Annotated in this window: 109 protein-coding genes (2 of these 109 only partly in view); 55 read left to right on the plus strand and 54 right to left on the minus strand. The window is 68.4% G+C overall.

Annotated elements, in window-relative coordinates; all coding sequences use genetic code 11:
- The 3 genes from ACQP1O_RS26130 to ACQP1O_RS26140 all read left to right on the plus strand — a co-directional run.
- Positions 1–2,602, plus strand: partial view of an SbcC/MukB-like Walker B domain-containing protein gene (locus tag ACQP1O_RS26130; RefSeq protein ID WP_433561096.1) — the 3' portion only. It extends 1,796 nt beyond the left edge of the window; 2,602 of the gene's 4,398 nt are visible here — the last part of the coding sequence; its start codon lies beyond the left edge, outside the window; it ends in the stop codon at positions 2,600–2,602.
- Between the two features lie 340 nt (positions 2,603–2,942).
- Positions 2,943–4,136, plus strand: a complete 1,194-nt coding sequence (locus tag ACQP1O_RS26135) for a hypothetical protein (RefSeq protein WP_433561097.1) — start codon at positions 2,943–2,945, stop codon at positions 4,134–4,136.
- A 241-nt stretch (positions 4,137–4,377) separates the two neighbouring features.
- A complete protein-coding gene (locus ACQP1O_RS26140) occupies positions 4,378–4,563 on the plus strand; it encodes a hypothetical protein (protein WP_433561098.1) in 186 nt (61 codons plus the stop codon).
- Here the strand turns inward: ACQP1O_RS26140 and ACQP1O_RS26145 are convergent.
- The 7 genes from ACQP1O_RS26145 to ACQP1O_RS26175 form a co-directional block, all read right to left on the minus strand.
- A complete protein-coding gene (locus ACQP1O_RS26145; RefSeq protein ID WP_433561099.1) occupies positions 4,557–4,829 on the minus strand; it encodes a hypothetical protein in 273 nt (90 codons plus the stop codon). The two genes, ACQP1O_RS26140 and ACQP1O_RS26145, sit on opposite strands and share 7 nt — an antisense overlap.
- A gap of 211 nt (positions 4,830–5,040) precedes the next feature.
- Entirely contained in the window at positions 5,041–6,438 is a 1,398-nt protein-coding gene (locus ACQP1O_RS26150) for a metallophosphoesterase family protein (protein WP_433561100.1), read from the minus strand.
- Between the two features lie 127 nt (positions 6,439–6,565).
- Positions 6,566–7,036: a cyanase gene (gene cynS / locus ACQP1O_RS26155; RefSeq protein WP_433561101.1), complete on the minus strand. Its 471-nt coding sequence runs from the start codon at positions 7,034–7,036 to the stop codon at positions 6,566–6,568.
- A 72-nt stretch (positions 7,037–7,108) separates the two neighbouring features.
- A complete protein-coding gene (locus tag ACQP1O_RS26160) occupies positions 7,109–7,717 on the minus strand; it encodes a carbonic anhydrase (RefSeq protein ID WP_433561102.1) in 609 nt (202 codons plus the stop codon).
- A gap of 655 nt (positions 7,718–8,372) precedes the next feature.
- Positions 8,373–8,912, minus strand: a complete 540-nt coding sequence (locus ACQP1O_RS26165; protein ID WP_433561103.1) for a M15 family metallopeptidase — start codon at positions 8,910–8,912, stop codon at positions 8,373–8,375.
- 61 nt (positions 8,913–8,973) lie between these two features.
- Positions 8,974–9,438 carry a M15 family metallopeptidase gene (locus ACQP1O_RS26170; RefSeq protein WP_433567795.1) on the minus strand — a complete coding sequence of 155 codons (465 nt, stop codon included), beginning with the start codon at positions 9,436–9,438 and terminating at the stop codon, positions 8,974–8,976.
- A gap of 125 nt (positions 9,439–9,563) precedes the next feature.
- The gene (locus ACQP1O_RS26175) at positions 9,564–11,240 is read right to left on the minus strand and encodes a fumarate hydratase (RefSeq protein ID WP_433561104.1); all 1,677 of its coding nucleotides are present in this window, start codon (positions 11,238–11,240) and stop codon (positions 9,564–9,566) included.
- A 280-nt stretch (positions 11,241–11,520) separates the two neighbouring features.
- On the opposite strand from ACQP1O_RS26175, the gene ACQP1O_RS26180 reads away from it, so the two are divergent.
- The 7 genes from ACQP1O_RS26180 to ACQP1O_RS26210 all read left to right on the plus strand — a co-directional run bounded on the left by ACQP1O_RS26180 (position 11,521) and on the right by ACQP1O_RS26210 (position 17,460).
- Positions 11,521–12,027: a MarR family winged helix-turn-helix transcriptional regulator gene (locus ACQP1O_RS26180; protein ID WP_433561105.1), complete on the plus strand. Its 507-nt coding sequence runs from the start codon at positions 11,521–11,523 to the stop codon at positions 12,025–12,027.
- Between the two features lie 166 nt (positions 12,028–12,193).
- Positions 12,194–13,087, plus strand: coding sequence for an STAS domain-containing protein (locus tag ACQP1O_RS26185; protein ID WP_433561106.1), 894 nt, complete (start codon positions 12,194–12,196; stop codon positions 13,085–13,087).
- Between the two features lie 14 nt (positions 13,088–13,101).
- A complete protein-coding gene (locus ACQP1O_RS26190) occupies positions 13,102–13,494 on the plus strand; it encodes an STAS domain-containing protein (RefSeq protein WP_433561107.1) in 393 nt (130 codons plus the stop codon).
- The gene (locus tag ACQP1O_RS26195) at positions 13,484–13,897 is read left to right on the plus strand and encodes an ATP-binding protein (RefSeq protein ID WP_433567796.1); all 414 of its coding nucleotides are present in this window, start codon (positions 13,484–13,486) and stop codon (positions 13,895–13,897) included. The genes ACQP1O_RS26190 and ACQP1O_RS26195 overlap by 11 nt, the downstream gene beginning before the upstream one ends.
- The gene (locus tag ACQP1O_RS26200; RefSeq protein WP_364618083.1) at positions 13,890–14,543 is read left to right on the plus strand and encodes a SpoIIE family protein phosphatase; all 654 of its coding nucleotides are present in this window, start codon (positions 13,890–13,892) and stop codon (positions 14,541–14,543) included. The genes ACQP1O_RS26195 and ACQP1O_RS26200 overlap by 8 nt, the downstream gene beginning before the upstream one ends.
- An 87-nt stretch (positions 14,544–14,630) precedes the next feature.
- On the plus strand, positions 14,631–16,934 hold the full coding sequence (locus ACQP1O_RS26205; RefSeq protein WP_433561108.1) for a SpoIIE family protein phosphatase: 2,304 nt from the start codon (positions 14,631–14,633) through the stop codon (positions 16,932–16,934).
- Between the two features lie 196 nt (positions 16,935–17,130).
- Positions 17,131–17,460, plus strand: coding sequence for an STAS domain-containing protein (locus tag ACQP1O_RS26210; RefSeq protein WP_364618178.1), 330 nt, complete (start codon positions 17,131–17,133; stop codon positions 17,458–17,460).
- 93 nt (positions 17,461–17,553) lie between these two features.
- On the opposite strand, the gene ACQP1O_RS26215 is transcribed toward ACQP1O_RS26210, so the two are convergent.
- A complete protein-coding gene (locus tag ACQP1O_RS26215; protein ID WP_354832004.1) occupies positions 17,554–18,591 on the minus strand; it encodes an LLM class F420-dependent oxidoreductase in 1,038 nt (345 codons plus the stop codon).
- A gap of 126 nt (positions 18,592–18,717) precedes the next feature.
- On the opposite strand from ACQP1O_RS26215, the gene ACQP1O_RS26220 reads away from it, so the two are divergent.
- Entirely contained in the window at positions 18,718–19,356 is a 639-nt protein-coding gene (locus ACQP1O_RS26220; RefSeq protein WP_433561109.1) for a cyclodeaminase/cyclohydrolase family protein, read from the plus strand.
- Positions 19,357–19,559: 203 nt separating this feature from the next.
- Entirely contained in the window at positions 19,560–20,306 is a 747-nt protein-coding gene (locus ACQP1O_RS26225) for a L,D-transpeptidase (RefSeq protein ID WP_433561110.1), read from the plus strand.
- An 87-nt stretch (positions 20,307–20,393) separates the two neighbouring features.
- Here the strand turns inward: ACQP1O_RS26225 and ACQP1O_RS26230 are convergent, their stop codons facing one another.
- Positions 20,394–21,260, minus strand: a complete 867-nt coding sequence (locus tag ACQP1O_RS26230) for a bifunctional 5,10-methylenetetrahydrofolate dehydrogenase/5,10-methenyltetrahydrofolate cyclohydrolase (protein ID WP_433561111.1) — start codon at positions 21,258–21,260, stop codon at positions 20,394–20,396.
- Between the two features lie 262 nt (positions 21,261–21,522).
- Here ACQP1O_RS26230 and ACQP1O_RS26235 point away from each other — a divergent pair, with 262 nt between their 5' ends.
- Genes ACQP1O_RS26235 through ACQP1O_RS26245 form a run of 3 tightly spaced genes read left to right on the plus strand, consistent with a single transcriptional unit; the run spans position 21,523 to position 24,100 of the window.
- Positions 21,523–22,383, plus strand: coding sequence for a YdcF family protein (locus tag ACQP1O_RS26235; protein WP_433561112.1), 861 nt, complete (start codon positions 21,523–21,525; stop codon positions 22,381–22,383).
- Between the two features lie 59 nt (positions 22,384–22,442).
- Positions 22,443–23,408, plus strand: coding sequence for a methyltransferase (locus ACQP1O_RS26240; RefSeq protein WP_433561113.1), 966 nt, complete (start codon positions 22,443–22,445; stop codon positions 23,406–23,408).
- Positions 23,405–24,100 (plus strand): HAD family hydrolase, encoded by a 696-nt coding sequence (locus ACQP1O_RS26245; protein ID WP_433561114.1) that lies wholly within the window; start codon positions 23,405–23,407, stop codon positions 24,098–24,100. The genes ACQP1O_RS26240 and ACQP1O_RS26245 overlap by 4 nt, the downstream gene beginning before the upstream one ends.
- A gap of 163 nt (positions 24,101–24,263) precedes the next feature.
- Here ACQP1O_RS26245 and ACQP1O_RS26250 read toward each other — a convergent pair whose 3' ends face one another.
- The 5 genes from ACQP1O_RS26250 to ACQP1O_RS26270 all read right to left on the minus strand — a co-directional run bounded on the left by ACQP1O_RS26250 (position 24,264) and on the right by ACQP1O_RS26270 (position 29,622).
- Positions 24,264–24,764, minus strand: a complete 501-nt coding sequence (locus tag ACQP1O_RS26250) for a hypothetical protein (RefSeq protein WP_433561115.1) — start codon at positions 24,762–24,764, stop codon at positions 24,264–24,266.
- Positions 24,765–24,789: 25 nt separating this feature from the next.
- The gene (locus tag ACQP1O_RS26255) at positions 24,790–25,644 is read right to left on the minus strand and encodes a hypothetical protein (protein WP_433561116.1); all 855 of its coding nucleotides are present in this window, start codon (positions 25,642–25,644) and stop codon (positions 24,790–24,792) included.
- A 1,443-nt stretch (positions 25,645–27,087) separates the two neighbouring features.
- A complete protein-coding gene (locus tag ACQP1O_RS26260; RefSeq protein WP_433561117.1) occupies positions 27,088–28,257 on the minus strand; it encodes an SPFH domain-containing protein in 1,170 nt (389 codons plus the stop codon).
- A gap of 266 nt (positions 28,258–28,523) precedes the next feature.
- Positions 28,524–28,733, minus strand: a complete 210-nt coding sequence (locus ACQP1O_RS26265; protein ID WP_433561118.1) for a DUF397 domain-containing protein — start codon at positions 28,731–28,733, stop codon at positions 28,524–28,526.
- Complete coding sequence (locus tag ACQP1O_RS26270; protein ID WP_433561119.1) at positions 28,723–29,622, minus strand: helix-turn-helix domain-containing protein; 900 nt, start codon at positions 29,620–29,622, stop codon at positions 28,723–28,725. Before ACQP1O_RS26270 ends, ACQP1O_RS26265 begins: the two co-directional genes overlap by 11 nt.
- Before the next feature lie 179 nt (positions 29,623–29,801).
- Between ACQP1O_RS26270 and ACQP1O_RS26275 the strand changes: the two genes are divergently transcribed.
- Positions 29,802–30,191 carry a hypothetical protein gene (locus ACQP1O_RS26275; RefSeq protein ID WP_433561120.1) on the plus strand — a complete coding sequence of 130 codons (390 nt, stop codon included), beginning with the start codon at positions 29,802–29,804 and terminating at the stop codon, positions 30,189–30,191.
- Positions 30,178–30,483 carry a hypothetical protein gene (locus ACQP1O_RS26280; RefSeq protein ID WP_433561121.1) on the plus strand — a complete coding sequence of 102 codons (306 nt, stop codon included), beginning with the start codon at positions 30,178–30,180 and terminating at the stop codon, positions 30,481–30,483. The genes ACQP1O_RS26275 and ACQP1O_RS26280 overlap by 14 nt, the downstream gene beginning before the upstream one ends.
- 141 nt (positions 30,484–30,624) lie before the next feature.
- On the opposite strand, the gene ACQP1O_RS26285 is transcribed toward ACQP1O_RS26280, so the two are convergent.
- On the minus strand, positions 30,625–31,908 hold the full coding sequence (locus ACQP1O_RS26285; RefSeq protein WP_433561122.1) for a phthiocerol/phthiodiolone dimycocerosyl transferase family protein: 1,284 nt from the start codon (positions 31,906–31,908) through the stop codon (positions 30,625–30,627).
- A gap of 81 nt (positions 31,909–31,989) precedes the next feature.
- Between ACQP1O_RS26285 and ACQP1O_RS26290 the strand changes: the two genes are divergently transcribed.
- Positions 31,990–32,244 (plus strand): acyl carrier protein, encoded by a 255-nt coding sequence (locus ACQP1O_RS26290; protein WP_433561123.1) that lies wholly within the window; start codon positions 31,990–31,992, stop codon positions 32,242–32,244.
- On the opposite strand, the gene ACQP1O_RS26295 is transcribed toward ACQP1O_RS26290, so the two are convergent.
- From ACQP1O_RS26295 to ACQP1O_RS26305, 3 genes are all read right to left on the minus strand, one after another.
- On the minus strand, positions 32,241–33,701 hold the full coding sequence (locus tag ACQP1O_RS26295) for a class I adenylate-forming enzyme family protein (protein WP_433561124.1): 1,461 nt from the start codon (positions 33,699–33,701) through the stop codon (positions 32,241–32,243). The two genes, ACQP1O_RS26290 and ACQP1O_RS26295, sit on opposite strands and share 4 nt — an antisense overlap.
- Before the next feature lie 1,247 nt (positions 33,702–34,948).
- Complete coding sequence (locus tag ACQP1O_RS26300; protein WP_433561125.1) at positions 34,949–35,152, minus strand: DUF5988 family protein; 204 nt, start codon at positions 35,150–35,152, stop codon at positions 34,949–34,951.
- A 75-nt stretch (positions 35,153–35,227) separates the two neighbouring features.
- A complete protein-coding gene (locus tag ACQP1O_RS26305; RefSeq protein ID WP_433561126.1) occupies positions 35,228–36,439 on the minus strand; it encodes an FAD-dependent monooxygenase in 1,212 nt (403 codons plus the stop codon).
- Between the two features lie 328 nt (positions 36,440–36,767).
- Here ACQP1O_RS26305 and ACQP1O_RS26310 point away from each other — a divergent pair, with 328 nt between their 5' ends.
- Positions 36,768–37,805, plus strand: a complete 1,038-nt coding sequence (locus ACQP1O_RS26310) for a fused (3R)-hydroxyacyl-ACP dehydratase subunits HadA/HadB (RefSeq protein WP_433561127.1) — start codon at positions 36,768–36,770, stop codon at positions 37,803–37,805.
- A gap of 238 nt (positions 37,806–38,043) precedes the next feature.
- Here ACQP1O_RS26310 and ACQP1O_RS26315 read toward each other — a convergent pair whose 3' ends face one another.
- The 3 genes from ACQP1O_RS26315 to ACQP1O_RS26325 all read right to left on the minus strand — a co-directional run bounded on the left by ACQP1O_RS26315 (position 38,044) and on the right by ACQP1O_RS26325 (position 40,212).
- Positions 38,044–38,274, minus strand: coding sequence for a DUF6400 family protein (locus ACQP1O_RS26315; protein ID WP_433567797.1), 231 nt, complete (start codon positions 38,272–38,274; stop codon positions 38,044–38,046).
- Positions 38,275–38,716: 442 nt separating this feature from the next.
- Positions 38,717–39,004, minus strand: coding sequence for a hypothetical protein (locus ACQP1O_RS26320; protein ID WP_433561128.1), 288 nt, complete (start codon positions 39,002–39,004; stop codon positions 38,717–38,719).
- 416 nt (positions 39,005–39,420) lie between these two features.
- The gene (locus ACQP1O_RS26325; protein WP_433561129.1) at positions 39,421–40,212 is read right to left on the minus strand and encodes a hypothetical protein; all 792 of its coding nucleotides are present in this window, start codon (positions 40,210–40,212) and stop codon (positions 39,421–39,423) included.
- Positions 40,213–40,620: 408 nt separating this feature from the next.
- On the opposite strand from ACQP1O_RS26325, the gene ACQP1O_RS26330 reads away from it, so the two are divergent.
- From ACQP1O_RS26330 to ACQP1O_RS26340, 3 genes are all read left to right on the plus strand, one after another.
- Complete coding sequence (locus ACQP1O_RS26330; protein ID WP_433561130.1) at positions 40,621–41,019, plus strand: PPOX class F420-dependent oxidoreductase; 399 nt, start codon at positions 40,621–40,623, stop codon at positions 41,017–41,019.
- 245 nt (positions 41,020–41,264) lie between these two features.
- A complete protein-coding gene (locus ACQP1O_RS26335) occupies positions 41,265–41,945 on the plus strand; it encodes an SDR family oxidoreductase (protein WP_433561131.1) in 681 nt (226 codons plus the stop codon).
- 26 nt (positions 41,946–41,971) lie between these two features.
- Positions 41,972–42,586 (plus strand): SDR family oxidoreductase, encoded by a 615-nt coding sequence (locus tag ACQP1O_RS26340; protein WP_433561132.1) that lies wholly within the window; start codon positions 41,972–41,974, stop codon positions 42,584–42,586.
- Between the two features lie 235 nt (positions 42,587–42,821).
- On the opposite strand, the gene ACQP1O_RS26345 is transcribed toward ACQP1O_RS26340, so the two are convergent.
- Positions 42,822–43,814: a helix-turn-helix transcriptional regulator gene (locus ACQP1O_RS26345; protein ID WP_433561133.1), complete on the minus strand. Its 993-nt coding sequence runs from the start codon at positions 43,812–43,814 to the stop codon at positions 42,822–42,824.
- A gap of 104 nt (positions 43,815–43,918) precedes the next feature.
- On the opposite strand from ACQP1O_RS26345, the gene ACQP1O_RS26350 reads away from it, so the two are divergent.
- Positions 43,919–44,317 carry a VOC family protein gene (locus tag ACQP1O_RS26350; protein WP_433561134.1) on the plus strand — a complete coding sequence of 133 codons (399 nt, stop codon included), beginning with the start codon at positions 43,919–43,921 and terminating at the stop codon, positions 44,315–44,317.
- 399 nt (positions 44,318–44,716) lie between these two features.
- On the opposite strand, the gene ACQP1O_RS26355 is transcribed toward ACQP1O_RS26350, so the two are convergent.
- A complete protein-coding gene (locus ACQP1O_RS26355) occupies positions 44,717–45,343 on the minus strand; it encodes a TetR/AcrR family transcriptional regulator (RefSeq protein WP_433561135.1) in 627 nt (208 codons plus the stop codon).
- Between the two features lie 117 nt (positions 45,344–45,460).
- Between ACQP1O_RS26355 and ACQP1O_RS26360 the strand changes: the two genes are divergently transcribed.
- Positions 45,461–46,660 carry a serine hydrolase domain-containing protein gene (locus ACQP1O_RS26360; RefSeq protein ID WP_433561136.1) on the plus strand — a complete coding sequence of 400 codons (1,200 nt, stop codon included), beginning with the start codon at positions 45,461–45,463 and terminating at the stop codon, positions 46,658–46,660.
- Positions 46,661–46,923: 263 nt separating this feature from the next.
- Positions 46,924–47,436 carry a DUF4442 domain-containing protein gene (locus tag ACQP1O_RS26365; protein ID WP_433567798.1) on the plus strand — a complete coding sequence of 171 codons (513 nt, stop codon included), beginning with the start codon at positions 46,924–46,926 and terminating at the stop codon, positions 47,434–47,436.
- Between the two features lie 244 nt (positions 47,437–47,680).
- On the opposite strand, the gene ACQP1O_RS26370 is transcribed toward ACQP1O_RS26365, so the two are convergent.
- Positions 47,681–48,508, minus strand: a complete 828-nt coding sequence (locus ACQP1O_RS26370) for an SDR family NAD(P)-dependent oxidoreductase (protein WP_433561137.1) — start codon at positions 48,506–48,508, stop codon at positions 47,681–47,683.
- A gap of 34 nt (positions 48,509–48,542) precedes the next feature.
- Positions 48,543–50,114 carry a succinic semialdehyde dehydrogenase gene (locus tag ACQP1O_RS26375; protein WP_433561138.1) on the minus strand — a complete coding sequence of 524 codons (1,572 nt, stop codon included), beginning with the start codon at positions 50,112–50,114 and terminating at the stop codon, positions 48,543–48,545.
- Between the two features lie 102 nt (positions 50,115–50,216).
- Between ACQP1O_RS26375 and ACQP1O_RS26380 the strand changes: the two genes are divergently transcribed.
- Together ACQP1O_RS26380 and ACQP1O_RS26385 are read left to right on the plus strand one after the other, a co-directional pair.
- Positions 50,217–50,912 (plus strand): TetR/AcrR family transcriptional regulator, encoded by a 696-nt coding sequence (locus tag ACQP1O_RS26380; RefSeq protein WP_433561139.1) that lies wholly within the window; start codon positions 50,217–50,219, stop codon positions 50,910–50,912.
- A gap of 49 nt (positions 50,913–50,961) precedes the next feature.
- Positions 50,962–51,348 carry a hypothetical protein gene (locus ACQP1O_RS26385; RefSeq protein ID WP_433561140.1) on the plus strand — a complete coding sequence of 129 codons (387 nt, stop codon included), beginning with the start codon at positions 50,962–50,964 and terminating at the stop codon, positions 51,346–51,348.
- A gap of 3 nt (positions 51,349–51,351) precedes the next feature.
- Here the strand turns inward: ACQP1O_RS26385 and ACQP1O_RS26390 are convergent, their stop codons facing one another.
- From ACQP1O_RS26390 to recC, 5 genes are all read right to left on the minus strand, one after another.
- Complete coding sequence (locus ACQP1O_RS26390; RefSeq protein WP_433561141.1) at positions 51,352–52,806, minus strand: flavin-containing monooxygenase; 1,455 nt, start codon at positions 52,804–52,806, stop codon at positions 51,352–51,354.
- 35 nt (positions 52,807–52,841) lie between these two features.
- Positions 52,842–53,684: an alpha/beta fold hydrolase gene (locus ACQP1O_RS26395; protein WP_433561142.1), complete on the minus strand. Its 843-nt coding sequence runs from the start codon at positions 53,682–53,684 to the stop codon at positions 52,842–52,844.
- A gap of 173 nt (positions 53,685–53,857) precedes the next feature.
- Positions 53,858–55,750: an exodeoxyribonuclease V subunit alpha gene (recD, locus tag ACQP1O_RS26400; RefSeq protein ID WP_433561143.1), complete on the minus strand. Its 1,893-nt coding sequence runs from the start codon at positions 55,748–55,750 to the stop codon at positions 53,858–53,860.
- Positions 55,747–59,379 carry a UvrD-helicase domain-containing protein gene (locus ACQP1O_RS26405; RefSeq protein WP_433561144.1) on the minus strand — a complete coding sequence of 1,211 codons (3,633 nt, stop codon included), beginning with the start codon at positions 59,377–59,379 and terminating at the stop codon, positions 55,747–55,749. Before ACQP1O_RS26405 ends, recD begins: the two co-directional genes overlap by 4 nt.
- A 49-nt stretch (positions 59,380–59,428) precedes the next feature.
- Positions 59,429–62,770, minus strand: a complete 3,342-nt coding sequence (gene recC, locus ACQP1O_RS26410) for an exodeoxyribonuclease V subunit gamma (protein ID WP_433561145.1) — start codon at positions 62,768–62,770, stop codon at positions 59,429–59,431.
- Positions 62,771–63,001: 231 nt separating this feature from the next.
- Here recC and ACQP1O_RS26415 point away from each other — a divergent pair, with 231 nt between their 5' ends.
- The 4 genes from ACQP1O_RS26415 to ACQP1O_RS26430 all read left to right on the plus strand — a co-directional run bounded on the left by ACQP1O_RS26415 (position 63,002) and on the right by ACQP1O_RS26430 (position 66,101).
- Positions 63,002–63,154 carry a hypothetical protein gene (locus ACQP1O_RS26415; RefSeq protein WP_326361853.1) on the plus strand — a complete coding sequence of 51 codons (153 nt, stop codon included), beginning with the start codon at positions 63,002–63,004 and terminating at the stop codon, positions 63,152–63,154.
- A gap of 89 nt (positions 63,155–63,243) precedes the next feature.
- Positions 63,244–64,134, plus strand: a complete 891-nt coding sequence (locus tag ACQP1O_RS26420) for a tat pathway signal sequence (RefSeq protein ID WP_433561146.1) — start codon at positions 63,244–63,246, stop codon at positions 64,132–64,134.
- 218 nt (positions 64,135–64,352) lie between these two features.
- Entirely contained in the window at positions 64,353–65,801 is a 1,449-nt protein-coding gene (locus ACQP1O_RS26425) for an NAD(P)/FAD-dependent oxidoreductase (RefSeq protein WP_433561147.1), read from the plus strand.
- Between the two features lie 147 nt (positions 65,802–65,948).
- Positions 65,949–66,101: a hypothetical protein gene (locus tag ACQP1O_RS26430; RefSeq protein ID WP_433561148.1), complete on the plus strand. Its 153-nt coding sequence runs from the start codon at positions 65,949–65,951 to the stop codon at positions 66,099–66,101.
- 565 nt (positions 66,102–66,666) lie between these two features.
- Here ACQP1O_RS26430 and ACQP1O_RS26435 read toward each other — a convergent pair.
- Both ACQP1O_RS26435 and ACQP1O_RS26440 read right to left on the minus strand, forming a co-directional pair.
- Positions 66,667–67,086, minus strand: coding sequence for a tautomerase family protein (locus ACQP1O_RS26435; RefSeq protein ID WP_433561149.1), 420 nt, complete (start codon positions 67,084–67,086; stop codon positions 66,667–66,669).
- 28 nt (positions 67,087–67,114) lie between these two features.
- Entirely contained in the window at positions 67,115–67,816 is a 702-nt protein-coding gene (locus tag ACQP1O_RS26440; protein ID WP_433561150.1) for an SDR family oxidoreductase, read from the minus strand.
- A gap of 377 nt (positions 67,817–68,193) precedes the next feature.
- Here ACQP1O_RS26440 and ACQP1O_RS26445 point away from each other — a divergent pair, with 377 nt between their 5' ends.
- Positions 68,194–69,255 carry a nucleotidyl transferase AbiEii/AbiGii toxin family protein gene (locus tag ACQP1O_RS26445; protein WP_433561151.1) on the plus strand — a complete coding sequence of 354 codons (1,062 nt, stop codon included), beginning with the start codon at positions 68,194–68,196 and terminating at the stop codon, positions 69,253–69,255.
- Here ACQP1O_RS26445 and ACQP1O_RS26450 read toward each other — a convergent pair.
- The 4 genes from ACQP1O_RS26450 to ACQP1O_RS26465 all read right to left on the minus strand — a co-directional run bounded on the left by ACQP1O_RS26450 (position 69,224) and on the right by ACQP1O_RS26465 (position 71,566).
- Positions 69,224–69,874 (minus strand): urease accessory protein UreD, encoded by a 651-nt coding sequence (locus tag ACQP1O_RS26450; protein WP_433567799.1) that lies wholly within the window; start codon positions 69,872–69,874, stop codon positions 69,224–69,226. The genes ACQP1O_RS26445 and ACQP1O_RS26450 overlap by 32 nt on opposite strands.
- The gene (ureG, locus tag ACQP1O_RS26455; protein ID WP_433561152.1) at positions 69,864–70,577 is read right to left on the minus strand and encodes an urease accessory protein UreG; all 714 of its coding nucleotides are present in this window, start codon (positions 70,575–70,577) and stop codon (positions 69,864–69,866) included. Before ureG ends, ACQP1O_RS26450 begins: the two co-directional genes overlap by 11 nt.
- Before the next feature lie 67 nt (positions 70,578–70,644).
- Positions 70,645–71,277 (minus strand): urease accessory protein UreF, encoded by a 633-nt coding sequence (locus ACQP1O_RS26460; protein WP_433561153.1) that lies wholly within the window; start codon positions 71,275–71,277, stop codon positions 70,645–70,647.
- 61 nt (positions 71,278–71,338) lie between these two features.
- Complete coding sequence (locus tag ACQP1O_RS26465; protein ID WP_433561154.1) at positions 71,339–71,566, minus strand: hypothetical protein; 228 nt, start codon at positions 71,564–71,566, stop codon at positions 71,339–71,341.
- A 204-nt stretch (positions 71,567–71,770) separates the two neighbouring features.
- Between ACQP1O_RS26465 and ACQP1O_RS26470 the strand changes: the two genes are divergently transcribed.
- Positions 71,771–72,748, plus strand: coding sequence for a zinc-binding dehydrogenase (locus tag ACQP1O_RS26470; protein WP_433561155.1), 978 nt, complete (start codon positions 71,771–71,773; stop codon positions 72,746–72,748).
- Here ACQP1O_RS26470 and ACQP1O_RS26475 read toward each other — a convergent pair.
- Positions 72,737–73,639, minus strand: a complete 903-nt coding sequence (locus tag ACQP1O_RS26475) for an SDR family NAD(P)-dependent oxidoreductase (protein WP_433561156.1) — start codon at positions 73,637–73,639, stop codon at positions 72,737–72,739. The two genes, ACQP1O_RS26470 and ACQP1O_RS26475, sit on opposite strands and share 12 nt — an antisense overlap.
- Before the next feature lie 117 nt (positions 73,640–73,756).
- Here ACQP1O_RS26475 and ACQP1O_RS26480 point away from each other — a divergent pair, with 117 nt between their 5' ends.
- Positions 73,757–74,590 carry a hypothetical protein gene (locus ACQP1O_RS26480; protein WP_433561157.1) on the plus strand — a complete coding sequence of 278 codons (834 nt, stop codon included), beginning with the start codon at positions 73,757–73,759 and terminating at the stop codon, positions 74,588–74,590.
- Here the strand turns inward: ACQP1O_RS26480 and ACQP1O_RS26485 are convergent.
- Positions 74,587–76,086: an MFS transporter gene (locus tag ACQP1O_RS26485; protein WP_433561158.1), complete on the minus strand. Its 1,500-nt coding sequence runs from the start codon at positions 76,084–76,086 to the stop codon at positions 74,587–74,589. The genes ACQP1O_RS26480 and ACQP1O_RS26485 overlap by 4 nt on opposite strands.
- 113 nt (positions 76,087–76,199) lie before the next feature.
- Here ACQP1O_RS26485 and ACQP1O_RS26490 point away from each other — a divergent pair, with 113 nt between their 5' ends.
- From ACQP1O_RS26490 to ACQP1O_RS26500, 3 genes are all read left to right on the plus strand, one after another.
- A complete protein-coding gene (locus ACQP1O_RS26490; protein ID WP_433561159.1) occupies positions 76,200–76,868 on the plus strand; it encodes a TetR/AcrR family transcriptional regulator in 669 nt (222 codons plus the stop codon).
- Between the two features lie 593 nt (positions 76,869–77,461).
- Positions 77,462–79,813: an arylsulfatase gene (locus ACQP1O_RS26495; RefSeq protein WP_433567800.1), complete on the plus strand. Its 2,352-nt coding sequence runs from the start codon at positions 77,462–77,464 to the stop codon at positions 79,811–79,813.
- A 47-nt stretch (positions 79,814–79,860) separates the two neighbouring features.
- Positions 79,861–80,766 (plus strand): formylglycine-generating enzyme family protein, encoded by a 906-nt coding sequence (locus tag ACQP1O_RS26500; protein ID WP_433567801.1) that lies wholly within the window; start codon positions 79,861–79,863, stop codon positions 80,764–80,766.
- Positions 80,767–80,796: 30 nt separating this feature from the next.
- Here ACQP1O_RS26500 and ACQP1O_RS26505 read toward each other — a convergent pair whose 3' ends face one another.
- A complete protein-coding gene (locus ACQP1O_RS26505; protein WP_433561160.1) occupies positions 80,797–81,207 on the minus strand; it encodes a YchJ family protein in 411 nt (136 codons plus the stop codon).
- 4 nt (positions 81,208–81,211) lie between these two features.
- Positions 81,212–81,619, minus strand: coding sequence for a nuclear transport factor 2 family protein (locus tag ACQP1O_RS26510; protein WP_433561161.1), 408 nt, complete (start codon positions 81,617–81,619; stop codon positions 81,212–81,214).
- A gap of 91 nt (positions 81,620–81,710) precedes the next feature.
- Between ACQP1O_RS26510 and ACQP1O_RS26515 the strand changes: the two genes are divergently transcribed.
- A complete protein-coding gene (locus ACQP1O_RS26515; protein ID WP_433561162.1) occupies positions 81,711–82,259 on the plus strand; it encodes a PadR family transcriptional regulator in 549 nt (182 codons plus the stop codon).
- A gap of 47 nt (positions 82,260–82,306) precedes the next feature.
- On the opposite strand, the gene ACQP1O_RS26520 is transcribed toward ACQP1O_RS26515, so the two are convergent.
- From ACQP1O_RS26520 to ACQP1O_RS26550, 7 genes are all read right to left on the minus strand, one after another.
- A complete protein-coding gene (locus tag ACQP1O_RS26520; RefSeq protein WP_433561163.1) occupies positions 82,307–82,576 on the minus strand; it encodes a hypothetical protein in 270 nt (89 codons plus the stop codon).
- A gap of 118 nt (positions 82,577–82,694) precedes the next feature.
- Positions 82,695–83,366 carry an O-methyltransferase gene (locus ACQP1O_RS26525; RefSeq protein ID WP_433561164.1) on the minus strand — a complete coding sequence of 224 codons (672 nt, stop codon included), beginning with the start codon at positions 83,364–83,366 and terminating at the stop codon, positions 82,695–82,697.
- Positions 83,367–83,487: 121 nt separating this feature from the next.
- Positions 83,488–85,209 (minus strand): urease subunit alpha, encoded by a 1,722-nt coding sequence (locus tag ACQP1O_RS26530; RefSeq protein ID WP_433561165.1) that lies wholly within the window; start codon positions 85,207–85,209, stop codon positions 83,488–83,490.
- Entirely contained in the window at positions 85,209–85,520 is a 312-nt protein-coding gene (locus ACQP1O_RS26535; RefSeq protein ID WP_433567802.1) for an urease subunit beta, read from the minus strand. Before ACQP1O_RS26535 ends, ACQP1O_RS26530 begins: the two co-directional genes overlap by 1 nt.
- Before the next feature lie 5 nt (positions 85,521–85,525).
- Positions 85,526–85,828: an urease subunit gamma gene (locus ACQP1O_RS26540; protein ID WP_433561166.1), complete on the minus strand. Its 303-nt coding sequence runs from the start codon at positions 85,826–85,828 to the stop codon at positions 85,526–85,528.
- A gap of 129 nt (positions 85,829–85,957) precedes the next feature.
- Positions 85,958–86,401: a PaaI family thioesterase gene (locus ACQP1O_RS26545; protein ID WP_433561167.1), complete on the minus strand. Its 444-nt coding sequence runs from the start codon at positions 86,399–86,401 to the stop codon at positions 85,958–85,960.
- Positions 86,402–86,587: 186 nt separating this feature from the next.
- Entirely contained in the window at positions 86,588–87,337 is a 750-nt protein-coding gene (locus ACQP1O_RS26550) for a helix-turn-helix domain-containing protein (protein ID WP_433561168.1), read from the minus strand.
- A gap of 566 nt (positions 87,338–87,903) precedes the next feature.
- On the opposite strand from ACQP1O_RS26550, the gene ACQP1O_RS26555 reads away from it, so the two are divergent.
- A complete protein-coding gene (locus ACQP1O_RS26555; RefSeq protein WP_433561169.1) occupies positions 87,904–88,863 on the plus strand; it encodes an AraC family transcriptional regulator in 960 nt (319 codons plus the stop codon).
- A 12-nt stretch (positions 88,864–88,875) separates the two neighbouring features.
- On the opposite strand, the gene ACQP1O_RS26560 is transcribed toward ACQP1O_RS26555, so the two are convergent.
- The gene (locus ACQP1O_RS26560; RefSeq protein WP_433561170.1) at positions 88,876–89,856 is read right to left on the minus strand and encodes an AraC family transcriptional regulator; all 981 of its coding nucleotides are present in this window, start codon (positions 89,854–89,856) and stop codon (positions 88,876–88,878) included.
- 353 nt (positions 89,857–90,209) lie between these two features.
- On the minus strand, positions 90,210–91,187 hold the full coding sequence (locus ACQP1O_RS26565) for a LuxR C-terminal-related transcriptional regulator (RefSeq protein ID WP_433561171.1): 978 nt from the start codon (positions 91,185–91,187) through the stop codon (positions 90,210–90,212).
- Positions 91,188–91,343: 156 nt separating this feature from the next.
- Here ACQP1O_RS26565 and ACQP1O_RS26570 point away from each other — a divergent pair, with 156 nt between their 5' ends.
- The 3 genes from ACQP1O_RS26570 to ACQP1O_RS26580 are packed head-to-tail and all read left to right on the plus strand — an operon-like array spanning position 91,344 to position 94,585.
- Entirely contained in the window at positions 91,344–92,768 is a 1,425-nt protein-coding gene (locus ACQP1O_RS26570; protein ID WP_433561172.1) for an amidase, read from the plus strand.
- A gap of 54 nt (positions 92,769–92,822) precedes the next feature.
- Positions 92,823–93,473: a hypothetical protein gene (locus ACQP1O_RS26575; RefSeq protein ID WP_433561173.1), complete on the plus strand. Its 651-nt coding sequence runs from the start codon at positions 92,823–92,825 to the stop codon at positions 93,471–93,473.
- Entirely contained in the window at positions 93,470–94,585 is a 1,116-nt protein-coding gene (locus ACQP1O_RS26580) for a nucleotidyl transferase AbiEii/AbiGii toxin family protein (RefSeq protein ID WP_433561174.1), read from the plus strand. Before ACQP1O_RS26575 ends, ACQP1O_RS26580 begins: the two co-directional genes overlap by 4 nt.
- Before the next feature lie 143 nt (positions 94,586–94,728).
- On the opposite strand, the gene ACQP1O_RS26585 is transcribed toward ACQP1O_RS26580, so the two are convergent.
- The gene (locus ACQP1O_RS26585) at positions 94,729–95,433 is read right to left on the minus strand and encodes a hypothetical protein (protein ID WP_433561175.1); all 705 of its coding nucleotides are present in this window, start codon (positions 95,431–95,433) and stop codon (positions 94,729–94,731) included.
- 114 nt (positions 95,434–95,547) lie between these two features.
- On the opposite strand from ACQP1O_RS26585, the gene ACQP1O_RS26590 reads away from it, so the two are divergent.
- The 7 genes from ACQP1O_RS26590 to ACQP1O_RS26620 all read left to right on the plus strand — a co-directional run bounded on the left by ACQP1O_RS26590 (position 95,548) and on the right by ACQP1O_RS26620 (position 102,437).
- Positions 95,548–96,585 carry a FecCD family ABC transporter permease gene (locus tag ACQP1O_RS26590; RefSeq protein WP_433561176.1) on the plus strand — a complete coding sequence of 346 codons (1,038 nt, stop codon included), beginning with the start codon at positions 95,548–95,550 and terminating at the stop codon, positions 96,583–96,585.
- A 218-nt stretch (positions 96,586–96,803) separates the two neighbouring features.
- The gene (locus tag ACQP1O_RS26595; RefSeq protein ID WP_433561177.1) at positions 96,804–97,847 is read left to right on the plus strand and encodes a FecCD family ABC transporter permease; all 1,044 of its coding nucleotides are present in this window, start codon (positions 96,804–96,806) and stop codon (positions 97,845–97,847) included.
- The gene (locus ACQP1O_RS26600; protein WP_433561178.1) at positions 97,844–98,671 is read left to right on the plus strand and encodes an ABC transporter ATP-binding protein; all 828 of its coding nucleotides are present in this window, start codon (positions 97,844–97,846) and stop codon (positions 98,669–98,671) included. The genes ACQP1O_RS26595 and ACQP1O_RS26600 overlap by 4 nt, the downstream gene beginning before the upstream one ends.
- Positions 98,672–98,749: 78 nt before the next feature.
- Positions 98,750–99,151: a BlaI/MecI/CopY family transcriptional regulator gene (locus ACQP1O_RS26605; RefSeq protein WP_354831823.1), complete on the plus strand. Its 402-nt coding sequence runs from the start codon at positions 98,750–98,752 to the stop codon at positions 99,149–99,151.
- A 43-nt stretch (positions 99,152–99,194) separates the two neighbouring features.
- Positions 99,195–100,136, plus strand: coding sequence for a M48 family metalloprotease (locus ACQP1O_RS26610; RefSeq protein WP_433561179.1), 942 nt, complete (start codon positions 99,195–99,197; stop codon positions 100,134–100,136).
- Between the two features lie 286 nt (positions 100,137–100,422).
- Positions 100,423–101,838, plus strand: a complete 1,416-nt coding sequence (locus tag ACQP1O_RS26615) for a DEAD/DEAH box helicase (RefSeq protein ID WP_433561180.1) — start codon at positions 100,423–100,425, stop codon at positions 101,836–101,838.
- A 215-nt stretch (positions 101,839–102,053) separates the two neighbouring features.
- A complete protein-coding gene (locus tag ACQP1O_RS26620) occupies positions 102,054–102,437 on the plus strand; it encodes a hypothetical protein (protein ID WP_433561181.1) in 384 nt (127 codons plus the stop codon).
- Positions 102,438–102,445: 8 nt separating this feature from the next.
- Here ACQP1O_RS26620 and ACQP1O_RS26625 read toward each other — a convergent pair whose 3' ends face one another.
- Complete coding sequence (locus ACQP1O_RS26625) at positions 102,446–102,886, minus strand: nuclear transport factor 2 family protein (protein ID WP_433561182.1); 441 nt, start codon at positions 102,884–102,886, stop codon at positions 102,446–102,448.
- Between the two features lie 95 nt (positions 102,887–102,981).
- Between ACQP1O_RS26625 and ACQP1O_RS26630 the strand changes: the two genes are divergently transcribed.
- The 4 genes from ACQP1O_RS26630 to ACQP1O_RS26645 all read left to right on the plus strand — a co-directional run bounded on the left by ACQP1O_RS26630 (position 102,982) and on the right by ACQP1O_RS26645 (position 108,123).
- Positions 102,982–104,418, plus strand: a complete 1,437-nt coding sequence (locus tag ACQP1O_RS26630; RefSeq protein ID WP_433561183.1) for a GuaB1 family IMP dehydrogenase-related protein — start codon at positions 102,982–102,984, stop codon at positions 104,416–104,418.
- A gap of 339 nt (positions 104,419–104,757) precedes the next feature.
- Positions 104,758–106,134, plus strand: coding sequence for a hemolysin family protein (locus tag ACQP1O_RS26635; protein ID WP_433567803.1), 1,377 nt, complete (start codon positions 104,758–104,760; stop codon positions 106,132–106,134).
- Complete coding sequence (locus tag ACQP1O_RS26640) at positions 106,127–107,191, plus strand: hemolysin family protein (RefSeq protein ID WP_379402004.1); 1,065 nt, start codon at positions 106,127–106,129, stop codon at positions 107,189–107,191. The genes ACQP1O_RS26635 and ACQP1O_RS26640 overlap by 8 nt, the downstream gene beginning before the upstream one ends.
- Complete coding sequence (locus tag ACQP1O_RS26645) at positions 107,191–108,123, plus strand: 3-methyladenine DNA glycosylase (RefSeq protein WP_433567804.1); 933 nt, start codon at positions 107,191–107,193, stop codon at positions 108,121–108,123. The genes ACQP1O_RS26640 and ACQP1O_RS26645 overlap by 1 nt, the downstream gene beginning before the upstream one ends.
- A gap of 18 nt (positions 108,124–108,141) precedes the next feature.
- Here the strand turns inward: ACQP1O_RS26645 and ACQP1O_RS26650 are convergent, their stop codons facing one another.
- Positions 108,142–108,714, minus strand: a complete 573-nt coding sequence (locus tag ACQP1O_RS26650) for a carboxymuconolactone decarboxylase family protein (protein WP_433561184.1) — start codon at positions 108,712–108,714, stop codon at positions 108,142–108,144.
- Between the two features lie 130 nt (positions 108,715–108,844).
- On the opposite strand from ACQP1O_RS26650, the gene ACQP1O_RS26655 reads away from it, so the two are divergent.
- Complete coding sequence (locus tag ACQP1O_RS26655; RefSeq protein WP_433561185.1) at positions 108,845–109,123, plus strand: winged helix-turn-helix transcriptional regulator; 279 nt, start codon at positions 108,845–108,847, stop codon at positions 109,121–109,123.
- 80 nt (positions 109,124–109,203) lie between these two features.
- On the opposite strand, the gene ACQP1O_RS26660 is transcribed toward ACQP1O_RS26655, so the two are convergent.
- The gene (locus ACQP1O_RS26660; RefSeq protein WP_433561186.1) at positions 109,204–109,827 is read right to left on the minus strand and encodes a DUF4232 domain-containing protein; all 624 of its coding nucleotides are present in this window, start codon (positions 109,825–109,827) and stop codon (positions 109,204–109,206) included.
- 267 nt (positions 109,828–110,094) lie between these two features.
- On the opposite strand from ACQP1O_RS26660, the gene ACQP1O_RS26665 reads away from it, so the two are divergent.
- Complete coding sequence (locus tag ACQP1O_RS26665; protein ID WP_433561187.1) at positions 110,095–111,672, plus strand: LVIVD repeat-containing protein; 1,578 nt, start codon at positions 110,095–110,097, stop codon at positions 111,670–111,672.
- Here ACQP1O_RS26665 and ACQP1O_RS26670 read toward each other — a convergent pair whose 3' ends face one another.
- Positions 111,673–112,488, minus strand: the 3' portion of a protein-coding gene (locus tag ACQP1O_RS26670) for an RNA-guided endonuclease InsQ/TnpB family protein (protein WP_433561188.1). The gene runs 462 nt beyond the window's last position; the window shows 816 of its 1,278 coding nt (coding positions 463–1,278); the start codon falls outside the window, past its right edge; the stop codon is at positions 111,673–111,675. It abuts the gene before it with no gap.

Below are 112,488 nucleotides of genomic sequence, written 5' to 3' on the forward strand. Positions count from 1 at the left end.
GCCACCGGCTTTCGCGGCGCGTATCGATGTGCGACCGGATCGGAGCGGCGCGCCGCTGTGGCGGTTGGTGCGTTTCGCCGACGGCGTCGGTGCGCACGAGGCAGCGGGGATCGAGGCTGCGCTACAGGCCGCCAACCTGCTCGACGCTTGGGTGTGCGCGGATGCCGAACTGCCGGACCATGCCTCCGACCAGTTCCTGACACCGCTGCCGCGGCAATTGCGCCCCACCGGCCGCACGCTGGCCGATGTGCTTGTCGTCGAGGATGATTCGGACACGCTGACCGTGCCGCGCCGGATCATCTCCGGCATTCTGGCGTCCATCGCGCTGCACGAGGTCTCCACCCCGGACGCGAACGCCCCAGCTGCCAACACGTCCGGGACGGTCGATGCCGCCGAATCGATCACGGCCGGCGGCGCGGATGGCAAGGGGCACACTGTTTCCGGGGCCGACGCACAGCCTGTCGGCGCGGATGGGCAGCTCACCATCGCCACCGACGGCCGATTCCGGCAGGGCGTGCAGGTCGGCCGGCACGTCAAGGCCGACGCCGAGTTCATCGGCACCACCGCCCGCGCGCGCCGGCGCGAGTTGCGACTGGCTGAGCTGGCCGCTGCCGTCGAAACGGCTGTGGGCGAAGCCGATACCGCCGCAGCCGACGAACAGGCCGCCACCGCGGAGCTGGGGCGGATTTCGGCGGCGGCCAAGGCGCTGCCGCGGACCACGGCGGTCACCGCCGCGCTGCGGAGCGTCGCCGAGGCGGCGGGCATGCTGCGCTCGCGCTCGGAGGCGGCGGGCCAGGCCGAGCGGGATCTGGATCAGGCCGTGGCGGAATACACCAACGCGGACAAGAAGGTCCGGGCCATCGCGGCCGATCATCGCGCACCGCGCGATCCTGCCGAGTTGGATGCGCTGGCGGCCGCCGTCCGCCATTTCGAGAATGCCGGGACGGCGCTGCTGCGCTTGCGCGGCGATCATCAGCGCGAGCACGAGCGGGCCCGGGAGGCCGGGGACCGGCTCGAGGAATCCAAGGACCTGGCCGAGGCATTCGCGGAAGAGGCCGAGGCCGCGCGCGCCGGGTACGAGGAGCAGCTGCGCAAACTGGAGACGCTGCGTGAGGCGCTGGGCGCGGGCGCCGCGGATATCGATCGCGAGCTGGAAGTGGCCCGGGAGAAGATCGAGGCGGCGCGCGCGGAGCAGAAGGCCGCCCGCAAGGCCGCGGCCGAGGCCATCGAGGCCGTGGGCACCGCCGAGGGCGCGCACCGCGCCGCCCACGACACACTGGGCACCGCGCTCACCGAATTGCTCGCCGACGTCCGGCATCTGGCCCCGTACGCACGCCCGGATCTGCTGAGCCTGCTGGGCGCACCCGCCGACAGCCGCTGGCCCAGCAGCGATGCCGCGTGGTCGACGCCGGAGCAGCTGCTGTACCGGATCGAGAACGGCGATCCGGAGCAGGAGCCCACGGTGCTGCCGGCCGAGGTGTCCGCCCTGTTCGAGAATCTCGCCGCCGCAACCGCTTCGGTGCGCGCGGGCGAGGCGGCCCGCAAGTCGACCCGCAGCGCGGTCACCACCGCCCTGCAGGAGTTCGACGCCGCGCTGACCGCCGCCCGCCAGGACTACCGCCTGCACTGGGATGCCGCCGACGGCCTCACCGTGGTGCAGGTGCACGACGACCACGGCCTGTCCGCCCTGGCCGATTTCGCCGAGCGCATCGGCGCGGCCCGTCGCGATCAGGAGCTGCTGCTCACCGACGCCGAGCGCCGCATCCTGGAGGACGCGCTGCTGACCGGGCTGGCCCAGCAGATCCACGAACGCACCTGCGACGCCCGCGATCTCATCTCCCGCATGGGCGCGGAGATGAAGCAGCGCCGCATGTCCTCCGGCAACACCATCGGCGTGCACTGGGTGCTGGCGGACAATCTCGCCGAGCCGGCCCGTGCGGTCTGCAAGCTCCTGGACCGCGACTCCGCCGAACTCACCCCCGAGGACCTGTCCACCATCCGCGCCTATTTCGCCGCGGAGATCCGCAGCGCGCGCGCCGCCCATCCGGAGCGCTCGTTCCCCGAGATCCTCGCGGCCACCCTCGATTACCGCACCTGGCGCGTCTTCTCGTTCACGATCGTCACCGCCGACGGCACCGAGGACCGCCTCACCGTTGCCCGGCACAGCGCTCTCTCCGGCGGCGAACAGTCGGTGTCCCTGCACCTTCCGCTCTTCGCCGCCGCCCACGTCATGCTCGATTCGGCCGACCCCCAGGCCCCCCGCCTGCTGGCTCTGGACGAGGCCTTCGCCGGTGTCGACGACAACGGCCGCAGCGAACTCCTCGGCCTGTCCGTCCAATTCGATCTGGACCTCTTCATGACCGGCTACGACCTCTGGATCACCTACCCCCACGTCCCCGCCTGCGCCCACTACGATCTGGCCCACTCCGCCGCCGAGAACACAGTCAGCGCAACCCTGCTGGTCTGGGACTCCGACGATCTCCTGGCCGAACACGACGGCACCGACCTCACCACCGCCCTCGGGTCCCCCAACCGCCGCCGCCTCCCCCATGGCCTGGAGGGCGCGATCCCGATGGACGAGGAGCTCGAGACGATCAGCTGACCCCCGAGCCGCGCGCCGAATCTCCCACCGTCCGCCCGTCTTTCGATCCTTCGTCCACGCAGCTTCGCCCATGCGGGTTCCGGCTCCTGCGATAGTCCGCCCAGTCCTATATGGTGGTGCCCGAACTCCGGTCGGCAACCCCTCTGGACAGCCGATCGGACGATGTCTTCGTACTGCCCTGACTCCCACTCAATTCCGCGTGTCGCAGCGCGGCGCGCCGTAAGGATTGGACCATCGGCAAATCAACAGTTTCGCGGTTGGGCGTGTATCGACTAGAAATGTTCTCCGTGCCTACCGGAATCACCTGTCAGCCATCGGGACTCCCTGGACGGGGGACCAATTGACGATCGAACATCCGCGCGAGGACGAGGTCACCCAGCTGGCGCAACGGGTCGAGAAGGCCCGGGGACGGCTGGCATACCAATACGATCCCGCTCTCACCGATGCGCTGTCGGAGACCGAGCTCGTTGCCGAGCGCGATCTGGCCGAGCGCATCCGCGAGCAGGAGCGGGCGCAGCGCTGGAAACAGGCCGAGGCCGCGGCGTCAGCGGCCGATCGGGCCCGACAGACCACCATAGAGATTGAGAAGGCCGACATTCGCGACTTGCTGCTGGCGCGCAAGGCGATCGCTGCTCAGCGGCGGGAATCGAGCCCGCACGCCAAACTGGCGTCCCTGTACAAGCATCGGGCGTGGAGTCAGCGCGCGCTCGCCGGTGTGGTCGCGGCCGGCATGCTCTGGTCCGCGGTCAACGTGCAGCACAACATCGCTCCGGGCGGGGCGAGCGATCCGCTGTACTGGTTCAGCTACCTGCTCGAAGGCATGATCAGCGTCTGCCTCGTGATCATCATGATCGGCACCAACAAGGTGGCCGAGTGGGGTGTGATCGACAGCCGCCGCCAGGTGGTGGTGGCCGAATTCGCGCTGCTGGGCCTGACCGTCATGCTCAACACCTACCCGTACCTGAAGAACGGCAGCTGGTATGAGGTGGCCGTGCACGCCATCGCACCGGTGATGATCGGTGTGGCGCTGCTGATCCACAACGCCGCGGCCGGTCGGTACGGTCTGGCCATCGTGCGTGCCACGGACCAGATCCGGGATCTGCCGGACCCGGGCGAACAAATCCGCCGCTCCATGCCCACCGTCGTCTCCTGGCCCGGCCGCCCTTCCCCCTCGGCGGTGCCGACTCCCACCCCGGCCCTTCCCGCGGCTCCCGCTGAGCCCGAGAAGACCGTCGATGCCGAAGCCCAGGTGGTCGAGCCCCGACCTGCCCGGAGCGAAAGCCAGTCGGACACCGCGAAACCCGCCGACAAGGAGCGCCGCTCCGCCACCGGCAAGAGCCGCAAGCCCGAAGAAGAGGACGACCGTTCCCCGCTCGCCGATCTGGCCGATCCGGTACCGCCGCTGAATGTCTATGACACCGGCCAGTTCCGGATCGCCGAGACCCTCGAGCAGGAACTCGCCGAACTGCAGGCCGCCCGCCGCCGCGCCCGCGCCGCGTCGCGCTCCCGCAACGGCAGCTCCCTCGACGACTGACACCCTTCGCGCCGAATCGGCCGCCGCTGCACCAGCTTCGGCCGATCCGCCCGCCGGCACCCCGGTGACCCGCAGCCAGCGGCACCGGGGTGGCGTCGTTTCGGGGCTGCTCCGGCGCTGACAGCAGTCCGTCCGGGAATGCAGGAGACCGCATCCGCTCCCGGGCGTGCAGGAAGTCCTGAAAGGCCCTGGGGCACTTCAGCGCGTACTCGACGAGACCCTTGGTCGCCGGGCATGCTCGATGCGCCGCTCCAGTGCGCCGATCACGGCGGCCGCGGTCACCCGTGTGCCGTTCGCGCAGCACGGCATCGCGTCCGGGCTGGTGAAGGTGACCCGGACGCTCGGTGGCGCAATCGGTCTCGCGGTGATCGCGGCGGCGGCGAGCGACGGTCGGGATCGCCGGTCGGGTTCCGAACCGACTCAGTGAGCGCCCGGACGGGCGGCATCGGCGGGCACCACTACCGCTGAGCGCGGCTGGGCCGGGGTGCCTGCGTGCTGGAGGTAGCCGAGCCAGCCGGTGCCGACGAAGACGGCCAGCAGTACCGCGGTGGGCAGTTCGAAAATGAGCCAGCTGGCAGCGAATACGACATCTCGGTCGGGTTGGGCGGGGCGCTGGGTGACGCGAACGGGCGGGCGCTGGTGCTGGAGTGTGCCGTGATTCGTACGGTACTGCCTGCCCTGCCTGCCCACCATGCCTCCGTTGCTAGAGAAGTGCCGAACCCGGGATGCCGAACCCGCGGCACGTGCACAGCGGTGAACGAAGGGACATCGCGATGTCCGATCGAGCCTGGGTAGTTCATCCAGGTGGGCTGGCGCGCACTCGCATCAGGCAGTATGCCGAACAGCACGGGAATTGTGGGCGTATTGACCGGACCTACCGGTGCGTCAACCGGTGTGTTGCTGGTCAACTCGCTGAGGGCTCCGCGCACAGGCCGGAGAAATCACGCCGGACGACATGATTGCGATCGACAAAACTGCCCAGTGCGTGATCGGGGTGCATGCCCAGGTACTGGCTGCGGGTGCGCGTGCTCCAGCGCCGCGCCGCCTCGGACCTGGTCTTGCAGAAGTTCACCATGTAGCCGCCCTCGTAGATCCGCACCAGGGTGTACCCGCCCGGATACTCCTTGACCGCGCCCACCTCGAGGAATTCCACACCGATCCCGGAATCGGGGCGGCTCAGCCGATTCCGGTGCGTGTGGCCGCTGTGGTGCAGGAACACCCCGGGCGCAGCCGCGTAGAGGGCGTGCAGCGCAGCCGCGTTGAACCGGTCCAGCACGAAGCCGGGCCCGCCCGGATTGCTCACCGCCGCATGCCTGGTCACCGGGTGGTGACCGAAGACCAGTGTCGGCCGGTCGGGTTCGCCGAGCAGCAGTTCGCGCAGGTGGGCCAGCTCGGCCGGGTCGAGGGTGCCGCCGGCGCCGCGCGCCCGGGTGGTGTCGAGTCCGATGAGCCGCAGCCCGCCCACGAAGTATTCGACGAGCCGGTCCCGGGCATGGAACACCTCACCCCAGTGGTCGGTCTCCTCCGGTGGCCGGACATCGTGATTTCCCCTGCACACGAAGTAATCCCGGCCCAGATTGCCCCACTGGTCCAGACTGTCCCGGACTCCACGCGACTGCTCGGCCGTTCCCGAATCGGTCAGATCGCCCGCGACCACCAGATGGTCCGCCCCGCGATCCGGGAGGCGCAGATCCTCCAGCATGGCCTGCAGCATGAACTCCGGATACTCGTCGGTACTGTGCCGCAGCCCTTCGAAGAATCCCGCGAACAGCCCACTGGCCGGTTCGCCATAGTGCAGGTCGTTGGCCAGGGCGAGGGTGCGCAGTAGTCGCCCCGGCGGTGGCGTCAAGGTGGTGAAAATGCCGGTGGATTCGGGCGTTCCGGACCGTCGCGTCACCAGCGTCCGGGCGGGTACCGCGCGCTGCCCGTCGGAGTACGCCTCGAATCGATAGGCGCGTCCCGGTTCCAGATCCCGGATCTCGGCGTAGTGGTACGCCGTTCGCATGCCCTCGAAGACCTGGGCACGGGCCACGCCGCGCCCGTCGGCGGGAGCGATGCGCAGCTCGGTGTCGGCGGGCGCGGGCCGCAGCCGCCCCGCCCGGTTCCGCGTCCGGGTCGTCCAGGTGATGACGGCCGAATGATCGGTCACCGTCACGACTTCCAGATCCGAGGCCACCACGGCCTCGCGCTGCGCCCGCCGCGCCTGGGCGGCGAACACCGGGCGCGGTGTGCGCACGGCGACGGCCGCTGCCCCGCTCGCCGCGTTGGCCAGCCACATGGTCCGAAGTCGCGGTTCCAGCATCACAATCTCCGTCCGCCGTGATCCCTCAGCCGCGACGGTACGGTCACCAGTTGAACCGCCAGGTGCCCGGACATGACCGATCAGCTTCCGATTCCGGACATTCAGGTCATCTCCGGGCGGCCGGGCCTCAGAACGGCTTGGTGGGCAGGTACTTTCCGTCCAGCGTGATGACCGCGCGCTCACCGCCCTCCGGATCGGCGACCTTCTTGACGTCGAGCTTGAAGTTGATGGCGGAGATGATGCCGTCCCCGAACTGCTCGTGCACCAGGGCCTTCAGCGTGGTGCCGTAGACCTGCAGCATCTCGTAGAAGCGGTAGATGGTCGGATCGGTCGGCACGCCACCGGGAATCGAGCCGCGCAGCGGGATGGTCTGCAGCAGCCGGGCGGCGTCGTCGTCGAGCTCGAGCAGTTCGGCCACCGCGAGCGCGGACTTCTCCGGCAGCGGGTGCTGACCCAGCACCGCGGCGGTGACGAAGGCGACCGACAGGCCGGCCGCGTCGGCGATCTGCTGCCAGGTCAGGTCCTTGGCGATCTTGGCGGCGACGGCGTCATCGGCCAGCGCCTCACGGGCGGTCGGATCGAACTGTGCGTGCACCATGGCGGTGCCTCCTTTCGGGAAACCGTTTCGCGGATGCGAAATCGGAGGTCGGAATTGGGAGAGAACGGGGAATCAGGCGGCGAGAGTATTGAACTCGCCCCCGGCACCGAGCGCCTCGACGCGGCCGGTGCCGATGTCGTACACCCAGCCGTGCAGGGTGAGGGTCCGCCGGGACAGCGCCCGGGCCACCGCAGGATGGGTGGCGAGGTTGGCCAACTGTGCCACCACATTGTGGCGAACCAGCGCGGATACCGCTGCGGCACCGGTGATGTCGGGGTCGACGAGCGCCCGGGCGGCGTCGGCGTGCCCCAGCCAGCCCGCGACCGCGGGCAGCGTCGAGAGGTCCGGCCCCTCCGACAGCGCGGTCATGGCGCCGCAGGCCGAGTGCCCGCACACCACGATGTCGGTGACACCGAGGACACCCACCGCATACTCGATGCTCGCCACCACACCGTCCGCCGCGCCCGGGGTGTGCGGCGGCACCAGATTGCCGGCGGTGCGGATGACGAAGAGTTCCCCGGCCTCGGCGGAGGTGATCAGTTCCGGCACCACGCGGGCATCGGAGCACCCGATGAACAGCGCGCCCGGCCGGTGGTCACCGGCGAGACGGGCGAACAGCCCGGCCTTGGCGGGGAAGACATCGCGCTGGAACCGCCCGAGACCGGCTGCGAGGTTCGGCATGGGAACTCCTCTCCGAGGGTCGACGACCCATCTGGGCCGACCTGCTCCACTGTGCCTGAGCTGTAGATATAGTGTCCAAGACTTGATATCGATCCTATCGATTACTGTAATCTATAGCTGGTGCTCGACACCCGAACTGCGTCGTCGCTGCCGTCCCCGCGTATTCCGGAGCGGAACACCCGAACCCAACCCTGAGCAGCCGATTCGCCCGCGACCCCATGGCCTGGGCCGCCGGGACCGGCCGATGGGGTCAGCAGCCTTTCACGTTCCCCTACCCATCCTCGGCCGATCGCCAGGAGCGCCGCCATTCGCCGCCGCATGCGCCCCTCCTCGACCTGTTCTCCGGCCTGGGAACGGGACCGGCGCAAGGCCCGCTTCACCGGGTGGGCCACCTCACGCGGTACGGAGTGCTGTCAGGTGGCGCGTGGACGATGCGTGCGCGCTGTCCTGCACCCGAGGCGGCCCGGGGCGTCACGGCCCCGGCACGACAGAGTTGCACTCACCTACGTGAGCGCCGAGCGGTAGCGCGAGTCGGGGTCGTGCGCAATGATTCACGCGCACAACGCAATTGGTTGTCGCTCAGTCGAAAAACGGTGGGCGGGCATCGACCTCGCCCCTCGGTGCCGGCGTGCCCATGCCCCGTGGGACGAGGCGGTCAGCGGTCGCCGGCGTCGGGGAGGCGGGACGGGCAGGGGCCGTCGGGGGTGGTGGCGAGTTCGTAGTGCCACCATTCGTTGTCGTACATGCGGCACAGGCCCCAGTGGGAGCCGTTGTCCTCCAGCCACTGTGCGCCCTCGCGGGGGCCTACGTCGATGGCTTCGCCGGTGACGTGGGTGGATTCGTCCGGGGGGAGGACCCAGCGGCGGGCGGCTTCGGGGCTGCCGTAGGTCTGGAGGCCGTCCTCCCACAGGGCTTCCTGTTCGGCGGGGGTGCGGTAGCCGGAGGTGATCCACAGCGAGACGCCCGCATCGTGGGCTTCGGTGGCGGCGGCGTTGTAGGCGCGGCCAGGCGGGGGTCCAGGCCGTCGGCGCCCGCGGCGATGGCCTGGGCGGCGGGCAGGCCCGCGCCGGTGGGTGTCGCGTCCGAAAGCTGTTGGGCGGCAGCGTGTGCCGCGGTGAGTGAACCACCGATCAGACCGGCGCCGGCCAGGACGGCCACGGCGGTCGCTCTGCGGGTTCCCGGCGGTCGCCGCCAAGTGGTCGACAGGTCAGGGCTCTGCGCACGCATCCACTTGTCTCCCGGCTCGACGGTCACGATCACCGGCTGCTCGCGTCGGGCAGGCGGGCGGGGCAGGCGAAGCCCGGGAGGGTGGCCAGTTCGAAGTGCCACCATTCGTTGTCGTACATGCGGCACAGACCCCAGCGGTTGCCGTTCGCCTCGAGCCAGGCCGCGCCCTCACGCGGGCCGACGTCGATGGCCTGGCCCGTGACGTGGGTGGATTCGCTGGGCGGTAGCACCCAGCGGCGGGCGGCGTCGGGGCTGCCATAGGTGCGAATTCCGTCCTCCCACAGGGCTTCCTGCTCGGCGGGGCTGCGGTAGCCGGAGACGATCCACAGCGGCACGTCCCGACCCTGTGCTTCGGCGAGCGCGAATTTGTAGGCCAGCGCCAGCCACGGATCCAAGCCGTCGGTCTCGCTCGCAACCGGGGTGGCGATCGGGCCGCCGATCACGGCGGGACTCGTCGGTGCGGCGTGCCCGAGAGGCAGTGCGCCGCACAGCATTCCGGCCCCGGCGGCCAGCGCGAGGACCGCGTAGCGGCCGCCGCGACGCCGGGCGGAAGGCACCGGATCGGGGTGGTGCCGAGTTTCGATCCGGTGGGCCCTCCGCATTCGCATGCCTCCTCGCGTCAGACGCGTTCCTTGGACCGCTCGCGCACGCGCAGGGCGATCGGCTTCGAGGTCTCGGCGAAGAAGTCGTTGCCCTTGTCGTCGACGACGATGAAGGCGGGGAAGTCCTCGACCTCGATCTTCCACACGGCTTCCATGCCGAGCTCAGGGTATTCGAGGACCTCCACGGACTTGATGCAGTCCAGCGCGAGCCGCGCGGCGGGACCGCCGATCGATCCGAGGTAGAAGCCGCCGTGCTCCTTGCACGCCTTGGTGACCTGCGCGGAGCGGTTGCCCTTGGCGAGCATGACGTGCGAGCCGCCCGCCGCCTGGAACTGGTCGACGTAGGAGTCCATACGACCGGCGGTGGTGGGACCGAAGGAACCCGACGCGTAGCCGTCGGGGGTCTTGGCGGGACCGGCGTAGTAGACGGCCATGTCGCGCATGTACTGCGGCATCGGCTCGCCCGCGTCGAGGCGCTCCTTGATCTTGGCGTGCGCGATGTCGCGCGCCACCACCAGCGGGCCGGTCAGCGAGAGCCGGGTCTTCACCGGGTACTTCGACAGCTCGTCGCGGATCTCCGACATCGGCCGGTTCAGGTCGATCTTGACGACGTCGCCGCCGAGGATGGCGTCGGTCTGCTCCGGAAGGTACTGCGCCGGTTCACGTTCCAGCTGCTCGAGGAAAACACCCTCGGGGGTGATCTTCGCCAGCGCCTGGCGGTCGGCCGAGCAGGACACCGCGATGGCGACCGGGCAGGACGCGCCGTGGCGCGGCAGGCGGATCACGCGCACGTCGTGGCAGAAGTACTTGCCGCCGAACTGCGCGCCGATGCCGAAGGACTGGGTCAGCTTGAAGACCTGCTCCTCCAACTCGAGGTCGCGGAAGCCGTGCGCGGCCATCGAACCCTCGGTCGGCATGTTGTCCAGGTAGTGCGCCGAGGCGTACTTGGCCGTCTTCAGGGCGAATTCGGCCGAGGTGCCGCCGATCACGACCGCCAGATGGTACGGCGGGCAGGCCGCGGTGCCCAGCGAGCGGATCTTCTCGTCCAGGAACTCCAGCATGCGATCGGGGTTCAGGATCGCCTTGGTCTCCTGGTACAGGAACGACTTGTTGGCCGAGCCACCGCCCTTGGCCATGTACAGGAACTTGTAGGACGGGTGCGCGGGATCGCCTGCGTTGGAGTACAACTCGACCTGCGCGGGCAGGTTGTTGCCGGTGTTCTTCTCATCCCACATGGTGATCGGGGCGAGCTGCGAGTAGCGCAGGTTCAGCTTGGTGTACGCGTCGAACACACCGCGCGAAATCCATTCCGCGTCATCGGCTCCGGTGAGCACGCCCTCGGACTTCTTGCCCATCACGATGGCGGTGCCGGTGTCCTGGCACATGGGCAGGATGCCGCCCGCGGAGATATTGACGTTCTTCAGCAGATCCAGCGCGACGAACCGGTCGTTGCCGCTGGACTCCGGGTCGTCGATGATCTTGCGCAGCTGCGCCAGGTGCGCCGGCCGCAGGTAGTGGCTGATGTCGTGCATCGCCTCCGCGGTGAGCATGCGCAGCACCTCGGGCTCGACCTGCAGGAAGGTCCGCCCACCCGCCTCGAACGTGCTCACGCCCTCGGTGGTGAGCAGCCGGTACGGCGTCTCGTCCGTACCGATGGGCAGCAGATCCGAGTACAGGAAATCAGGCGCGGTCACGAATCGGACTCCTCGAGCAGGGCTGGGGGCTGGTCAGCCGACGGTTCAAGCAGAGTGACTGTACCGACCCACCCGTACCCACCGATGACCAGGCCCGGCCGAGTTCGCTCGTTTGCAAGTGCGCTCGTTGCTGCCTCCGACGCGGCGACGGGCACCATGGGTCGTGGTCGAAGACACCGCAATCCGCGACAGGATGCCGCGAACAGGTACATGTTGCACCTTCAACCGAGCAGGTGTTACCTGTGCATGATGCGCTTGTCGGCGGCGGGGAGGATTTAGCATGACAACGGAACTCGGGAGTGGAACTGTGGCCGAACCCCGCTGGCTCGATGATGTCGAGATGCGCGCCTGGCTGGGATTCGTGTTCACCCGCGACCTCATCGCCGCCGCGGTCGGACGCGACTCCCTACGCGAATCCAATCTGACCTACGTGGAGTACACCGTGCTGGCCCGGCTCGCCGACGCCCCGGACCACCGGCGCAGCTTCGCCGAACTCGCGGCCGTGCTGGAGTGGTCGCAGAGCCGGCTCTCACATCAGATCACCCGGATGGAGAAGCGCGGTCTGGTCGCCCGCGAATCCATTCCCGACGATGCCCGCCGCACCGCCGCGGTCCTCACCGAAAAAGGCGCGCAGGTGCTCGATTCCGCCGCACCCTCGCATGTCGACAGTGTGCGGCGTCACATGGTGGATGTGCTCGATCGTGGCCAGCTCACGGCGCTGGCAGATATCTACGACACACTGCTGGCCCATCACCGCAGCCCGGAAACCCGCGACGAGCACACCTGACCGCGAATTCCCAGCCCACCAGCGTTTGGTTTGGCACCCATCGGGTACTGGGTAAGACTAGGCTCGGCACCGGCTTCCGACGGCGGTCGGCACCGAGCACACGACCGGTTATCGGTCGTGCAAGTGAGCACCCGACCTGGCCTTAGCGAAAGGGGCAGGAGTTTTCATGTCCGACGTGTCCATCGGTCTCTCGGCGGATTCGCTGCCCGCGGGTTCCGTCGACAACCTGCTTCCGCAGCTCGTCGAGCACCTGCGGCAGAACCGCACCGAACTGCGCGAGGAGTGGGCCCGTCGCATCACCGATGCCCAGCTGCTCACCGCCATGACGCCCGAGGAGATCTTCTCCGAGGCCACCTCCGTCTACGACAACTACGTCGAGGTGCTCGAGACCGGTAGCGTCGAGGCGCTGCAGGCCTACGCGCGCGATCTGTCCGAGCGCATCATCCCCAGAGGAGTCGAGACCGACGAGGTCATCGGCATCGTGCTCCTGCTACGAGACGTGCTGGCGCGCAGCCTCTTCGAGAAGTACCAGTCCGACTTCGAGCTGCTGAACCTGGTACTCGACGCCTACGAGCCGGCCGCGAACCGCATCGCCAACACCGTGGCCGTGTCCTTCGTGCAGGAGCGCGAGCGCGTCATCCGCCAGCAGCAGGAGGCGATTCGCGAGCTGTCCACGCCCGTTCTCCAGGTGCGTGAGCAGCTGCTGATCCTCCCCATCATCGGCGTGCTCGACTCGCAGCGCGCGCGTCAGCTCACCGAGCAGCTGCTGCGCGCTATTCGCGCCAACCGCGCCAAGGTCGTCGTCATCGATATCACCGGTGTACCCGCGATCGACTCCACGGTCGCCAACCACCTGGTGCAGACGGTCGACGCGTCGGGCCTCATGGGCGCCAATGTCATCATTACCGGCCTGTCGTCGGAGATCGCGCTTACCCTGGTCACCATCGGCCTGGATCTGTCGAAGATGAATGCCGTCGGTGACCTCCAGGGTGGTATCGAGGAAGCGGAGCGGCTGCTCGGCTACGAGGTGTCGCGCGTCACCGATCGCGACGGACGGTAATCAGGGCGGGTCAGATGCCGGTACCCATTCTGAAGCAGGGCACCTATCTCATTGCGTCGGTGCAGTCAGCGCTCACCGACGCGGATACCGAACGCCTGCAAGACGATCTGATGACCTACGTCAGCAGATACCGAGCCCAGGGCATCATCGTCGATGTCACCGCGATCGACGTAATGGACTCCTTTGCCGCTAGATCGCTGCGTACCATCGCCCACATGACCAAGCTGCGGGGCGCGGAAACGGTCATCGTGGGCCTACAGCCCGAAGTCGCTTTCGCCATGGTGCAATTGGGGCTCACCTTCGAGGACATGCACACCGCGCTCGACCTCGAAGAGGGCCTGTCCTGGCTGAACAAGAAGATCCAGAGTCGCGGCAGCCAACGAGACGGTCGTGATCGTGGCCGCTGACGACGTGGTGATCGCGGTGAACGTGTCCAACGACATCGTGACCGCTCGGCAAGCGGGGCTGGAGCTGGCTGCCAAACTCGGCTTCTCGCTCTCCGATCGCACCATGATCGCGACGGCCATTTCCGAAGTGGCCCGCAATATCACGAGCTACGCGGGTACCGGGGCGATCCACCTCGGCGTCCAGGAACGCGACGGCCGGCGCTCGATGGTGGTGCAGGCCAAGGACAATGGGCCCGGAATTCCTGACATTCCACGCGCAATGGAGGACGGCTTCTCCACGGGACGCGGTCTGGGCCTGGGACTTCCGGGCGCGAAGCGCCTGATGGACGGCATGCTCATCGATTCTCAACCGGGGCACGGCACCCTCGTCGAAATGTGGAAGTGGGTGCCCACCGGTGCGTGAGGACGGTTTCATCGGCGCGGTCGAATGGGCCGTCGCCGGTCGCGCACTGCCCGGGCAACGGGTTTCGGGCGACCGATCGGTCGTGCTCGACGCGGGCGGGGGCTCGGTGCTCTTCGCCGTACTGGACGGTCTCGGCCATGGCGCGGCGGCGGCCGACGCGTCCGATCGGGCGGCGCAGGTGCTGGCCGAGAACCGCGCCGAGCCACTGGATGTGCTGTTGCTGCTGTGCCATCGCGCCATGTCCGACACCCGCGGCGCGGCGGTCTCGCTGGCGCTGTTCGACTCTCGCGACCGCGTGCACTGGCTGGGCGTCGGCAATGTCGAATCCCGCATCGTCGCAGCGGCTCCCGGCCAACCGGCCATCCGCGCCACGGCCCTGCTCTCGGGCGGCATCGTCGGCTACCTGCTGCCGCCGAACCTGCAGCCGCAGACCGTGGCCGTGCGCCCCGGCGACCTGCTGCTCATGTCCACCGACGGCATCACCAGCAGTTTCGCCGACGCCGTCGACCTGTCCAAGCCGACCGCGGAGATCACCGCCGAGATCCTGGCCCGCCACGCCAAGGACACCGACGACGCGCTCGTGCTCGCGGCCCGCCATCGCGGGCAATCCCATCCCTCCCAACCCATTCCGAGTGTGAAGCCATGAGCGAGAACCCGGCATGAGGGGCCGAGGCCCGGAGGCGGAAGCCTGCGTAACCATGCAGGGCCCCCGCTCATGCCCATGGAGCAGAGCGTGAGTACGGTGCTGGCCGCGTTTCGCGAGGCGTACGCCGCCGCGCTCCGGCTGCACCTGCGCGCCCCCAATCAGAACACCCTGGCCGAGGGCTACGAGCTCGGCCGGCGGGCGCTGGTGGAGGGCGTGAGCATTCTCGACCTCACCGAGCACCACTTCCGGCTGCTCGAACTCGAGGGTCTCGGGCCCGCGCCCGACGGCACCGACCGCACCGAGGCGGCGCTGGAGTTCCTGCTGCAGACCATGGCGGCGCTGGACGTCGCCACCCGCGGCTTCCTGGACGGGACCAGGCGCTACGAGCAACAGCGTTCGCGCGCCGAGGATCTCGCGGGACGCGACGCCTTCCGCACGGCGCTGGTGGAGTCGCTGCAGGACGGCTTCTTCGTCGTCGACGCGCAGGGCACGCTGGTCGAGGTCAACTCGGCGTTCGGCGCGCTCACCGGCTATGGGCCCGACGGGATTCCGTATCCGCTCCCCCACCCCTGGACCGTTCCCGAGGCGCCGCGCTACCCGGATCTGGGCACCGACGCGGCCCGCTTCGTGATGCCCATCCGCCACCGCGACGGGCGGCAGCTGTGGCTCGCGGTGTCGACGTCCTCGCTGGTGAAACCCGAGAACGGGGAACGGATTTTCGTCGGCACGCTGCGCGACGTCACCGCCGAGCACGACGCCCAGGCCCGCGACCAGGCGGTCTCCCGGCTGGCCACCGCGGTCGGCGCGGCCACCAGCGTGGTCGAGGTGCTCACCGTCGGCCTGGAGGAACTGCGGCGCGCTATCGGCGCGGAGGCCGCGGTGGTCTCGGTCTGGCCCAACCATCACACCGGCCCGGAACTGTATGTCTCCGAGGACAATCCGTACACCGGCGCGGGCGTGGCCCCGCACGACACCGAGCCCATCCGCCGACGCGGGGATGCCGAGCCGGCCGAGGGCGGCGAATCCCGGCGCGTCCTGGACGCCCGGGCCCGCGCCCTGCTCGACCGCGCCCGATTGCAGCCCGGCCGCACCATGTTCGCCATCCCCGAGGGGGCGTCGAGTTCGGAGGGCATCGTGGCGCCGCTCGGCGAGAGCGGCGACTCGGCGCTGTGGCTGCGCTTCGCCGCGCCACGCGTGATCACACCCGGTGACTGGGCGCTGTTCTCGCTGCTGGTGGGGCATCTGAGCCTGGCCGTGCAGCGGGCGCGCAACTTCGACCAGGCCCGCTCCACCTCGCTCACCCTGCAGCGCGCCATGCTCGGCCCGATCGAACTGCCGCCGCGTTTCTCGGTGCACTACGAGCCCGCACTGCCCCCGCTCGAGATCGGCGGCGACTGGTACGACGTGGTGCGGCTCGAGGACGGCACCATCGGCGTCGTCGTCGGCGACTGCGTCGGCCGTGGCCTGTCGGCGGCGGTGGTGATGGGCCAATTGCGCACGGCCGCACGGGCTCTGCTGCTGCGCGGTGCGGGCCCGGCCCAGCTGCTGGCCGAACTGGACACGGTGGCCTCCCGCATTCCGGGAGCCATGTGCACCACCGTGTGCGCGGCCATCCTGGACCCGGTGCGCGGGTTGGTCCGCTACTCCAATGCCGGGCACATGCCCCCGGTGCTGGCCGAGCCCGCCAAGCGCGGCCGGCTGCTGGAGGGCGGTCGCGCAGTCCCGTTGGCCACCTTCGATATTCCGCGCCGTCCGGAGGCCACGACGGCGATGGCTCCGGGCTCCACCCTGGTGTTGTTCACCGACGGCCTGGTCGAGCAGCGCGGGGTCGACATCGACGACCGCTTCGTCGAACTCGCCGACGAATTGTCGCGCGTGGCCGGGCAATTGCCGCGCGAGGTGGCCGATTCGGTGCTGTCGCGGCTGCGGCCCGCCGCCGGCTACGACGATGACGTGGCCATGGTCGTCTACCGGCAGCCGCCCGGGCCGCTGCGCCTGGACGTGCCCGCCGAAGCCCGCGAGCTGTCCGGCATCCGGCGCGCGCTGCGTTTCTGGCTCACCGCCGCCGCGGTGCCGCACGATACGGCGGTCGATCTGGTCGCGGCCGCGAACGAGGCCTGCAGTAACAGCATCGAGCACGCGTACCTGGGCGGCGAGCCCGGCCGGGTGCGGCTCACCGCGGACTGCGGCGTGGACACCCTCACCATCGAGGTGTCCGATACCGGTGTGTGGCGGCCGCTGCCCGCGGATCCCGGTCACCGGGGCCGCGGCATCGCCATGATGCGTGCACTCACCGATGATCTCGAGATCGACAATTCCGGTCCGGGTACCCGGGTACGGATGTCGGTGCGACTAATGGCCGTTTCATTTTCGGCGGCCGGGCGCATGTGAATCTGGGCCCGCCGGCACAAATTCGGCGGGCGGTTTCGGAGGACTCCGAAAGAGTGGGTAGCTGCGGTTTTCGCTATAACGCCCGCTACCGAACCAGTACCGATGTGGTAGACGATGCAGCACGAACGGACGGATCATGGCAGATTTGACAAACGTGACCAACACTTCCGGAGACGGCTATCCCTTCGCCGAGACAATGACCACCTCGGTCACCCCGCACGCTGAGGCCACCGTGCTCACCGTGACCGGCGAAGTCGATCTGGCGACCGCCCCCGCCCTCGAGAGCGCGATCGACGCGGCCCTCGCGGGCAAGCCGGCCGCACTGGTGATCGACCTGTCCGCGGTCAGCTTCCTGGCCTCGGCGGGCATGGCGGTGCTGGTGGGCGTCCACAAACGCGCCGGGGGCACCCGCCTCGTGGTGGTGGCCGACGGGCCCGCCACCAGCCGCCAGTTGAAGATGACCAGCCTGGACCAGGTGTTCTCGCTGCATTCCACGCTGGACGAAGCGCTCAGCGCGCTGCGCTGAGGGCGTTGCCCGCACACCGCTGCGGGCCGCCCGTAAACGACGAAGCCGAGTCCGGTTCATTCCGGACTCGGCTTCGCGGCGTTCGCGGCTCGGTCAGAGGAGCTCGCGCAACTGCTCGATCAGCTTCACGCGCTCGGCCGCGGTGCCGGCCATCGGGACCACGTTCAGCACGGTCACACCGGCCTCGCGGAAGGCGGCGATCCGCTCCTTCACGAATCCGGCCGAACCGATCAGGTTGATGTCGCGGACCAGATCGTCCGGAACCACCTTGGCGGCCTCTTCCTTGCGGCCCGCCAGGTACAGCTCCTGGATCCGGTCGGCCTCGGCGCCGTAGCCGTACTTGGTGGCCAGCGCGTGGTAGAAGTTCTTGCCCTTGGCGCCCATGCCGCCGATGTAGAGGGCCAGGTGCGGCTTGACCCCGTCACGCCAGCTGTCGACATTGTCGCCGATGGCCAGCGCGGGACCGGCGAACACCTCGAGGTCGCCCAGCGCCGGATCACGCTTGGCCAGACCGGCTTTCAGCGAGTCGCCCCACACCAGGTCGGCCTTCTCCGGCAGGAAGAAGATGGGCTGCCAGCCCTCGGCGATCTCGGCCGCCAGCTCCACGTTCTTCGGGCCCAGCGCGGCCAGCAGCACCGGAATGTTCTCGCGCACAGGGTGATTGATGAGCTTGAGCGGCTTGCCCAGGCCGGTGCCCTGCCCCTCGGGCAGCGGAATGTTGTAGTACTTGCCGCTGTGCTCGAGGCGTTCGCGCTTCCAGACCTTGCGGCAGATCTCGAGCACCTCGCGGGTGCGGCCGATGGGGGCGTCGTAGTTCACGCCGTGGAAGCCCTCGATGACCTGCGGGCCCGACGCGCCCAGGCCCAGGATGAAGCGGCCGTCGGAGACGTAGTCCAGGCCCGCCGCGGTCATGGCGGTCAGCGTGGGCGTGCGGGTGTAGAGCTGCAGGATGCCCGAGGCCAGCTGCACCCGGTCGGTCTTCGCGGCCAGGTATCCGAGCGCGCTCACCGCGTCGAACGAATACGCCTCGGGCACGAACACGATGTCGAGGCCCGCCCGTTCGAGGTCGGCGACCTCGGCAGCGGTCTCCTTGAAGCCGTCGGTGTAATTGATCGACAGTCCGATACGCATGTCCGGGACCTTACCCACCGGTCGGCACACCGACAGCGGGCGGGTTGCCGCGCACGGCCCCGCGACCGGTACGGTAAGCGGCGAAATCACCCGAATTCGCCGTACTGCCAAGGGAGGCCACCCCTCATGACTCAGGACACCACCACCTTCGGTGATTCGACACTGCGGGGGTACCTGGGTGAACTGGCCGCCAAGGTGCCCGCCCCCGGCGGCGGCGCGGTCGCGGCGCTGCACGCGGCCCAGGGCGCCGCCCTGGTCGCCATGGTCGCGCGGTACACCACCCGGGCCAAGGATGCCGAGAATCGCCCGGTCATCGACCGCATCATCGCCGCCGCGGACGTGGCCCGCGAGCGGTCCCTGGCCCTGGCCGACGCCGACGCCGCCGCCTTCACCGCGGTCGGCGCGGCCTACAAGCTGCCCAAGGAGTCCGAGGCCGAGCAGGCCGCCCGCGGCGAGGCCATCACCGCCGCGCTGCTGCAGGCCGCCCGGGTGCCCGCGGCCGTGGTGGCCGAGGCCGACGAAATCGTTTCCCTGGCAACGGAATTGCTGCCCATCGGCAACCCGAACGTGGTGACCGACATCGGCGCGGCGGCCGACTGCGCCCGGTCCGCGGCGGCCAGCTCGCAACTGAACATCGCCATCAACGTGACATCGCTGGACCGTACAGCCGCCGCCGAGTTCGCGCCGGTGCTGAAGCAGATCGAGGAGGTCATCGCGCGGGCCGATGCCCTGCACAACGACGTGGTCGCGGCCATCACCCGCTGACCGTCGCGAATCGGCCGCACTGTGCCCCGTTCCGTTACGGAACGGGGCACAGTCAGTTTCCGGCCCTCTACCTGGCGATACGAACTTCGCATAACCCCCACGCCGGGACAAAGGTTACGAACCGGGTACATTTCCAGATGGGACTGATGACCAAGTCATAGTCTGAGAAACCCTGCCCCACACCCTCTCGAAGGGATGGAAGAATGCAGAAAGCGATTCGCTCTCTGTTCGTCGCAAGCTTTGTCGCCGCGGCGGCCGCGTTCGGAACCGGAGCCGCGGGTGCGGCCCTCGAAACACCCAATCTGCCAGCCGTCCAAGCCATTACGCCGGCCTCGGGCCAGGTGGTGGGCATCGCGGCCCCCGTGACCGTCCAGTTCGCCGACGCGGTCACCGATCGCGCCGCCGCCGAACGCACCGTCGACGTCCGCGCGCGGGACTCCCTCGCCGGCCACTTCACCTGGATCGACGACCGGCAGCTGATGTGGCAACCGGAGAACCTCCTGCCCGCCCGCTCGCCGATCACGGTCCTCGCCGGAAACCAGCACATCAAGTTCCAGACCAATGGCGGCACCACCGCCGATGCGGACATGTCGGCGCATACGTTCACGGTCTGGGTGGACGGCGTCGCCCACACCATGCCCGCCTCGATGGGCAAGCCCGGGCGCGAAACTCCGGTCGGAACCTTCCCGGTGCTGTCCCGTGAGCGCTCGGTCACCTTCGACTCCCGGACCATCGGCATCCCGCTGAACGATCCGGAGGGCTACCTGCTCACCGGCGAGTTCGCCGAGCGCCTGACCTGGGGTGGCGTCTACGTCCACTCCGCACCCTGGTCCGTGGATTCCCAGGGCAACTCGAACGTCAGCCACGGCTGCATCAACCTCGCCCCCGCCGACGCCGAGTGGTACTTCGACAACGTCTCGGTCGGCGACCCCGTCACCACACACTGGTGACCGTCACCGGTCAGGACAAGATCAGGGAGCTCCCGGCGCGGGGAATCGGACGGATTCCCGCGCTGAGAGCTCCCTGATTCGTTGTGGTCAGCGGCCGTTCTCGGCGGCCTGGACCACGTGGCGCATGAGGAGTGCGGTGGTGACGGGGCCGACGCCGCCGGGGACGGGGCTCAGGGCGGCAGCCTTGCCGGTGACCGAGGCCGCGTTCACGTCGCCGGTGATGTTGCCGTTCTCGTCCTCGTTCGTGCCGACATCGATGACGACCGCGCCCTCGCGGACATGGTCGGCCGTGATCAGGCCCGCGCGGCCGACCGCGGCGACGACGACATCAGCGGCCGAGGTCACCGCGGGCAGGTCGGTCGTGCGGGAGTGGGCGATGGTGACGGTCGCGTTCTCGGCGAGCAGCAGCTGAAGCAGGGGCTTGCCGACCACGTTGGAGCGGCCGACGACCGCGACGTGCCGACCGGCGAGCGGGACCTGGTGGAACTTGGCCAGTTCCACGACCGCCTCGGAGGTGGCGGGCGGGAAGCCCGCCGCTCCGCCTCTCCCCGCTCGGCCCGCGGCGAGCAGGCCCAGTGAAAGCGGACTGACGCCGTCCACATCCTTCTCGGCGGCGATGGCGGAGCTGACGTCGTCGAGGCCGACGCCCTTGGGCAGCGGGGTCTGCAGCATGATGGCGTCCACCGACGGGTCCTGCGACAGCTCGGTGAGCTTGGCGCGGATCTCCTCGGCGGTGGCGTCGACACCGAGATCGACGTTCTCGCAAGCGATTCCATTGCGCTCGGCGGCACGGTTGAGAGACTTCACGTACCAGGCGCTGGCCGGGTCGTCGTTCGGGATCACGAGGGCCAGGCGGGGGGCGGCGCCCTGCTCGGTGAGGGCGGCGGCGCGCTGCTTGGTGTCGGCGTTGATGGCGGCGGCGAGTTCCTTGCCGATGAGCGAAGTCGTATCCACGGGTGCACAGCTTATCCCGAGTCCCGGCCGCGCCCTCCCCGCACACGGCGACCGGGCGGGCGATGTGCCGATCCGTATGCGGCGCGCTTCGCGCGCGTTCCCACCATGGCTTCGGGCAAAACTGCGAAATCAGTTCGGCAAATACCCGACAAACGGGATGGTCAGTCGTATCGTGTCCCCATTCGATAGGAGCCAATAGCCAGCTAACTCCATGGATAGCCAGCAAACAGCAATGCGTGACACCCCCGAAAGGTCGACAGCAGTGCAGATCGCCAGGCGTTTTCCCATCATGCTCGCGGCGGTGGCCGCCGTCCTCACCATCCTCGGCAGCGGCGCCGCGCACGCGGACCCCGCGGCGCTGTACAACTCCGCGCAGGACAATTTCACGGCCGGCAATGAGGCGGCCGGGCTGGCCGACCTGCGCCAATTGCTCAGTGAATCACCGGACGACCCGCAGGCCCTGGCGCTGCAGGCGATCTGGTCGGACTACACCGGCGACATCATCACCCGCGAGGTCGCGCTGAACCACCTCAGTGGCATCGACGGCCGGCTCGCGGACGGCACCCGGACTCTGTTCCAGGCCATCGGCGCCGCGGTGGGCACGCTCCCCAATCCGATTCCGGCGATCGCGGGACCGCAGACCGGCATCGCGGTGCTCGGCTATGGCCTGCTCCCCGACGGGTCCATGCGGCCCGAGCTGGTGAACCGGATGCAGGCGGCCTGGCTGCAGGCGATCGCCTCGCCAATGTCGCCGATCCTGGTGACCGGCGGCAATCCACAGAACGGGATCACCGAGGCGGCGGCCATGCAGGGCTGGCTGATCGGGCACGGCATTCCCGCCGGCCGCATCCTGGCCGACCACCGCGCCGGGTCGACAGTGCAGAACGCGCTGTTCGGCGCGCAGATGCTGAAGGACGCGGGCGCGACCAGCGTCATTGTGGTGACCTCCCCCAACCACATTCGCCGCGCGGTGGCCGACTTCATCGTCGCCGGAATGCCGGTCATCGGCGCGACCACCTCCCTCGAGCAGCTCGTCTCGCAGCTGCCGCCGCCCGCGCGCAGCAGCCAGCGCGGCATCTACCTCGACACCACCCGCACCCTGCGGCTCCCCGCCGAACGCTGATCCCCACGCCCGGACCCCCACTCGAACGGGGCGGCCGTCCGGGCGTGCACAATGACGTGGTGACTTCTTCCGCCACCGAAACGCTGGTCGCGCGGCTCCGCGCGGCCGGGTGTGTGTTCGCGGAGGACGAGGCCGCGCTGCTCCTGGACTCGGCCGCCGATGCCGACCACCTGGAATCGCTTGTCACGCAGCGCATTGCCGGGTTCCCACTGGAGCATCTGCTGGGATGGGCGGAGTTTCGCGGCCTTCGGGTCGCGGTCGCGCCGGGCGTTTTCGTCCCACGTCAGCGCACGAGCTTTCTGGTCGAACAGGCCATTGCCCTGGGCCGCAGCATGATCCAGCCGTTCGAGTCCGCTGGTATCGCGCACGACAGTGCGGCCACTTCTGCCACCGACGCTGCCGCCGGCACCACCATCGCTGCTGTCCGTACCGCCGCCGGTGAGTATCGGCCCGTCGGGCCGCGCACCCTGGCGGACCCGGCCGAAACCGCCGTTGCCTACGCGGATTCGACGCTGGTCGTGCTCGATATGTGTTGCGGCTGCGGAGCGCTGGGGTTGGCATTCGCGAAAGAAATAGCGGAGGAAGGTATTCGGGTCGAGCTGACAGCGGCCGATATCGAGCCTGCGGCCGTGGCGTGTGCGCGGGAGAATCTCGGAACCCTGGGGGCTCGGGTCGTCGAGGGCGATCTCTTCGACCCTGTGCCGGCGGATCTGCGCGGGCGCGTGCATATTCTGCTGGCGAATACGCCGTATGTGCCGTCGGAGGACATCGCGTGGATGCCGCCCGAGGCGCGCGATCACGAGCCTCGGCGGGCGCTCGACGGCGGCGTGGACGGGTTGGACGTGCTGCGGCGGATCGCTGCCGTGGCGGGTGAATGGCTCTGTGCCGGTGGGCATCTGCTCGTGGAGGAGAGCGAGGAGCAGGCTCCGGTTGCCGCCGCGATCATGCGGGAGTACGGGCTGTCGGCTCGGATCGTGGAGTGTGAGGATATGGGGGCGACAGTGGTGATCGGTACGCGCACATGAGTATTCGCGGGGTCCTGTTCGATGTGGATGACACGCTCATCGACTATTCCGCGACGGTGCGGATCGGATTCCTGCGGCATCTCGCCGCCGAACAGCTCCTGGATCGCGTCGAGTCACCGGCGGCGGCATTGGCGCTGTGGCGGGCGATCGAGGAGGAAGAGTATCTGCGGTTCCTGACAGGTGAACTCACCTTCAAGGGGCAGCAGCGGCTGCGGACCGAGCGATTTCTCGCACAGCTGGGCGTGACGGCCGACGATCCGGTCGAGTGGTTCGCCCGCTATGCGGCGCACCGGGATTCCGCGTGGGCGGCGTTCCCGGATGCCGCGCCGGTACTGGAGCGGTTCGACGGGCGGAAGGCGCTCGGCGTGGTGTCGAACGCCTCCCAGCCGTACCAGACCGGGAAGCTGCGCACGGTCGGGCTGCTGCACCACTTCGGCGACGCCATCCTGTGCTCGGACGAATTCGGTACGGCCAAGCCCGATCCGGCGATCTTCCTCGCGGGATGCGAGATGCTCGGGCTGCCGCCGGAGCAGGTGGCGTATGTCGGCGATCGGTACGACTGGGACGCGCTGGGCGCCAGAAATGCCGGGCTGCGGGCCTATTGGCTGGTTCGCAGCGGTCCTGGGGTCGCCTCGGACGACGGGATCACGGTCATTCGCTCACTGGCGGAACTGGATTCGCCGGCCGGGTGAATCCTCGCTCGGCGTCGCTGTGCTGCCTTTCGGGCCTCGTCGAGCGCGCGGCGCATGCGGAGCAGGTACACCGGAGTCGGTGGGGTCCAGCCGAGTTGGGTGTCCTGGCCGAGGCCCCCACAGTCTGCGCAATCACCATGGAGGCCGCAGCGATTCCCCGGATTCAGCCCGCCTCGAGTGACTTCCGGATCTCGGCCTGGATCTCGAGCTGCGCCCGGGCCGCGGTCAGGCCCGCGTTCACGTCGGCGGCGGTGCGCTGGGTGGCGGCCGAAACATACTGTGCCACCGCCGCTTCGATGGATTCCACCGCCGTGGTCGCGGTCGCCAGCTGGTCGCCGCGAGTGGCGGCGGGCAGGGAGGCCATGGCGACCAGTCGGTCGTCCCAGGCCAGGGCTGCCTGCTCGAGTTCGGCACGCAGCACGATGGTGGTGGCGTCGTCGAGGGCATCGGCGGTGCGCAGGGCCGTCATGGCGTCGCGCAGGCGGCGGTGCAGGCGCGGTTCCGGATCGTGCGAGCCCGCCCAGGAGGCGGGGGCGCGGGTGGCGGTGCCGGGGACGACCTGGTTGGCGGCCGCGATCGCGGTCTTCTGGCGGGAGGACACCAGCATCACGCCACCCACGGCGGCCGCCATCAGGACCAGCACAATCAGCACGGCAATCAGCATGGTCGGCTCACTTTCGTCGGTCGGGTCAGCGATGGGTGGTGGGGCGCGGCGGGGCGACGGTCGAGTGGCTCGGTCCGGTCGGATGCGCCGGGGTGTGATGGCCGTGCACCTTGCTGTACACCAGGATCACCGTGAGGATGATCGCGAGCACCGCCAGGATCGCAGCGATGATCTTCACCTTGCTCCACGGTCGGTCGCCGGACACCTGGCCGGTGAGGCCGTTGATGTACACCTGGTAGGTCTTGTCCATGTAGACGACCGTCAGCAGCCAGATCGGCAGCAGCAGATGCTTGTACGCCAGCCAGTTCCAGTTCGTGTTCAGCTGGTGGATGCGTTGATGGTCACCACCGATGTCGCCGCGCACGGTGGATTCGATCGCCGACTCCATCCGCTGCTGCGCTTCCGGGAACGATTGCTCCGCATCGTTGTCGTAGGTGCGGCACAGGTGCCCGGCCACGAATTCCGGTGAGTACGCGCGCGCCTGCTCCACCGGCCACGGCTCCAGCGACCGAATCCGGTCGCGGTTCATATTGTCATTGGCCAGCACCGGCAGATCCGCGAATTCATTGGCGACCTCACCGGCCACCGGATACCACCGGGTCCGCGTCTCATAGATCGGATCCCCATCCGAATCCGTCCCGACCCGCACCTGATAGTCGTCGCCGCGCTCGCCCTGATACCAGCTCTGGGTATCGGCGTCATAGGTGAAATACGCGGTGTACAGGCTGGAGAACGCCCCGATCCGCCGATACTTCCGGAAATTCGACGGCGCGAACCACCGCCCCGACACCCACTTCTCGACCAGCTCCCGAGCCTGCTTCTCCCCCACCAGGAACGGCACCACACCGTCCACCGGCAACCGGGCCGGCGCATTGTGCACATCATCACGCTGAATGGGCGTGGCGCAGTATGGGCACCGAGTAGCGGTGAGACTCCCGTTGAACCCGGTTGTCCCACCACAGTTCTGGCACTTCACCTCCCACTCCCCCGTCACCTGCGGCCCCGCCGCATGCGCCTGCAACTCCCGCAACGCCGCAATCGCGGGCCCCAGCTCCCGAGCCTGAACCTCGACATCCGGCGCCGTCACCGGAGACCGATTCCCGCAACTGGGACACAACAAATCCTGCCCCACCGGATCGAACACCAACTGCGCCCCACACGAAGAACACGGATACGTCCGAGTCAACTCCGTCTGATGCAACATCGCGCGATCCGGCACCACCGGATTCCCCTGCGGCACAGCACCGTCCGACTCGACCGGTCCCGGAGCCACCCCACCCGGCACGATCACCGGCGCCACGATCACCGGCTGAGCCATGGCCCCCACCGGCGCCTGCCCCGGCTGTCCTGCCCCCACCCCACCGGGCAGCGGCGGCGGGCCGGCCGGAGCCGCGGACCCAGGAAGCGGCGGCGGCGCAATAGTTCCCGGCCCGGCAGCGCCGGGCTGCGGCGCGAAACCCTGCTGCGGCGGCATCGAACCGGACTGCGGCATCGGAGGAACACCGCTCTGCCCCGCTCCGGTGGGCGGAAGTGGAGAGGGCGCGCCCCATTGCTGCCCGGTTCCAGCATCCGGCAGCGGCGGCGGGCCGGCCGGAGCCCCGGACCCAGGAAGCGGCGGCGGCGCAATAGTTCCCGGCCCTGGGGCAGCGCCAGGCTGCGGGGCTAGACCCTGCTGCGGCGGCATCGAACCGGACTGCGGCATCGGAGGAACACCGCTCTGCCCTGCTCCGGTGGGCGGAAGTGGAGGGGGCGCGCCCCATTGCTGCCCGGGGACGCCGCCCGGCGGGGTCGCGCCAGGCTGCGGCATCGGCGGGACAGAACCCGGAAGTGGCGGCGGGACGGGCGATCCCGCGCCGGGGCCACCGGGGTGCGGCGGCTGGGCGGATGGCAGGCGGCCTTGGGCATGGTCGTTGGCCGCGAGCGGCAGCGTCCACGGTTGCCGGTCGGCCGTGTGCGGGGCGGCCGGGTCCCCGGACGGGAGCGGCGGCGGGCCGGACGGGTGCGGCGGCCGTTGGTTGTCGTTCATGGGAGCTCACTCGGTGCGGCGGACTCGCGTCACGCCATGGGGCGGAAGGACTTCGGGGACGCGCCGAGGGCTCGGGCGTGGATGTAGGGCAGTCCGGACGGAGACGACGTCCGGGTACGGCGGGCCGATCGGCCGCGGTGCGGTTGCGACCGGTGGGCCGTCGTCGGAGTGCGGGACGGCGGCGGGATGAGCTGTGGGAGCTCGGGTCTCACCATCGGTCCACCCGTCTCGGCGCATCCGCACGCGGACCGGTCCGAGGCACCGCCCGGGCGGGCGATGCCACCGGTCGAGTTTCTGCTACTGCGGGGGCAGGGGCGGCGGGGTGCCCGGCAGCGGGGGCGGGGTGGCGAAGAGGGGCTGGAGGGCGGGGACGGTGTTGGCGGGCTGCCAGCCGGCCATGCCCTCGGTCCAGACGTTGGTGTCGCGGGTCAGCTGGCCGGACGAGACGTACTGGCGTAGTTGGTCGATCGGGAAAGGACCTGCGGCCTGGCCGGCGTTGTCGAAGTGGAACTGCTGCTGGCCGGGCAGCGGCGGCGGGGCCGCCTGCTGGGGGGCGGCGGGCTGGGCGTAGCCGCCCTGCTGCGGCTGCATGCTGCCCTGCATGGCGCCCGCCATCTGGCCGCCGAGGACCACGCCCATGCCGGCCTGCATGGCGGCTCCCATTCCGCCGCCGGGGTTCTGGGCGGCGGCGAGCATGGCGTCGGCGGCCTGCATCTGCTGGTAGCGGTTGAGGTCGACATTGTTCATGAAGCCGCCGGCTTCGACGCCACGCGCCACACCGCGGGTCATGGCCTGCTGGATTTCCTCCGGCAGGGAGATGGTCATGGTGACGCCCTCGACCCCGATACCGAAGCCGGACAGACGCTGACCGACGAATTCGCGCAGCTTGTCGGACAGTTCGACCTGGCGGCCCTGCAGATCGATGGCGCCGAGGCCGCTGGCCAGCACCATGTCGGAGAAGGCCAGGGCGACATTGGCACGCAGCTGCTCGCTGAGCACGTCGGCATCGACCTCGGCATTGGTGCCGATCATCTGGCGCAGGAACACCTCGATGTCGGTGACACGGACGTTCGCGGTGCCGTTGGCGCGGATCTGCACCATGCGGAAGTCGGGGTCGCGCACGGTGACCGGTTGCGGTGTGCCCCAGCGCATGTCGGTGACCGCGCGGGTGTTCACGTAATACACCTCGGACCGGAACGGCGAGTTGAACCCGTGCCGCCAGGCCTGCAGGGTGGACATGATCGGCATGTTCTCGGTGGTCAGCTGGTAGTGACCGGGACCGAACTTGTCGGCCAGCTGCCCGCGGTAGACGAAGACGGCCTGCTGCCCCTCCCGGACGATCAACTCCGCGCCGTTCTTGATCTCGTTCTCGTAGCGGGGAAACCGCCACGCCAGCGTGGTGCGAGTGTCGTCCAACCATTCGATGACGTCGACGAATTCGCCGCGGATCATGTCGAACAGGCCCATTGAGTTCTCTTTCCTCCCTCGAGCGCTGCGCCCGACCCCGGCCGAGTATGGCACAGGGCCGCCGGCGCGCGCGGTCACCGTCGTGTGGCTATCGAGCCAACCACAGGCAGTGTTAATTATTCATGAACGACCATGGCCCGCGGGAGCTTTCCCGCGCGAGCCATATCAATCCGCTACTACGGCTTCGCCGTGCCCGGAGCACATCGCCGCCATCCCGCCACCGAGCCAACGATCCTGCCGGAGGACTGGATCCGGCCCGGCGCGGATCAGGCGGGAGAGTCCAGTTCCCCGGACACCACGCCGGCGGTGAAGGCGTCCCACTCACCGGGGGCGAACATCAGCGCTGGGCCGGTCGAGTTCTTGGAGTCGCGAATCCCGACCATGCCCGAATCGAGGAACGCGACCTCCACACATTGGGAACCGGTTTCGCTACGGCTGCTCTTGAACCAGCGTGCCCCGGACAGGTCACCGTTCACGATCGAACTCCCTTGCTATCTGGCGGATCAGGTCTCGCGTTCGCACTTCATCCAGCGTTTCGGCCCGAATGGCCTCGGCCAACTCACTGTATCGCTGGACATCCTCGAGCCTCTCCACGTACAGATCGCTGGTCAGCCGACCCTCGACGTAGACGACCGGTGGCTCGACCCGGTTGTTCCCGGCGTCGGTGCCGAAGTCCAACAACACAAACGGACCGTGCTGGAAACCCCAGGTGTACCCGGCCGCATACGGTTGAACCCGCAAAGTCACGTTCGGCCTGGTGCTCATGTCGGCGAGGTGCTTGAGCTGCGCGGCCATCACACGCTTGCCACCGACGACCCGACGCAGCGCCGCTTCGTTCAGCAACACTTCGACCGCCAGCGGGTTGGCTCTGCGGGTCACGATCACCTGACGCGTCAGCCGAATATCGATGCGCCGCTGGATGTCTTCATCGTTCTCGAACCCCGGGAAGGTGCGGAACACCGCACGCGCATAGTCGGAAGTTTGCAGCAGTCCGGGTATCTGTTCCTGGTAGGTGACCAGACGGCGAGCGGAACGCTCCATGCCGACATACATATTGAACGCATCACTGAAAAGCCCTCCGAGGGAGAAGATCCCGTCCTCGTCCTTGGCCGTCGCCGCCCGAAACGCCAAACCGACCGCCTGCTCGGTCTCGTCGGCATCCACCTCGTAGAGCATGCACAACTCCCGCACGTCCTGCCGTCGCGGCTTGACCGTGCGACCGGCCTCGAGTCGTTGTAATGCGTTGAAGCTGAGCTGAACCTGGACCGCAGCCTGTTCGAGGGTCAGCCCGGTCGCCTGACGCCGTTCCCGCAGAAACCTACCCAGTTGCCGCCGCAACAGGGTGGGCGACACATCCTCTGCCATCGATGCTCCCCCTGAAAAGTGAATACATCTGCCAACAGAATCTGAATGCTGTATCGCGGTGGATCCGCATCCCACCTTGGGATTTCAGACTACCTAATCTGAATATTCAGATTCCACGTTTTCAGAAACGTCCTCGGTGGTGTGCTTGGGCTCCAACGACAGCACACAGGTAGGTGACAATGCCCAGCAACAATCCGTGGTCGGTGCAGGCGATCATCGACCGCATCGAACGAGAGAACCGTCAGGCCGCCGACACCGAACCGCCATCGAACGAGCCCGCAACGGTCGGCTATTCGGTTCGCGGGCTGTGGTCGTGCTACTCCGATCCCGGCGAACTGACTGCCGCACAAGCGCATATCGCGATGCAACTGCATCTCGAATGCGGAGTCGACACCTGCCTGGTGCGAGGGCGGGCGCGCACCGCCCTGGTCGCATCCGGGCGCATGATCCTCGACCCCCGTGCAGCGCGAACACCGCCGACCGCGCGCAGATCCCTGTTCACGCTGTTACGCGCCACCGTATTCGGCTACAGCACATTGCTTTTCGGCGGTCGCCATGCCCTGCGATGATCCGGACCTGATCGAGATCCAGGTCATCCAGGACGTCCTCGACACCATCGAAACCCGCCTGCGCGACCGTGAACGCCACGGCCGGCGCTTGACCGTCCCCCGCTCCCGCGTCTACGCAACCGTGCTGCACGCGGTCATCGTCAGCGCCCGCGAATCCCACCGCCTCCCAGCCACCCTCGACCGTGCCGCCATCCTCGACACCATCCTCGACGGCGCCGAACCCTCGAACCACACTGCCGCCGGCCGACCGATCGACGACGTCATCGACCACCACACCGTGCCCGTGAACTGAATCCGGCTGATGGTCCACAGCCTGCCCCCGTCGAAGCAGCTGTGCGCGCACCTCACTGCGATCACCGCATTGGCGGGATACGACCAGCATCTCCGGAACCTCGTCCACGACGCAGAGTGTGCCGCGATCGGCGCGGCGTTTTCATCCAGCACGTTCGAGCCGGGCCACCGCGTTGTCGGTGAGCCGACACACCTCATCGTCGCTCATCGCGATTGCCGAGTACCCGACGCTGAGGTCGAGGCCGCCAAGCCGCTCGTTGGCGATCACGAACAGTGACGGGCCGAACATGTCGAGCGAAACGGCTTTGGTGACGTCCTCGAGCGTGTAGGCACCGTAGCTGGCCTGAAGGCCAGAATCGCCCGTTGTGGTGACAGCAAGTCCGTCCAGGCGCCGGTTGTTCCGGAGCGATGGGCCGACTTCGCGCCGATACACCTTCCATCCGGGAAACTTCATGATCGAGGCGGACTCCTGGTCCTTGGCCAGCGCGGCGATCAGCTTGAACGAGGCGTCACGGGCGGTTGCCCAGAAGTCGTCGGTAATCGGGTGCTCGGTACGCAGGATGTCGACGTAGCAACCGTAGGTCTCGTGCGTCACCGCGACTTTACTGAGGCGACGGAGGTCGACCGTGGTCAACACGGTCATGGCATCGAGCCCGTACCGCTCGCGCATGGCAAGCAGGAAGGCTGCCGTCACCGCACCGTGAACCGTCGTTCTGTTGGCTTTGATGGCATCCACGAGCGTTGCCGTGACGACGGGCTCGAGGTGACGTGCCAGTACTCGCGTTTCCTTCTTCGGGTCGGGTACCGCCTGCTTGGGTAGCCGAATGGCCGGCGTATAGGTGGTCTTCTTGCCACTGCCGGATTTTTTGAGCATGCCGGTGTCGATCGGCGGGGGCAGGGCGGTGTGGAGCGGGAACTTCAGTTGCGCCGCGGCTGGATCGGCGAGGTATTCGAGAAGCTGGCAAGCGAGATTGTTGGCGGACTGGGCGTCGAGGGTCGCGTGATCGGCGCAAATGACGATGTGGTTGAGGTCGGCGTCGGGCGACTGCCGCACCAGTGTTACCCGCAGGCGCGGATGGTTGCCCTTCGAGATCGGTGTGCGGATGTCAGAGGCGAAAACCGTGCGCCAAGCGTCCGGGTCGCTGTCGTCGAGCACCTTCAACGGGATCTCCGTTGTGCCCTCGGTGTCGAACCAGGGCTGCCGATAGGCGAAGAACGGTATGTGTCGCCAGACGATCTTGCCGTAGCGGATATGAGCGCGAAGGATGGGGTGCTGGGTCTGTAGCCAGGCGAGCGCGCGCTTCACCAGCTCCGGATCGAGGCGACCGCGCACATGCAGCACCTGCATGGCGATCAGCCCACCATGGACATGCAAATGGCTGAGCAGTTGTTCCTTTTCGCCCAGCGGGCGCGTTTTTTCGCCCAAGCGTTCCTCCCGCAGTTTCGAATACCATTCCAGTTCGCGATGAAATTGGCTGGCATGCCGACTACATAAGGGACTCAAGTGATGAACGATATCGAACGACCGATAATCGAGTATATCTCCGCCATGGTGGCCGAAACCGGCGGTGCGCCAGTCGATCGCGAGACCCCATTGCTCGAGGCAGGCCTGCTGGACTCGGTCAGTTTGGTGAAACTGGTGTATTTCCTCGAGGAGCGATTCAAGATCAGCATCCCGGACACGGAGATACGGGCGGAGCTGTTCGAATCGCCTGCGAACATAGCGGCCTATGTTTCACAGCGAGCGGCTCAGCCCGCCTAGAGCTCGCGCAGCCGTGCGCGGAGCACCTTGCCGGCCGGGCTCCGCGGCAGTGCGTCGATGAACGCGATCTCGTCCGGGACCTTCTGAACCGACAACCGGTCGCGGGCATAGCGGATCAACTCATCGGCCGACACATCCGCCCCTTTGACGACGAACGCGATCAGCCGATTGCCGCTGCGCGAGTCCGGGAGACCCGCCACTGCGGCTTCGGCAACAGCAGGCAGGGTCATGAGCGTCTCCTCCACCTCGATAGGGTCGACCTTGTAGCCGGATACCTCGATCAGCAGCTTGCTGCGGCCACGGATGACGATGCGACCTTCTTCATCGAGCGAGGCGAGGTCGCCGGTCCTGAACCAACCCTCATCGAACGCCTCGTCATTGGCCACGGCATCGCCGAGATAGCCCCGCATGAGCGAGGATGACTGTATTTCCATTTCACCGACGGATGGGCCCAATTCGGTCTCGAACGGGACGATGCGGACCCTGGCGTCGCCTGCCGGCTTGCCCACCGAGGCCCAGCTCGCGTCGGGATCGGCGGAGTTGTTGTGCGAGAACATGCTCGCCTCGGTCGAGCCGTAATCCTGACGAAGTGCGGTACCGAGGCGCTCGCGCACCGCTTCGAAGATCGGCCGTTTCAGTGCGACGCCGCCCGAGAAGGCCAGGCGCAGCCCCAGATCGAAACTGCCGGTCTGACCGGTGACGATTTCGTACGTTGCCGGAACGGCGCCCATGACGGTGACACGCTCGCGGACCATGGTGTCGAGCAGCTTCTTGCGCGAAAGCGCCAGCGGCAGGGGATCGCTCCAATAGAGCGTCGTTGCACCGCCGGCGACGGCTTGCGTAGCGCCCAGTAGGAAGCCCAGCGAGAAGTTGCCCGGCAGAATGTCGAGGACGATATCGTCGGGCTGAAGCTCCCAGGCTGCGCTGGCTCGTTCACTGTCGGCGAGCAGCTCGGCATGGGTGTGCGGCACCACCTTGGGCAACCCGGTCGAGCCGGACGAGAAGAGGTAGAGCGCCGTTGTATCGCCTGCCAGTTTCGGCAGCTGGGCGGTTGCATTTCCTTCGGGCAGGGTGCTCGTCAGGAGCAAGGGAATGCCGGGGGCCGCATCTGCGATCAGCATCTCGGCCGCAGCGGCAAGACCGGGGGTTGAGATGACTGCGTTGGGTCCGGTCTTGTACGCGAGCGCGGCGAGTTCGGATCGCGTGGCCGTCTCGCCCAGAGGCATCGCGATGGCGCCGATGGCGAAGAGTGCGTGGGCAGTCACGAAAAGATCGGGTGAATTCGGAATCAGCAGGGCAACGGGATCGCCTCTCCCGATGCCACGTTCAATGAGGCCGGCGGCTAGTCGGCCGACCCGCTCGACCAAAGCGGCGTAGGGCGTAAATTCTTCACCCTGCCGCAATCCGCTGGTGATCGGTGCCCGCGCTGTCGGCACGAGCAGATTGTCGTAGATCATCTCTACTCCGCGGGGTCCGCCCCCCTGTCCGTAAGGATAGAAGTGGGATGCGGCATCTACAAGCCGTCAGCGATTACGCCGGTAGGTCAGGTGGAGAACGCCGGCATCGAACGTCGAAGCTTCTGCCAGTTTTCAAACCGAGCCTTTTATCGTGGTTGCCATTGAACAGCCGGGTGCCGCCGCCGAAAGGGCCAGCGAGACAAGGAGGCTCAGTTCAAGTCTAGGCGATGACAGCCCGATTCTGGCCTGTCGCAAGCGATTTCCGTGTCCGCGACGAGTTCTTCTCCGGTGACGAAACCGTGCTATCGAGCACCGAAGGCCAAGACGGGTACTGGCGCACCGGAGAACACGCATTTCGGCATGTGTATGCGTTCGCCGGCAGGCCCCCGGCTGCCGGGAGACCATCGGCATCGAAATGCGCTGCGGCTGTATAGTAGTCGGGCGTTGAAATGACCCGGGTGAGTCGACTATCGGGGTCGTTCGGGCACTCCGCATCCAGTCGACCATGTCGGCGCAGCCGTCGCCGGTCTGCAGTCGGGTGATTTCCTGGGGGAGCTACTGAGCAGCTGAGCCAAGTATTCGTCCACACTGCTCAGCCCACAGTTCGCATCGCTTGAAGCTCGCGAATCATGCTGGGATGGTGCGGAAAAGCCACGCCGAGGTCCGAATACCTTTGTGCCCGTCTGGAACCCACTATGGCAGCCCGTATACGTTGCCGCGCAGCAGCTCGAAGAGATGATGTCAGCCGACGATCACTGTTTTAACCTCGCCCTCGATCCGGTCATCGCGCTGGACGGTGAACTCGCGATTCAACGCGAGTCGGTGTCGGACCGCGCAGGCAGAGCCATCTCCAACCCTGTCGACATCGTGGAGTGGATTTATCCAGCCGCCCACACACTTCGGGGTTGCTGTCCGCCGGATGGCTCCTCGGTGCGGTCCGAACGCTCACCCCTCAGCGCTGGAGACGCATATCCGCACCTTCGCCGACAGGGTCGAAACACTAATCGGCAGAATCCAATTCGCCGCTGAAGTGAGGATTCGGCCGGAGCGCTACTATGCAAACCTCTGGACGGACTTCGTACTGATCTCCGGCACCCACATCGCTCGATCGTCCATGTCGGTCACCGACTGACAACCGACAGCCCACACTGTCGAACCTTGCACTGAGCCCACCGAACGCAACTCAACGCGGCGCGACCGCGCGTTTGCTCACGCCTCGAGTGAGCAAACGGTCGCGACGGTTATGTCTACTCCGCAAACTCGGTTCGTTCGAACCACTCGTACACAGGCAGCCGCCCCTCGGCGGTATCCGTGAACCTTGGGGTGCTTTTGTAATGTTCGTAGCCAGCACGACGCTCGATCTTCACCTCGAAACCGGGCGGCGTGATCGGGACGATTCGCGTGGGCATGTCATCTGGTCCACCTTCGATGAAACACTTCGCCGACATCATGCGCTCCTTTCGTTGATTGACCAGCTCAGCGGCATTCTATCGATCAGTTGACGGCAGAGGCGGACGTAGCGACATCTACGGCTTGGCCGACGAGGTGATCGGTGGTCCGGCCGGGGTCCCGGAGTCCGGCACCCCGGCGTAGTCGGGCAGTTCGATGCCGTTGATCGCGCGCTCGATCAGCTCGAGGTCCCACTCGACGTCGGGCTCGGCGTCCGGGCCGGGGACGGAGCGGCTGCGCGCGTGCAACCGGCCGATCTCCTGGTTGGCCTCGACGAACGAACGCATCCGCGCCTCATAGCCGGCGAACCCGGCCTCCGGGTCCCACCCGGCGGCGGCCAGCTCTCCGGCCAGCAGATAGGCGCCGACCAAAGCCAGCCCGGTGCCCTGTCCGGACATCGGCGACGAGCTGAACGCCGCGTCCCCGAGCAGCCCCACCCGTCCACTCGACCAGCGGTCCATCACCACCTGGGCGACCTGGTCGAGGTAGAAGTCCGGGGTGTCGTCGAGGTGCGCGAGGATGCGCGGGGTCAACCAGCCCAGGCCGGTCATCCGCTCGCGCAGCAGGCGCTTCTGGGCCTCGACGTCGCGGTAGTCGACTTCGAGGTCATCCGCGAGGAAGGAAAACATGGCCATCGCGCGGGTGGCGTCCTGGATGGGCCGCAGGCCGGCGGAGCGCCCGGACTCCTGGTAGTCGATCAGCCAGCGGTCCAGCCCGAACTCGTTGGGCACGCTGTAGAAGGCCAGCACGTGCCCGAGATGGCGGACGAACCGCTCGTGCGGCCCGAACACCATCGCGCGCAGCGCCGAGTGCAGCCCGTCCGCCCCGACCACCAGGTCGAACCGCCGCCGGTCGCCACCCGCGAAGGCCACGTCGACCCCGTCCGCGTCCTGGGTGAGCTCGGCGATCCGATCACCGAAGACATACTCGACACCGTCACGGGTGTCGTCGTAGAGCACCCGGGACAGGTCCCCGCGCAGGATCTCGATCTCCGAGATGTACCCGTCGCCGCCGTCGTCGTCCGCGCGATAGGTCTCCAGCACCGTCCCGTCCACGTCCACGGTGTACGCGCCGGCGGTCTCGGTGCAGGCCGCGCGCACCGCCGCGTCCAGCCCCATCCGCCGGATGACCTCCTTGGCGACCCCACGCGCGTCCACCGCCTGTCCACCGGGACGCAGCTCGGCTGCCCGCTCCATCACGGTCACCTCGGCTCCCCGCCTGCACAGCCAGTGGGCCAGCGCGGGCCCCGCGATGCTCGCCCCTGCCACCAACACCCTGGTACCGCTCACTGCGCCTCCTGATTGCCCGCCCGGATCACTGTCCGGATCATTTGCTCCCGCTCCGACCCACCGCTGTCGGTGTGTCCGGAGGTATCGACGACGGATCCACACGAAATTCATCGGGGCAGCCGAGATCATGTCCGTACTCCTGCGAACACCCTGAAGTTGGCATGAGCGGATGCGCCTCATGCCCTGTGCTGAGCATCGGCCGACTCGCCGGCAAGACGGTTTGTTCTCCTCAGCAAGCGTGCCGTCCTGTGGAAGAGTGGTGCCCGCTCATGAATTCGGCTCTGCGGATCCGGATCTGAGGTCGATCGAACGATGAAGGGGAGGCTTGATGGAAACAGCATTCGATGTAGCCGGGCTGATCGGCTATCGCTATCGCGTCGATGACTACTACGAAGTTGGTCGGGAGAAGATCCGCGAATACGCGCGAGCTGTCCAGGACTCCCATCCAGCACACTGGAGCGAGTCCGCTGCCAATGGACTCGGGTACACCGGGCTGATCGCGCCGACCACGTTCGCCTCGATCGTGGCCATGCGGGCCAATCGTGCTCTGCTCGAGAACGTCCTGACCGGCTACGACATGTTCGTGCACACCGACCAGGTCTTCGAGATGCACAAACCCGTCCTGGCCGGTGACCGATTGATCAGTGATGTCGAACTGTCCTCGGTTCGCCGCGTCGCAGGCAAGGACCTGCTCACCATCACCAACACATTCACCGACCAGTCCGGCCAGATCGTGCAAATCATGCACACCACGATCGTCGGCATCACCAGCGATGACGTCGAATCCAACATCAGCGATGCCATCAAAGGCGTGGTCATGAGCGGCTTGGAACCCGCGCCGGCGCCCGCGGCCTCGGCATCACATGCCGGACACACACTGACCGATCAGCCTGCACAGGCCGCCCTCCGGCATTCGGACGTATCGCGAACACGTTTGCCGCACACAGCAATCCGTTTCGAGGACATCGCCGTCGGTGACGAGCTACCGGCCCGGACCGTCCAACTGACGCGGGGCGACCTGGTGAACTACGCGGGAGTCGCCGGTGATGTGAATCCGATCCACTGGAACGAGGAAGTCGCCTCATTGGCCGGCCTTCCCGATGTGATCGCGCACGGCATGCTCACCATGGGTCTCGGGGCGGGGTTTGTCACCGATTGGCTCGGCGACCCCGGTGCCATCATCCGGTACGGAGTCCGGCTGTCGAATTACACTATCGTTGAAGCCGACTCGGCCGGGGACGTGGAGTTCAGCGGCCGGATCAAATCGATCGACCCGGAAACCAGAACGGCCACAGTCGTCCTCGTCGCGAAGTCCGCCGGGCGCAAGGTCTTCGGTCTGGCCACCACAGACATCCGCCTCAAATAGGCGGGCGACTCCATGACGGCGCGCTCGGCGATCCGATGTTTACCGAGCGCGGTCATCGGCATGAGCGAGCACCGCTGTCGGTCGTGAGGCACTCTGCCCGTTGATCTTCCGCCGGTCCGCCCCGACCGCTTCGGACCGCGCTGCTCACGAAACTCAGCCGAGAGGCGGTGCGGCCAGGTCACCACTCGCTGGAGGCAACCAGCCGAGCACCAGTCATGGTTCGCGCTCGGCGGTGAGATCAGTCGGCGATAGGGCGCATCGCCCGATCCGGCAGGATCCCGGCCTGGACGAGTTCGTCGTAGATCCGCTGCTGCTCATCGTCGAGATTCGAGTACAGCATGTCGTACGCCCGATCTTCCTCGGCGAGAACTGCGACCGGATCCCAGTCGTCACCGAGCGCCGCGACTACGGCGCTGCGTCGTCGCATCTCGTCCAGCGTGAGGTCGTAAGCAAAATTGTGGTCGGCCATTGTGGGCATCTCCAACCAGGTTCTTTCCAAAAACGAATTGACGACGATGCCCAACCACGCCGCCTCGGGCAATGACCTGCATCACGTTCCACGGTTGGACTTCGTCACATTTGATGCCCGTGCGCGGACTGGACCGCGGGTAAATGCGTCCACATGATCGCCACGACACGTCCGCCGCTGAAATCGGGCGCCGCGACGCTACATCGCCAACAGAGCGGACCTGGCCAATGGCTGTCGCCGGCGCCCGGGTGCTGTTGCCGGCCGCCCTGATGCTATTCACCCCGACGCGAACACCCCCGCACCGATCGAACCCGAACTGGGCCGTACGACATCAGCGGCCGGTGACGAGCGCGCAATATTCGACAGTTCAGTGCGTTCGGCCGGCCACGGGCTGTCCGTTTCAACCGCGCGACCAGCGGCATAAGGGTGCGTTCGTCCGTGACTATCCGGCTTCCTGCTCGGCATACGTGTTCGCGATCGCGATCAAATGCTCGAGGGCTGCCACTGTGTCGAGCTTGCCCAAGTGCGCGAAAGCAACCCGAAGCCAACGCACCCCGGTCCGAGTCGTTTTCGGAGGGTCTGTGGACAAGAGCGCGGCTAGTTTGTCTGGAAGTCCCGAGAACGGCACGAGGAAGGCGGTGCGTCCGAGGAGGTTGTACACGTGTCGGTAGTAGAACGAGCAGCGCAGCATCGCGTAGTCATCGAACACCGCTTCTCCGAGCTGGGGCACACGGCACAGGCTCCTCATCGTTGGCATCGTCTCGTACCCGACGATCCTGCGGCCCTCTTGGACGACGGGCCCCCGGCTCCGCTATCGTCGCGGCCGCGCTCGACGATGCCCAGATCGTCGAACCACATGATGCCGAGCGGTTCTATGTGGAGGATCCGGAGAAAGCGACCGACTACTCCGCGGCGCTGCAATCAGGTTGGGGCAGGCAGTGATTCGAGACGTTGACCTCACTGGTCGACGGCAGGCTGGACATGGCTCTTGTTCATGACGCGCTGCTCGCCCGCCGCCCCGAGAGGACATCGGCGAGCGGGCCTGGACCGCGCGACCAGCAGCATGAGCGGATGGGCTTGGGCCGCAGGCGGTCTCGCTGTCGGCCGTTCCGCACTGGCCGGTTGGTTCAGCGCGGCATGGATTGCTCACCAGTTGCCGTTGAAGAAGGCGGACAACGCTGAGGTGGAGTGGATTGCCGCCGTTGTGTTTGCTGCCAGCAGCACGAACCAGGCCAGTGACAGTAGCGCGGTGACGATGCCGGAGGCGCACAGGATGCGTCTTGTCCGGGTGTCGGCGGACGGTGTGAATCGTTTCCACGACACCGCGGTGAGGCCGAGGGCGGTGGTCGCCAGAATTGCGGCGATGCTGGCCATGGTGACGTGATAGCGGGCGAAATCGCTGACCATGTCATCCACCGGTGGCGTGGTGCTTGCGGTCCCGGCCAGCTGCTGCCGGATCTGGTCGAAGGTGGCGGCGAGCTGTGGGTCGTTCGCGCCGGACGGCAGCATCGGCAGCAGGGAGGAGAACGGTGCTACTGCCCCTTGGATATTCGCGATCACCACCAGCAGCGCGGCCAGTGCGAACAAGCTGACCAGGGTGCCCGCTGTCACCAGGGCGGACTGCTGAGCTACGCCGAGACCATCCGCGCGCGGGTACGCCTTCCAGAGCAGCGCGGCCAAAGCGATGAGCACGATGAGCAGGACAGCCGCGATCGCGCCCTTGGCCACGTGGTAGCGGAACCAGTAGTCGATGACGCTGGCCAGGGCGGGCGGGTGAGCCCGGTCGCCGGAATTCCAGTACGCGACAAAGCCGTCACGCAAAGCTCGGCGGAGCATGTGCTGATCGGCGAAGTCGCCCGGACCGCTGTCTGCCAGCCAAGCCGGAGCGAGAACGACGGCGGTGGTGAGAACCACTGCGAGGACGGCCAGCGCCGCCATAGCGCGACCAGGAATGATCCTCGCGGATCGTGTCAGAGCGGCGGAACTGGCCACGGAGGTTCCTTCGACTCGGGTCCAACAACCCTTCCCATTCTGTGTGCGATCCGGCGGCCCCGCTATGGCCGCTGGGTGGAGACCGCGTGGAGATCCGGCCGGAACGGGCATGTGCAGCTTGCTGATTCGAGCGCGATCCGGTGGTAGCGATCTAAAATCTAGCAACGCTAGACAAGCTTGCAGGCGAATGTTACTGTTGCTCCAGTTTCTAGCGACGCTACCTTCCAGGAAGGGAAGCCGAGAATGCTCGTTGTCGGCCGCAGTAGAAGTTCGTCATCAGCTTCCCGCACCCCGCAGACTTCCGGCTGATCGCCGGGGCACACCTGATATCGAATTCACCGAGGAGTAAATGACATGACCTTCACCATCAATGAAAAGCAGTTCCTCGCGGAGGCCGGGATCGGTCGGCTGGCTACGGTGTCGCCCGACGGCGTTGTGCAGAACAACCCGACCAGCTATCGGGTGAACGCCGACGGCACGATCGACATCGGGGGCATGCGGATGCGCGCCAGTCGGAAGTACCGCAATGTCGAGGCGGGCAGCCGGGTGTCGTTCGTCGTCGACCAACAGGTTTCATTGGAGCCATACGTGATTCGCGGCATCGAGGTACGCGGCACGGCCGAGGCGCTCGATGACGAGGAGCCACCGCTCCCTCCCCAGGAGCGCGCGGTCATCCGAATTCACCCCGAACGGGTCATCTCCTGGGGCATCGACGGCGGATCCCTCGACTTCACCAGTCGCGGCGCCGAGTAGTCGGGCACCCAGGGCGATCCCCACAAGAAAGGCCGTCACCGACCGTCCGGTAGTGAGCGGAATGCACGTCAGCGAGTCGACCGGGCAGCACGACATCGGTTCTGCCGACCTTCGGTACGGCCGTGGGGATCTGATTCAGCGGGACCGCGCTTGTCGTCGAACCCGCGAAGCTTCGAGGGCCTTCCTGACCCCGTTGAGCGAAAGCGACTCGACGACTCGGCAATTCGGCGGCAAGATCGACAATCATGAGCGATATCGCGCTGGTCACCGGCGGCAACCGCGGGATCGGCCGGGAAGTCTGCAGGCAGCTGGCCGAACGCGGGTTCACCGTGCTGCTGGCTGCGCGGTCCGAGGAAGCCGGGAAGACCGCGGCCGCAGAGGTGGGGGCGCTCCCCTTGCCGCTGGATGTCACCGACAACGCCAGTGTCGTGGCGGCAGCCCAGGAAGTGGAGGGCTCGCACGGTCGACTGGATGTCCTGATCAATAATGCCGCAATCACCTACGACACCTGGCAGCGCGCGGCGACCGCGGACCTGGCGGTCGTGCACGAGGCCGCGGAAACCAATCTCTACGGCCCCTGGCGCATGGTTCATGCCTTCCTGCCGTTGCTGCGCAAGAGCTCCCACCCCCGTATCGTGAACGTCTCCAGCGAAGCCGCCTCCCTCACCGGCATGGGTGGCGGCACCCCCGCCTACAACACAACCAAGGTGGCCCTCAACGCTCTCACCCGCATGCTGGCCGCCGAGCTGCGCTCCGACCACATCCTGGTCAACTCCATCTGCCCGGGCTGGGTGGCCACCGATATGGGCGGCCCCGGCGGCCGCCCCGTTGCCGAGGGCGCGGCCGGAATCGTCTGGGCCGCAACCCTCCCCGACTCCGGGCCCACCGGAGGCTTCTTCCGCGACGGCCACCCCCTGCCCTGGTGACAGGGTTTCCGCAACAGAGGAGTTTCATGAAGTATCTGGTCATCGGAGGCACGGGCCGCACCGGCCGGCAAGCCGTCGACCTGCTCCGCAACCTCGGTCACGAGGTGGTCATCGGCACCCGGCGTCCTCGGGACGAGCAGAGCATCGCCGTCGACCTGGCGAACCCGCTCGATCCCCGGTTGCTGGCCGGCGTCGACGGCATCATCGTCTCCGTCGAGCCGCCCGTGGATGACGCGGCCGCCGACGCGGTGATGAACACCGGAATCGGACAGCTCGCCGAACTGGCTGCCGCACAGAAGATCCCCATCGTTCTGGTCTCCCAGATCTACATCACCCGCGCCGCCGAACATCCCGACATGGCGGGCATAATCCACGCTCGCGGAGCCGGTGAACAGGCACTGCGGAACAGCGGCGCACCGTATGCGATCGTCCGCCCCAGCTGGCTCACGAATTCACCGGCCACCGGTGTGCATCTCGAACAGGGCGATCGCGGCGACGGTCGGGTCAGCCGCGAGATCGTTGCCCAGGCAGCGGTCGCGGCCCTGCTCTACCCCGAATCCCGAGGCAAGACTTTCGAACTGTATGACGGACATACCTCTGTGGACTGGCCCACGGCTTTCACCGCCCTGACCGCTGATTGACCCGAACTGCCGTCGCGGCATGATACGGAAATGATCCTGAAGCCGTTCATGGACAACGGGTTTCGTGCGTATCTCCTTCGGAACTCGTACACGCCAGTGGAAATCCCGATCATGCTGCGGCAATCATTCGCGGCCACACCGGCCACCATGCCTTTCCCCCGGCAAATCGATTTCACGCGCGCCGAAGCCCTTTGCCTTGCATTCCCCTACGTTCGCACTGTGTGGCGGCATGCGTCTAACGGTGGGCTTCGGGCCGACCGTCGGCGGCTGCCGTGAGTCGGCGGGCCAGGTTGCGCACGGCGTCGTTGAGGGCGTCCGGATGTTCGATGACGAACGGGCGGTTCAGGCCGGCCAGGACAGGGGGAATCCAGTCGAGTTGTTCGGCTCGGATTCGGACCCGGACCCACGGGTGCGTGTCCGAGGGCGGTGCGTCGATCTCGTGCACGGTCGCGATCGTCGCGGGAAGCAGTGGGCGGACCTGGTTGAGCGTGCCCTGAACTCGGATCGATACCTCGTACCGATAGGGCGCCGCGGCCAGTGCGGACACAAGATGCGCGGTCGGCTCGAATCCCGCTGGCGGAGTGAATGTTCCGGGCAGTGTTGTCACCGCGGTGATGCGGTCGAGCCGGAACTGACGTAGTTCGTCACTGTTGCTGTCCATCCCCGTCAGGTACCACCGGCCGGAGTGGGCGACGAGCCCGTACGGGTGTACCGTCCGCTCACTGCGGCGCCCGTTCCGGTCGGTGTAACCGATCGCGACCGGTCGGCGCTCGCTGGTGGCCTCGGCGAGCTGGAGGAGGACGGCGGTCTCGACAGCGACCTCCGAGCGGGCGTCGGCGGTGAATTCGGCGGTGTTGATCAGTGCGTCCAGCGGGGCCCTCAGACGTGCGGGCAGGACGCGACGGAGTTTGGCCGTAGCGCTGTCGGCCGCGTGAGCGGCTGTTGTGGATTGGCCGACGTGGCTGGTGAGGAGTCCGAGCAACACGGCCACCGCTTCGGCATCGGTCAGCATCAGCGGCGGCATTCGGTACCCCGGAGCGAGCCGGTATCCCCCGTAGCGGCCTCGTACCGACCGAATGGGGATATCCAGGTCGGTGAGATGGGTGACGTACCGCCTGACGGTGCGTTCATCGACGCCGATCCGTCCGGCGAGTTCGCCGACGGTATGGGTGCCGCCGGTCTGCAACAGCTCGAGGAGGGCCAGCACTCGGGCGGTGGGGCGCGTCATCAGGAAATTCTCGCATCAATACCGGGCGGAAACTGTCCGGTATCGGCTCTACCGTGGCCTTCGGCGGCGCAATCTCCGCCGCATCCAACAACAAGGAGTACGCGATGAATCTCGTATCGATCCGTCTGATCACCGGCGACATCCAACGGCTGGTCGGCTTCTATCAGCGCCTGACCGGTGTCGAAGCCACCTGGGCTACACCGGATTTCGCCGAAATCGTCACACCCTCCGGCACACTCGCGATCGGCAGTACCCGCACCGTTGCGTTGTTCGCGGCCGGCAGCGCACACCCAGCCGACAACCACACCGCGATCATCGAATTCCTGGTCCCCGACGTCGATGCCGACTACCGGCGGTTGCGGGATACGGTCGACGATTTCGTCAACGAGCCCACGACGATGCCGTGGGGCAATCGGTCATTACTGCTACGCGACCCCGACGGCAACCTGATCAACCTCTTCACCCCGGTCACCACGCAGGCCATCGCAAAATTTGCCCGCTGACATCCGCTCGCCGGCATGTGCATGCACTGCGAGCACCTATGAGGCGCTCGGCCCGCGGACGTTTCGCGGATGCTGATGGCCCGAAATGATCTCGGGTGTTGATCTTTGGCGCGGGCTTCGGACCGCTCCGAACTGTGCGGGAAGCGGCGGGGGAGTGTGTTTCCCGCTGTTCGGCAGTGCGGAGGTTCGCTACTCGTAGGTGAAGTTGCCGTGCGTGGTCCACTTTCCGGCGGTCTTCTCGTCGTAGCGGTGCACGGCGCCGGTCAGTCTGGAGCCGGGTCGCTCGTGGAGGCCGACCGAATCGCAGATGGCTTGGGCGAGTTGGTCGTCGGGGATATCGGCTGGGTGAGGGCTGGAGGTGAGCGCGTCGTGGATCTCGGCGGCTTGGGCAGTTGCCGGTCAGGGATGGTTGGAACTCAGGGATTTGGTGAGTGGTTCGAGGAGTTTGGCGGCTCGCGTTGCGAGTTCTTCTGCTGAGACGTCGAATTTGCCTTGGCAGTAGGCGAAGGCGAGGTCCAGGCCGCCGCCGACCATCATTCGGATGGTCAGCTCGGCGTCGAGGGGGTCGATGTCGATGTCGTGGAACAGAAATGCGCGATTGGCGAGATACAGGTCGATGACCTTGCGTGCGATGTGTGCTCGGGCACGCGATGCTTCGGCTTCTTTGGCGTCGCGGCCCAGGACGTGGCGCATGCCGGGGTGGGTGGCGGCCATTTCCGGTGCGACGCTCACCGACGCGTGGATGCGGCCGGTCAGATCGTCGGCGGCGGCCATCCTGGCCGTCACCGCAGTGATGTATTCGTCGGCGAAGTCGTCGTACACAGCTCCGAGCAGGGCGTCGCGGTCGGTGAAGCTCTCGTAGAAGTAGCGTTCGGACAACTGGGATCGCCGGCACACGGCCAGCACCGTGACTCGCGCGATATCACCTGATTCGAGCAGCTCACGGGCGGCGTGGACGAGCCGAGCGCGGCGATCCGCGCGACGCTGGTCGGCGCTCATTCCTCCGTAGGTCCGTCCCGCAGTCACGGTGCGATCGTACAGAGCCCGGGCCGAGCCGACGCCCCATATCTGACAAGACTCTTGTCAGATCTGGGGCGGGCGAGGCACTATCTCCTCACGGACGCGAACAAGGGAGTTGTCGTCGTGATTGAGGTGCCTGCCGATCGAAATGTCGTCGATCGTGATGTGGACGTGTCGATGGTGATCGAGTCCCGATTCGTGCCATTGGCCGAGAAGTTCTTTCGGGTCTTCCGGTCCCGCCGGGCCGGTGGTGGCGCACTGGCGGTGTTCCAGCACGGCCGGCGGGTGCTCGACATCTGGGCGGGCACCGCCGGTCCGGGCCGGCCCTGGCGCCGCGACACGATGGCGATGTCGTACTCGACAGGAAAAGGGGTCGCTGCGACCGTCATCCATCGTCTCGCCGATCGCGGCTTGATCGACTACGACCGGCCGGTCGCGGACTATTGGCCCGAGTTCGCCACTGCGGGAAAGGAATCCATCACCGTCCGGGAGCTGCTGAATCACCGCGCCGGACTGCACCGCGCCCGTGGGCTCGTGCCGGGCGATGGGTTCCTCGACCACGACACCATGGCCGCCACGCTCGCGGCGAGCCCGCCGGATCCCCGCCGGCACCGGTCGCAGGGCTACCACACCGTGTCGTTCGGGCCGCTGGTCGTCGAGCTGGCGCAGCGAGTCACGGGCACCACCTTTCCCGATATCGTGCGGACCGAACTCGGGATGCCCCTCGATGAGGCCGATTTCTGGTTCCAGGTCCCGCGCGAGCACCGCCACCGCATCGCGCCACTTTTTCCCACTGTCCGGGTCGCCGGCCTCGACTTCGAGACCTTCGCCGCACGGGCCGGAAAATACAAGGGGCTGAACGTATTGGTCGACAGCATTCCGGAAGGGCTGCTGCGCTGGCAGAACCATCCGGCTGTCCACGACATGGTGCAGCCGGGATGGAACGGTGTGTTCACCGCACGCGCGCTGGCGAAGATGTATGCGGCCCTGGCGAACAACGGCGTCATCGACGGCAAGCAGTTCCTCACCGCGCAGACCGCCACCCACATCGCGCAGATGCCCCCCAACAGTCGGTCCGACTATGTCATCCAGCTGTCCCCACACCACTGGCTGGGCTATCACCGTGCAATGAACCGCAATCCCTCGGCCTCGCCCGGGTTCGGCCATTACGGCACCGGAGGATCAGGCGGCCTCGCCTTCCCCGATATCGGGCTGTCGATCGCATTCGTCACCAACCACCTCGGCAACCGCATGACGGCCGTGGGCGACCTCCGGCTGCCGACCTTCACGTCGATGGCATACCGGATCGGCAGCCAGTACTGACCCGATCAATCCCTATCCCTCGCCGAGGGAGAACCCGAGAAGAAGGTCAGCAGGACCGATACCGGTCTAAAAGGGTTGCCTCCCTGCAGTTCCGGTAAAGACCTGTGCTCGATTACCGTCGCGCCGACCGGTAGGTCTCACAGCTCCGCGCCGACCGGCGCGGCCGACGCGGCGAGCGGCGGGAGCGGATGTTGCCCCCGCAGAGCTGCGTCCGAAAGGATGAGCCGCAACGATTCTGGTACCGAATGTAGACAGGTGAAATGATGTCCGCCTCAGCAGAGCGTCGATCGTCCGATTCCAGCGCTGGGAGCCGAGGCACACGAGAATTGCCCAGCCCTCAGGTACTTCGGCTGATTATGAGCGCATACCCGCCGCTCTTGTTCGCTGGTGTGCGCGTCGCTCATATCGCGGACGACTGGACCTCTGTGCGTGCTACCCACAGAGTTCGTCCATGGAACTGGAACCCTAACCGGTCCGCATTCGGTGGCACCTTGTACTCGATGACAGATCCGTTCTTCGGGCTCATGGCACGCGGTCAGCTCGGGCGCGGCTATCGCGTCTGGACGAGCGCCGCAAGCATCGAGTTCATCTCTCCCGGCCGTGAGATGGTGACCGCCTCCATGTCGCTCCCGTCTGATCACGTCGCGGAGATCCGAGACGCCACGAGCGAGGGCGGCAAGTCGATCACAGCTCACACCACCGAAATCATTTCCGAGCAAGGCGTTCTCGTTGCCCGAACCACCCAGCAGCTGTACGTGCGTCGCATCGACCAGTGACCACAGCATGGCCCCCACCCTCTTCAATGCCGACCGACAAATCTCTCGCACTCGGCACAATGGTGCGTCGGCCAGGGCGGCTGCCGAGGTGGTGTGGGAGGCGGACCTCCCACAACAGCGGGTCGGCTCGCCCAACGTTCGGCCTTCCCGGCCAGGAAACGGCACGGGGCTGGTGCCGCAGCTTCTGCGGCACCAGCCCCGGCTGGATCGATTCGCTCACCTCGAGCCGATCCGGCTCGAATCGCTATTTGCGGCCGGTGAATTCGTCCATGGAGTGGTAGACGCCCACCGTGTTGAGGTAGAAGTCGCGGACCTTGAGCGGGAGGAGGCCGGAGATGGCGCGGTTGAGGCGGGAGGTCCAGGGTAGGACTACCAGGGCGGAGCCCTTCTTCATTTCGGTCCAGGAGGTGTCGACGACTTCCTCCTGATCCAGGATGGGGGTGAACCAGAAGCCCTTGGCGCCGTCGAACATTCCGGTGTTGATGTACGTCGGGCAGACCGTGGTGAACTTCACGTGCTCGTTGCCGGACTGCTCGAGCTCCAGGCGCACCGAGTCCGACCAGCCCAGCGCCGCCCACTTGGAGGCCGCGTAGACGCTCATGCGGGGGTTGGCCACCAGACCGGCGGAGGAGGCGATGTTCAGGACGCGGCCCTCGACACCCTTGTTCGCCACCATGGCAGGCAGGAATTCGAGCGTGATGTACATGGGCGCAAGCGAATTGATCGCCATGGTCTTGTCGATGTCGGCACGGTTGCCGGTCTCCCAGAAGTACCCGTTGCCGCGCACGATGCCCGCGTTGTTGACCAGCACGTCGATTCCGCCGACCTCGGCGCGTACGGCCGCACCCGCCTCGGCGATGGCGTCGCGGTCGGACACGTCCACCACGTAGTGGTGGATCCGGCTGCCGCCCAGCGCCGCCAGCTCGGCCGCGGTCTCCCCGAGCGCGTTCTCGTTGACGTCCCACAGCACCACGTCGGTGGCCTGCTCGGCCACCGCGCGCCGCGCGAACGACTTGCCCAGGCCCATGGCCGCTCCGGTGACCAGGACCTTCTTTCCCGCTACGGTCTTCATACCCCTCTGTACCCCTGTCGAATGATCTGCGGAATCACTTCTGCCGCAGTGTCTTCATGACGCCCAGGTAGAGCGTCATGGTCTTGGCCCACAGCTGTTCCGACATGCCCGGCAGCGGTGCGATGGGCAACACGCGCTGCACCGCGATGGTCTGGGTGTCGATGTACTTCAGCAGGCCCTCGGGCCCGTGCCGGCGGCCGGTGCCGGAGATGCCGAGCCCGCCCGAGGGCGCGGCCACCGAGCCCCACGCGGCGATGAAGCCCTCGTTCACGTTCACCGATCCGGCGCGCACCCGCGCGGCGACCTCGCGGCCGTGGGCGGTATCGCGGCTCCACACACTGGCATTGAGGCCGTAGGCGGTGTCGTTGGCCTGGGCGACGGCTTCGTCGTCGCTGGACACGCGGTAGACCGATACGACCGGTCCGAAGGTTTCCTCGCGATAGACGGTCATGCCCTCGCGCACACCCGCGAGAACGGTGGGCTCGTAGAAGTAGGGGCCGAGGTCCGGCCGCGCCTTGCCGCCGGCGAGGACCGTGGCGCCCTTGGCGACCGCGTCGTCGACGTGCTTGCTGACGGTGTCGATCTGACGCGGGAAGGTCAGCGACCCGATCTCGTAGCTGTAGTCGAGGGTCTTGCCGAGGCCCAGTTTCTTTGTGTGGGCCACGAATTCGGTGACGAACTGGTCGTACACCGTGTCGTGCACGTAGATTCGCTCGATCGATTCGCACAGCTGCCCGGCCGAGGCGAAGCAGGCCCGCACCGCGATCTTGGCGGCGGCGGACACGTCGGCGTCCGCGAGCACCAGCAGTGGGTTCTTGCCGCCGAGCTCGAGCGAATACCCGATGAGCCGCTCCCCCGCCTGCTGGGCGATGGTGCGCCCGGTGGCGCTGGATCCGGTGTAGTCGACATAGTCCGCGCGCGCGATGACTTCGGTGCCGACCACCGCGCCGCGCCCGAGCACCGCCTGCCACAGACCCTTGGGCAGACCGGCGCGCTCGGCGATGTCGATGGCCCAGAGCAGGGTCAGCGCGGTCTGGTTGTCCGGCCGCCCGATGACGGCATTACCGGCCAGCAGCGCGGGCAGCGCGTCGGAGGCGCCCAGCGCGAGCGGATAGTTCCACGGCGAGATGACCGCGACCATGCCCTTGGGCCGGTTGCGCACCTCCACCTGGGTGAGGACCGGCATGACACCGCGCGGCTTGCGGTGCGCCAGAATCGATTTGCCCTCGGCCGCGTAGTAGCGGGTGTTGACCGCGACGTCGGAGACCTCGTCGAAGGCGTGCACCCGCGACTTGCCGGTCTCGAGCTGGATGATGTCGAGGATGGTGTCCTGCTCGGCGAGCACCAGGTCGTGGATGCGGCCCAGCAGTGCTGCCCGCTCCCCGACCGGTACCTTCGCCCATTCCTGCTGTGCGGCGCGCGCGGTGGCGAAGGCGGCCTCGATATCGGTGACCGAGGACTGCGGCAGGTCGGTGATCTTGGCGCCGGTGGCGGGCGCGAACACCTCCACCGAGGGCGCACCGCCCGCGACGGCGTGGCCGAGCAGGCGCTGGACCAGGTCAAAAGGCAGCGCATCGGCGGCGGCGAGCTGCGGGGCAGTCGTCATTGGTCGCCCTCTCGAGGAGTCGGGTGCGGGTGAAACCCATTATTAACTGAACATCGGTGTTACATGAACACTGGTGTTAGATTAATAGACGTGACGCACACCATGTCAAGCCCTCCGGCGGGCAAGGGCACCCCGGCCCGCCGCGGCCGCCCGCCGCAGACGGAGAAACAGGCCGACCAGGTGCGCGCCCGCATCGTGCTGGCTACCGCCGAGGTGTTCGCCGAACAGGGCTCGCGCGGGCTGAGCGTGGCGCGGATCATCGAGAAGGCCGGGCTGGCCCGGCCCACCTTCTACCGCTATTTCGCCAATGCCGTCGAGCCGCTGCACGCGGTGCTCACGGTCTCCAACGAGGACCTGGTCGGCGGCATCCGGTCCGCGCTGGAACGCAGCGAGCAGCCGGTCGATCTCGGCATCAATATGATCGAGGCGTATCTGCACTGGGCGGGCGGTCACGGCCCGATGCTGGCGCCGCTGTTCGCCGAACTGCACGATCCGGGCTCGCCGGTGTCGGCCTATCGCGAGCAGGCCATCGACGACATCCGGGACCTGGTGCGCACCAAGATCACCGGCCTGGGGCGGCCGGCCCCCACCGATCTCGACCTCGATACCGCGCTGCAGACCTGCGAATTCGTCGTCTACCGCATTTCCGCGGACGCACCGCACGGCGAACCCGATCAGGCCACCATCGATGCGGCCCGGCTGACCATGATCCGCGGGGTGCTCACCATGCTCGGCACGCGCGCGGATGTCGAATACGCGCTCACCATTCCGGGGTTGTTCGAATCCACCCAGGACTAACCGGACCAGGCGGTTAGCCATCGGCACCGTCCCGGGCTAGGCTCGGCGCATGCCGGAAACCACTCCGCCCCAATCCTTCTCGGCCGTCACCCGCACCATCGTCCAGGACGTCACGGTGACGCCCGCCAAGCACACCGACCGCATCCAGACCCGCCGCATCTCCATGCCCGCGGGCACGGCAGCCGGCCTGCACACGCACAATGGTCCCGTGGTGGGCAGCATCGTGTCCGGCTCGGTCGCCTACCGGATCGAGGGCGGACCGCTGGTCGTGCTGCGGCCGGGCGACGTGTTCTTCGAACCGGAGGCGGTGCGCATCGCGCAGTTCGACGCACTCGACGAGGACGTCGTGTTCCTGGGCCACTTCCTGCTCGGCTCGGATCAGGATCCGGCCATCGAATTCCCAGGAAATCAGCCGACACCGCGCATCCGGCCCTGAGCCCTACGCCCGCTCGAAGCGCATGGCGGGGTCGGTGATTCGGCCGTAGCGGAGTTTGGGGAGGTCGCGAAGGTAGTTCATGTAGAGGCGCCAGGGGGCGCGGTCGCCCGTTTTGGGGAGGATGTCGAGGGCCCGGAGCACGTAGCCGGGCTCGAAGTTCAGAAAGGGTGCGGTGCCGATGGACGGGTCGCGCACAGGGGTCGCCGTGGCGTAGCCGTGGGCGTCCATGTGGCGCAGCAGGCGAACCACATACTCGCACACCAGATCCGCCTTCAGCGTCCAGGAGGCGTTGGTGTAGCCCATGATGAAGGCGAAGTTGGGGACATCGGAGAGCATCGTGGCCTTGTAGGCCATGGTGTCGGGGAGGTGGACCTTGCGGCCGTCCACCACCAGTTCGACGCCGCCGAAGGGGATGAGGTTCAAACCCGTTGCGGTGATGATGAGATCGGCCCCGAGGTCACGGCCGGATTCGAGGCGCAGGCCGGTCTCGGTGAAGGTCTCGATGCGGTCGGTCACCAGATCCAGCCGCCCCTCGCGGATGGCTCGGAACAGATCACCGTTGGGCGACAGGCACAGTCGCTGATCCCACGGCTCGTAGTTGGGGTTGAAGTGGGTGTCGATGTCGTAGCCGTCGGGCAGCCAGCGCTGCTGCCAGCCACGGATCCAGGCCCGCATGCGCTTCGGATAGCGTTGCGACAGTTGGTACATCAGCGTGCTGAGCGCGACGTTCTTGGCGCGGGTCAGGCCGTAGGCGATGCCCGCGGGCAGGTATGCGCGGGCGCGGTCGGCGAGGCCGTCGCGGGAGGGCAGGGAGATGATGTACGAGGGTGACCGCTGCAGCATGGTCACGTGGGCGCCCTCCTCGACCAGGGCGGGGCCGAGGGTGACGGCGGTGGCGCCGGAGCCGATGATGACCACCCGCTTGCCCTCGACATCGACATGGCCGGGCCAGTGCTGCGGGTGGATGATCGGGCCCGGGAAGCGTTCGGTGCCTGTGAAGTCCGGGGTGTAGCCCTCGTCGTAGCGGTAGTAGCCCGAGCAGCTGAACAAGAAGTTCGCGGTCATGGTGACCGACCGGCCGTCATGGTCGGCGGTGACGGTCCAGCGGTTGTCCGCCGAGGACCATTCCGCCCGAACCACCCGGTGCCGATAGCGGATGTGCGAGTCGATTCCGTTCTCGGCCGCGGTGTCGCGCACATACTCCAGGATCGAGTCGCCGTCGGCGATGGCCTTCTCGCCCAGCCACGGCCGGAACCGGTAACCGAGGGTGAACATGTCCGAGTCGGAGCGAATCCCCGGGTAGCGGAACAGATCCCAGGTGCCGCCACTGGCCTCGCGCATCTCCAGAATGGCGTAGGTCCGCCACGGGAAGGCACGCTGCAGATGGTAGGCGGCGTCGATACCGGACAGTCCGGCCCCGACAATCAGAACATCGACGTGCTCGGGCGTAGTGGCCATAGCCCCAGACTATCGACCGTGGTGAGCGAGACCCACTACGAACGCGACAAGAATTCGCCCACCACGCCCGCCACCCGATCCGGATCGCCCTTGTCGATGCCGAAATGGTCGAGTCCCGGCACGGTGACGCGCTCACAGTGCGGGATCACCGAGGCCAGCAGCTCCTGATCGGAGGCCGTCCACGCGCGCTGATCCTTGTCACCGTCGATCAGCAGCACCTCGGCGGTGATCTCGGCGTAGTGGTGGTAGGTACCGTCGAGCCGCACGTACTGGCGGTGCTCGGTGAGGTTCAGCGGCAGCTGCCCGATGACCATGTCCATCTCGGGCGCGTTCATGAAACTCGGCATCATGCGGCGGAACATCCAGCGCGGAACCTTGCGCGCGCTGTCCGGGCCGATCGCACGGATGAATTCGACGAAGGCGTCGAAGGGTTTGCCCTGGGCCAGGTACTTCTCGTAGGGACCCATCCAGTCGGACGGCATCGAACCCCGCACCGACAGGCCCGGCTCGTAGACCGCGACCTTCCGGATGCCCGGATTGCCCCGCGCCGCCTCGAGAGCGACGAACCCGCCGTACGCGTGCCCCACCAGGAACGCCGCACCCGTCTTGTCCTGGAGCGCACGCACATCCGCGCAGTCGTCCTCGACACCGTGGCCGGGCCGCTGCGGGCCGCTGTCCCCTCGCCCGCGACGCTCGATCGTGTGCACCGTGAACGCGGTGGCCAGCGCGTCGGCGAACCGGCTGTACCCCTGCGCCAGCGCCAGCACCCCCGGGACGACGATCACCCCCGGCCCCATTCCCTCGGTCACGTAGGCGATCCGCGTGCCGTCCGCGGACACCACGGCATCCGTGGACCGCTCGCCTTCCCACTCGGCCATGGGCAACCTTCCGCTTCGGCCGCACGCGCCACTTTCGGCCGCACGCACTCCGAAAGACCACGGCGACAGCCGTATCGGGCCCCGTCCACGCTACGCCGATCGCGCCACCCCGGGGGCGGCCCACCGCGGGATACTGCGGCGGCGGTCCCGTGTCCCCAGGTCGGCGCGGCGAGTCATTCCCGGTTGCGCAGGCCGCTGGCGCGCAGCACGCGGCGGGCGATGCCGGAGCGGATGGATTCCTCGGTGCCGAGGATGCGGACGTGACGCCGGGCACGAGTGATGGCCGTGTACAGCAGTTCGCGGGTGAGCAGCGTGGATTCCGGTCCGGGCAGCACGACCGAGACGGTGTCGTACTGGCTGCCCTGGCTGCGGTGGATGGTCATGGCGTAGACGGTGGTCACGCCGGGGAACTGGGTGGGATGCACCAGGTAGGGCTCGGTGCCGCGCTGTAGAGCGGCGCGCAGGGTCCCGTCGGCCGCGCGGACGATGACGCCGGTGTCGCCGTTGTAGATGCGAGCCTCATGGTCATTGGCGGTGACCAGCAGCGGCTGGCCCGCGTACCAGTGCCCGCCGCCGGGATCGGCGCTGATCCCGGCGGCGGTGACCCAGCCGGCGGCCAGGCGATCCCAGCGTTCGACACCGTAGGGGCCCTGGCGGTGGGCACACAGCAGACGATGGGATTCCAGCGCGGTGAGCGCGGCGGTCGCGTTCCCGTCGACGGCGGCGTCGGTGGCCTCGCGGGCGGCGCGCAGGACGTCGGCGCGAACCTCGGTGATGTCATCGGGCGCGTAGAGCGACAGCTCGTCGCCACCGTCGGCCAGCAGGGCCAGGGCGGAGTCCGCGTCACCGGCCCGGATCGCGACGGCCAGTTCGGCGATGCGCCCACCGAAGCGGCGGCCGCGGGTGAGCCGGACGATGCCGCCGCGCAGGCGGTCCCGCTCGCGCCCGGACAGGGCGTCCGGATGGGCGGCGGAGGCGGCCGGGTCGCCGCCGAGAATGCGTTCCAGCGCCGGATTCGCCTGTCCCGGAACGGGTCCCGCGACCAGGTCGGCGAGCACCGCGCCCGCGTCGACCGAGGCCAGCTGGTCCGGGTCGCCGACCAGCACGAGGCGGGCGTCGGGCCGCACGGCGGGCAGCAGGCGGCTCATCATGGTCAGCGACACCATGGAGGTCTCGTCGACCACGATGACGTCGTAGGGCAGCCGGTTGAACTCGCTGTGTTTGAACCGGCCCGCGCCGCCGCGCTGCCAGCCCAGCAGGCGGTGCAGGGTGGCGGCGGTCAGCTCGGGCAGGCCGATCTCGCCCGCCTGCTCGCGCACCGATTCCTGCATGCGGGCGGCGGCCTTGCCGGTCGGGGCGGCCAGGGCGATGCGCAGCGCAGGCGCGCCCGGCACGGCCTGCTGATGTGCGACCAGCAGGGCCAGCACGCGGGCGATGGTGTGGGTCTTGCCGGTGCCGGGGCCGCCCGCGATCACGGTGGTCCACTGGGTGGTGGCCAGGGCGGCCGCCAGCCGCTGCCGGTCCGGTGGTTCGCCGGGGCCGGCGTGGTCGGGGAAGAGCCGATCCAGTTCGCGGCGCACGAGTTCCGTGTCCACCATGGGATGGGTGGCGGCGCGTTCGGTGAGGACGCGGCGGATCGTCTCCTCCTGCCGGTAGTACCGGTCGAGGTAGAGCAGCGGGCCCGAGTCGTTCGCGCCGGGCGGGTCGATGAGCCGCAGCGGGCGCAGCGGCCCGGACGGACTGCCGGTCACCAGCGGACTCACCCGCAGCGCCGCGATGACCGATTCCACGTCCGGCCACGGCAGGGTCGCCGGGTCGATCGCCGATTCCTCGGCGCCCTCGGCGTCGACACCGATCTCGTGCATGCGCCGGACCTCCAGGCACACCGACCCGGAACGCACCGCGCGTACGGCCAGCGCGGTGGCGAAGACGACCGCCGGTGACCGCTCGCCGCCGAGGCGGGCGAGCCGCAGCGCCACATGCACGTCGGCCGCCGACAGCACCCCGGCGGCATTGAACACCTGCAGCGGGCCGGTGCCGCGCTGCGCCAGCTGGATCGCGGTCATCGCGCCACCTCCGGGTCCCCGGCCAGCAGGGCCGACAGCTCGACGATCAGGTCCGCGGGCGGCAGCCAGTCGAAAACGCCGCAGCCGTCCGGGGTGTCGGGTCCGACCATGCCGCGCACGAACAGGTAGCGGATGCCGCCGAGGTGTGCGCCCGGATCGTAGCCGGGCAGGCGCCAGCGCAGATATCGGTGCAGGGCAACGGAATACAGGATGGCCTGCAGCGGGTAGTGCGAGCGCATCATCTCCGCGGCCATGCGCTCGTGGGTGTAGTGGGCGACGGTGAGGTCGCCGGTGCCGAGGCGGTTGGTCTTGTAGTCGACGACCACGAATCGCGGTCCCGTGGTGCGCAGCACGGCGTCGATGCTGCCGGTGAGGTAGCCGCGCAGCGGGGTGTCGTCGAGGTGGGCCAGCTGGTCGGCGTAGGGGGCGAAGACATCGTCGGCGGGCAGGTGGCGGCGCAGCAGGTCGGCGATGCGCGGGACGGTCACCCGCGCCGCGACCGGGTGGTCGCCACCGGCCAGCGGGAGCTCGAAGTCCAACTCGCTCAGGCGATCCCGGGTCGAGAAGTCGGCGAGCGCGCCGAAACCGATCGGCGTGTGCATGACCGCCAGCAGTGCACCCGACAGGACGTCCGGGTCGGCGTCGAACATCTGCTCGCTCACCGAGTGCTGGACCCGCGCGCGGATCTCGGCGGCCAGGTCGGGGGCGTCGGTGTCGACGTATTCGAGGACCTCGTGCACGAGCGTGCCGAACTCCGCGCCGTAGGGCAGCGAATTCATCAGCGACGGCCTGGCTCCCGCGAAGGCGGTCAGATCCTCGGCGAGCACGGACGGGGTGGCCGGTTCGTCGGCGACGCCGCTGCCCTCGGGCAGGTCGGCGGCGGGCAGGGCGTCGTGCGCGCCCGCCGTGAGCGCCGAATAGGAGGTGCGCCGCCACGCCTGGTCGAGGGCACGGCCGAACTGGGCGGCCGCCAAAGGCTCGGTGGCGGTGGCGGTGGCGTCGATCGGCAGGCGGGCGCGGGTGATCTCGCGCACCGGCTCGACGGCGATCACGCTCGGTGGGGCGGTGGCGGCCCAGTCCCGGATGCGTTCCAGCAGCACCGAATCCGCGGGCACCGGCACCTTGTCGGCGACGGCCGGGCTTCCGGGCTCGCGACCCAGCAGCATACGGTGCAGGGGCGCGGTCTGGGTGTCGTAGGCGGGGGCCCACCAGGCCACGATCTGCGCGCCGGCCCGGGTGAGGGCCACGTACAGCAGGCGCAGTTCCTCGGCCTGCTCCTCGGCCTCGGCGCGCAGGCGTCGGGAGCTGTAGCCGGGCGCGTCGGGGCCGCCGACATCGAGGACGCGGCGGCCCTGCTCGTCGTGGAACAGCAGGGTGGGCGGGTTGCGCAGTTTGGCCGCGTCCCACGCGAAAGGCAGGTACACGACCGGGAATTCGAGGCCCTTGCTGGCGTGCACGGTGGCGACCTGCACGGCGGCGGCGTCACGGTCCAGGCGGCGGCTGCGGTCGGCCACGCTGCCGGAGGCCGGATCACGCACCCGGTCGGCCAGCCAGCGGGTGAGCGCCGACAGGCCCAAACCCTCGCGCAGGGCCGCGTCGTCGAGCAGCTGGGCGATCTGGCGCAGGTCGGTGAGCTGGCGTTCGCCGCCCTCGAGAGCGAGCAGGCGGGGGGCCAATTTTGTTTCGGCGCCGAGTTTTTCGGCGACGGCAGCGAAGCCCGCGCGCGCGAACAGCCGGGCCGAGTCGCGTAGTTCGGCGCTGAGGCGGCCGACCAGATCCGCTCCTCCGCCGTCGATGTCCTCGGCGCTCAAACCGAGCAACGCGGTGCCGGCGGCCAGGCGCACTCGGTCGGCACGATGCGGCTGTTCCAGAGCGTGCAGCACCCACAGCCATTCGGTGGCCGCGGGCGTGCCGAACACGCTCGCGCCGCCCGCCAGCACCGAGGCGACACCGGCCGCCTCCAGTTCGGTGCGCACCATTTCCAGCTGGTTGCGGTTGCGGACCAGGACCGCGATATCGCCCGGCCCGATCGGCCTTTCGCCGGGTGTGCCCGCGTCGATGAGCACCCCGGATTCGAGCAGGCCGACGATATCGGCGGCCACGTCGACGGCGACCCGTTCCCGCTGGCGGCCGACCGTCGGATACCCGGACTTGTTGAGTGGACCCGCGCCGGTGCGCGGCAGGCACCGCAGTCGCAGGGGCGTGATCCGCTCCGGCGCACCGGACAGCCGCGCGAACGGCCTGGTCGCCGCCACCCGGTGCACGGTGATCTCCTTGTGCCCCAGGGCCGCACCGCCGTGGAGATGCTCGAGGGCGGTCAGCAGGCCCGCGTCGCTGCGCCGGTTGGTGGTGAGCTCGCGCTTGCTGTCCGCGTGCGCCACCGCGTCCAGATAGCTGAGCACCTCGGCACCGCGAAAGGCGTAGATGGCCTGCTTCGGGTCGCCGACGAGCACCAGGGTGGCGTGCCCGTGGAAAGCGCGGCGCAGGATGTCCCACTGCAGCGGGTCGGTGTCCTGGAATTCGTCGACCAGCGCCACCCGGTACCGGTCCCGGATGCGCTGACAGGCGCGCGGCCCGTGCTCGGGATCGGCCAGCACCTCGTGCAGCAGCACCAGCAGGTCGTCGAAGTCCCGCAGGCCCGAAAGCCGTTTCCGCCGAGCGGTTTCCACCCGTACCGCCGTCGCGAACGCCACCCGCTCGGCCGCCGGATCCTCCTCGCCCTCGGCCTCGGGCAGCAGCAGGGCGTGGGGATCCCCGACCGCCGCCGCGGCCAGCCGCTGCGCGTCGGCGGGCCCGAATGGCGCTCCCCCGCGCGCGTACCGGCTCAGATAGAGGTCATCGGCGACCGTGGACACCACATCCTCGATCCCCTCCACCAGCCGCACCCCCGGATCCTGCTCCCCCGCCAACCCCAGCTCGTCGAGCATCCGCTGACAGAAACTGTGTGTGGTGGCAATGGTTCCCGCGTCGAAGTCCGACAGCGCCGCCAGCAGCCGCTCCCGCCGCGTCGCGATCTCCCCCGGATTCCCCTGCGCCAGATGGCGGATCAGCTCATCCCCCGACGTCAGCGCCCGCTCCGGATCCCTCAGCGCCGCCGCCACTCCCACGAACCGGTCCCGCGTCCGCTCTCGCAGCTCCTGCGTCGCCGCCCGGCTGAATGTCACCAGCAGCAACTCGGAGACATCCACCCCCAGCTCGGCCACGAACCGCACCGCCAGCCCCACGATGGCGTACGTCTTGCCCGTCCCCGCACTCGCCTCGAGCACGCTGGTCCCGACCGGCAACGGTCCCGTCAGCTCGAACCGATTCCCCGAATCCCCGAACGAATGGGAAATCGCGGACACGGCGACCGAATCATCCTGTGGCCCAGCATTATCGCCGAATTCGGCGGGCGCATCCCACAGCCCGTCGTCGGCAGCCCCGGAACGATCGCGGTCCGGTTCGCTGCCCGGCATCGCCGAATCCGGCTCGGCGGCAGGAAGATCGAACAGGTCCGGGATGTCGCTACCCGAGGATGCGGCGCCCCGGCGGCGCCTCTCGCCGGCGGGACCGTCGCTGCTGCGGCGCGTGCGGGTGGCCGGGCGCGGGGCCAGGTCCGGATCGGTGAGGGAGAAGAGGTCGTCGGTCATGCAAGGCTCCCGGGAGCGGTGACGAACAGGGGGTTCCTCCTCGCGGTGGTCATGGCTGACCTTGATTCTCGTTGGTGAGCAAGGGGTTCCAGAGACGGCGGGCCAGTTCGCCGAAACGGGTCGGTTCGGACTCGACGCCGGGGAGTGAGGGTCCGGCGGCCTCGGTGAGCTGTTCGAAGCGCGGGGACCGGCCCAGGATGTGGCGGAAGTAGCGGTCGGTGTGTTCGCCGAAGCGGTCGTCGAAGTCCTGTCCAGCGGCGTGCAGGGCATCCTCGGCGGAGGCGCCGGCGAGGCGGCGTTCGGCGTAGGTGGCCGAGGCCGAGGGGGCGATGGGCAGGGGTTCGGACAGCCCCTCGTCGCGCAGCAGCACCAGGTCGCGCAGGATGCCGCGGGCCAGCGGCGCGGTGGGCGAGGTGAGGGTGGACTGCCAGGCGGGGCGATGGTGTTTGCCGCGCCCGATGGTGATGGCGCGCCACGACTGGTGGGTGCCCGTCGCCGCCAGCGCGAGCAGGCGAATCCAGGCCGCCATCCGGTGTTTCGGCGCCAGCCGCGAGAACGTGGTGCGCAGCAGCGCGTCGTCGTGGACGTCGGGAACGGTACCGGTGAGGCGGCGGCTGTCACCCAGATCCACGGCGATATCGACGGTGCGGGAGGGGATCTCGTGCAGCGGGCGGGCCACCCGCACCAGCTGGTCGACGGTGCCCTCCACCTCGTCGAGCACGGCCGCGCCCATGGTGAACGGCGGCAGCGTGCCGCGTCGCCATTCGGCCGCGCGCAGCACGTTCGGGTCCACACCGGTCAGGCGCGCGGACAGCATGCGCTCGCCCATGTTCCATTTGGTCAGGCCGTCGAGTTCGATGGGGAGGCGGTCGGCGATCTCCTCCTCGTCCTCCGGCACCCTGATCCCCAGGCGCTGCCACAGGAATGCCCGCACCGGATGCTCGGCGAAGGCCACCAGATCGGCCAGCTCCACATCGCCGCGTTCGCGCGCGGGCAGCGGCGTGCCCAGGAACAACGGCCGCGGCTGCGGCGAGCGTCCGGCGGCCAGCGCGCCCGCCAGTGCCACGGTGTCGAAGCTGAACGGCTGCTCGGGCCGGAAGTTGCGACGATCGAAGGGCTGCAACGGATGTCGCGTCACCACCCGCTCCAGGGCGGCCGCACCGACATGCGCGCGCATCGTGTCGAGCAGCTCGGCCAGCGGAATCGCGGGTGGGCGGTGCGCACCCGACACCGGATCGGATCCGGTGTACAGCAGGACGAGTCGCTCCCCGGCGGCCATGATGGCGTCGAGCAGCAGCTGCCGGTCCTCGCTGCGCGGATCCCGATCCCCGGGGCAGCGGTGCCGGGCCAGCGCGTCGTCGCCGTCCACGCCACCCGCGCGGGGGAACACCTCGTCGTCGAGGCCGAGCAGCACCACCACCCGGTGCGGCACCGACCGCATCGGCACCATGGTGCACACCGTCAGCTCGCCGGTGCGGAAGTTGGCGCGCGAGGGCCGACCGGCCAGCCGGGCGGTCAGCAACGCACCGATATCGCTGAGCCGCAAGGGAATACCGCCCGCGGGCTCCAGCGCGGTCGCCAGTTCCCGGCGGGCCTGCACCCCCATCCAGCCCTGGCTCGCGGGCATATCGGTGAGCAGGTCCAGCGCCCGGCCGAGCACCGCCGCCCACTCGGCCGCGGGCCGCGCGGTGCCCGCCGGTTCCTCCAGCGTGGACCCGCGCAGATCGCGCAGGCACACCGCCAGCCGGTCCACGAATTCGGCGAACCGGCCTGCCAGGTCGATGTCATTGCTGTCCACGTCGTCCAGCGGCAGCACCAGATCCAGCCAGTCCTCGCTGGATTCCCCGGCCGCCACCCCGAGCAGAATGCGATCCACCGCCGCATTGAGCGTGTTCTGCGCGAAGTCCCCGAGCCCGAACGCCTGCCGCTGCCGTTGCCCGATCCCCCACCGCGCCCCGGTCTCGGCGGCCCATTCCCGCAGCCGCTCGATGTCGTCGTCGTCGAAGCCGCAGCGCACCCGAACCGGTTCGGCCGTACACAGATCCAGCACCTCGGTCACGGTGACGCGCCCGTCGGCCAGCTCCAGCAGCGTGCCGACCACATCCAGCACCGGGTTGACCGCCCGCTGCGCGCGATCGGCGAGCCGCACCCGCAGTCCGTGCGCCGGATGCCCGGACTCGGCCCCCGAGGGCGGGTTGGGGGACGCAGGCGCCGACCACTGCCCGAAGGCCGCGCGCACCAGCGGCGCGTAACGCTCCACATCCGGGCACATGACGATGACGTCGCGCGGCTCCAGCGTCGGGTCGGCGGCGAACAGTCCGAGCAGCGCGTCGCGCAGCACCTCCACCTGCCGCGACGGCCCGTGGCAGGAGTGCACCGCGATGGTCCCGTCGGCCAGGCCCGGCTCCGGCATGAGCGACCACCGGTCCTGCCGCACGGCGGCCTGCAACTCCGACAGCAGCGTGCGCGGCGCGGCCGTCTCCGGGCGCGGGTGATAGGTATCGATGTGGTCGTACCCCGACAGCCGTTGCTGCAGCTCCCGCACATCCCGGCCCAGCGCCGCCAGCAGCGGATGCCGCACGCGCACACCGGGACTCGGGATCACCTCGGCATCGGCGAGCTTGGTCCACAGCGCGGGGCTGGGATGCACCAGCCACAGGTGCACCTGCCGCCCCGACGACAGCGCCGACAGCACCTCCAGCTGATCGGTGGTCAGCCGGGTCACGCCGAACAGCGAAATCCGTTCCGGCAGAGACACGATGGACTGTTCCACTCGCAGCCGCGCGCACGCCGCGCCCAGGCGCTCGGCGGGACTCGCCACCCCGACCACGCTGCGCAGGCGCCGCCACAGCAGTGGCTGCCATACCAGATCCGCGGGCAGCGCCCGGCCCGCGCCGTCGGTGTCGCGGCCGTCGGCCCACTCGGTGATCATGGCCGGGCGCTGGGCGGCATAGCTGTCGAACAGCGACGCGATCCGCGCGGCCGTCGCGTACCGGCGGCCGACCCGATGACCGCCCGCGTCCCCGTGCCCGAGATGGCGCGCCAGCACCGCGGCCCACGGCTCGGCCAGCACCCCGTCCAGCACCGGCAGCAGAGTCCACACCAGCCGCTCCGGCGACCAGGGATCCTGCTCCGGATCCACCCCCGTCGCCTCCGCCAGCACCGCGGCCACGAGGGCCGCCGGATCCGCGAAATCGATATTGGCCGAAATACCGTCGGCCGCCCCGCCGCTGCCGAGCACCGTACCCAGCCGCTGATTCAGCCAGCGCTCGATCCCCTTGGCGGGAACCGCCACCACCTCCGGGGTGAACGGATCGCCGAGCGGATCGGCGAGCAGCTCGGCCAGCGCGTCGGCGAGCGTGTCCGCTCGTTCGGCCCGGTGAATGTGCACGACCTGTGTTTATACAGTCGGCGAACGACATGCAAACACCGAGCGCCCCGGCTCGCCGGGTGACACCTGCCACACGCCCAGGATTTGCTAGGGCGCGTCACTCCGGAATTCGAGTGTGGTATGCGACAGTGCCTTTCGGGGAGGTTCGAAGTTCTCAGGAAAGGCTGGTCCGCCTCGATGTCTGCGTCGGTGATTCCGCTCGTGCCCAGAACCGGGTTCACGGTTCGGCGGGTGGGAGACCGCTGGGAACTCGTCAACTCCCGGCATTACGGTCGCGGCGTGGTTCTGCAGTCGTGGCCGCGGGAGCGGCACACCGAGGCATTCGAGCACTGCTACCGCCTCAATGGCCGCAGCATCGAAGAGCTACAGGCGGCTTTCCACTGACTCTCGCGAAAGTCCGTGCAACAGTGTCGATTCGATAACACACCTACCGATTCACCTCAAGAGGTGCGTATCGGGCACGGTCCCCTCTATTGTGTTCCCTCGTGCGTTCCCCCAAGGCCCGGCGCGTGGCCTCCTCCGCTTGTGTTCTCGCTGCCGCGGCCCTCATTCCGGCCGCCCCCGTTTTCGTCCCCGTGGCCGGTGCCGCACCGGTGCACACCCAGGGCCCGATCGCGGGATTCGACGCCGATATGAGCAGCCGCATCGCGGCCGTCGACAATTACCTCGGCACCCGCCCCGGCGTCACCGGCTACGTGATGCGTGACCGCGTCACCGGCGGCATTTATCGAAACGGCAACGCGGACACAAACTTCTGGACCGCCTCCACCATCAAACTGGCAATCGCCGAGGATCTGCTGAACCGCGCCCGGATCGGCGCCATCCAGCTCGGCCCCGACGACCGCGCGCTGATGGAGTCCATGCTGGCAACCTCCAACGACAATGCCGCCGACATCCTGTGGAACAAGTACGCCGGCATCGACCGCATGTCGTTCAACAACGCCTTCCGCGCCAACGGCATGACCGGACTGGTCCCCATGCCGCCCACCACCTCGATCGAGCAGGTCAAGCTGTTCCCCGACTGGGGTTTCCAGCAGTGCTCCCCCGCCGACCTGGACCGGCTGATGGACAACGTCCTCACCCGCATGCACCCGGACGACCGCGCCTACCTGCTCGACCGCATGCGTCACGTGGACACCAACCAGCACTGGGGCGTGTGGGGCGCGGGCGCGGCCATGAACCCGGGCCTGAAGAACGGCTGGTCCGACGAGCAGGGCGGCTGGGTGGTCAATTCGGTCGGGTTCGCGGGCCCGGGCGAGCGCTACACCCTCGCCATCATGACCGAGCAGGGCGATCAGGGCGGTTACGCCGACGGCTCCGAAACCACCACGCACGTGGCGCAATTGCTGTTCCAGGGGCGCTGACACCGACGCGGCGCGCGGGCGGTTCCGGCACGGCCGGGGGCCGCCCACGGCGCGCTTTCCGGCAAATCCTCGCTGGACGACCGCCCATATTGTAGTTTCGAGGTTGTTGTCTAAAAGGTCTGTTTCGGTCGGTCCTGATTGGTCTGCGCTACTCACACTGCACTACCGTTACGGGTGAGTTGTCGTACTTTCCCCGTCTGGCGAGGAGCAGGAACTAGATGAACGCCGAGAAATCCGTCGCACAGCGTCATCGCGTGGTGGTGATCGGGTCCGGGTTCGGTGGACTGTTCGCCTGCAAGCAGCTGCGCAAGGCCGACGTCGACATCACCCTCATCTCGAAGACCTCCACGCACCTGTTCCAGCCGCTGCTGTACCAGGTCGCCACCGGCATCCTCTCCACCGGCGAGATCGCCCCCGCCACCCGCATCGTGCTGCGCCAGCAGCAGAACGTGCGCGTCGTCATGGGCGAGGTCACCGACATCGACGTCGACAACGGCACCGTCACCTCGCGCCTGCTCAACCAGGACTACGTCACCCCGTTCGACAGCCTCATCGTGGCTACCGGCGCGCAGCAGTCCTACTTCGGCAACGACCACTTCGCCACCTACGCGCCCGGCATGAAGACCATCGACGACGCCCTCGAACTGCGCGCGCGCATCCTGGGCTCCTTCGAAGAGGCCGAACTCGCCACCGATCCCGAAGTCCGCGACCGCTTCATGACCTTCGTGGTGGTCGGCGCCGGGCCCACCGGCGTCGAATTGGCCGGGCAGATCGCCGAACTCGCCGACCGCACCCTGGAAGGCTCCTTCCGCAATATCGACACCCGCGACGCGCGCGTCATCCTCGTCGAGGGCGCGGGCGCGGTGCTCGCCCCGATGGGCCCCAAGCTCGGCGGCAAGGCGCAGCAGCGGCTGGAGAAGATGGGCGTGGAGATCCAGCTCAACGCCATGGTCACCAATGTCGACGCGCGTGGCGTCACCATCAAGGACCAGGACGGCTCCGAGCGGCGCATCGAATCCGCCTGCAAGGTGTGGTCGGCCGGCGTGCAGGCCAGCGGCCTGGGCAAGATCCTCGCCGACCGGTCCAAGGGCACCGAGGTGGACCGCGCCGGACGCGTGATCGTCGAACCCGACCTCACCATCAAGGGCTACCCGAACGTCTTCGTGGTCGGCGACCTGATGTCGGTGCCGGGCGTGCCCGGGCAGGCCCAGGGCGCGATCCAGGGCGGCACCTACGCCGCGAAGGCCATCAAGGCCGAGGCGGCGGGCAAGCAGACGGTGGCCGACCGCAAACCCTTCAAGTACTTCGACAAGGGCTCCATGGCCACGGTGTCGCGGTTCAGCGCGGTGTGCCAGGTGGGCAAGCTGGAGTTCAGCGGCTTCTTCGCGTGGCTGGCCTGGCTGGGGCTGCACCTGTGGTACCTGGTCGGCTTCCGCAGCCGCTTCGTCACCGTGCTCGAATGGTTCGTCTCCTTCCTGGGCCGCCACCGTGGTCAGATGGCCGCCACCGAACAGTGGGTGTTCGCACGACTGGCGCTCGAGGCGCTCGACGATCCGGCCGAGGCGCGTCAGCTCGCCAAACAGATCGGCGGCGAAAGTTCTTCGGGCAACGGCAAATCCGTGGCGAATGCGGAAGCGGGGAAGTCCTCGCAGCAGCGCGCGGGCTGACGGTATCCGTTTCTCCACGGGGGCACGATAGAGGCTTCACCGGGCCGCGTGTCCCGACCGATCCGGCGCACGGCCGGATCCGAATGTTCGACATTCGTCGACATTTCGGAAGAAGGGTCCTCCCATGGGCAAACGCCGACAGCGACCGTGGGGGCGACCATCGGCCTGGCCGTGGGCGCGGTGAACGGCTACCTGGCCCCGGCCACCCCCGGTGCACCGGCCGATCGGTCGGCGAGCGGAATCGACGATTCCGCACCCGGCGGCGGAACCGTCGCGGACGAGTCGACGACTCAGGTGTGAGTGCGGGTCTACGGAGGCCGGAATCCCTGAACTGGATTCCGGCCTCTTTCATGGCTTTTCACGAGTACGTTGGCTAATTTTCAGTTATGGCAATGCTTTTCGGTTGTTCACTTTGTCACCAATCCAGGCGACCGGTGGGTTCGAATGCCGAGCGTCGATGTACCCCCAGATGTTCTACCTGAACAGAAAGGTTCTGCATGGCCGGAGGTAAGCACCGAGCACTCAATCCCCACCGGAACAAGGTCGGCAATGTGGTTGCGGCAGGAGCGGTTCCACTAGACCTCGCCCCTGTGGGCGTGCTGCACCCGCCGGTCCCGGTCCCGTCCTCGGCGCTGCCGCGGGCGCTGCGGTGATCGCGGTCCCGGCCGTCACCGCAGCCGCCGCAGTCGGTGCGGCCGTCGGTGCGTTCAACGCGTTCAACGCTCCATCCCGCGTCGTCGGCGACTGATCCTCGCTGCCGAGCAGTTCGATCGAGCACCGCTGTGCTCGCGGTGGGAACCGGCGGTGAGGTCCGGTTCCCACCAGCCCCGCCATCCCACCGCCGCGATACGGGCCACGTTCTCGGTCAGTAGGGAATGGGTTTGTTCGCCTCGGCCCAGCCGCGCTCGATACGACTGCCGGGCGGGGGCGGGAACAGTCCACCGATCATCCAGGTATCCCGGGCGACCTCGTTGATATTGAATTCGAGATGCAGCCCGCGGTCGAGGGTGTACGGGGCCATGAGGTCGTGCAGGCGCTTGCTCATGTGCTTGCGCAGATCGGGGTCGTCGAGTTGGCGCGCCAGGTGGTCGATGGTGATCCGCACCGCGGGGATCGACACGCCGCCGACGTAGAAGGAGTCGGCCGGGACCTCATGGAAGAGCGCTACCGCGTAGAACTCCGGCAACCCGAAGCGCGCGTAGTAAGCGGTGATGTCACTGGCGAAATTCTGTTTGTCCTCGGCCGTGAGGGTGTCGGCGGGATAATAGACGTGCCACAGGGGCATGATGAACTCCCTTGGAAGAGACGGATTTTCAGCGGCCGAACGACAGCACGAGGCCCTCGACCGGACCGGACAGCGCGGCCTTCACCTGCCTGGTGAAGTCGTCCACGAGCACCTCGGTCGCCCCCTGCTCCAGCCCGTCGGCGACCGCCGCCGCCACCTCGGCCGGGCTGATCTTCGGCGCCGCGATGGCCTTCACCATGTCGGTGTCGGCGAACCCGAGATGCACACCGACCACCTGCGTACCCTGCCCCGCCAATTCGATCCGCAGGGAATTGGTGATCGACCACAGAGCGGCCTTGGACGCGCCGTACGCCGCCGCCCCCGAACTCCAGGACAGCACCGAGTGCACGTCCACCAGCGCCCCACCGCCGTTCACGGCGAGAATCGGCGCAAAAGCCCGCGCGATCCGCAGCGGCCCGAAGACATTCGTCTCGAACGTCTCCACCACATCCGCCATCTCGGTCCGTAACAACGGCGCCGGCCGCAGCACCCCCGCGTTGTTCACCACAATGCTCACATCGCCGGCCCGCTCCGCGACCGCGGCGATCGAATCCGGATCGGTGACCTCGAGCTCGACCGGCACGATCCGCGGATCGTCACTCGCTTCCGGCTTGCGCGCGGTCACGTACACCTTCGCCGCGCCCCGGTCCAGGAACTCCCGAGCGAACGCACGGCCCAACCCGCGCTGCCCGCCCGTCACCAGGACATTCGCACCCTCGATTGTCGTCATACCTACCTCCTGATACACCTGACTATATTCCACTATAGCCAACATGGGCGAGCAGGTACAGACCGCGGATCTACCGGCGCAGGGATGGGCGTCGATCTCGCCGAAGCCGCTGTGAAGCCACCTGGTCGCGTCATCGCGGGCCGGCCGGAAACCAGCGGCCGCGTGTCGTCGGCCAGGCACCCTGCGTAGCGCGATGATCGGCGGCCGGAATCTGTTGCGGCGCAATGCCAGGCGGCGAGTGATCTTCCTGCTGTAGGGCCCCGGCACCGTCGCCGATTTCAGCCACCTGTAGTTCGGAGGCGACATCGGCGACATCGTCGACATGCTCCGGAGCGGCGAAATCTACTGTGTCACACCCCTGTTCTAGCGTCGGGGAGGTGGAGAGGACACCGCGGTTCCGCGCCGCGCATCGGGCGGCGCTGGACCACACACTGGAGCTGATCGCCGAATCACCGTGGGGCCGTGGGCTGGTGCTGCGCGGGAGTATCACCATGGCCGCGTGGGTCGGCGACAAGGCGAGGCCGCCGGCCGATCTGGACTGGATCGTGCCCGACCCGACCGATATCGCCTTCACCGATCCGGCCGACCCGTTTCCCTACGTCGACGGCCTGTCCCGGGTGCAGCACTGGCCCGAGGCCGCGTTCGGAGCGGTGACCGACGAGATGTGGGAGGACGAGCAGTTCGAGTCCTTCGGGCTACGCCCGATCCTGCCGCCGGAGGGCCTGCACTGGGTGGACCCGGACGATTACAGCGAGAACCACACCTGGACTCCCCTGCTGGACAACCTGATCGAGACGATCCGGCAGCGACCGGCGGCCCGGGCAGGCGTGGTCCTGAACGCCGACGGTATCGACGACAGTGCGGACGGGAGCTACGCGCTCGACTACTACGACACCCCCGGTCTGCGAGTCCGGGTGCCCTGGTACACGACCGGCCCCGACGCGATGGCGGGTGAGGTCCAATTGGATTTCGCCGCCGACCAAGCCCTCCCCGACTCCCCCGTCTGGACCCTCGTGCCACGCGGTGACGGCAGCGCGCCCACCCCCTGCGTCACGGCGAGCCCGGAACTGTCCCTGGCATGGAAACTGCTGTGGCTGTTCACCGAATCCACCACAACCTCGGAGTACGTCGACATCCGCGAAGGCGGCGCGGGCAAGGACCTCTACGACGCGGTGCTCCTTGCGGAGTCCCCGCGCATCCGGCTACCCCGGCCGCTGCTGCGCAGAGCCCTCGGCACAGCGGCCGACGATTTCGAAGCCGACGACATCCTCACCTGGAACGTCCACTGGGACACGTTCCGGCAGCACCATCCCGACGTCACCGGCAGTCTGCGCGAATGGCTCGAACGACTGGTCCGAGGGCTCACCCGAGCCCGGGGACAGCTCTCCCCGAGAGGGGAACCGCGAGTCAGCGGGTCAGCAGGCGACCAGTTCGGGTGAACAGGGTGCCGCCTGCGGCGAGGGGTAGGAGTGCTGCGTCCAGGCCGATGGTGTCGGCTGGGCGGTCGTCGGGGTAGGTGAGCACGCTTTCCAGTGCGCGCGGGGCCGAGAGGGCGTCGTCGGTGACGGTGTCGGCGCCGAGTTCGAGGCGGTGGCGCAGGAGTGGGGTGGCGCCGATGTCGGCGGTGAGCTCGCCACTCCAGTAGCCGTGGTCCTCGCCGGTGCGGCCGATCTGGATGCGTTCCCGAATGCGCAGGCGCGCACCCACTTCCAGCCGGATGGTGGTGAAGGTGTCGTGCTCAGCGCCGCCCGCGACCACCGTCGGTTCGGGGTCGACATCGAGTTCGCCGCCAGCGGCTACGTCGAAGCGCCAGTGCGCCACGGACTTCCGGGTCTCACGCCCGGGCAGCGCGATGGTCGCGGCCACCGACCGGACCCTCAGCCGTGCGCCCTCACCCACCGAGACGACGATGTCCAGCACGTCGCCGCCGAGCGGTGTGGCCGCGGTGCCGATGATGTGCACCGTGTCCACACCGGTGTGCCGCGCCGCCAGGCCGCCGACCGCGTAGATGTGCGGCAGCGTCCCGGCGGTCGCCGTGATGCGGAGCTCAGTGCGAATGGGCACTGCCCGCCGTCGCGTCCTGTTCGGCGGCCACGCGCAGCTGCTCGCGCACCCAGGCCAGGACCGGCGTCGCCGCCGGGTCCTCGGTGAGGGAGGTGAACACGAACGGCCGGCCCTCGCGCACCTTGGTCGAATCCCGGTCCATGACAGCCAGATCCGCGCCGACCATCGGGGCCAGGTCGGTCTTGTTGATGACCAGCAGATCCGACCAGGTCACACCCGGTCCGCCCTTGCGCGGCACCTTGTCGCCGCCGGCCACGTCGACCACGAAGATCTGCGCGTCGATCAGGCCGGAGGAGAAGGTGGCGGTCAGATTGTCGCCGCCCGATTCGACCAGGATCAGATCCAGCGGCGGGTTCGCCTCGATCAGGTCGTCGATGGCGTCCAGATTCGCGGTGATGTCGTCGCGGATCGCGGTGTGCGGGCAGCCGCCGGTCTGGACCGCGGTGATCCGCTCGTCGGGCAGCACCGCGTGCCGGCGCAGGAAGTCCGCGTCCTCGGTGGTGTAGATGTCATTGGTCAGCACGGCCAGCGACAGCTCGTCTCGCAGCTGCCGGCACAGGGCCGCGGTCAGCGCGGTCTTGCCGGACCCGACGGGCCCGCCGATCCCGATCCGCAGCGGCTCCCCCGGCGTCCGCTCCCGCTTGGGCCGGTCGTGGCTGTGGTCGTGCGGTTCCCCATCGATGAGGTGAGGTGGCATGTGCGGCTCCTTTCACCCCCATCCTCGCCCAGCCACGTAAACCGGTTGTTACCAACTCGGTGACCGGCTAGGACGCGAACAGCGGCATGTCCCGACGCAGGTGCCGCTCGGCGAGCACGTCCTGCAGCGGGTCGGAGAGCGCGGCAAGCGATTTCGCCGCCTGCCGCGCCGTGGCGTCGCACAACTCGGCGAGCCGGACGGTGCAGGCGGCGACCGCGGCGGGATCGAGGGCCAGCAGTCGCTGCGCGGCCGTCGCGGCCCCGGTCATGGTGGTGTAGACGGTGACGGCGGCGATGTCCTCGGGCGCGGCGTCGCACACCGTGCCGACCACCCCGAACACCGTGGACAGATGCGGACGAGTGCCGAGGGCCCGCCAATCGGCCTGCGGCCAGACCTGTTTGGCCAGCCGCAGCAGCCCGCGCCCCTGGGCCCGCGACGCCACCCGAGCCGCCGGCGACGGCGTCCGCGCGTCGGCCTCGAGCTCGGCGCGCCCCGGTTCGAGGGCCCCCGCGCAGACGGCGGCGGCCAGCGAGGCCGCCACCAGCCCGGAGGTGCGGATGCGCCGCCGCAGGTAGAGCTCGACGCTCGCGACGTCACGCAGCAGACCCGAGGCGACCGCCTCCTCGACCCCACCCGAATGCACGTGCCCGCCGATCGGCAGCCGGGAATCGGCGAGGGTGAGGAGGGTGGCCAGGCTCATCGCCGCACGTCCGGATATCGCATGGCCCGATCCTAGGCCGTGCCCGGCCGTCTCCTGCCGGCTAGGTGAGCAGGCAGGGCATCGAGGCCGAGATGCTCTTCAGGGCGCAGGTGAAGGAATTGAGCGTGCCCGCGGAACCGGTATCGGGGACCAGCCCGGCGACCGGGTTCACCGCGGCCGGTTCGGGGGCGGCGGGTTGCAGCGACAGCGGAGCGGCCAGGGCCGGGGCAGCGCCGAGTCCGGAGCCGATGGCCGCGATCGCACAGGCTTTCAGCACAACGGTTTTCATGAATCGTCCTCTCTCACAGCAAGCTCACAGGAAGCGGAACGCAGCGAGACTAACCCGAAAGCCGCCGATGTGAAGGCAATTCGTTTCAAACTGCGGGGTGAATTCGGCGCCGCGGTCGGCGGGCCCCGGGAAAGGAAACTTGACCTGAACCAATGTTCAGGTTACAGACTTGGGGCACGTTCGTTGCCGAGACCAGGAGTTGCTGTGCGCGCCATTCGTCTTCACGAGTTCGGACCTGCCGAGAATCTGCGGTACGAGACGGTCCCGGACCCCGAGCCCGGTCCCGGCCAGGTGCGTATCGCGGTCCGCGCGGCGGGCGTGCATCTGCTGGATACCTCACTGCGGCAGGGCTTCTCGGGATCGCCGACGCCGATCCCGGAACTGCCGACCATCCCCGGCCGGGAAGTGGCGGGGACGGTGGACCGGGTCGGTTCCGGAGTGGACGAAAGCTGGCTCGGCCGCGCGGTCGTCGCCCACATCGGGCAGATGCCGGGCGGATACGCGGAACTCACCGTGACCGAAGCCGAACGGCTGCACGCGATTCCGGACGGTGTCGATGCCGGGGCCGCGGTCGCGATGATCGGTACCGGGCGCACCACGCTCGGGATTCTCGGCTTCGCCGAGGTCAGCGCCGAGACCGTGGGCATCGTGCCGTCCGCGGCGGGCGGTATCGGCACCCTGCTGGTGCAGTACCTGGCCGCCGCGGGCGCGACCGTCATCGGGCTCGCGGGCGGCAAGGCGAAGGCCGATCAGGTCTACGAGAACGGCGCGGATCTGGCGCTGGACTATCTGGATCCGGCATGGCCGGACGCGGTGCGCGCCCGCTACGGCGACCGCCCGGCCACCCTGCTGTTCGACGGTGTCGGCGGCGAGATCGCCCGCACCGCAGTCGATCTGCTCGGCGCCGGCGGCCTGCGACTGGTGTTCGGCTGGTCCGGCGGACAGGTCGAGCTCGACGAGCGGGCCCTCGCCGCCCGCGGTGTCACCTCGCAGGTCGTGCTCGGCCCGCCCATGCTCGAACGCGCGGGGGGCTTGCGCGCCTTGGAGACTCGCGCGCTGGCCGAGGCCGCGACGGGTCGTCTGCGCCCGGCCGTCCAGTCCTTCCCGCTCGCGCAGGCCGCCGCCGCGCACCGGGCCCTGGAGTCGCGCGAGACGACCGGCAAGGTGGTGCTACTTCCCTGACCGGCGACCCATGCCGCGCTCCATGAACCGTTGCGCGGCCCCGCGCCGCAGATCCGAGAACGCCTGCACCGGACCGGTCCACCAGGGCGAGATCTCCAGCGGCCGTGCGACCACGGCATGGCAGATGAGATCGGCCGCCTCGTCCGCGGTGAGCCCGGGCACGCCGGAGAAATCGGTGGGCGCGCTCATGCGGGTGTGTACCAGCGGCATGTACACCGAGGTGGTGGTGACACCGTCGGCGGCGATCTCGGTCGCCACGGTGCGCAACCAGATGTCGAAGGCGCCCTTGGACGCACCGTAGGCCGACCACCGCGGCGCGGGCGGCATGCGCAGTCCCCAGGTGGAGATGTTCACGATGTGCCCGCGCCGATGCTCGCGCATGCTCGGCAGCAGGGTGAGCAGCAGCCGCACGGGTCCGAGGTAGTTGACATCGATGGTGCGGGTGAAATCGTGGAACCGCTCATAGGATTCGTCGATCGGGCGGCGAATCGAGCGGCCCGCATTGTTGATCATCACATCGACCCGGCCGTGCTCGGCCAGCACTCGCTGTCCCAGGGCCTCGACGGCATCGAATTCGGTGATGTCCGACTGGTAGACGTACGCCGTCCCGCCCGCTTCACGGATCTCGGCGGCCACCCGTTCCAGGTCCTCCAGCGACCGCGCCACCAGCAGCACCGTCGCGCCCGCGGCCGCCAGTTTCCGCGCGGCCGCCTTGCCGATGCCGTGCGAGGCGCCGGTCACCAGGATGATCTCGCCGGACACGACCTCGCGCAGCGCTTTCTCACGCGGCCGGGAGGTCGGATAGAAGAGTCTGGTCGCCACGCGTTCCGCCAACGGACGTCCGTTCGCCCCGGCCGGTCGCGCACTGTTCGGAGCGTCTTGCTCAGCCACGTTTCCGAGCCTAACCGGCGGACCGGTATGTGATCGGGAACTGAGTGGAAATACCCTGGGCGCAGCCCACTTTCCAGCGCCAGGATGGGAGGCGGTCCACGGGGGAAGGAATCCGTCATGTCGCAACGAGCGCCGGAAGAGCCGACGCCGGAACACGTCTCGATCCCGGGTTGGATCGCACGCGCCATCGTGCTGGTGCTGTTCGTGCCACCGCGGCTGGCGTGGGAGGCACTCGAGCGGATACCGCGACTGACAGCCGCGGCATTCAGGCTGTTCAACGAGCATCTGGCGCGACCGTTGGCGATCTTGTTCCGGGACTGGGTCTTCCGCCCGCTGCGCAATTTCGTGCGCAACCATCTCTGGCATCTACTGATCCAGCAGCTGCTGTTCGGCATGGTCCTCACCCCGATCGGGGCGTTCCTGCTCGACTGTGTCCTGCGCCCGATCCAGCGCGCCATCGAGGAGTGGCTGTGGCGGCGAGTCCTGAAGCCGGGCATCCCGTGGATCTTCCGCACCGTGGTCAGACCGATCGCCGAGGCGATCGGCCGGACGCTCGCCCTGGCGTGGAAGTGGCTGGTCGCCGTCCCGATCTCGGCCCTGTGGCAGCGAATCCTGCGGCCCGGCGGCCACTGGCTGCTGGTCACCGTGATCGAGCCGCTCATCACCTGCTTGATCGTGTGGCCCGCGAAGCACCTGTGGCGATGGGTGCTGCGTCCGCTGGTCTACGCGGTGATCGTGACGGTCCTGTTCGGCTGGCGGGTGGCCACCACCGTCGTCCACATCACGGTGGTGACCCCCTGCCGCTGGTTCAACCGCACTGTCCTGCGACCGCTCTTCGCGGCCGTCGCCCGCGCCTGGCGTGCCCTCGCGGGCCCGCGCTGGGCGTATCAGCGGGTGGTCACGCCCTGGCGCGCCCGCATCACCGAGGTGTGGACCACGCTGTTCGGCTAGTGCGCGGAACCGGCCGGCACCGCGGCGCTGGTCGCGGGGGCGCCGGACTTGGCGAAGAACGCCACCACCGCCATCGCGGCCAGCAGCACCGCACCGGTGGTGGTCGCCACGTGCATGCCGGTCACGAAGGATTCACGCGCCGATTCGACCAGGGCCGCATTGTCGCCGGCCTGGGCGACGGTCTCGCCCAGCGTCGGCCCGAAGTCCCCGCCGGAGCGGAAGACCAGGGCCGCCAGGGATCCCAGCAGCGCCAGGCCCAGCCCGTTGCCGAGTTCGAAGCTGGTCTCGGAGATGCCGACCGCCGACCCGGCCCGCTCGGCGGGCACCGACGACACCGCCACCTCCGACACCAGTGTGAACGCGATGCCGAAGCCCGCGCCCGCGACCACGGAAGCGGCGATGTACCAGCCGATCCCGCCGTCCACACCGACCCCGAGCAGCATGAGATTGCCGAGCGACGCCATGCTCAGCGCCAGCACGAAGGTGGTCTTGGTGCCGAGCCTGCGACCGATCCGCGCGCCGCTCATCGAGAACACGAACACCACCACGGCCCCCGGAATCCCGAGCAGCGCCGACTGCAGCGCGTCGCGTCCGGTCACCGACTGCAGATACATGCTGGTCAGATAGCTCATACCGGCCAGCGCCAGCATGCCGACCGTGCTGGACCCGATGGCCACCGAGAACAGCCCGCGCCGGAACAGGCTCAGATCCAGCAATGGTTCGGCCAGCGTGCGCTGCCGCCGGATGAACGCGGTCAGCAGCAGCACGCCGATGATCCCGATGCCGACGGCCGGCAGGTCGAATCCCTCGGCCGCGCAATTCTTGACGGCGTACACGAGCGGAAGGATGCCGCCGATGGACAGCAGCACGCTCAACCAGTCCAGGCGCCCGCGCCCGGCGTCCCGGTGCTCGGGCAGCAGCAGCGGACCGAAGACCAGCAGCACCAGCAGCACCGGCGTATTGATCAGGAACACCGAGCCCCACCAGAAGTGGTGCAGCAGGATGCCGCCGACGATGGGCCCGACCGCCGACCCGCCCGCGAAGAACGCGGTCCAGACGCCGATGGCGGTGGCACGCGCCCGATCGTTCGGGAACAGCGTCGAGATCAGGGCCAGGCTCGACGGCAGCAGCGTCGCGCCGCCGATGCCCATGAGCGCCCGCGCCGCGATGAGCACGCCCGCGCTGGGTGCGAAAGCGGCCAGCGCCGAGGCGATTCCGAAGACGGTGGCGCCGGCGAGCAGAATGTTGCGACGCCCGATGCGGTCGCCCAGATTGCCCATGGTGATGAGTAGTCCGGCGATCATGAAGCCGTAGATGTCGAGGATCCAGAGCTGCTGTGTCGCGGACGGATCCAGGCTCTGGGTGAGGGTCGGCATGGCCAGGTAGAGCACCGACATGTCCATCGACACCAGCAGCACCGGCAGCAGCAGAACCGCCAGGCCCGCCCAGGCGCGGCGCGGCGTCTTCGCGTCGGGACGCGCGAGGGTACTCGTCATGACCTATCCTTCGGGCTGATTTCGGGCTTGCAAGAAAATGCGCGCGTACGTTGTACGCACGAGCGCGAGTACAGTGTACGCATACCCTGCGCGGGAAGGGAACAATTCGTCCGATGACCGAGGCCAAGCTCACCCGGGCCGCCATCGTCGACACCGCCATCACCCTGGCCGACGAGTCCGGACTGGATTCCCTGTCCATGCGCCGCATCGCCGATCGTATGAACTCCGGCGCCATGTCGCTGTACCGGCACATCCCCAACAAGGACACCCTGCTGGCGGCCATGACCGATGAGGTCTCGCGGCGCAACCCCTACCCGGCGGCCGAGGGCCAGGGCTGGACCTGGCGTGACCGGGTGCGGATCGCGGCCGAGGTGGATTGGCGGCTCTACCAGGAACATCCGTGGGTGCTGTTCACCTTCGCGGTGCCGCGCTACAACTTCGGCGAGCACAGCCTGGTGGTGCTGAGCTGGCTCGTGGAGGGCTTCGCAGAGCTCGGCGTCGACACCCGTGAGGCGACCCGCATGTCACTGTCGGTGTGGAGCTACATCGCCGGGGTCGCCCTGCAGGAGGTCAGCGCCCGGCTGCTGCAGGGCCGCGACAGCAGCGCCGACGAGCGCTCCGGGCTCACCGCCCTGCTCGACGGCGACCCGCGCTGGCCCACCCCGTCCCCACTGGCCGATCTCGTCGGCACGGGCGACACCGCCCTGCTGAATCCGGAGCATCTGCTCGACACCGGTCTCACCGCACTGTGCGACGGCTTCGAGGCCCGCGCCGCCTACTGATCTGCCCGAAATCACCGTCACGGCACCGCCGAATCCCATTGCGCGGCACGGTCCGCACCATTACATGGACCGCCTTGGTGCGGACGATGCAGTTCTACTGCTTCTGCATGCAGACCGGCGACGGCGTCTTGTACCCCCGTTCGATCACTCGTAGACCCGAACGCTCTCTGTCGAGTTCACAGACAAGGCCATCCGGGTCGCAGAACGTGATATCCAGCGAGACCCCGGCGCCGGCCACCTGCTTTCGCCGTCACGGTGTTCGCCATCCTCACTGCCGCTTGGTGTTCGGCCGGCATGGTGCTGATATCTCATCGCCGGCCGGCCGAAATCCTGCGACGCCACAGCCGTTGGGCCATCCCGGTCGTACCGATCGTGCTCGGGCTCTACATCATCGCGGACCTCGTGTTCGGCCAACCGCTGCTACGAGTCTATTCCGGTCGGTACGCTTCTATGGGAACCAGAGGTTGGCGATCAGCGAGAGTTCCGGACACCGAGTCCAGGAATGGCCTGGTCACCGACGCGTCGATGAACTCCCAGCGGTGTCGCTGGAGCTGGGTATCACTACCAACGATTCTCCTTTCCAGAGGTGAATGATGGCCAGGAAGTTCGAAGGACATGTCGGCCTAGACATCCGTGACTCGGTCGCCGACTGGGGGCCGTACGCGGAGCCGACCGCGAAGCAGGGTGCTCCCAACGTGCTGTATCTGGTGTGGGACGACATCGGAATCGCTACCTGGGACTGCTATGGCGGTCTGGTCGACATGCCGAATATGAAGCGGATCGCCGATCGGGGCGTGCAGTTCACGCAGTTCCACACCACCGCACTGTGTTCGCCCACGCGTGCCTCGCTGCTGACCGGGCGAAATGCGTCGTCGGTCGGCATGGCGACGATCGAAGAATTCAGCGATGGATTCCCGAGCCTGTCGGGACGCATACCCGCCGACACCGCGTTGTGTTCGGAGGTGCTCGCCGAGCGCGGGTGGAACACCTACGCCGTCGGCAAATGGCACATGACGCCGCTCGAGGAGGAGAATCTCGCGGCGTCGAAGCGGCATTGGCCACTGGGGCGTGGGTTCGAGCGGTTCTACGGTTTCCTCGGCGGCGAGGCCGACCAGTGGTATCCGAATCTGGTGTACGACAATCACCCGATCTCGCAGCCGTATCCGCCGGAGGACGGGTATCACCTGTCGAAGGATCTGGCCGACAAGTCGATCGAGTTCATTCGCGACGCGAAGGTGATCGCCCCCGACAAGCCGTGGTTCATGTACCTGTGCCCGGGATGCGGGCATGCGCCGCACCACGTTGCGCACGAGTGGGCCGACAGATACCGCGGCCGGTTCGACATGGGCTACGAGAAGTATCGCGAGATCGTGCTGGAGAACCAGAAACGCATGGGCCTGGTGCCGGGGAACACCGAGCTGTCGCCCATGAACCCGTACGTGGACGTCACCAGTGCCGACGGCAAGCCGTGGCCGGCGCAGGACACGGTACGAGCCTGGGATTCGCTGTCCGACAACGAGAAACGGCTGTTCGCCCGGCAGGCGGAGGTGTTCGCCGGATTCCTGTCGTACACGGACGCGCAGATCGGCCGGTTGCTGGACTATCTCGAGGAGAGCGGCCAGCTGGACAACACCATCATCGTGGCCTTCTCGGACAACGGCGCCAGCGGCGAGGGCGGTCCGAACGGTTCGGTCAACGAGATGAAGTTCTTCAACGGCTACATCGACACGATCGAGGACAGCCTGGCCAAGCTCGACGAGCTGGGTTTGCCGACCACCTACAACCACTACAGCATCGGGTGGGCGATGGCCTTCAACACCCCGTACAAGCTGTACAAGCGGTATGCCTCGCACGAGGGCGGCATAGCCGATCCGTGCGTGATGTCGTGGCCGGCGGGCATCCCGGCCCGCGGCGAGATCCGCCACCAGTACCTCAACGTCTGCGACGTCACTCCCACCGTCTACGACCTGCTCGGCATCACACCGCCGGACACGGTGAAGAACGTGGAGCAACGCCCCTTGGAGGGAGTCAGCTTCCGGGCCCTGTTCGACGACGCCGACGCCGATGTCGGCAAGCACACCCAGTTCTATTCGATGCTCGGCACGCGCGGCATCTGGCATCGCGGGTGGTTCGCCGACACCATTCACGCGGCATGCCCGTCCGGCTGGGGACATTTCGACAAGGACCGCTGGGAGCTGTTCCATCTCGATCGGGACCGCAGCCAGATGCACGACCTGGCCGAGGTCCATCCCGAGAAGCTCGAGGAATTGAAGGCACTGTGGTTCTCGGAGGCCGAGAAATACAACGGGATGCCGCTCAACGATCTCGACATCGTCTCCGCGATGGTGCGCTATCGCCCGACCTACGCCAAAGGCCTGGACCGGGCCGTCTACCACCCGGACAGCGCGGAGGTCGGACCGGGCGCGGCGCTCGAGATTCTGGGCCGCTCGTTCGCGCTGCTGGCCGAGACGACGATCACCAGTCCGGACGCGGAGGGAGTGCTGTTCGCCCACGGTGGGCGACTCGGCGGACACGCCTTGTTCGTCCAGGACGGTCGCCTGTGCTACATCTACAACTTCCTCGGCGAGGAGGAGCAGGCCATCGTCTCCGACCGCCGGGTACCGCTCGGCGATCACATCCTCGGGGTTCGGTACGAACGGCACGGCACCCGGCCCGACCACTTCACGCCCACCGGTGAGGCCGTCCTCTACATCGATGAGAACCCCGTGGGTTCACTCGATGACATGCGGATCCAGCCGACCGTGTTCTCCGGTGTCGGGGAGGGCGTCCGGGTCGGCCGGGACACCGGTCAGTCCGTTTCGGCGCGTTACCGGTCACCGTTCCCGTTCACCGGGGGGACCATGCACCAGGTCATCGAGGACGTGAGCGGAAAGCCGTATCAGGATCTGGAAATGGCTGCGGCCGCGGCCTTTTCGCGCGATTGAGGCGAGCGCCCATGGCCACCGCGATCCGCGCAGAGGTCCACCGCGGCATGGTCCGGATAGCCGGCGGCGAATTCAGCATGGGTTCGGAGGATTTCTTCCCCGAGGAGCGGCCGGTGCATCGGGTGCGAGTCGATTCGTTCTGGATCGACCCGCACCCGGTGACCAACGCCGCCTTCCGGCGATTCGTGAAGCAAACCGGATACATCACGGTCGCCGAACGTATTCCGGCGGCCGAGGACTACCCGGAAGCGGAGCCGGCGGACCTGACACCCGGCGCGCTGGTGTTCCGACCCGCCCCGGGTCCGGTCCCACTGGACAACTGGCGCCGCTGGTGGCGGTATGTTCCGGGCGCCGGCTGGCGTCATCCACACGGTCCCGGCAGTACGCTCGACGGGCTCGACCGCCACCCCGTCACCCAGGTCGCCTACGAGGACGCCGCGGCCTACGCGGCCTGGGCCGGCAAACAGCTGCCCACGGAGGCGGAATGGGAGTACGCGGCCCGCGGCGGACTCGATTCGGCGACGTATGCCTGGGGTGACGAATTCGAACCCACCGGCCGGCGCCTGGCCAACGTCTGGGTCGGCGCCTTCCCGTGGAAATTCCATCCCGGCCGAGGACAGTCGCCCACACCCGGCACCACGGCGATCGGCACCTATTCGCCCAATGGTTACGGCCTGTACGACGTGACCGGCAACGTGTGGGAGTGGACAGTCGACTTCTTTCGCCCCGGGCACGCGACGTCGTCCTGTTGCGCTCCACACAACCCACGGGTGGACACACCCGAAGTCGAAGCAGCGCAACGGTTTCCACGCCGCGTGGTCAAGGGTGGGTCATATCTGTGCGCAGCCGACTACTGTCTGCGCTACCGCCCGGCCGCCCGGCAGGGGCAGACCGAGGACACCGCCACCTGTCATCTCGGATTCCGCTGTGTCGTACGCGACGAAGATCCGTGACGAGTGGTGCGGCAGAACCGGACTCACTGATCAGTTCTCGATATCGCCGTCGAGATAGACCCATGCCCCGTGGTCGCGGCGGAAGCGACTGTTCTCGTGCAACTGTCCCGCTCGGCCGTGGGCGCGGTAGTGGGCACGGAACTCCACCGTGCCCTCGGTGTGGAACGGTCCCCCGCCGGTCGCGCCGAGGATCTCGAGCCGGTCCCAGCGCAGTCCCGGGTCGAAATCCACGTCGGCGGGCCGGGTTTCGGGGGCCCAGCTGCGCAGCAGATACGCCTCGTCCCGCACCGCGAAGGCGCTGAAGCGCGACCGCATGAGCTGTTCGGCGGTGCTCGCATCGGCCTCGCCGCGATGCAGGCGCCCGCAGCAGTCGGCGTAGGCGGCGGGCAGCCCGCACGGGCAGTCCTCGGGCACGGGACGGGGAGTGCGGCGCTTCGACATGAGCCTAAGCGTAGAAGCTGCGTCCGGCGGGTCCACCGGACACCGACCAGACCTCGACGATCCGCCCGTTCTCGAATCGCAGGATGTCGGTCCCGCTGATGTCGCGCACGACGGTGCCGTCCGGATCGACGATCCGGGCCCCGTAGGGCTGGGCGACGAGTCCGGTTCGGCTGTCGGCCATGTCGACGACGGGCACGCCCTGCGGGGCGTAATCCAGGCCCGGCCGCTCGGCGCGGAACGCGTCGACGACGGCGGCAAGGGCCGCAGGGTCGCGGACGTCGTCGAAGACGGTCGCGCCGGGCTGGGCGTAGCGGAGGGTGAATTCGGGGGCCATGATCTCGGCGGCGATGGCGAGGTCGCCGTTCCAGAGGGCGGCCCAGCGGTTGTACAGGTCGATGGCGTAGTCGCGCATCCCAACTCCAATAGTCTCATTGATACGGTATGACGGGAATGAATGTATAGTCTCAGCGATACCGTGTCAACCCGAGAGGAGTTGCTGCCGAATGACCGACCTCGGCCCGCAGGACCACATCGTGCTGGGCCTGATCGCCCGGCACGGCCCGCTGACGCCCTACGACCTGAAGGTCCGCCTCGAGGAGAGCGTCGACAAGTTCTGGCCCATCCCGCACGCCCAGCTCTACCGCGTCCCGCCGCGCCTGGCCGAGCAGGGCCTGCTGCACGAGGAGGCCGAGGAGAGCGGACGCCGCCGCCGCGTCTTCCACCTCACCGAAGCCGGTCGCGCCGAACTCACCCGCTGGCTGGGTGACCCGACCTCGCCGCCACCGGAGACCCGCGATCCCGCGCAGCTGAAATTGTTCTTCGCCGATCTCGGCGAACCCGGTGACGTGGTGGCACTGGCACGCAATCAGGCCGCCGAGCATCGCAGCTGGCTGCAGCTGTACCGGAGGCTCTACGGCGAGATCGATCCGGACGACAGCGAGCGCGCGACCTCACGCGCCCGCGTGCTGCGGCTGGGCATCATGCACGAGCAGGCGTACGTGGACTACTGGGAGGAGTTGGCCGCGAACCCGGGCGAAACGCCCGGTTCGTGACAGTGATCGCCCCGCAGGGCAGATGACAGTGATTGCCCCGCAGGGCATTACGACGCGTGCACGACCGGGATCACCGGACCGGCCGACACGGTGGTGGAGACGCCGGCCCGCTGGTTCCGACCGGAGTCGCCGGTGACAGGGTGCTCGCCGCGATAGATGACGACGGCGAGCACACCCACCATCCCGACCAGCGCGGCAACCGGCGCGGCCACGAACACGGCCGAGCGCAACCGCTCGAGCGCACCGGGTCGATCACCGGGTTCGGGCGGGGCCACGAAGGCGGGCGGCGGGAAGGTCGAGCCGTACGGGTCCGTCATGCGTACGACCGTATTGACGAGACCCACAGAATGACAAGCAAACGTGCAGCAAATTTTCCGGGATGGGGTGGACCGCGCAGAGTATGCCCAGTTCACCCTTCGTTCAGTGACCTATGACTCAGTCGTCCTCACCGAGTACGACCGCGTAAGCGACACCGTCCCAGCCCTTTCCGCCGACGGTCTGCACTACGGTCCCGTCCAATCGTGGCTCGGCGGCGATCAATTCGATGACCTCCCGGCTGGCCCGCACCGCCGCATCCGCCGACGCCGCGTCGGCGATGCCGCCATTGCGCACCACATTGTCGACGATGATCACCGACCCGGGCCGGGTCAGCCGCAAAGCCCACCGCACATAGTTGGCGTTGTTGACCTTGTCGGCATCGATGAAGACCAGATCGAACGGTTCCGGCTGCTCCTCGGCCAGCACCGGCAGCGAGTCCAGCGCCGCGCCGACCCGGATGTCGACCCGCTCCCTCACACCCGCGCGATCCAGATTGTGGCGCGCCACCTCGGCGTGCTTCGGCTCGTATTCGAGGGTCACCACCCGACCGGCCTTCCCGACGGCCCGCGCCAGCCAGGTGGTGCTGTATCCACCCAGCGTGCCGACCTCGAGTACCCGCCGCGCCTGTACGGATTTCGCGATCAGATACAGGAACTTGCCCTGCGGCGGCGAGACGTCGATGGCGGGCAGTCCCGCCGTCGCGTTCGCCCGCAAGGTTTCCGAATCCTCGTCTCCCACCAGGGTTTCGACGAGATAGCGATCAACTTCGGCCCAATCGGCAGTCGTCATACCCGAAGTCTGCCACCGCCTGCGGCGCACTCCCAGCACTGCGCTCACGCCGAGAGATTTCACACTCGGGCGCCGGGCTCGGTGCCGGGCGCGCTCTCGCCGCACCCGGCACCGGATCCGTTCAGAACAGGAAGTACCGCTGTGCCATGGGCAGTTCGGTGGCGGGCTGTTCGGCCCACACTTCCCCGTCGATCCGGACGGTGAAGGTGTCCGGCTCCACCTCGATGCGGGGCATGGCGTCGTTGTTGGGGAGATCGGCCTTGGTGCGGCCGCGAACATTGGCCACCGGCACCAGTTTCCGGTTCACCCGCAGCCGGTTCGCGAGACCGTCCTCGATGGCCTGCTCGGACACGAAGTGCAGCGAGGTTCCCGCCGCCACGCTCGGCGCGGCCCCGAACATCGGGCGCGGCAGCACCGGTTGCGGAGTCGGAATGGACGCGTTGGCGTCGCCCATGGCGGCCCAGGCGATCGTGCCGCCCTTGATGACCGCGTGCGGGCGGACCCCGAAGAAGGCGGGCTCCCACAGCACCAGGTCGGCCAGTTTGCCCACTTCGATGGAGCCGATCTCGGCGTCGAGGCCGTGCGTAACCGCCGGGCAGATGGTGTATTTCGCGACATAGCGCCGCACCCGGTTGTTGTCGGCCGCGCCGTCGCCGGGCAGCGCGCCGCGGCGGCGCTTCATGACGTGCGCGGTCTGCCAGGTGCGCATGACCACCTCGCCGATGCGGCCCATGGCCTGTGCGTCACTGCCGATCATGGAGATCGCGCCCAGATCGTGCAGCAGATCCTCGGCCGCGATGGTGGAGGGCCGGATCCGGCTCTCCGCGAAGGCCAGATCCTCCGGAATGGACGGGCTCAGATGATGACAGACCATGAGCATGTCCAGATGCTCGTCGAGGGTGTTGATGGTGTGCGGCCGGGTCGGGTTGGTGGAGCTGGGCAGGACATTGAGATGCGAAGCGACGGTGATGATGTCGGGTGCGTGCCCACCGCCCGCGCCCTCGGTGTGATACGAGTGGATGGCCCGGCCGCGGATGGCGGCGAGGGTGTCCTCCACGAATCCGGCCTCGTTGAGGGTGTCCGAGTGCAGCGCCACCTGTACGCCGGAGGCGTCGGCCACGGTGAGGCAGTGGTCGATGGCGGCCGGGGTGGTGCCCCAGTCCTCGTGCAGTTTGAAACCGCCCGCGCCGCCGCGCAATTGCTCCCACAGCGCGTCCTCGCGCACGGTATTGCCCTTGCCCAGCAGCAGGATGTTCACCGGCCAGGAGTCGGTCGACTCCAGCATGCGGGCCAGATGCCAGGCGCCCGGGGTGACGGTGGTGGCCTTGGAGCCCTCGGCCGGTCCGGTGCCGCCGCCGACGAGGGTGGTGATGCCGCCGGCCATGGCCTCGTCGAGGATCTGCGGGCAGATGAAGTGCACGTGGCAGTCGATGGCGCCCGCGGTGACGATGCGGCCGTTGCCGGCGATGATCTCCGTCGAGGGCCCGACCACCAGGTCCGGATGCACCCCGCTCATGGTGTCGGGGTTGCCTGCCTTGCCGATGGCGACGATGCGGCCGTCACGGATACCGATGTCGGCCTTGATGATTCCCCAGTAATCGACGATCACCACGCCGGTGATGACGGTGTCCGGGGTGCCCTCGGCGCGGGTGGCGCGGGCCTGGCCCATGGATTCGCGCAGCACCTTGCCGCCACCGAAGACGGCCTCGTCACCGGCGAGACCCGGTCCGCCACTGCGGTCCTCGGTGATCTCGATGAGCAGATCGGTGTCCGCCAGGCGGATTCGGTCACCGACGGTGGGCCCGAACAGTTCGGCGTAACGGGCGCGGGACAGTTCGGCCATCAGGCATCCAGCTTTCCGGGCGGGGTGAGGCTGATTCCGTGCACCGCGCGGGCGCCGCCCAGCGGGACCAGCGAAACCCGCTGGCCCAGACCGGGTTCGAAGCGCACCGCGGTGCCGGCGGGAATGTCGAGGCGGCGGCCGTGGGCGGCCGCGCGGTCGAATTCCAGAGCGGTATTGGCCTGCGGGAAGTGCACGTGCGAGCCGACCTGAACGGGCCGGTCACCGGTGTTGACCACCTCCAGTTCGATGCGTTCCGCGCCCGCGTTGAGCTCGATCGTGCCTTCGGCACAGAGGTATTCGCCAGGAATCACGGCCGTCATCCGATCGGGTGGTGGACGGTGACGAGCTTGGTGCCGTCCGGGAAGGTGGCCTCCACCTGCACGTCGTGGATCATCTCCGGCACCCCGTCCATGACGTCGGTGCGGGTGAGCACGGTGCGGCCCGAGGCCATCAGCTCGGCGACGGTGCGCCCGTCGCGGGCGCCCTCCAGCACATGGTCGGTGATGATCGCGATCGCTTCGGGGTGATTGAGTCGCAGTCCACGGGCCTGTCGCCGCCGGGCCAGCTCGGCCGCGTAACTCAGCAGCAGGCGCTCCTGCTCGTGCGGCGACAGTCGCATTCGGACTCCTCGTCGAATCGCGGGGACGGATCGTCGGTCATTCTGGCACGACCTGCGTTACCAGCATGTTTCGGTGATATACCATCCGCGGACGACGAGTTCCGACGCGGCGATTCCGGTTCCGCGCCTTCAGTTCCGGGTGTTGAGGTTCTGCAGCCGGACCTGACCGCGCGCCACCGTCCGATCCTGCTCGTCGGTGATCACCACCTGCCACAGCTGCTGCGAACGCCCGCGATGGATCGGGCTCGCGACACCGGTCAGCTTGCCCTCCCGCACCGCGCGCAGGAAGTCGGTGTTGTTGTTGACGCCCACCACGGTCCCGCGATCGCCCAGCCAGGCGCCGGCGGCCACGCTGGCGAGGGTCTCGATGACCGTGCAGTACACACCGCCGTTGACGATCCCCGCCGGCTGATGCTGCTGCGGCGTCACCACCCACTCCGCGGCCGCCTCGTCGCCGCTCAGCGCGGTGAACTTCAGTCCCAGCAGGTCGGTGAAGGTGCCCTCGCTGAGCTTGTTCATCAGCTCCGGGGTGACATCGGCCAGGGACTTGATCGAGGAGAAGTCGTCGCTCATGGCTCCACGTTCGCACGCGGGATCTCGATCCGGACCGCCGGGTCGCCACCACCGCTTGCCTAGTTAGGTAAGCCTGACCTATACTGAGTCCGGCGTCAGGATCGAGCGAGGCCCCGAGGGCTGCGGTGGCCCCGATCCCCTGCCGGTGGTGGGTTCCGTCGATCAACGGAACCCACCACCTTCGTCTTATCCGGCCATGCCCCACAGCATGCGGATCCATCCCGGGTATCGGGCGCTCTCCACGTCGTTGAGCTGCAGGTCGAGCAGGACCCCGCTACCGCCACGCGGGCCCCGCAATCGGACGACGCGCTCACCGGCGTCGTGGGCGTCCTCGGATTCCGACCACAGTCGCCGGAACTCCGGATTCCTGCCCAGCTCACGCAGATACGGGATGGACCATTCCTGAGCGTCGTGGGTCGCGATTCGCCCCCGCAGCACCGCGATCGAGGCACGCGCCACCGCGTCCCGGTCGATGACGGCCGCGGCGGACCGGGGATCCTCGAGGAGCCAGGTCAGCCAGCAACCTCCTTCGGTGAGCCCCGGAAAGGCGCGGCGCGCAGACCGGTTCAGGGCCAGCACATTCCACCGCGAATCGACATAGCCGGCCGGGTCCGGGTCGAGCCGTTCGAGGCGGCGCAGCATGGCGGGCGTGACATCGGCCCGCAACGCGGCGGGTTCCGGAGCACCGCGGTCCGGCAATCCGGCCAGATCGAACAGATATCGCCGCGATCGATGCGGCACCGGATGGACCCGGTGGAGATACCCGAACAGCGCCTCGACCACGGGCTGTGTCGGCCGGTCCCGCCGCCCGAGTTCCAGATGGGTGATGTAACTGGCGCTGACGCCGGCCGCCATCGCCAGTCGTTCGCGCGACACCCGCCGTTCGTCGCGAAGCCGGCGCAGCGCCTCCCCGAAACTCGGCGGCTCCACGGCCATCGCAGCATCCATCGGCGCCGTCGGCTCCAGCTGTCCTCGCACGCACATCTGCCCATGGCCGCGTCCGTGGCGACCGCCGACCGACGAACCGTCCGCAATCGAGATCCCCACTGACCCTTGATTGTTCGCCACGCCCAACCCTCTTCCTTGCCAATTACCGTGACCCCGGCCACTCCTCACGCTAGATCCCCGGGCGGGGCCGACAGGGTGCTGTGCGTGCCAGCCCATCGGCTGACAGCGACCTCTGGGTTCCGTTCGTGCCCGGTGTGGGTAATCGGATTTGCTCACAGTCACTCCGGATCCTCCGGACCCGCAATTGTGCTGTCGGCGCACAGTTGTCGCCTGCGACTGCCAGCGCCGGGTCCGGTGCCGGCCGGTCCGGGAGGCGAACGAGCAGGTCGGGTTCGATCGGCGGATCCGGTCGGCGGATTTTCCGGCATTCCGTTCCTAGTAATGGGCCGTCACCGATGCACGAAGTTTGCCCGGGCCTCCATAAAATCGGGCCAGTCGTTTTGTTCGGCACGGATGTGGAGCTCGAGGTCGGGCGAGCTCCGAGGGGAGTTGAGATGGCCGTCCTCCTGGACGTGGAGTCGTACCCGATCGAGCACCGGCCCACGGCGGTCACCGAACTGGCGAAATCGGTTGCTCTGCAGGTCGATGCGGAGATGCTGGATCCGCCGGAGCGGATCGTCGCCCGCCACGAGCGGTGGCGGCTGGGCGTGGCAACCCTGCATCGTGTACGGATCTCCTCGGTTCGGGTGCGCCGCACCACCGCCCAGGTGCATCGGACGCCGTCCTCGGCGGTCGCGGTGATGTTGCAGCGGCAATCGGTGCGGCATCAGTATCAGCACGGACGGCACACCGCCACCGCGCCCGGCGAATGCGCGATCTGGGACTTCACGGCGCCGTTCGAGGCGGGCTGGGACGGCATCGGCGAATCGTGGTGTATCGCTGTCCCCCGCGATCGGATCGGGCTTTCGGGCGAAACCGTCGCCGCGGCCGCAGGCCGGCTGCGCCACAGTCCGCTGCACGACATGATCGCCGGGCAGATCACCGAACTCATCGAGGGCGCCGACGCGCTCGAACGGGATCCGGCCGCGGTCATGATCGGCCAGTGCTGCGTGGAAATGATGCGGGCCCTGCTGCTTTCGGCGTCCGGGCACACGGGCGACAGCTCTGCGACCATCCCGCACAAGGCCGTGGTCCGCGCGGTCCAGACCTACGTGCGCGAGCATCTGGCCGATCCGGACCTGCGGGTCGAGCAGATCGCTGCCGCGCACAACATCTCCCCGCGCTACCTGTACCGGCTGTGCGCGGCGGCGGGAATCCGGCTGGAGCAGTGGATCATCGGCGAACGGCTGGCAGCGGCCCGCGCGCTGCTGGTGGATCCCGCCCACGGCAGCCGCACCATCAGCGCCATCGCCCACACCGTCGGATTCCGCGACGCGACCCATTTCACCCGCCGCTTCCGGGCGGCCTACGGCATGACTCCGCGCGACTGGCGGTACGCCACGACGGCCGGATGACCGCCACCGCTCTCACTCCGAACCGGCACCGCCGGTCACACCCGTGACCGCACGCCACTCCCTCGGACCGACCCCATGGACTGCGCGGAAACGGCGGGTGAAGTGGCTGGCATCACGGAACCCGGCGGTTCGCGCCACCCAGCCGATGGTGCGGCCGGCATGCTGCGGGTCGGACAGAATCCGACCTGCCAGCTCGAGCCGCTCGGCGATCACCCACTGCCGCATCGAGCGGCCCGCATCGGCCCACAGCCGGTACAGCTGCCGCTCCGAAATATTGTGTACCGCGGCGACTTCCGCCGCGGTGAGGTCCAGGCACCCCAGGTGCGAACGCAGGTAGCTCTCGATCTGGCCCAGCAGCAGCGGACCGGGCAGTGCGGCGCCGCAGCCGTCCGCCGCGAGTCCGCCGGCGGCCGAAAACACCAGCGCCCGGATCAGATCCGCGGACATTCCCCCGATATCCGCGGCACCGGAATCGGATTCGATCTCGTCGGCGCGGCCGACGATATCGGCGATGAAGGTGGACACCATCGGGTGCAGTGGACTGTGCCGCAGCCCCAGGGCCGCGGCGCGCACCGATCCTCCCGGCAGCCCCAGCTCGTCGAGGGAGATGCGCAGGCTCACGCTGATCGAGGGTCCCCGGGTCACCGAGACGAACGGGGTGTCCGTGTCGAGGGCACCGCACAGTCCGGGCGTGAGCACCTCCTGCACGCCGAAATGCTCGTGCACGCGAACACCGTCGGCCTGCCGGGCGATCGACAGGATGCCCGCCGGACTGGCCCGGATGTGCCCGGATGTCCTGACCACCTCGATGCCGGACAGTTCAGCCCGGAGCAGGCGCACCGGCCCGAAGATCCACTCCTCGAACCGGCCGTGGACCGCGCGCGGATCGGTGAACCGCACGTCTGCGCCGGCCACTTCCTCGGCGGTCGCGGCGGCCATGGCATCGGCCCGCTCGTGCCGCGGCAGCGACGCGGTGTCGAATACGACAGCCATCTTGTCCTCACCATCTCGACGCGACCGTCGCTTCATCACACGGCGACGTGAATACACCCGATGCCGCCGCAGCGAAGAGTAACAGCAAGCGTCCAGCACACGTGACGACACCACCGGTTCGGCACCCCCGCGCCGCTCTCGGGACTGTGACGAGATCGCCTGCTGCACAGGATGCTTACCACACGGCGAACCATGCGAACCCATCGACGCGGTACCCCCACGCCACCACAAACAGCAAACTATCGGCTGCAGCTGCGCCGCCATGTCGCGACCACGGGCTCACCACCGAGCAGACCGGGTCCCCCCGTCACGAGCTTCCCGGAAGCCCACGGCCTCTTCATGTTCCGGGCCGATCAGCCCACGGCATCGACCTCGAGGCCCCAGCGCACCGCGGTGGTGGCGGCGACGGTTCGGTTGGGCGCGTTCAGTTTCCGCAGGATGCGTTCGATATGGGTGGCGATGGTGGAGGGTTCGACGCCGAGGTCGGCGGCGATCCGGGCATTGGATCCACCCGCCGGCAGCAGCGCGAGGACCTCGAGTTCGCGCAGGGTGAGCGCGTGCGGCGGGTCGATCCGGCGATAGGCGACCCGGGTGCCACCGGATCGGGCCGCGCGCATCCGGGTCCGGTACACCTCCCCGCCGACGAGCAGCAGATGGTCACGCGGACAACCGGATTCGGCGACCGATCGCGCGAGCCGGAATCCCGCGGTACCGGGCGCGAACAACCCGGGCGCGGCGAACTCCGTCACCGCGTGCACGGCATTCCCGGGGCCGACGAGCACGACCGATTCCCCGGGATCGACGGTGGTCTCGGGGCTGCGGCACGGATCGAGCGCCGCGCCCACCACGTCGGCGAGCAGCGCGAGCGCGGTCATCGACGACCGCGAGAACGGCAGGCCCGCAGTACCACTCATGTTCAGCATGCCCAGGTAACGGCCGTCCACGCCGAACAGCGGCTGGGTGAGACCCTGCCGGTAGCCGAGCGGCACGATGACCCGCTCGAACACCGGTCCGGAGCGGGCCGCGGCCGGAACCTCACCGAGTTCCAGTGGTACCCGCTCGTCGCGGAGCTGGGTGAACATCGGATGCGCGTGCAGGCAGGTATCGATGACCTCGAGCGCACCAGGCGGATAGCCGACACTGGCCGCGGTGCGATGCACTCCGGCGACCGGATCGAACCGTGTCAGCGCCGCGTGCTCGAAGGAAACGACCCGCGACAGCTCGAACAGCACCCGGCCCAGACCCGGCCGGTCCGGTGTCGCCGCCGCGATCGACGTCCGGACCCGCAGGGCGACGGCCGGGTCCAGACCCTCATCAGATGCGGCAACCATCCGGCCAGTATGACGCCGGTCACGATTCCCGCGGCCGCGGGACGGTGTGCAGACAGCATCCGGACCGCTCAACCGCGTCCGTCGATCGACGGACGCCGCACCCGGCGGGGCGACCTACGTTCTGGCGCACCAGCACACAGCACCGGGAGGTTTCCGATGGACATCGCCGACTACGCGGCACACGATGCGACGGGTCTCGCGACCCTCATGCGGCAGGGACAGGCCGGGGCCGCCGAGGTCCAGGCCGCGGCGGCGGCCGCGATCGCCCAGGTCGATCCCGAACTCGGGGCGGTGGTGGGCGAGGTGTTCGAGCGGCCACTGGACTACGACCCGTCCGGTCCGTTCGCCGGCGTGCCGTTCGCGATCAAGGATCTGATCATCCACGCGGCGGGCGTGCCGCAGCGCAATGGCAGCCGGTTGTTCGGCGACGGTGTGGCGCACCCGCACGACACCGCGCTGATGACCCGCTTCCGGCGGGCGGGCCTGGCGACCATGGCGGTGACCACCTCCCCCGAGCTCGGTTTCAACGCCTCCACCGAGGCCCGCGCCTACGGTGCGCCCACCCGCAATCCGTGGGATCCGGCGCGCAGCGCGGGCGGATCCAGCGGTGGCGCAGCCGCATTGGTGGCTGCCGGGGCGCTGCCGGTCGCGCACGCCAATGACGGCGGCGGATCCATCCGTATCCCGGCGGCGGTGTGCGGACTGGTCGGGCTGAAGCCCAGCCGCGGACGGGTCTCCGCCGCACCCGATTACGCCGATCCGCTGCTGGGCATGGGTGTGGAGTTCGCGGTCACCCGGACGGTGCGGGATTGCGCGGGCCTGCTCGACGCCGTGCACGGCAGCGAACCCGGGGACAAGTACCTGTTCCCCGCCGAACCGGCCGGCTTCCGCACGGTCATCACCCGGCCCGCACCCGTGCTGCGCATCGCCGTGACCGCCGACCTGTCGCAGGCCGATGCGGACTGCGCGCGGGCGGTCGCGGACGTCGCCCGCGAGCTCGCCGCCATGGGGCATCGGGTCGAACTGGCCGATCCCGCTGTCGATTACGAGGCGTTCCACCGCGCCAACCTCGACGCCTGGTGCAGTTTCCTCGCCGACGCCGTCACCACCGCCGCGGCCGCGCTGGGCGTCACGCCGGGCGCCGATCACCTCGAGGCGACCACCCGCGCCTGTGTCGCCTACGGCGCCACCCGTACCGCGGCCGATCTGTACGCGGTCGAAGCGACCTTCAATGCGGCGCGCCGCGCGGTGGCCCGCCTGCTCACCGACTACGACCTGTACCTGACCCCCACCACCGCGCGCCCGGCGCTGCCGCTGGGGCACCTCGATGCCGACGATCCGGCGCTGACCGCACCCGAGTGGTATCGCAAGATCTTCGAATTCGGTTCGTACACTGCGCTGTTCAATGCGACGGGCAACCCGGCCATCTCGCTGCCGGTGAGCCGATCAGCCTCGAACCTTCCGGTCGGTGTGCAGTTCGTCGCCGGCTACGGCAGGGAGGCCACCCTGCTGGCGATCGCCGCCGACCTGGAGCGCCGACTCCCCTGGCACGAGCAGCGCCCCGGGATCTACGCGCACTGATCCCCCGCCGAAAACCCTGCGACGGCACGGCGGTGGGTTTGCGAGGATGGCGCGGTGACCGCGACCGCTCCCCCGATCTTCCACGGCGACTTCGAAGCCCACCTCACCGTGCGCGCGACCGATGCCGGACGCCTCGAACGGTACGCCGCCGCACACGGATTGAAGTTCGTGCACATCGTGCTGGAGCGCGGCCGCGTCATCGACCAGCCGATGCTCACCGTCCGCGCCGCGGGATCGCTTCCCGCGGTCGCGGATTCGGTAGCGGCACTCACCGCGCGCCTCGATGCCGCCGGATTCGAGGTGGTCCGCACCAAGATCGAGGCGACACCCTGGGCGGCGGGCGTGCCCGCCACCGATGCCGCAGCCGTCACACTGGGCGCCGGCTACTACTTCGAGCACCACATCAAACTGCTGCTCACGCCCGGCACCGAGATGCGTGCACTCGCCCGCCTCGCCACCGCCCACACCGCACACCTCTCCGCCAATGCCCGGCGCACCCGGCCCGACGGCCGAATCGAGCGGTTCGTCACGCAGCGCTGCCGCCTGGTCGGCGACGCCACCGCCACCGCCCGCCACACCGCCCTGCTGACCGCGCTGCATGCGAACAACTACGAAGTACTGTCCGCCGAACGTGAATTCGTCGTCCTCGACACCGACGAGTCGATCGACGCCGGCTGGATCGCCGAAGGAGGGAATCGGCCATGACCGCCACCCCCTGGACCGCGCTGGGGCCCGGCCCGTGGAAGCCCACCACCGTGGTCCCGGCCCAGCCGCCGTCCGAAGCGGACAGGGAACTGCGCGACCTGCCCGGCACGCTGCTCCCGGTCGCCGGTGACGGCGTCATCCAGCGGCCGGTCTTCGATCCCGCCATGGCGGAACACCGTATGGGAATGCGTTTGAGCGAACCGCACTTCGACGATGCGGACCTGGCCGCGGCCTGGTTCGCCGCCCGACGCGACGCCCTCGATACCGTGCTGGCGGCCATCGCCGATTCTCCCTGGACCGACCACCTGGTATTGCGCGGCAGTGTGCTGCTCGGCGCCTGGTTCGGCGACCTGGCCCGCGAGCCCGGCGACGTGGATTTCATTGTGTTGCCCACCGAGTGGGAGTTCCGCAGCGACCTCACCGACAGCATGCTCGCCGATATCGCCGCCCGGGTGGCCGTCGAGTCCTCCGCGTCGATCCGTCTCCGCGCCGGCGACGCCGTCGATGCCGACATCTGGACCTACGACCGCGTCCCCGGCCGCCGTCTGGTCGTGCCCTGGACCGCCACCGATGCCCGGATCCCCTCGGGCACCGTGCAATTGGACTTCGTGTTCAACGAGCACCTGCCCGAACCACCGCGCTGGACCGAGATCCCCCGCCTCGGCCGCCCCGGCCCGGCCGCCGCCATGCTCGCGGCCGGCCCGGAACTGTCGCTGGCGTGGAAACTGCTGTGGCTCACCGACGACCGCTTCCCCGAGGGCAAGGACCTCTACGACGCCGTTCTGCTCGCCGAGCACTGCACGCCGACGCCGGAACTGCTCCGCGCGGTCACCCCGGACACCAGGTTCGTCGAGCTGCGGCACATCGCCATCGCCGCCGACTGGGCCGAGTTCGCGAAGGACCGCCCAGACCTGGCGGACCAGCAGGAGGCCTTCGCTCGACGGCTGACCGAAGCCCTCGCGCCGGCCTTCCCCGGCGAGCTCGCCACCCTCGATACGGATAGCCGAGCGGCGACCGACCCGGCGATACCTGGGATCGCGGCCCGGCCGGACCCGCACGCGGTCGCCGCGACCCTGGACCGCTGGTACTCCCCACCAGCGGCCACCGAGTGACCGAATCACCGCCGGACCGAGTCGTTCACGCGTGGCATGGGAACCACGGTGCGCCGGCCACAGCCCGACCCCACCCGGGCCACGGACGACGCAGCAGGGGCCGGTGTCCATCCCTGACCGGCCGGCGCCGGCGCGGGTCGGGCCTACCTGATGCAGGCCCGGCGGACCGGTAGACCACGGTCCTCGAACGCGGCCAGCATGGCCTGGCCACGGCGCGCGCCCTCCGAGGACGAGGTGCGCGACAGCGCGGGCACGTAGGTCGCCGCGCCCACAATGGATTCCGCGACCAGGCCCCAGAAGCGGCGGACCCCCAGACCCGCGCAGCGCGCCATCGCCTCCTGGACCAGGGGCAGGGCCGGCACGCAGCGGTGGGCGAGCCAGACGTAGAGCGCCGGCTCACAGGGCAGGGCCACGACGCCGTCCTCGCCGGTGAGCGGGTCGCCGTCGATCACGCGGATCGTGGTGTCGGACAGGCCCGCCCAGTCGATACCGCCGTCGTTGTCGGTGTGGATCCACAGGTTCTCCAGGCCCGGATCCCAGGCTCGGCGCTCGGACACCACCATGGCCATCACCCGTCCGATCACCGCGTGGATGAGCGCCGTGGCCACCACCTCGGCCGCGATGTCGGCATTGCTCATCTCGGCCGCGTGCCGCCGGTACATCACCTCGATCCGGCCCTCGCGGATGCCGTCGGCGAGCCGCCACCAGCGGCGTTTGCCCTGGTCGGCTATGGCGGCGACGGCGTAGACGCGCGGGTGTTCGGGTTGGAGGGCACGCAGGCGGGAACAGGCCGTCCCGAAGGCGAGCCTGGAATCGCGCGGCGGGCACACGGTTACGGGTTCGAGCATCGAACCTCCTCATTCATCGACTATTCGGCCAATGCATGGACAACGAGCACAGGAAGATAGGTTAGGCTTACCAGACTTATCGAGCAATGAACCCGTCAGGAGTAGTTCGTCACCGTGCCCGCCGTAGTCACCACCAGACGGCGACGTCTGTCCGGACTTCTCGTTCTCGCCGCCCTGCTGCTGTGTGCGATCGCGGCCAGCATCGCCCTCGGCTCCCGGAATCTCAGCCTCGAAACCGTGTACGACGCGCTCATTTGCCCTGGTGGACTGCCACTCTCGTGTCCAGCGGACGGCTCGGCCGCCCAGATCGTGCGCGAATTACGCCTTCCGCGAACAGGACTCGCCCTGGTCGCCGGACTCGCGCTCGGCATGGCCGGAGCCCTGATCCAGGGCTACACCCGAAACCCGCTGGCGGACGCCGGATTACTCGGCATCAATGCGGGTGCGGCCTTCCTCGCCGCGCTGAGCATTCACCTGCTCGCCCTCACCACGCCCGCGCAGTACATCTGGTTCGCCTTCGCGGGCGCGCTGCTCGCGGGCCTGGTCGTGTTCGGCGTCTCCTCGCTCGGGGGCGGCCGGGCAAGCCCGCTCGGCCTGGTCCTCGCGGGCGCGGCCGTCACCGCATTCCTGCAGGCCATGACCAATATCGTTGTCCTGCTGGACGGCACGGCCCTCAATACCTACCGCTACTGGGTGGTCGGCGACGTGGCCGGGCACGACGCTTCCACCTTCGGCCAGGCCCTGCCCTTCCTGGCGCTGGGCACGATCCTCGCCCTGGCCGCCGCCCCCGCCCTCAACCTGCTCGGCCTCGGCGATGATGTCGCCCGCGGTCTCGGCGTGAATGTCACCCGCAGCCGGGCGCTCGGCCTGGCCGCGGTCGTCCTCCTCGCGGGCGCGGCCACCGCCGCCGTCGGACCGATAGCCTTCCTCGGCCTGATCGTCCCCCACCTGGCGCGCGCCCTCACCGGCCCCGATTACCGCTGGCTACTCCCCTTTTCGGGCCTGCTCGGCGCTCTGGTCCTGCTCCTCGCCGACACCGCCGGCCGTCTCATCGCCCGCCCGGGCGAACTCCAGGCCGGTGTCACCCTCGCCGCCCTGGGAGCACCGTTCTTCATCCTTCTGGTCCGCCGCCGAAAGCTGGTGAGCCTGTGACTCTTCCGACACCTCCCGAGAACACCTCAGCCCCTGTGAGCTCTGGCCACCTCACGGCAAACGCTTCCGGAAACACCGGATCACCCTCCTCCCGGCCCGCACCGGCGACACCGCCGATCGCCTCGGATCACCCCGGCACTCCCGGAAGTGCGGAACCAGCCGGTTACAGCGACCGGGCTCGGGCCGACGAGTTGCGCGCTGTCCGGCCCGCGGTACGCGTGGGCGGGTTCTCGGCGGTGCTGCGGATCGGCGCGCTGCTCACCGTGATCGCGCTCGCGGCCCTGTTGTTCGGGTTGTTCGCACTGGATATCGCGGTGGGCGAGTTCCGGATTCCGCTCGGGCGAGTGCTGGATGTGCTCGGCGGCGGAGGGACTCGCGCGCAACGGTTCGTGATCATGGATTCGCGGCTGCCCCGGGCACTGACCGCGATCGTGGTCGGGGCGGCGCTGGGATCGGCGGGCGCGGTGACGCAGTCGATTCTGCACAATCCGCTGGCCAGCCCGGATCTGCTGGGCATCACCTCGGGCGCGAGCTGCGGTGCGGTCGCGGTGCTGGTCGGGATGGGTGGCGTCGGGACGGGTACCGCCGCGGCGCTGGGAGTTTCGGCGGCGGCATTGGCCGGTGGGCTGCTCACCGCCGTGCTGATCTACCTGCTGGCCTGGGGCCGGACCACGACCGGGGACAGCGGGGTCATGGGATTCCGGTTGGTGCTCATCGGGATCGGCGTGAACGCCGCGCTGCTGTCGGTGGTGAGCTGGCTGCTGACGCGGGCCACGCTCACCGATGCCGCCCATGCCCAGCAGTGGCTCACCGGGTCGCTGAACGCGGCGGACTGGTCGACCCTCGTGCCCGCCGCGATCGGCCTGGGCGTCGCGCTGCTCGTCACGGCCGGATCGGCCCGGACGCTGGCCGCGCTGCGGTTCGGCACCGACACCACACGCATTCTCGGCGTCCGCATCCAGACCCAGCAGGCGATTCTCATTGCCGCCGCGGTCGGTTGCGCCGCGCTGGCCACCGCGGCGGCGGGCCCGCTCGGGTTCGTCGGGCTGGCCGCGCCGCAGATCGCGCGGCGGCTGCTGCACACGCCCGGGGAACCGGTCATCGCCTCGGCGCTGGTCGGAGCGATCGCGGTGGTCGGGGCAGACCTGCTCGCGCGCACCGTCTTTCCCGTCTCGCTGCCGGTCGGCGTGGTCACCGCGGCCGTCGGCGGACCGTTCCTGCTCTACCTGCTCGTTCGCACCAACCGGAAGGCGACACTGTGACTCTCGCGGCGGAAAACATCACCCTCGGCTACGGCGAGCGGGTCATCGTCGACGGGCTGTCGGTGCAGATCGAGCCCGGGCTGATCACGACCGTCATCGGCCCCAACGGCTGCGGCAAGTCGACGCTGCTGCGCTCGCTGGGCCGGTTGCTGCGGCCCCGGTCGGGCCGAGTCCTGCTGGACGGCAAGGCCATCTCCACCATGAAGACCAAGGACATCGCGCGGATCGTCGGCATGCTGCCCCAGACGCCGGTCGCGCCCGAGGGCCTGACCGTGGCGGATCTGGTTGCCCGCGGCCGTCATCCGCATCAGTCCTGGCTGCGGCAGTGGTCGGCCGACGACGAGGCCGAGGTGACCGCCGCCCTGGAACAGACCGGTATCGCGGACCTGGCGGGCCGCACCCTCGACGAGCTCTCCGGCGGCCAGCGCCAGCGCGCCTGGATCTCCATGGCCCTGGCCCAGGGCACCGACATCCTGCTGCTCGACGAGCCGACCACCTACCTCGACCTCGCCCATTCCCTCGAGGTCCTCGACCTGGTCGATCGCCTGCACGACGATCTCGGCCGCACCGTGGTCATGGTGCTGCACGATCTGAATCTCGCCATCCGCTACAGCGACCGCCTCATCGTCATGCACGCCGGCCGCATCGTCGCCCAAGGCGTCCCCGCCGACATCATCGACGCCGAGTTGCTGCGCGAGGTTTTCGGGCTGCGCGCCGAGGTGCTCGAGGACCCGGTGTCGGGGCGGCCGATGATCGTGCCCATCGGCGCCCGGCACGTGCGCGACTCCCGATCCGGAGACATGCCGGCGGATGCCGGGGTATGAGCAATACCACACCAGCAACTCGCCGGTTACGACGGGCTGTAGTACGCATTCCTGTCGTTGTCTCCGTAAACTTGTGGGATGGCAGGTCTTGGTGAACTCGAGAAAGCGGTCATGGACCAGTTGTGGTCGGCCGACGAACCGCAAACGGTCCGGCAGGTCCATGAAGCCCTCGCTGAGCGTCGTGAACTCGCGTACACCACGGTGATGACCGTTCTGCAGCGCTTGGCGAAAAAGAATCTGGTGGTCCAGCAGCGCGACGACCGTGCGCACCGCTACGCGCCGGTGCACACGCGCGACGAACTCGTCGCCAGCCTCATGGTCGACGCACTGCAGCAGGCGGACGAGGTGGGCAGCCGCCGCGCCGCGCTCGTGCACTTCGTCGAACAGGTCGGCGCGGACGAGGCTGCCGCATTGCGCGACGCACTCGCTAAGCTCGAAGCCACCGAGGTGGCACGCAAGGACAAACCCGAGTCCAAATAGCCGTAGCCTCGGCCCGAGCCCCACAACGCAGTGAGCTGAGGACATGGACTGGACAGCGCCGGTTTTCGCCGGTCTCGCCCTGTTATTGGCGGGACCGGTGCCAACGCTGCTCAGCCGGGCCACCTGGCCCTACCGCAGCCCCCGTGCCGCGCTGGTGCTGTGGCAGGCGATCGCGCTGGCCGCGGTGCTGAGCGCCTTCGGTTCCGGACTCGCCATCGCCTCCCGGCTCCTCGTCCCGGGCGGCGACGGCCGTCCGACCACCACGCCCAGCAAGGAGATCGACGCCCTCGGTCTGCCGCTGTGGCTGGGCCTGGTCCTGGTGTTCGCGCTCACCCTGCTGGTCGGGGCGCGGCTGATCTGGTCGGTGATCCGGGTCGGCATCCACACCCGCCGCCGCCGCGCCCGCCACCGCATGCTGGTCGACCTGCTCGATCAGTCCGGTGTGCACCGGAAATCGGCCGACATCCGGGTATTGGCCGCCACCGAGCCGATCGCCTACTGCCTGCCCGGCCTGCGCCGGCGCGTGGTCCTCAGCCAGGGCACCGTCACCAACCTGTCCGACGAGGAACTCACCGCCATCGTCAGCCACGAGCGCTCGCACCTGCGCGCCCGCCACGACCTGGTGCTCGAGGCCTTCACCGCCGCGCACGAGGCGTTCCCCCGCCTGGTCCGTTCCAAATCCGCGCTGGACTCGGTGAAGCTGCTCATCGAACTGCTCGCCGACGACTCCGCGGTCAAGGTCACGGGCCCCACTCCCCTGGCACGCGCCCTGGTGGCCTGCTCCAATTCCCCGGCCCCGCAGGGTGCCATGGCCGTCGGCGGCCCCACCACCCTGATCCGCATCCAGCGCCTGGCCGGTCCGATCGGCGATCTCCGCATCGCCGTCGCCGCCTACCTCGCCGCCGCCGCGATCCTGGTCGTCCCGACCCTCGCCGTCGCGACCCCCTGGCTGGTCGAACTCAGCCGCCTGGTCAGCCGTGCCTGATCCCCACCTACCCGCCCCCGAATCCGGCTCGGGCGCGGCGCAATCCGCCATGCCCCCCTCCGGTTCCGGCCCGGGCGAGAGCCTTCCGCCACCGCCCGCAACCAGCGGCAACCCTTCACCCACTCCGACTTCGACACCCAGTTCAGCCCGGGAGGAAACCATCGCCACCGACTCGTCACCCGCAGCCGAGGCTTCGCCGGCCGACCGAGCGGCCGAAGCCCGCCGCCGGACCGGCGCCCGTGAGAGCGGGCGAGACCAGTGCGACCCGGCTGGGACCACGAGCCCGGTGAACGACCGTGCGGGGGCCGGTTCCGGAGGCGGCGAGGTGCGATTCGCGGATCTGGGACTGCCGCCCGTACTGGTCCAGGCGCTGCGTCGGGGCGGGATCGAAAAGCCGTTTCCCATTCAGGCGGCGGTAATTCCGGACATTCTGGACGGACGCGATGTGCTGGGCCGGGCGGCGACGGGTTCGGGGAAGACCCTGGCATTCGGGCTGCCGATGCTGGTGCGGCTGTTCGGTGCGCCGAGTGCGCCGCGGCGGCCGCGCGGGCTGATTCTGGCCCCGACGCGGGAGCTGGCGATTCAGATCGAGAGCGCGTTGGACGAGCCCGCGCTGTCACTGGGGTTGCGGCTGGCCACGGCGGTCGGCGGGTTGCCGATCAAGAAGCAGGAGGAGCGGCTGGCGCGCGGGGTGGACGTCGTCATCGCGACGCCGGGGCGGTTGACCGATCTGCTCGGGCGGAAAGCGGTGCAGCTGGGCGACATTCGGGTCGTCACGGTCGACGAGGCCGACCACATGGCCGAGCTGGGCTTCCTGCCGCAGCTGACGGCGCTGCTCAACAAGGTGCCGGGCGAGGCCCAGCAGCTGCTGTTCTCGGCGACCCTCGACGAGACGGTCGACGGACTCGTGCGGAAGTACCTGCGGGAACCGGCGACCCATGCGATCGGCACCGTTCCGGCCGCGATGCCGTCGGGGCCGGTGGAAACCGGTGTGACAGACACGGATTCGGGCAGCGAGCTCGGGAGTGTCGCGGCCGGACCCGATATCGCGCACTACGCCCTGCATGTCCGGCGGTCCGACAAGCGGGCGGTGGTCAGCGAAATCGCTGCGCGGCAGGGCCGGACGCTGCTGTTCGTGCGCACCCAGCACGGTGCCGACAAGCTGGCGCGCAAGCTGCGCGAGATCGGGATCGGCGCGGTCGCGCTGCACGGCGGCAAGGCGCAGAACCAGCGCAATCGCATGCTCGCGGCGTTCTCGGACGGGACCGCGCCCGTGCTGGTCGCCACCGATGTGGCCGCCCGCGGGCTGCACATCGACGATGTCTCGCTGGTCGTGCACGTGGATCCGCCCGCGGATCCCAAGGACTATCTGCACCGGACCGGGCGGACCGCGCGGGCGGGCGCGTCGGGCACGGTCGTCACCATCGTCACCCCGGACGATCGGGAGGAGGCCACGCGGCTGGCGGAGCGGGCCTCGGTGACGCTCACCGACGTGGAGGTGCGGCCGGGCGATCGGCGGCTGCTCGAGATCACGGGGGCGCGCCGGCCCAGTGGCCGTCCGGTGCCGGATCCTTCGGCGCCGCCGGCGCCCGCGGCAGAGGCTCCGCGTGAGCAGTCACGGTTCGGGCAACGGCCGAAGGGCGAGAGCCGGGCGCACAACAAGAAGCGCAAGCCGGGCGCGGCCCGACGTTCGTCCCGCTGACGCCAACACGTTTGGACGTTCCTACGACACGCGCGCGAAATCGAGCAGGTTTTCCGGCAAATCGGACGAGATTGAGATTACTCCGAGCCCAAAAGTGGCCATAGCAATCTTTTAGCAAACGACACTTCGGTGGCTCGGCACGGGGATCGGACAGCCTCCGCGTCATTCCCCGCAGGGAATCGCGAACTCGCAGCCGGGCGGTGAACATTTGGGCCATGAGCGAACGAAAGAACCTGCGCTACACCGTCATCGAAGGCACACATGAGGGTGGTTCGAAGTTCACCGACGCCGAAATCCCTTTGGCTGAGCGAACTCTGGCGATCGGAGTGCCCGCCATGGCCGTCGGAGGCATGCCCTCGGCCGCGGGTGTGTCCTTCCTGCGCAGCGCGGGCTTCGACAGTGAGCCGCATCCGGCCCCGGCCCGGCAATGGGTGGTCATGCTGCGCGGCGCGATCGAGGTGACCACCTCCGACGGTGAGCGCCGGCGGTTCGCACCGGGTGATCTGGTGCTGGCCGCCGACACCGAGGGATGCGGTCACACGACCGTCGCGGTGGGCGAACCGCCCTTCGAGGCGCTGTTCATCCCCACCGCGTCCTGAGCTACCGCTCAGAGCAGGTCGGCATTGCCGTCGATGGTCTTCAGCTTGTATTCGAAACGGTCGATGCGCCAGCCCTTTTCGGTCCGCTGCAGACCCAGGACATAGCTGCCGACGAACCAGCGGGTGGTGCCGCCGGTGGCATCGTTCTTCACGTGCACGGCGATGGCGTCGGCGTGCGCCAGCGCGGTGTCGCCGGTGATCTCGACGAGGTGATTGCCGGCCTGGTGGTGAACGGCATCCAGTGCGCCCAGGCCGGTGGCCCAGGCGTCGGCGATGTCGGCGCCGGGCTGCGGGCCGGCGGGTCCGCCGAAGCCGTTGTCGAAGAACACCTCCTCCGCGAGCACCGACTCGCGCAGGTCGGCCCAGCGGGCCTGGTCGCAGTAGACGAAGAGTTTGGTGATGGTGTCGCTGACATCCAGTCGATCGGCGAGCGCCGCAAGATCGGTCACGAATGCCAACCTAGGAGACCCCGCTGGCACCCGCCTGGCATTTTCCCCGCTCAATAGCACCGCGAACTCTCAGCATTCAGCTACCATGGTCCAACGTGCAGTTTCTTCCCGGGCAGACTCCGCCCTACGACCTGACCTACGACGACGTCTTCCTCGTCCCCCGCCGGACGGATGTGGCGTCCCGGTTCGATGTCGATCTCTCCACCACCGATGGGACCGGCACGACCATTCCGCTCGTGGTCGCCAATATGACAGCCGTCGCCGGCCGCCGCATGGCCGAGACCGTCGCCCGCCGAGGCGGCATCGTGGTGCTGCCGCAAGATCTTCCGATCCCCGCGGCCTCCGACACCATCGCCTTCGTCAAGAGCCGCTCGCTCACCGCCGACACCCCCGTGGTGCTCGATCCCGATCAGTCGGTGTCCGACGCGCTGGCCCTCATCCACAAGCGCGCCCACGGCGCGGTCGTGGTGGTCGAGCACGGCAAGCCGGTCGGTGTGGTCACCGAGGCCGCCTGCGGCGACGTGGACCGCTTCGCCCGCCTGAGCGTGGTCGCCGACACCAACTTCGTCAGCGCCCCGGCCGACAGCTCGCCGCGCGACATCTTCGACCTGCTCGAGGCCGAGCACGCCCACCTGGCCGTGCTGGTCAATGCCGACGGCACCCTCGCGGGCATGATGACCCGCACCGGCGCCATCCGCACCGGCATCTACACCCCCGCCGTCGACGCCAACGGCCGGCTGCGTATCGCGGCCGCCATCGGTATCAACGGCGACATCCCGGCCAAGGCCAAGGCCCTGGTCGACGCGGGCGCCGACGTCCTGGTCATGGACACCGCGCACGGCCACCAGCAGAAGATGCTGGAGGCGCTGGCCTCGGTGGCCGCGTTGGATCTGGGCGTGCCGCTGGTCGCGGGCAATGTGGTCTCCGCCGACGGCACCCGCGATCTGATCGCGGCCGGCGCGGACATCATCAAGGTCGGCGTGGGCCCCGGCGCCATGTGCACCACCCGCATGATGACCGGCGTGGGCCGCCCGCAGTTCTCGGCCGTGGCCGAATGTGCCGCGGCCGCCAAGGAATTCGGCAAGCATGTGTGGGCCGACGGCGGCGTGCGCCACCCGCGCGACGTGGCCCTGGCCCTCGCGGCCGGCGCGTCCAACGTGATGATCGGCTCCTGGTTCGCGGGCACCTACGAGTCGCCCGGCGACCTGCGCGTCGACCGCGACGGCAACCGCTACAAGGAGTCCTTCGGCATGGCCTCCAAGCGTGCCGTGGCCGCCCGCACCGCCACCGACTCGGCCTTCGACCGGGCCCGCAAGGCGCTGTTCGAGGAGGGCATCTCCTCCTCGCGCATGCGCCTGAACCCCGAGTGCCCGGGTGTGGAGGACCTGATCGACCACATCACCTCCGGTGTGCGCAGCTCCTGCACCTATGCCGGCGCCCGCACCATCGGCGAGTTCCACGAGCGCGCCGTGCTGGGCGTGCAATCGGCCGCCGGTTTCGCCGAGGGCCGGCCGCTGCCCTCCGGTTGGTGATCACCATCGGTTAGTACTGCACATCCCGAACCCGGCGGGTCCCTCTCGGATCCGCCGGGTTTCGCGTGTGTGGGGCCCGGCCCTGCGGCGATACGGGGCCGCCGCCGGGTGTGATACGGCCCCGCCGTGCGGAAACCCTGGAAGCCGCCCGGTAGCATGGCGTGACCGGGACCCAAGAAATGGGTATCCGTGGCGTATCTCCGCCAGCAACCCCTGCGAAAGGAACCAGTTGTCACCCGCGTCCAAGGGCGCTTCACAGGAGGGCTCCTCTACCGAGCCGGGTGACGAACCCGGCTTCCCCGCAATACCGGCTTCGGAAACGGCCAGGTGGTGCTGACCGTGTCGGCCCTGCTCACCGTTCTCAGTCTGCTCGGATTCATCGCTCTGACCGCCGGCACGGCTCTGTTCGTCGCCGCCGAATTCTCGCTCACCGCCCTGGAACGCTCCACCGTGGAGGCCCACGCCCGCGACGGCGACCGCCGGGCCCGGCAGGTGCGGCAGGCGCATCGCACGCTCTCGTTCCAGTTGTCGGGTGCCCAGCTGGGCATCACCATCACCACGCTGATCACCGGTTATATCGCCGAGCCCGTGCTGGCGCGGCTGCTGGAGCCGATGTTCCGCTCGTTCGGGGTGAGCGCCGGTACCGCACAGGGCATTGCGCTGGCGCTGGCACTGCTCATCGCGACCTCGCTGTCCATGATCTACGGCGAGCTGGTGCCCAAGAACATCGCCATCGCCAACCCGCTGTCCATGGCACGGCTGACCGCCGGGCCGATGATCGCGTTCTCCACCGTGTTCAAGTGGATGATCAATTTCCTGAACGGGGCCGCCAACTGGGCGGTGCGCCGGCTGGGCGTGGAGCCCGCGGAGGAACTCCGTTCGGCGCGCTCGCCGCAGGAATTGGGTTCGCTGGTGCGGACTTCCGCACTGCACGGGGTGCTGGATCAGCGCACCGCGCAGGTGGTGGATCGCTCGCTGCAGTTCGGTGAGCGCACCGCGGAGGAACTGATGACGCCGCGCATGACGATCGAATCCCTCGATCGGGACTGCACTCTCGCCGATCTGGTCGACGCCGCCCGCGAGACCGGTTACTCCCGGTTCCCGGTCATCGACGGCGATCTGGACAACACCCTGGGCTTCGTGCACGTGAAGCAGACCTTCGTGCATCCGGCGAAGGATCGCCGCAGCATCAAGCTGAAGACGATCGCCCAGCCGGTGCCGATCGTGCCCGCCAGCCTCGACGGTGACGAGGTGCTGGAGCGGGTGCGCCGGGACGGCATGCAGGTGGCGCTGGTGGTCGACGAGTACGGCGGCACCGCCGGCATCGTCACCATGGAGGACCTGATCGAGGAGATCCTCGGCGACGTGCGCGACGAGCACGACGAGGAGGAGCTCGATGTGCGCCGCACCCCCAACGGCTGGAACTGCTCGGGCCTGCTGCGCATCGACGAGGTCTCCCGCACCACCGGTTACGACGCGCCCGAGGGCGAGTACGAGACCATCGGCGGCCTGGTGCTGACCCGGCTGGGCCGGATCCCCGAGGCCGGCGACGAGGTGCTGCTGCCGCAGCCCGGCAACCATCAGCTGGAGCAGCCGCACACCAAGGGCGGCTGGATCGCCCGGGTGGAGCGGATGGACGGACGGCGCATCGACCGCGTCCTGATCCGGCCGGTCGACGCCGAGGCCCTCGCGACCTGGGAGCACAGCCATGGGTGATCTGTACGCCGTCCTGCTCACGCTGGTGCTGCTGCTGGGCAACGCGTTCTTCGTGGGTGCGGAGTTCGCGCTCATCTCCGCGCGCCGCGACCGGCTGGAAGCGCTTGCCGCGCAGGGCAAGCGGAGCGCCAACACGGTCATCGAGGCGGGTCAGAACCTGTCGATGATGCTGGCGGCCGCGCAGCTGGGCATCACCATCTGCTCGATCCTGCTGGGTCGCGTGGGTGAGCCTGCGGTGGCGCATCTGCTGGAGAAGCCGTTCGATCTGGTGGGCGTGCCGGATTCGCTGCTGCATCCGATCTCGTTCGCGCTGGCGCTGACCATCGTGGTGATCCTGCACATTCTGCTCGGCGAGATGATTCCGAAGAACATCGCGCTCGCGGGGCCGGAACGATCGGCGCTGCTGCTGGTTCCGTTGCATCTGATGTGGCTGCGGCTGGCGAAGCCGTTGATCGCGATCTACAACTTCGCGGCCAATATCACCCTGCGTGCCCTGCGGATCGAGCCGAAGGACGAGCTGGACTCCACGGTGTCGTCGGTGGAGCTGGCCGAGATGTTCGGCGAGTCCCGTTCGGAGGGCCTGCTGGACGAGGAGGAGCATCGCCGCCTCACCCAGGCACTGGGCTCGAGCGACCGGATCGTCGCCGATGTGATGGTGACGCTGGCCAAGACCCGCTCGGTGCCGCTGCGCGGGGACGGGACCACGCTGGGCGATATCGAATCCGCCGTCGCCGAGACGGGATTCTCCCGGTACCCGGTGCGCGCGGACGACGGTTCCCTGGTCGGCTACCTGCACGTCAAGGACGTGCTCGATCTGACCGCCGACGACAGTGCGGGCCCGGGCACCCCAATCCCCCGCACCGATATCCGCCCGCTGCCCACCGTCAGCATGGGCACCACCCTGTTCGAGGCGCTGGCCCGCCTGCGCCGCACCAACTCGCATCTGGGCCGCGTGGTCGACAGCCGCGGCAACACGGTCGGCATCGTGGCCCTGGAAGATCTGGTGGAGGAGTTCGTCGGCACGGTCCGCGACGCCACCCACCGCCTCGCCGAATGATGAACGCACGCACCGGTTCCACCGTGTCATCCGGACCCGAATGGCTGTCCGGCCCCGCTTGGCGGGGCCGGGCGGCCGCCCACCGCGACCGCGTCGACGCCCTGGTCGGCCCGTATCTCGAACGCCGGGCGGCCGGTTCGAAACACCCGGTGATCGATTTCCTGTTCACCTACTACGGCCACAAGCCCGCCCAACTCCGAAAGTGGCATCCGGGCTTCGGCGTTGCACTCGCCGACGCCGACGACTACGCGGGTTCCCGCGGCTACCACCAGATCTCGGCCACCGGCCCCGCCGGTGCTCCGGCCTCCGGCTGGACCGCCGATCCGGCCTTCCTCGAAAAGCGCCGCGATACCCTCGAATTCGTCGCCCGACTTCTCGCGGCCACAGCCACCCGTCCCGCCCAGCTCTCCTGCTTCGGCCTCCACGAATGGGCGATGGTCTACCGCACCGACGATGTCCGACACCAACAGGTCCCCCTCCGTCTGGGCCCCCAGGGCACCGACGCCGTCGTGGAGTCGATGCAACTGCGCTGCACCCACTTCGACGCCTTCCGGTTCTTCACCCCCGAAGCGGGCCCCCGCAACCTCGAATCCCTGACCCGCGAATCACAGATGGACCGCGAACAACCGGGTTGCCTCCACGCCAACATGGACATCTACAAGTGGGGCTTCAAACTGACCCCCTTGATCTCGTCCGATCTGCTGTTCGACGCCTTCGAACTGGCCTGCGCCGCCCGAGAACTCGACATGAAGGCCAGCCCCTACGACCTCCTCGATTACGGCTACGACCCCATCCGCATCGAAACCCCTTCCGGCCGAGCCGAATACGTCCGCGCCCAGGCCGACGTCGCCACCCGCGCCGAGCTCCTCCGCACTCGCCTCCTCGACGCCTGCCGAGAACTGCTGACCGGGGTGATCACGACCCCGTCGTGAAGCGGAGGCGCGGTGGGTCTATTCCGCAGTCGCCCTCAGATCGGCGAAGTTCGGCGTACCGGGCTCGTTCGGCAATCTGGTCACACGCGCGACGAGGCTGATCGCGTGGTACCAGCCGCACAGGAGCACGAGATCCAGCAACTGCCGCTCGTCGAACTCCTTCGCCAGTTCGCCCCACAGACCGTCATCGATATCGCCATCGTCGTGCAAGGAGTCGACCGCGCGGATCAGCAGGCGTTCGGATTCGACTGTCCAGCAAGGATCGTCGGGCCCGCCGTGGGTGAGCGAGATCTGCTGTTCCGGGGTGAGCCCGGCACGCCCGGCGAAAACCGCGAGGTGCACACCCCACTCGTATTCACAACCGCAGCGGGCGGTGGTCCGGTCGACGACGATCTCGCGGTCGCGAAGGCTCAGTGACAGCTCCCTGCTCAGCTCATAGCCTCCCCAGCCATGCATCGCGGTGGCCATGGGCAGGTTCTTGACGAAGAGCCGGAACAGGCCGATCGGGGCCGCGCCACCGGGCATCATTCGGGCCAGCAGTGAGCCGGTTTCCTGGGCGTACGGCGGCTCGAGAGGTTCGATTCTGGACATCCCAACTCCCATGTTTCGGAAATAGAAACACCCCGGATGCTAGTGTTTCGATATTCGAAACACAAGGAGTGCGATGGGAGTCCCACGACCCGGAAGACCGGTACACGGTTCCTCGACAGGACGCCCGCTGATGGCGGCCCTCGACCTGCTCGGACGGCGGTGGACCCTGCGCATCATCTGGGAACTTCAGGACGGTCCGGTCGGAGCGCGGGGTCTACTCGCTCGATGCGAGGGACTGTCGTCCAGCGTGCTGTATCAACGCCTGAGGGAACTCACGGAGGCCGGGGTGCTGCACGCAGACGAGGACGGGTACGCGCTGACTCCACTGGGTGCCGCATTGCGCGGCGCACTCGGCCCACTCGACGCCTGGGCTGACACTTGGGCCGAAACCCATTCCAGCACAACCTGACTCGTTAAGCACTGCGACCATCGCGTTGGCATATGCGTGATCATCAGGAAGGCCGCGCGAAGGGGACGGCAGCCAACGCTTCAGTCGGTGACGGGGTGGATCTTGAGGGTGCAGGTGTAGACGGCGGTGTCGATGACGCGGGTGTCGGTCGAGTTGGGGGCTGTTACTTCGGTTTTGACGACTTTGGGGTCGGGTTTGTTGTAGGGGCCGCAGGAGGTGCCCTCGGCGATGGCGTGGGCGGGATGACCGGATTTGACCACCACGGTGGGTGGGGTGTCGGTGCCGGCGGGGAGGCCGCCGATGTAGCCGCTGGGGGTGCGTTCGGCGTGGATGACGGTGCCGGTGTCGGTGATTTCGTCCAGGCCGGGGTAGCCGGTGAGGGTGCAGGCCCGGGACGGGTCGGCGATGGAGAAGGTGAGGGTTATGCCGTTGTGACTCATGGCGGCGCCCATGCTCTGCGCGGCGACGTCGACCTGGCCGGAGGCGCACGCGGGGATGGGGGTGTCGGTGGGTTGCGCGGCCGTGGAGGCGGGAGTGCCGGTGGCCGGGCCGCCACCAGAGTTGCCACCGCCCTGGTTGCCGCCCGACGAGGTGCCGCCAGGGGTCGGCGCGGCGGACGGGGTGGAGGGGGTGGAGCTCGAGCAGCCGGTGGCGGCTGCCAGCACGGCGCAGGCCAGTAGTGCTGTGAATCCCGTTGTGCGCATGAGTCACCCATCCCCTTCGATCGCCTGATGTTTCGAAATCGACGGGCTGATCAGGTCTGTTACGCACTGCAACAAGGGATTTGCCCTGGTTCCTGGGTCGATCACCCCGACTTGCCGATGGTGTCACAGACACTTATTTGTGACTTGCCCTACCGGACAGTCAGTTTATGCGTTAGCGTTCCAAGACGTAATGGTGACCACATTGCATAGCTGTCTGTGCCACCGGTCACGATACGGACGTTTCGGAAGAATACGGGGGTAACCGCAATGACGCGGTTCACGGGCGTGCGCCGGTCCAAGCCGGCGGCGGTACTGGCGGTGACGCTGCTGGGGGCGGCCCTGCTGCCGATGCAGGGTGCGACGGCGGATCTACAGTCCGACATCACGAATCAGGTTCAGCAGTTCCTGGATGTCGGGCGCACCTCGGTACCGCGGGCGGACTGTGGGGACGACGCGCTGCCGGAAACCGGTCTGCAGGGCGATGTTCCGGCCGAGGATCGCAACAGCGGGCGCAGCACGCTGGGGTATCGGTGCAATCTGTCGTTCGTCGGCGGCTACGTGGGCAAGGGTGCGGGGATCACCTCGGCGACCTACGACCACTGCTCGTACACGGGGTCGCTGTTCCCGGGCAATATTCTCGGGCCCGCGCAGGGCGTGCAGGTGCTGGACGTGTCCGATCCGGCGAACCCGGTGGTGACCGGCAGCCTCACCGAGCCCGCCATGCTCGCCGGCACGTGGGAATCACTCAAGGTCAATGCCGAGCGAAAGCTGCTGGTGGGCACCGGCGTTCCGGTCGGCGAGGGTGCCGGGTTACTGTCGGTCTACGACATCTCCGACTGCGCCCACCCGCGGCTGCTCAATACCGGTGCGGGCACCAATCTGCTGATGCCCCTGCCGATCACGACCCACGAGGGCGGGTTCTCCCCGGACGGCCGGACCTACTGGGCCTCGGGCATCGCGCCCGGTTTCGTCAGCGCGGTCGACCTGGCCGACCCGGCGAATCCGCACGTGATCTGGCAGGGCCTCACCGGCATCGAGGCGCACGGCTTCGGGATCAGCACGGACGGCAACCGCATGTATCTGTCCGCACTGGCCGGTTTCACCGTGCTGGACATCAGCGCGGTACAGCGCCGGGATCCGAACCCGCAGGTCAACCATCTGGGACGGGTGTTCTGGACCGATGGCTGGGCGACGCAGCACAGCATTCCGGTCACCTATGACGGCAAGCCGTACCTGTTCACCGCGGATGAGGGCGGCGCGGGCGGCGTGAAGCTCATCGATATCTCCGACGAGACCAACCCGACGGTCGCGGCCAAGATCAAGCTGGAGATCAACCTGCCCGAGCATCAGGATTCGATGCTGGCTTCGGCCATGGGCGGCTCGGTGTTCTCCTACGACGCCCACTACTGCGCCGCCGATCGGCCGGAGAATCCGACCGCGCTGGCCTGCGGCTGGGAGGAATCCGGCATCCGCGTGTTCGATGTGCGGGATCCGTTCCACGCCAAGGAGATCGCGTACTTCAATCCGCCCGCCCGCAAGGGCCGGAACCTGGAGCTGTGGAACTCCCCGCACGCCCTGGCCTCGCTCATCGGCGTCCCGGCGATGGAGTTCCCCTCGGCGGCGCGGGCGGTGCTGGAGGGCAAGTTCGATCCCAACAAGGCGCTCTCGTCGCGGTCCGGCATGGTCGCCTTCGGTGACCTGTCCACCGACTGGTGCTTCTCCCCGCCGGAGTGGCACGGTAACCAGTTGTGGGCCACCTGTAATGACAACGGCTTCATGGTGTTGCAGCTCGCCGACGACGTGTACACCCCGCCTGCCGACCAGCAGTCCGTGGTGGGATCTTGACTACTCCCCGCCCTGAAGGACGGGGATCCCCGGACTCGCGTCCGAGAGTTCCTGTTTCACCGGCGATTGCCGAAGGGGTGTCCCTTGCGGTCTGACATCGCCTCCGCAGGCGTTTTGTGTCCCCGCCAGTCCGGCGGCGACAAGGATGTTCTTGGCGGCGTTGGTATCCCGGTCGTGCCGGGTGCCGCAGGCGGGGCACGTCCAATGCCGTGTCCCGAGGGAAAGCTTGGCGAGCAGATGCCCGCACGCGCTACAGGTCTTCGAGCTGGGATACCAGCGGTTGATCACCACCAGGCTGCGACCGGCCCGCTCGGCTTTATATTCGAGCATCGCCCGAAACTCGCCCCAACTGGCCTCGCTGATCGACTTTGCCAGTCGCCGATTGCGGACCATGTTCTTCGGAGCGAGGTCTTCAACGGCGATGGTGTCGAACTGGCGGACGAGACTGGTGCTGGTCTTGTGGAGGAAGTCGCGGCGAGCGCCCCGGACGCGGGAATGCTTCCGCGCGACCTTCACTCGTTGTTTCGCTCGGTTGGCCGACCCCTTGCGCATCCGGGCCAGGCGTCGCTGGTGGCGGCGCAACCCGCGTTCGTAGCGGGCCATGTGGCGCGGGTTGGCGATCTTCTCCCCGGTGGACAGGACAGCGAAGTCCTTGATGCCGAGGTCGACACCGACAGCATCCCCAGCTCCGGGCAGCGGGGCCGGGTCGGCCTGGTCGACAGCGAACGTCATGAACCAACGGCCATCGGGCTCCCGCGACACGATCACCATCGTCGGATCCAGCTCGGACAAGTCGATGCCGGACCACGTCCACAC

The sequence above is a fragment of the Nocardia sp. CA-151230 genome, assembly GCF_050942175.1.
GTDB lineage: Bacteria > Actinomycetota > Actinomycetes > Mycobacteriales > Mycobacteriaceae > Nocardia.

Excerpts from the sequence above, each read along its gene's own strand:
- ACQP1O_RS26140 (WP_433561098.1), top strand. The coding sequence starts at position 4,378 with ATGCGCCGCTCCAGTGCGCCGATCACGGCGGCCGCGGTCACCCGTGTG.
- ACQP1O_RS26145 (WP_433561099.1), bottom strand. The coding sequence starts at position 4,829 with ATGGTGGGCAGGCAGGGCAGGCAGTACCGTACGAATCACGGCACACTC.
- ACQP1O_RS26150 (WP_433561100.1), bottom strand. The coding sequence starts at position 6,438 with ATGCTGGAACCGCGACTTCGGACCATGTGGCTGGCCAACGCGGCGAGC.
- cynS (WP_433561101.1), bottom strand. The coding sequence starts at position 7,036 with ATGGTGCACGCACAGTTCGATCCGACCGCCCGTGAGGCGCTGGCCGAT.
- ACQP1O_RS26160 (WP_433561102.1), bottom strand. The coding sequence starts at position 7,717 with ATGCCGAACCTCGCAGCCGGTCTCGGGCGGTTCCAGCGCGATGTCTTC.
- ACQP1O_RS26170 (WP_433567795.1), bottom strand. The coding sequence starts at position 9,438 with ATGCTGTGCGGCGCACTGCCTCTCGGGCACGCCGCACCGACGAGTCCC.
- ACQP1O_RS26180 (WP_433561105.1), top strand. The coding sequence starts at position 11,521 with ATGACAACGGAACTCGGGAGTGGAACTGTGGCCGAACCCCGCTGGCTC.
- ACQP1O_RS26185 (WP_433561106.1), top strand. The coding sequence starts at position 12,194 with ATGTCCGACGTGTCCATCGGTCTCTCGGCGGATTCGCTGCCCGCGGGT.
- ACQP1O_RS26190 (WP_433561107.1), top strand. The coding sequence starts at position 13,102 with ATGCCGGTACCCATTCTGAAGCAGGGCACCTATCTCATTGCGTCGGTG.
- ACQP1O_RS26210 (WP_364618178.1), top strand. The coding sequence starts at position 17,131 with ATGACCACCTCGGTCACCCCGCACGCTGAGGCCACCGTGCTCACCGTG.
- ACQP1O_RS26215 (WP_354832004.1), bottom strand. The coding sequence starts at position 18,591 with ATGCGTATCGGACTGTCGATCAATTACACCGACGGCTTCAAGGAGACC.
- ACQP1O_RS26220 (WP_433561109.1), top strand. The coding sequence starts at position 18,718 with ATGACTCAGGACACCACCACCTTCGGTGATTCGACACTGCGGGGGTAC.
- ACQP1O_RS26225 (WP_433561110.1), top strand. The coding sequence starts at position 19,560 with ATGCAGAAAGCGATTCGCTCTCTGTTCGTCGCAAGCTTTGTCGCCGCG.
- ACQP1O_RS26245 (WP_433561114.1), top strand. The coding sequence starts at position 23,405 with ATGAGTATTCGCGGGGTCCTGTTCGATGTGGATGACACGCTCATCGAC.
- ACQP1O_RS26250 (WP_433561115.1), bottom strand. The coding sequence starts at position 24,764 with ATGCTGATTGCCGTGCTGATTGTGCTGGTCCTGATGGCGGCCGCCGTG.
- ACQP1O_RS26260 (WP_433561117.1), bottom strand. The coding sequence starts at position 28,257 with ATGGGCCTGTTCGACATGATCCGCGGCGAATTCGTCGACGTCATCGAA.
- ACQP1O_RS26270 (WP_433561119.1), bottom strand. The coding sequence starts at position 29,622 with ATGGCAGAGGATGTGTCGCCCACCCTGTTGCGGCGGCAACTGGGTAGG.
- ACQP1O_RS26275 (WP_433561120.1), top strand. The coding sequence starts at position 29,802 with ATGCCCAGCAACAATCCGTGGTCGGTGCAGGCGATCATCGACCGCATC.
- ACQP1O_RS26280 (WP_433561121.1), top strand. The coding sequence starts at position 30,178 with ATGCCCTGCGATGATCCGGACCTGATCGAGATCCAGGTCATCCAGGAC.
- ACQP1O_RS26290 (WP_433561123.1), top strand. The coding sequence starts at position 31,990 with ATGAACGATATCGAACGACCGATAATCGAGTATATCTCCGCCATGGTG.
- ACQP1O_RS26295 (WP_433561124.1), bottom strand. The coding sequence starts at position 33,701 with ATGATCTACGACAATCTGCTCGTGCCGACAGCGCGGGCACCGATCACC.
- ACQP1O_RS26300 (WP_433561125.1), bottom strand. The coding sequence starts at position 35,152 with ATGATGTCGGCGAAGTGTTTCATCGAAGGTGGACCAGATGACATGCCC.
- ACQP1O_RS26310 (WP_433561127.1), top strand. The coding sequence starts at position 36,768 with ATGGAAACAGCATTCGATGTAGCCGGGCTGATCGGCTATCGCTATCGC.
- ACQP1O_RS26315 (WP_433567797.1), bottom strand. The coding sequence starts at position 38,274 with ATGGCCGACCACAATTTTGCTTACGACCTCACGCTGGACGAGATGCGA.
- ACQP1O_RS26325 (WP_433561129.1), bottom strand. The coding sequence starts at position 40,212 with ATGGCGGCGCTGGCCGTCCTCGCAGTGGTTCTCACCACCGCCGTCGTT.
- ACQP1O_RS26330 (WP_433561130.1), top strand. The coding sequence starts at position 40,621 with ATGACCTTCACCATCAATGAAAAGCAGTTCCTCGCGGAGGCCGGGATC.
- ACQP1O_RS26335 (WP_433561131.1), top strand. The coding sequence starts at position 41,265 with ATGAGCGATATCGCGCTGGTCACCGGCGGCAACCGCGGGATCGGCCGG.
- ACQP1O_RS26340 (WP_433561132.1), top strand. The coding sequence starts at position 41,972 with ATGAAGTATCTGGTCATCGGAGGCACGGGCCGCACCGGCCGGCAAGCC.
- ACQP1O_RS26345 (WP_433561133.1), bottom strand. The coding sequence starts at position 43,814 with ATGACGCGCCCCACCGCCCGAGTGCTGGCCCTCCTCGAGCTGTTGCAG.
- ACQP1O_RS26350 (WP_433561134.1), top strand. The coding sequence starts at position 43,919 with ATGAATCTCGTATCGATCCGTCTGATCACCGGCGACATCCAACGGCTG.
- ACQP1O_RS26365 (WP_433567798.1), top strand. The coding sequence starts at position 46,924 with ATGTCCGCCTCAGCAGAGCGTCGATCGTCCGATTCCAGCGCTGGGAGC.
- ACQP1O_RS26370 (WP_433561137.1), bottom strand. The coding sequence starts at position 48,508 with ATGAAGACCGTAGCGGGAAAGAAGGTCCTGGTCACCGGAGCGGCCATG.
- ACQP1O_RS26375 (WP_433561138.1), bottom strand. The coding sequence starts at position 50,114 with ATGACGACTGCCCCGCAGCTCGCCGCCGCCGATGCGCTGCCTTTTGAC.
- ACQP1O_RS26380 (WP_433561139.1), top strand. The coding sequence starts at position 50,217 with ATGTCAAGCCCTCCGGCGGGCAAGGGCACCCCGGCCCGCCGCGGCCGC.
- ACQP1O_RS26385 (WP_433561140.1), top strand. The coding sequence starts at position 50,962 with ATGCCGGAAACCACTCCGCCCCAATCCTTCTCGGCCGTCACCCGCACC.
- ACQP1O_RS26390 (WP_433561141.1), bottom strand. The coding sequence starts at position 52,806 with ATGGCCACTACGCCCGAGCACGTCGATGTTCTGATTGTCGGGGCCGGA.
- ACQP1O_RS26395 (WP_433561142.1), bottom strand. The coding sequence starts at position 53,684 with ATGGCCGAGTGGGAAGGCGAGCGGTCCACGGATGCCGTGGTGTCCGCG.
- recD (WP_433561143.1), bottom strand. The coding sequence starts at position 55,750 with ATGACCGCGATCCAGCTGGCGCAGCGCGGCACCGGCCCGCTGCAGGTG.
- ACQP1O_RS26405 (WP_433561144.1), bottom strand. The coding sequence starts at position 59,379 with ATGACCGACGACCTCTTCTCCCTCACCGATCCGGACCTGGCCCCGCGC.
- ACQP1O_RS26425 (WP_433561147.1), top strand. The coding sequence starts at position 64,353 with ATGAACGCCGAGAAATCCGTCGCACAGCGTCATCGCGTGGTGGTGATC.
- ACQP1O_RS26435 (WP_433561149.1), bottom strand. The coding sequence starts at position 67,086 with ATGCCCCTGTGGCACGTCTATTATCCCGCCGACACCCTCACGGCCGAG.
- ACQP1O_RS26440 (WP_433561150.1), bottom strand. The coding sequence starts at position 67,816 with ATGACGACAATCGAGGGTGCGAATGTCCTGGTGACGGGCGGGCAGCGC.
- ureG (WP_433561152.1), bottom strand. The coding sequence starts at position 70,577 with ATGCCACCTCACCTCATCGATGGGGAACCGCACGACCACAGCCACGAC.
- ACQP1O_RS26460 (WP_433561153.1), bottom strand. The coding sequence starts at position 71,277 with ATGAGCCTGGCCACCCTCCTCACCCTCGCCGATTCCCGGCTGCCGATC.
- ACQP1O_RS26465 (WP_433561154.1), bottom strand. The coding sequence starts at position 71,566 with ATGAAAACCGTTGTGCTGAAAGCCTGTGCGATCGCGGCCATCGGCTCC.
- ACQP1O_RS26480 (WP_433561157.1), top strand. The coding sequence starts at position 73,757 with ATGTCGCAACGAGCGCCGGAAGAGCCGACGCCGGAACACGTCTCGATC.
- ACQP1O_RS26485 (WP_433561158.1), bottom strand. The coding sequence starts at position 76,086 with ATGACGAGTACCCTCGCGCGTCCCGACGCGAAGACGCCGCGCCGCGCC.
- ACQP1O_RS26490 (WP_433561159.1), top strand. The coding sequence starts at position 76,200 with ATGACCGAGGCCAAGCTCACCCGGGCCGCCATCGTCGACACCGCCATC.
- ACQP1O_RS26495 (WP_433567800.1), top strand. The coding sequence starts at position 77,462 with ATGGCCAGGAAGTTCGAAGGACATGTCGGCCTAGACATCCGTGACTCG.
- ACQP1O_RS26500 (WP_433567801.1), top strand. The coding sequence starts at position 79,861 with ATGGTCCGGATAGCCGGCGGCGAATTCAGCATGGGTTCGGAGGATTTC.
- ACQP1O_RS26505 (WP_433561160.1), bottom strand. The coding sequence starts at position 81,207 with ATGTCGAAGCGCCGCACTCCCCGTCCCGTGCCCGAGGACTGCCCGTGC.
- ACQP1O_RS26510 (WP_433561161.1), bottom strand. The coding sequence starts at position 81,619 with ATGCGCGACTACGCCATCGACCTGTACAACCGCTGGGCCGCCCTCTGG.
- ACQP1O_RS26515 (WP_433561162.1), top strand. The coding sequence starts at position 81,711 with ATGACCGACCTCGGCCCGCAGGACCACATCGTGCTGGGCCTGATCGCC.
- ACQP1O_RS26520 (WP_433561163.1), bottom strand. The coding sequence starts at position 82,576 with ATGACGGACCCGTACGGCTCGACCTTCCCGCCGCCCGCCTTCGTGGCC.
- ACQP1O_RS26525 (WP_433561164.1), bottom strand. The coding sequence starts at position 83,366 with ATGACGACTGCCGATTGGGCCGAAGTTGATCGCTATCTCGTCGAAACC.
- ACQP1O_RS26530 (WP_433561165.1), bottom strand. The coding sequence starts at position 85,209 with ATGGCCGAACTGTCCCGCGCCCGTTACGCCGAACTGTTCGGGCCCACC.
- ACQP1O_RS26540 (WP_433561166.1), bottom strand. The coding sequence starts at position 85,828 with ATGCGACTGTCGCCGCACGAGCAGGAGCGCCTGCTGCTGAGTTACGCG.
- ACQP1O_RS26545 (WP_433561167.1), bottom strand. The coding sequence starts at position 86,401 with ATGAGCGACGACTTCTCCTCGATCAAGTCCCTGGCCGATGTCACCCCG.
- ACQP1O_RS26550 (WP_433561168.1), bottom strand. The coding sequence starts at position 87,337 with ATGGCCGTGGAGCCGCCGAGTTTCGGGGAGGCGCTGCGCCGGCTTCGC.
- ACQP1O_RS26555 (WP_433561169.1), top strand. The coding sequence starts at position 87,904 with ATGGCCGTCCTCCTGGACGTGGAGTCGTACCCGATCGAGCACCGGCCC.
- ACQP1O_RS26560 (WP_433561170.1), bottom strand. The coding sequence starts at position 89,856 with ATGGCTGTCGTATTCGACACCGCGTCGCTGCCGCGGCACGAGCGGGCC.
- ACQP1O_RS26565 (WP_433561171.1), bottom strand. The coding sequence starts at position 91,187 with ATGGTTGCCGCATCTGATGAGGGTCTGGACCCGGCCGTCGCCCTGCGG.
- ACQP1O_RS26570 (WP_433561172.1), top strand. The coding sequence starts at position 91,344 with ATGGACATCGCCGACTACGCGGCACACGATGCGACGGGTCTCGCGACC.
- ACQP1O_RS26580 (WP_433561174.1), top strand. The coding sequence starts at position 93,470 with ATGACCGCCACCCCCTGGACCGCGCTGGGGCCCGGCCCGTGGAAGCCC.
- ACQP1O_RS26585 (WP_433561175.1), bottom strand. The coding sequence starts at position 95,433 with ATGCTCGAACCCGTAACCGTGTGCCCGCCGCGCGATTCCAGGCTCGCC.
- ACQP1O_RS26605 (WP_354831823.1), top strand. The coding sequence starts at position 98,750 with ATGGCAGGTCTTGGTGAACTCGAGAAAGCGGTCATGGACCAGTTGTGG.
- ACQP1O_RS26610 (WP_433561179.1), top strand. The coding sequence starts at position 99,195 with ATGGACTGGACAGCGCCGGTTTTCGCCGGTCTCGCCCTGTTATTGGCG.
- ACQP1O_RS26620 (WP_433561181.1), top strand. The coding sequence starts at position 102,054 with ATGAGCGAACGAAAGAACCTGCGCTACACCGTCATCGAAGGCACACAT.
- ACQP1O_RS26640 (WP_379402004.1), top strand. The coding sequence starts at position 106,127 with ATGGGTGATCTGTACGCCGTCCTGCTCACGCTGGTGCTGCTGCTGGGC.
- ACQP1O_RS26645 (WP_433567804.1), top strand. The coding sequence starts at position 107,191 with ATGAACGCACGCACCGGTTCCACCGTGTCATCCGGACCCGAATGGCTG.
- ACQP1O_RS26650 (WP_433561184.1), bottom strand. The coding sequence starts at position 108,714 with ATGTCCAGAATCGAACCTCTCGAGCCGCCGTACGCCCAGGAAACCGGC.
- ACQP1O_RS26655 (WP_433561185.1), top strand. The coding sequence starts at position 108,845 with ATGGCGGCCCTCGACCTGCTCGGACGGCGGTGGACCCTGCGCATCATC.
- ACQP1O_RS26660 (WP_433561186.1), bottom strand. The coding sequence starts at position 109,827 with ATGCGCACAACGGGATTCACAGCACTACTGGCCTGCGCCGTGCTGGCA.
- ACQP1O_RS26665 (WP_433561187.1), top strand. The coding sequence starts at position 110,095 with ATGACGCGGTTCACGGGCGTGCGCCGGTCCAAGCCGGCGGCGGTACTG.